At 71.5% G+C, this 114638-nt stretch carries 107 protein-coding genes and 2 pseudogenes (1 of these 109 running past the window's edge); 38 read left to right on the top strand and 71 right to left on the bottom strand.

The features are described from left to right. A pseudogene (locus M8542_RS07735) lies at positions 1 to 585 on the top strand (quinone oxidoreductase family protein) (its annotated part extends 333 nt beyond the left edge of the window); the annotation flags it as partial. A gap of 137 nt (positions 586 to 722) precedes the next feature. On the opposite strand, the gene M8542_RS07730 reads toward M8542_RS07735, so the two are convergent. From M8542_RS07730 to M8542_RS07710, 5 genes are all read right to left on the bottom strand, one after another. Next, positions 723 to 1289 (bottom strand): FKBP-type peptidyl-prolyl cis-trans isomerase, encoded by a 567-nt coding sequence (locus M8542_RS07730; RefSeq protein WP_257919333.1) that lies wholly within the window; start codon positions 1287 to 1289, stop codon positions 723 to 725. Between the two features lie 10 nt (positions 1290 to 1299). Next, positions 1300 to 3531 (bottom strand): HelD family protein, encoded by a 2232-nt coding sequence (locus tag M8542_RS07725; protein WP_257919332.1) that lies wholly within the window; start codon positions 3529 to 3531, stop codon positions 1300 to 1302. A 60-nt stretch (positions 3532 to 3591) separates the two neighbouring features. After that, the gene (locus M8542_RS07720; protein ID WP_257919331.1) at positions 3592 to 4194 is read right to left on the bottom strand and encodes a hypothetical protein; all 603 of its coding nucleotides are present in this window, start codon (positions 4192 to 4194) and stop codon (positions 3592 to 3594) included. 1 nt (position 4195) lies between these two features. Further along, a complete protein-coding gene (locus M8542_RS07715; RefSeq protein ID WP_257919330.1) occupies positions 4196 to 4597 on the bottom strand; it encodes a hypothetical protein in 402 nt (133 codons plus the stop codon). 86 nt (positions 4598 to 4683) lie between these two features. Further along, a complete protein-coding gene (locus M8542_RS07710) occupies positions 4684 to 5664 on the bottom strand; it encodes a heme o synthase (protein WP_257919329.1) in 981 nt (326 codons plus the stop codon). Between the two features lie 284 nt (positions 5665 to 5948). On the opposite strand from M8542_RS07710, the gene tkt reads away from it, so the two are divergent. The 6 genes from tkt to pgl are packed head-to-tail and all read left to right on the top strand — an operon-like array spanning position 5949 to position 14100. Further along, a complete protein-coding gene (gene tkt / locus M8542_RS07705; RefSeq protein WP_257919328.1) occupies positions 5949 to 8048 on the top strand; it encodes a transketolase in 2100 nt (699 codons plus the stop codon). Positions 8049 to 8062: 14 nt separating this feature from the next. Next, the gene (tal, locus tag M8542_RS07700) at positions 8063 to 9175 is read left to right on the top strand and encodes a transaldolase (protein WP_257919327.1); all 1113 of its coding nucleotides are present in this window, start codon (positions 8063 to 8065) and stop codon (positions 9173 to 9175) included. 8 nt (positions 9176 to 9183) lie between these two features. After that, positions 9184 to 10806 carry a phosphoglucose isomerase-related protein gene (locus tag M8542_RS07695; RefSeq protein ID WP_257919326.1) on the top strand — a complete coding sequence of 541 codons (1623 nt, stop codon included), beginning with the start codon at positions 9184 to 9186 and terminating at the stop codon, positions 10804 to 10806. Beyond that, positions 10803 to 12326, top strand: coding sequence for a glucose-6-phosphate dehydrogenase (gene zwf, locus M8542_RS07690; RefSeq protein ID WP_257919325.1), 1524 nt, complete (start codon positions 10803 to 10805; stop codon positions 12324 to 12326). Before M8542_RS07695 ends, zwf begins: the two co-directional genes overlap by 4 nt. Beyond that, positions 12323 to 13324 carry a glucose-6-phosphate dehydrogenase assembly protein OpcA gene (opcA, locus tag M8542_RS07685; RefSeq protein ID WP_257919324.1) on the top strand — a complete coding sequence of 334 codons (1002 nt, stop codon included), beginning with the start codon at positions 12323 to 12325 and terminating at the stop codon, positions 13322 to 13324. The genes zwf and opcA overlap by 4 nt, the downstream gene beginning before the upstream one ends. Then, a complete protein-coding gene (pgl, locus tag M8542_RS07680; RefSeq protein ID WP_257919323.1) occupies positions 13321 to 14100 on the top strand; it encodes a 6-phosphogluconolactonase in 780 nt (259 codons plus the stop codon). Before opcA ends, pgl begins: the two co-directional genes overlap by 4 nt. A 40-nt stretch (positions 14101 to 14140) precedes the next feature. On the opposite strand, the gene M8542_RS07675 is transcribed toward pgl, so the two are convergent. Together M8542_RS07675 and M8542_RS07670 are read right to left on the bottom strand one after the other, a co-directional pair. Beyond that, on the bottom strand, positions 14141 to 16339 hold the full coding sequence (locus tag M8542_RS07675; RefSeq protein WP_257919717.1) for a tetratricopeptide repeat protein: 2199 nt from the start codon (positions 16337 to 16339) through the stop codon (positions 14141 to 14143). 176 nt (positions 16340 to 16515) lie between these two features. Further along, positions 16516 to 17079: a TetR/AcrR family transcriptional regulator gene (locus M8542_RS07670; protein WP_257919322.1), complete on the bottom strand. Its 564-nt coding sequence runs from the start codon at positions 17077 to 17079 to the stop codon at positions 16516 to 16518. A gap of 125 nt (positions 17080 to 17204) precedes the next feature. On the opposite strand from M8542_RS07670, the gene M8542_RS07665 reads away from it, so the two are divergent. Both M8542_RS07665 and M8542_RS07660 read left to right on the top strand, forming a co-directional pair. Beyond that, positions 17205 to 18293: an FAD-dependent oxidoreductase gene (locus tag M8542_RS07665; RefSeq protein WP_257919321.1), complete on the top strand. Its 1089-nt coding sequence runs from the start codon at positions 17205 to 17207 to the stop codon at positions 18291 to 18293. A 291-nt stretch (positions 18294 to 18584) separates the two neighbouring features. Continuing rightward, positions 18585 to 19784: a sensor histidine kinase gene (locus tag M8542_RS07660; RefSeq protein ID WP_257919320.1), complete on the top strand. Its 1200-nt coding sequence runs from the start codon at positions 18585 to 18587 to the stop codon at positions 19782 to 19784. A 235-nt stretch (positions 19785 to 20019) separates the two neighbouring features. Here M8542_RS07660 and M8542_RS07655 read toward each other — a convergent pair whose 3' ends face one another. From M8542_RS07655 to M8542_RS07630, 6 genes are all read right to left on the bottom strand, one after another. Continuing rightward, positions 20020 to 20364 carry an RNA polymerase-binding protein RbpA gene (locus tag M8542_RS07655; RefSeq protein WP_086671261.1) on the bottom strand — a complete coding sequence of 115 codons (345 nt, stop codon included), beginning with the start codon at positions 20362 to 20364 and terminating at the stop codon, positions 20020 to 20022. 107 nt (positions 20365 to 20471) lie between these two features. After that, complete coding sequence (gene secG / locus M8542_RS07650) at positions 20472 to 20702, bottom strand: preprotein translocase subunit SecG (RefSeq protein WP_086671259.1); 231 nt, start codon at positions 20700 to 20702, stop codon at positions 20472 to 20474. Between the two features lie 127 nt (positions 20703 to 20829). After that, positions 20830 to 21615: a triose-phosphate isomerase gene (tpiA, locus tag M8542_RS07645; protein ID WP_257919319.1), complete on the bottom strand. Its 786-nt coding sequence runs from the start codon at positions 21613 to 21615 to the stop codon at positions 20830 to 20832. Beyond that, entirely contained in the window at positions 21615 to 22829 is a 1215-nt protein-coding gene (locus M8542_RS07640; protein ID WP_257919318.1) for a phosphoglycerate kinase, read from the bottom strand. The genes tpiA and M8542_RS07640 overlap by 1 nt, the downstream gene beginning before the upstream one ends. 5 nt (positions 22830 to 22834) lie before the next feature. Next, positions 22835 to 23836: a type I glyceraldehyde-3-phosphate dehydrogenase gene (gene gap, locus M8542_RS07635; RefSeq protein WP_257919317.1), complete on the bottom strand. Its 1002-nt coding sequence runs from the start codon at positions 23834 to 23836 to the stop codon at positions 22835 to 22837. Positions 23837 to 24251: 415 nt separating this feature from the next. After that, positions 24252 to 25430, bottom strand: a complete 1179-nt coding sequence (locus M8542_RS07630) for a winged helix DNA-binding domain-containing protein (RefSeq protein ID WP_257919316.1) — start codon at positions 25428 to 25430, stop codon at positions 24252 to 24254. Between the two features lie 70 nt (positions 25431 to 25500). Here M8542_RS07630 and M8542_RS07625 point away from each other — a divergent pair, with 70 nt between their 5' ends. Further along, positions 25501 to 26145, top strand: coding sequence for a LysE family translocator (locus M8542_RS07625; RefSeq protein ID WP_257919315.1), 645 nt, complete (start codon positions 25501 to 25503; stop codon positions 26143 to 26145). Here the strand turns inward: M8542_RS07625 and M8542_RS07620 are convergent. Further along, complete coding sequence (locus M8542_RS07620; protein ID WP_276586130.1) at positions 26126 to 26485, bottom strand: ArsR/SmtB family transcription factor; 360 nt, start codon at positions 26483 to 26485, stop codon at positions 26126 to 26128. The genes M8542_RS07625 and M8542_RS07620 overlap by 20 nt on opposite strands. 25 nt (positions 26486 to 26510) lie before the next feature. Here M8542_RS07620 and M8542_RS07615 point away from each other — a divergent pair, with 25 nt between their 5' ends. After that, entirely contained in the window at positions 26511 to 26993 is a 483-nt protein-coding gene (locus M8542_RS07615; protein WP_257919313.1) for a YybH family protein, read from the top strand. Here the strand turns inward: M8542_RS07615 and M8542_RS07610 are convergent. From M8542_RS07610 to M8542_RS07595, 4 genes are read right to left on the bottom strand one after another with little or no spacing between them, the layout of a single operon-like run. Beyond that, a complete protein-coding gene (locus M8542_RS07610; protein ID WP_257919312.1) occupies positions 26990 to 27778 on the bottom strand; it encodes a TIGR03620 family F420-dependent LLM class oxidoreductase in 789 nt (262 codons plus the stop codon). The genes M8542_RS07615 and M8542_RS07610 overlap by 4 nt on opposite strands. A gap of 38 nt (positions 27779 to 27816) precedes the next feature. Further along, a complete protein-coding gene (locus M8542_RS07605) occupies positions 27817 to 32271 on the bottom strand; it encodes a coiled-coil domain-containing protein (RefSeq protein ID WP_257919311.1) in 4455 nt (1484 codons plus the stop codon). Between the two features lie 11 nt (positions 32272 to 32282). After that, positions 32283 to 33083 carry a hypothetical protein gene (locus tag M8542_RS07600; protein ID WP_257919310.1) on the bottom strand — a complete coding sequence of 267 codons (801 nt, stop codon included), beginning with the start codon at positions 33081 to 33083 and terminating at the stop codon, positions 32283 to 32285. Beyond that, the gene (locus tag M8542_RS07595; protein ID WP_257919309.1) at positions 33083 to 34555 is read right to left on the bottom strand and encodes a hypothetical protein; all 1473 of its coding nucleotides are present in this window, start codon (positions 34553 to 34555) and stop codon (positions 33083 to 33085) included. Before M8542_RS07595 ends, M8542_RS07600 begins: the two co-directional genes overlap by 1 nt. 62 nt (positions 34556 to 34617) lie before the next feature. Here M8542_RS07595 and M8542_RS07590 point away from each other — a divergent pair, with 62 nt between their 5' ends. The 3 genes from M8542_RS07590 to M8542_RS07580 all read left to right on the top strand — a co-directional run bounded on the left by M8542_RS07590 (position 34618) and on the right by M8542_RS07580 (position 38896). Continuing rightward, complete coding sequence (locus M8542_RS07590; protein ID WP_257919308.1) at positions 34618 to 35055, top strand: PPOX class F420-dependent oxidoreductase; 438 nt, start codon at positions 34618 to 34620, stop codon at positions 35053 to 35055. Between the two features lie 40 nt (positions 35056 to 35095). Continuing rightward, positions 35096 to 35935, top strand: coding sequence for a coproporphyrinogen III oxidase (locus M8542_RS07585; protein ID WP_257919307.1), 840 nt, complete (start codon positions 35096 to 35098; stop codon positions 35933 to 35935). A 393-nt stretch (positions 35936 to 36328) separates the two neighbouring features. Beyond that, complete coding sequence (locus M8542_RS07580; RefSeq protein WP_257919306.1) at positions 36329 to 38896, top strand: PQQ-dependent sugar dehydrogenase; 2568 nt, start codon at positions 36329 to 36331, stop codon at positions 38894 to 38896. Between the two features lie 47 nt (positions 38897 to 38943). Here the strand turns inward: M8542_RS07580 and M8542_RS07575 are convergent, their stop codons facing one another. Together M8542_RS07575 and M8542_RS07570 are read right to left on the bottom strand one after the other, a co-directional pair. After that, positions 38944 to 39312 (bottom strand): hypothetical protein, encoded by a 369-nt coding sequence (locus tag M8542_RS07575; RefSeq protein WP_257919305.1) that lies wholly within the window; start codon positions 39310 to 39312, stop codon positions 38944 to 38946. 320 nt (positions 39313 to 39632) lie between these two features. Continuing rightward, positions 39633 to 40241: a TetR/AcrR family transcriptional regulator gene (locus M8542_RS07570; protein WP_257919304.1), complete on the bottom strand. Its 609-nt coding sequence runs from the start codon at positions 40239 to 40241 to the stop codon at positions 39633 to 39635. Between the two features lie 70 nt (positions 40242 to 40311). Here M8542_RS07570 and M8542_RS07565 point away from each other — a divergent pair, with 70 nt between their 5' ends. The 3 genes from M8542_RS07565 to M8542_RS07555 are packed head-to-tail and all read left to right on the top strand — an operon-like array spanning position 40312 to position 42469. Next, the gene (locus M8542_RS07565) at positions 40312 to 41196 is read left to right on the top strand and encodes a sterol desaturase family protein (protein ID WP_257919303.1); all 885 of its coding nucleotides are present in this window, start codon (positions 40312 to 40314) and stop codon (positions 41194 to 41196) included. Between the two features lie 11 nt (positions 41197 to 41207). Then, the gene (locus M8542_RS07560; protein WP_257919302.1) at positions 41208 to 41615 is read left to right on the top strand and encodes a DUF6086 family protein; all 408 of its coding nucleotides are present in this window, start codon (positions 41208 to 41210) and stop codon (positions 41613 to 41615) included. Further along, positions 41612 to 42469, top strand: a complete 858-nt coding sequence (locus tag M8542_RS07555; RefSeq protein ID WP_257919301.1) for a hypothetical protein — start codon at positions 41612 to 41614, stop codon at positions 42467 to 42469. Before M8542_RS07560 ends, M8542_RS07555 begins: the two co-directional genes overlap by 4 nt. On the opposite strand, the gene whiA is transcribed toward M8542_RS07555, so the two are convergent. Genes whiA through uvrC form a run of 4 tightly spaced genes read right to left on the bottom strand, consistent with a single transcriptional unit; the run spans position 42435 to position 47270 of the window. Then, positions 42435 to 43427: a DNA-binding protein WhiA gene (whiA, locus tag M8542_RS07550; protein ID WP_086671216.1), complete on the bottom strand. Its 993-nt coding sequence runs from the start codon at positions 43425 to 43427 to the stop codon at positions 42435 to 42437. The two genes, M8542_RS07555 and whiA, sit on opposite strands and share 35 nt — an antisense overlap. After that, a complete protein-coding gene (locus M8542_RS07545) occupies positions 43427 to 44413 on the bottom strand; it encodes a gluconeogenesis factor YvcK family protein (protein WP_257919300.1) in 987 nt (328 codons plus the stop codon). The genes whiA and M8542_RS07545 overlap by 1 nt, the downstream gene beginning before the upstream one ends. A gap of 1 nt (position 44414) precedes the next feature. Beyond that, positions 44415 to 45272, bottom strand: coding sequence for an RNase adapter RapZ (gene rapZ, locus M8542_RS07540; RefSeq protein WP_003101350.1), 858 nt, complete (start codon positions 45270 to 45272; stop codon positions 44415 to 44417). 42 nt (positions 45273 to 45314) lie between these two features. Further along, positions 45315 to 47270, bottom strand: coding sequence for an excinuclease ABC subunit UvrC (gene uvrC / locus M8542_RS07535; protein ID WP_257919299.1), 1956 nt, complete (start codon positions 47268 to 47270; stop codon positions 45315 to 45317). 228 nt (positions 47271 to 47498) lie between these two features. Here uvrC and M8542_RS07530 point away from each other — a divergent pair, with 228 nt between their 5' ends. Together M8542_RS07530 and M8542_RS07525 are read left to right on the top strand one after the other, a co-directional pair. Then, positions 47499 to 48221: a S1 family peptidase gene (locus M8542_RS07530; RefSeq protein WP_257919298.1), complete on the top strand. Its 723-nt coding sequence runs from the start codon at positions 47499 to 47501 to the stop codon at positions 48219 to 48221. A gap of 63 nt (positions 48222 to 48284) precedes the next feature. Then, positions 48285 to 49061: an exodeoxyribonuclease III gene (locus tag M8542_RS07525; RefSeq protein ID WP_257919297.1), complete on the top strand. Its 777-nt coding sequence runs from the start codon at positions 48285 to 48287 to the stop codon at positions 49059 to 49061. 96 nt (positions 49062 to 49157) lie between these two features. On the opposite strand, the pseudogene M8542_RS07520 reads toward M8542_RS07525, so the two are convergent. Continuing rightward, a pseudogene (locus tag M8542_RS07520) lies at positions 49158 to 49751 on the bottom strand (IS1634 family transposase); the annotation flags it as partial. A 229-nt stretch (positions 49752 to 49980) separates the two neighbouring features. Here M8542_RS07520 and M8542_RS07515 point away from each other — a divergent pair. Beyond that, the gene (locus M8542_RS07515) at positions 49981 to 50337 is read left to right on the top strand and encodes a DUF8817 family protein (RefSeq protein ID WP_257919296.1); all 357 of its coding nucleotides are present in this window, start codon (positions 49981 to 49983) and stop codon (positions 50335 to 50337) included. Between the two features lie 231 nt (positions 50338 to 50568). Here the strand turns inward: M8542_RS07515 and M8542_RS50755 are convergent, their stop codons facing one another. The 6 genes from M8542_RS50755 to rpe all read right to left on the bottom strand — a co-directional run bounded on the left by M8542_RS50755 (position 50569) and on the right by rpe (position 54639). After that, positions 50569 to 50766, bottom strand: coding sequence for an alpha/beta fold hydrolase family protein (locus M8542_RS50755; RefSeq protein ID WP_257919295.1), 198 nt, complete (start codon positions 50764 to 50766; stop codon positions 50569 to 50571). Positions 50767 to 50996: 230 nt separating this feature from the next. After that, positions 50997 to 51398: a PH domain-containing protein gene (locus M8542_RS07505; protein WP_257919716.1), complete on the bottom strand. Its 402-nt coding sequence runs from the start codon at positions 51396 to 51398 to the stop codon at positions 50997 to 50999. A gap of 38 nt (positions 51399 to 51436) precedes the next feature. After that, on the bottom strand, positions 51437 to 51943 hold the full coding sequence (gene ribH, locus M8542_RS07500; RefSeq protein WP_257919294.1) for a 6,7-dimethyl-8-ribityllumazine synthase: 507 nt from the start codon (positions 51941 to 51943) through the stop codon (positions 51437 to 51439). Then, positions 51940 to 53262 (bottom strand): bifunctional 3,4-dihydroxy-2-butanone-4-phosphate synthase/GTP cyclohydrolase II, encoded by a 1323-nt coding sequence (locus tag M8542_RS07495; protein WP_257919293.1) that lies wholly within the window; start codon positions 53260 to 53262, stop codon positions 51940 to 51942. The genes ribH and M8542_RS07495 overlap by 4 nt, the downstream gene beginning before the upstream one ends. Next, on the bottom strand, positions 53259 to 53888 hold the full coding sequence (locus M8542_RS07490) for a riboflavin synthase (RefSeq protein WP_257919292.1): 630 nt from the start codon (positions 53886 to 53888) through the stop codon (positions 53259 to 53261). Before M8542_RS07490 ends, M8542_RS07495 begins: the two co-directional genes overlap by 4 nt. A 79-nt stretch (positions 53889 to 53967) precedes the next feature. Beyond that, positions 53968 to 54639: a ribulose-phosphate 3-epimerase gene (gene rpe, locus M8542_RS07485; protein ID WP_257919715.1), complete on the bottom strand. Its 672-nt coding sequence runs from the start codon at positions 54637 to 54639 to the stop codon at positions 53968 to 53970. A 122-nt stretch (positions 54640 to 54761) separates the two neighbouring features. Here rpe and M8542_RS07480 point away from each other — a divergent pair, with 122 nt between their 5' ends. From M8542_RS07480 to M8542_RS07465, 4 genes are all read left to right on the top strand, one after another. Further along, the gene (locus tag M8542_RS07480) at positions 54762 to 55961 is read left to right on the top strand and encodes a sensor histidine kinase (protein WP_257919291.1); all 1200 of its coding nucleotides are present in this window, start codon (positions 54762 to 54764) and stop codon (positions 55959 to 55961) included. Next, positions 55958 to 56617, top strand: a complete 660-nt coding sequence (locus tag M8542_RS07475) for a response regulator transcription factor (RefSeq protein WP_257919290.1) — start codon at positions 55958 to 55960, stop codon at positions 56615 to 56617. Before M8542_RS07480 ends, M8542_RS07475 begins: the two co-directional genes overlap by 4 nt. Positions 56618 to 56773: 156 nt before the next feature. Then, positions 56774 to 58168, top strand: coding sequence for an alkaline phosphatase (gene phoA, locus M8542_RS07470; RefSeq protein WP_257919289.1), 1395 nt, complete (start codon positions 56774 to 56776; stop codon positions 58166 to 58168). A gap of 103 nt (positions 58169 to 58271) precedes the next feature. Continuing rightward, positions 58272 to 59360: a serine hydrolase domain-containing protein gene (locus M8542_RS07465; RefSeq protein WP_257919288.1), complete on the top strand. Its 1089-nt coding sequence runs from the start codon at positions 58272 to 58274 to the stop codon at positions 59358 to 59360. Positions 59361 to 59475: 115 nt separating this feature from the next. On the opposite strand, the gene M8542_RS07460 is transcribed toward M8542_RS07465, so the two are convergent. The 3 genes from M8542_RS07460 to fmt are packed head-to-tail and all read right to left on the bottom strand — an operon-like array spanning position 59476 to position 62320. Then, the gene (locus M8542_RS07460; protein ID WP_257919287.1) at positions 59476 to 59976 is read right to left on the bottom strand and encodes a flavoprotein; all 501 of its coding nucleotides are present in this window, start codon (positions 59974 to 59976) and stop codon (positions 59476 to 59478) included. Beyond that, on the bottom strand, positions 59973 to 61397 hold the full coding sequence (locus M8542_RS07455) for an RsmB/NOP family class I SAM-dependent RNA methyltransferase (RefSeq protein WP_257919286.1): 1425 nt from the start codon (positions 61395 to 61397) through the stop codon (positions 59973 to 59975). Before M8542_RS07455 ends, M8542_RS07460 begins: the two co-directional genes overlap by 4 nt. Beyond that, entirely contained in the window at positions 61394 to 62320 is a 927-nt protein-coding gene (gene fmt, locus M8542_RS07450) for a methionyl-tRNA formyltransferase (protein ID WP_257919285.1), read from the bottom strand. Before fmt ends, M8542_RS07455 begins: the two co-directional genes overlap by 4 nt. Before the next feature lie 419 nt (positions 62321 to 62739). Between fmt and M8542_RS50290 the strand changes: the two genes are divergently transcribed. Beyond that, positions 62740 to 63372: a GNAT family N-acetyltransferase gene (locus tag M8542_RS50290; protein ID WP_257919284.1), complete on the top strand. Its 633-nt coding sequence runs from the start codon at positions 62740 to 62742 to the stop codon at positions 63370 to 63372. A gap of 103 nt (positions 63373 to 63475) precedes the next feature. Here M8542_RS50290 and ggt read toward each other — a convergent pair whose 3' ends face one another. Next, a complete protein-coding gene (gene ggt / locus M8542_RS07440; protein ID WP_257919283.1) occupies positions 63476 to 65275 on the bottom strand; it encodes a gamma-glutamyltransferase in 1800 nt (599 codons plus the stop codon). 208 nt (positions 65276 to 65483) lie between these two features. On the opposite strand from ggt, the gene M8542_RS07435 reads away from it, so the two are divergent. Both M8542_RS07435 and M8542_RS07430 read left to right on the top strand, forming a co-directional pair. Continuing rightward, on the top strand, positions 65484 to 66299 hold the full coding sequence (locus M8542_RS07435) for a lysozyme (protein WP_257919282.1): 816 nt from the start codon (positions 65484 to 65486) through the stop codon (positions 66297 to 66299). Between the two features lie 80 nt (positions 66300 to 66379). Beyond that, on the top strand, positions 66380 to 67717 hold the full coding sequence (locus M8542_RS07430; protein WP_257919281.1) for a PA0049 family protein: 1338 nt from the start codon (positions 66380 to 66382) through the stop codon (positions 67715 to 67717). Between the two features lie 41 nt (positions 67718 to 67758). Here the strand turns inward: M8542_RS07430 and M8542_RS07425 are convergent, their stop codons facing one another. The 16 genes from M8542_RS07425 to pyrR form a co-directional block, all read right to left on the bottom strand. Then, positions 67759 to 69438 (bottom strand): DUF262 domain-containing protein, encoded by a 1680-nt coding sequence (locus M8542_RS07425; RefSeq protein ID WP_257919280.1) that lies wholly within the window; start codon positions 69436 to 69438, stop codon positions 67759 to 67761. Between the two features lie 88 nt (positions 69439 to 69526). Continuing rightward, entirely contained in the window at positions 69527 to 71632 is a 2106-nt protein-coding gene (locus M8542_RS07420) for a primosomal protein N' (protein ID WP_257919279.1), read from the bottom strand. A gap of 90 nt (positions 71633 to 71722) precedes the next feature. Next, positions 71723 to 72925, bottom strand: a complete 1203-nt coding sequence (gene metK, locus M8542_RS07415) for a methionine adenosyltransferase (protein ID WP_257919714.1) — start codon at positions 72923 to 72925, stop codon at positions 71723 to 71725. Positions 72926 to 73018: 93 nt separating this feature from the next. Beyond that, a complete protein-coding gene (gene coaBC / locus M8542_RS07410; protein ID WP_257919278.1) occupies positions 73019 to 74239 on the bottom strand; it encodes a bifunctional phosphopantothenoylcysteine decarboxylase/phosphopantothenate--cysteine ligase CoaBC in 1221 nt (406 codons plus the stop codon). After that, positions 74232 to 74504, bottom strand: coding sequence for a DNA-directed RNA polymerase subunit omega (gene rpoZ / locus M8542_RS07405; RefSeq protein WP_257919277.1), 273 nt, complete (start codon positions 74502 to 74504; stop codon positions 74232 to 74234). Before rpoZ ends, coaBC begins: the two co-directional genes overlap by 8 nt. A gap of 87 nt (positions 74505 to 74591) precedes the next feature. Beyond that, positions 74592 to 75221, bottom strand: a complete 630-nt coding sequence (gene gmk / locus M8542_RS07400; protein WP_257919276.1) for a guanylate kinase — start codon at positions 75219 to 75221, stop codon at positions 74592 to 74594. Next, positions 75218 to 75535, bottom strand: a complete 318-nt coding sequence (gene mihF / locus M8542_RS07395) for an integration host factor, actinobacterial type (protein ID WP_003096398.1) — start codon at positions 75533 to 75535, stop codon at positions 75218 to 75220. Before mihF ends, gmk begins: the two co-directional genes overlap by 4 nt. Before the next feature lie 107 nt (positions 75536 to 75642). Then, positions 75643 to 76491, bottom strand: a complete 849-nt coding sequence (pyrF, locus tag M8542_RS07390; RefSeq protein WP_257919275.1) for an orotidine-5'-phosphate decarboxylase — start codon at positions 76489 to 76491, stop codon at positions 75643 to 75645. Further along, positions 76488 to 79802 (bottom strand): carbamoyl-phosphate synthase large subunit, encoded by a 3315-nt coding sequence (carB, locus tag M8542_RS07385; RefSeq protein WP_257919274.1) that lies wholly within the window; start codon positions 79800 to 79802, stop codon positions 76488 to 76490. Before carB ends, pyrF begins: the two co-directional genes overlap by 4 nt. Continuing rightward, complete coding sequence (locus tag M8542_RS07380; RefSeq protein ID WP_257919273.1) at positions 79802 to 80398, bottom strand: DUF4276 family protein; 597 nt, start codon at positions 80396 to 80398, stop codon at positions 79802 to 79804. The genes carB and M8542_RS07380 overlap by 1 nt, the downstream gene beginning before the upstream one ends. After that, complete coding sequence (locus M8542_RS50285; RefSeq protein ID WP_257919272.1) at positions 80395 to 81567, bottom strand: AAA family ATPase; 1173 nt, start codon at positions 81565 to 81567, stop codon at positions 80395 to 80397. The genes M8542_RS07380 and M8542_RS50285 overlap by 4 nt, the downstream gene beginning before the upstream one ends. Beyond that, positions 81564 to 82685, bottom strand: a complete 1122-nt coding sequence (carA, locus tag M8542_RS07370; protein WP_257919271.1) for a glutamine-hydrolyzing carbamoyl-phosphate synthase small subunit — start codon at positions 82683 to 82685, stop codon at positions 81564 to 81566. The genes M8542_RS50285 and carA overlap by 4 nt, the downstream gene beginning before the upstream one ends. After that, positions 82682 to 83176: a PH-like domain-containing protein gene (locus M8542_RS07365; protein WP_257919270.1), complete on the bottom strand. Its 495-nt coding sequence runs from the start codon at positions 83174 to 83176 to the stop codon at positions 82682 to 82684. Before M8542_RS07365 ends, carA begins: the two co-directional genes overlap by 4 nt. Then, positions 83176 to 84462: a dihydroorotase gene (locus M8542_RS07360; protein WP_257919269.1), complete on the bottom strand. Its 1287-nt coding sequence runs from the start codon at positions 84460 to 84462 to the stop codon at positions 83176 to 83178. Before M8542_RS07360 ends, M8542_RS07365 begins: the two co-directional genes overlap by 1 nt. Beyond that, positions 84459 to 85391: an aspartate carbamoyltransferase catalytic subunit gene (locus tag M8542_RS07355; protein ID WP_257919268.1), complete on the bottom strand. Its 933-nt coding sequence runs from the start codon at positions 85389 to 85391 to the stop codon at positions 84459 to 84461. Before M8542_RS07355 ends, M8542_RS07360 begins: the two co-directional genes overlap by 4 nt. Beyond that, positions 85388 to 85987, bottom strand: a complete 600-nt coding sequence (pyrR, locus tag M8542_RS07350) for a bifunctional pyr operon transcriptional regulator/uracil phosphoribosyltransferase PyrR (protein ID WP_257919267.1) — start codon at positions 85985 to 85987, stop codon at positions 85388 to 85390. The genes M8542_RS07355 and pyrR overlap by 4 nt, the downstream gene beginning before the upstream one ends. 249 nt (positions 85988 to 86236) lie before the next feature. On the opposite strand from pyrR, the gene bldD reads away from it, so the two are divergent. Continuing rightward, complete coding sequence (gene bldD / locus M8542_RS07345; protein ID WP_020422358.1) at positions 86237 to 86725, top strand: transcriptional regulator BldD; 489 nt, start codon at positions 86237 to 86239, stop codon at positions 86723 to 86725. 105 nt (positions 86726 to 86830) lie between these two features. On the opposite strand, the gene nusB is transcribed toward bldD, so the two are convergent. The 3 genes from nusB to M8542_RS07330 are packed head-to-tail and all read right to left on the bottom strand — an operon-like array spanning position 86831 to position 88978. Then, positions 86831 to 87286 carry a transcription antitermination factor NusB gene (gene nusB / locus M8542_RS07340; protein WP_257919266.1) on the bottom strand — a complete coding sequence of 152 codons (456 nt, stop codon included), beginning with the start codon at positions 87284 to 87286 and terminating at the stop codon, positions 86831 to 86833. After that, positions 87286 to 87849, bottom strand: a complete 564-nt coding sequence (gene efp / locus M8542_RS07335; RefSeq protein ID WP_257919265.1) for an elongation factor P — start codon at positions 87847 to 87849, stop codon at positions 87286 to 87288. Before efp ends, nusB begins: the two co-directional genes overlap by 1 nt. A gap of 40 nt (positions 87850 to 87889) precedes the next feature. Further along, positions 87890 to 88978 (bottom strand): M24 family metallopeptidase, encoded by a 1089-nt coding sequence (locus M8542_RS07330; protein ID WP_257919264.1) that lies wholly within the window; start codon positions 88976 to 88978, stop codon positions 87890 to 87892. Between the two features lie 92 nt (positions 88979 to 89070). On the opposite strand from M8542_RS07330, the gene M8542_RS07325 reads away from it, so the two are divergent. Then, positions 89071 to 89568 (top strand): B-4DMT family transporter, encoded by a 498-nt coding sequence (locus tag M8542_RS07325; RefSeq protein ID WP_257919713.1) that lies wholly within the window; start codon positions 89071 to 89073, stop codon positions 89566 to 89568. Here M8542_RS07325 and M8542_RS07320 read toward each other — a convergent pair. The 10 genes from M8542_RS07320 to M8542_RS07275 all read right to left on the bottom strand — a co-directional run bounded on the left by M8542_RS07320 (position 89565) and on the right by M8542_RS07275 (position 97966). Beyond that, positions 89565 to 91046 carry a glycoside hydrolase family protein gene (locus tag M8542_RS07320; protein WP_257919263.1) on the bottom strand — a complete coding sequence of 494 codons (1482 nt, stop codon included), beginning with the start codon at positions 91044 to 91046 and terminating at the stop codon, positions 89565 to 89567. The two genes, M8542_RS07325 and M8542_RS07320, sit on opposite strands and share 4 nt — an antisense overlap. A gap of 212 nt (positions 91047 to 91258) precedes the next feature. After that, on the bottom strand, positions 91259 to 92164 hold the full coding sequence (locus M8542_RS07315; RefSeq protein WP_257919262.1) for a GNAT family N-acetyltransferase: 906 nt from the start codon (positions 92162 to 92164) through the stop codon (positions 91259 to 91261). Further along, on the bottom strand, positions 92161 to 92592 hold the full coding sequence (aroQ, locus tag M8542_RS07310; RefSeq protein ID WP_257919261.1) for a type II 3-dehydroquinate dehydratase: 432 nt from the start codon (positions 92590 to 92592) through the stop codon (positions 92161 to 92163). The genes M8542_RS07315 and aroQ overlap by 4 nt, the downstream gene beginning before the upstream one ends. Next, on the bottom strand, positions 92589 to 93698 hold the full coding sequence (gene aroB, locus M8542_RS07305) for a 3-dehydroquinate synthase (protein WP_257919260.1): 1110 nt from the start codon (positions 93696 to 93698) through the stop codon (positions 92589 to 92591). Before aroB ends, aroQ begins: the two co-directional genes overlap by 4 nt. 8 nt (positions 93699 to 93706) lie before the next feature. Then, the gene (locus tag M8542_RS07300; protein WP_257919259.1) at positions 93707 to 94228 is read right to left on the bottom strand and encodes a shikimate kinase; all 522 of its coding nucleotides are present in this window, start codon (positions 94226 to 94228) and stop codon (positions 93707 to 93709) included. Continuing rightward, the gene (gene aroC, locus M8542_RS07295) at positions 94225 to 95412 is read right to left on the bottom strand and encodes a chorismate synthase (protein WP_257919258.1); all 1188 of its coding nucleotides are present in this window, start codon (positions 95410 to 95412) and stop codon (positions 94225 to 94227) included. The genes M8542_RS07300 and aroC overlap by 4 nt, the downstream gene beginning before the upstream one ends. A 48-nt stretch (positions 95413 to 95460) precedes the next feature. Continuing rightward, positions 95461 to 96105: a prepilin peptidase gene (locus tag M8542_RS07290; RefSeq protein ID WP_257919257.1), complete on the bottom strand. Its 645-nt coding sequence runs from the start codon at positions 96103 to 96105 to the stop codon at positions 95461 to 95463. Positions 96106 to 96432: 327 nt separating this feature from the next. Then, positions 96433 to 97083, bottom strand: a complete 651-nt coding sequence (locus M8542_RS07285) for an anti-sigma factor family protein (protein ID WP_257919256.1) — start codon at positions 97081 to 97083, stop codon at positions 96433 to 96435. Beyond that, the gene (locus tag M8542_RS07280; protein ID WP_257919255.1) at positions 97080 to 97592 is read right to left on the bottom strand and encodes a sigma-70 family RNA polymerase sigma factor; all 513 of its coding nucleotides are present in this window, start codon (positions 97590 to 97592) and stop codon (positions 97080 to 97082) included. Before M8542_RS07280 ends, M8542_RS07285 begins: the two co-directional genes overlap by 4 nt. A gap of 5 nt (positions 97593 to 97597) precedes the next feature. Next, positions 97598 to 97966 (bottom strand): hypothetical protein, encoded by a 369-nt coding sequence (locus M8542_RS07275; RefSeq protein ID WP_257919254.1) that lies wholly within the window; start codon positions 97964 to 97966, stop codon positions 97598 to 97600. Between the two features lie 105 nt (positions 97967 to 98071). Here M8542_RS07275 and M8542_RS07270 point away from each other — a divergent pair, with 105 nt between their 5' ends. After that, on the top strand, positions 98072 to 98509 hold the full coding sequence (locus M8542_RS07270; protein WP_257919253.1) for a QcrA and Rieske domain-containing protein: 438 nt from the start codon (positions 98072 to 98074) through the stop codon (positions 98507 to 98509). A gap of 69 nt (positions 98510 to 98578) precedes the next feature. Here M8542_RS07270 and M8542_RS07265 read toward each other — a convergent pair whose 3' ends face one another. Next, positions 98579 to 99034 (bottom strand): PTS sugar transporter subunit IIA, encoded by a 456-nt coding sequence (locus tag M8542_RS07265; RefSeq protein WP_257919252.1) that lies wholly within the window; start codon positions 99032 to 99034, stop codon positions 98579 to 98581. Continuing rightward, a complete protein-coding gene (locus M8542_RS07260) occupies positions 99031 to 99270 on the bottom strand; it encodes a PTS sugar transporter subunit IIB (RefSeq protein WP_257919251.1) in 240 nt (79 codons plus the stop codon). Before M8542_RS07260 ends, M8542_RS07265 begins: the two co-directional genes overlap by 4 nt. 243 nt (positions 99271 to 99513) lie before the next feature. Here M8542_RS07260 and M8542_RS07255 point away from each other — a divergent pair, with 243 nt between their 5' ends. The 5 genes from M8542_RS07255 to M8542_RS07235 all read left to right on the top strand — a co-directional run bounded on the left by M8542_RS07255 (position 99514) and on the right by M8542_RS07235 (position 104214). Next, a complete protein-coding gene (locus M8542_RS07255; protein WP_086678278.1) occupies positions 99514 to 100302 on the top strand; it encodes a GntR family transcriptional regulator in 789 nt (262 codons plus the stop codon). Further along, entirely contained in the window at positions 100299 to 101531 is a 1233-nt protein-coding gene (locus M8542_RS07250; protein ID WP_257919250.1) for a PTS transporter subunit EIIC, read from the top strand. Before M8542_RS07255 ends, M8542_RS07250 begins: the two co-directional genes overlap by 4 nt. Positions 101532 to 101572: 41 nt before the next feature. Next, the gene (locus M8542_RS07245; protein ID WP_257919249.1) at positions 101573 to 101839 is read left to right on the top strand and encodes an HPr family phosphocarrier protein; all 267 of its coding nucleotides are present in this window, start codon (positions 101573 to 101575) and stop codon (positions 101837 to 101839) included. Positions 101840 to 101920: 81 nt separating this feature from the next. Then, positions 101921 to 102736, top strand: coding sequence for a serine hydrolase domain-containing protein (locus tag M8542_RS07240; protein WP_257919248.1), 816 nt, complete (start codon positions 101921 to 101923; stop codon positions 102734 to 102736). Beyond that, positions 102733 to 104214, top strand: coding sequence for an alpha/beta hydrolase (locus M8542_RS07235; RefSeq protein WP_257919247.1), 1482 nt, complete (start codon positions 102733 to 102735; stop codon positions 104212 to 104214). Before M8542_RS07240 ends, M8542_RS07235 begins: the two co-directional genes overlap by 4 nt. Before the next feature lie 190 nt (positions 104215 to 104404). Here M8542_RS07235 and M8542_RS07230 read toward each other — a convergent pair whose 3' ends face one another. Together M8542_RS07230 and M8542_RS07225 are read right to left on the bottom strand one after the other, a co-directional pair. Next, complete coding sequence (locus M8542_RS07230) at positions 104405 to 105337, bottom strand: D-2-hydroxyacid dehydrogenase family protein (protein ID WP_257919246.1); 933 nt, start codon at positions 105335 to 105337, stop codon at positions 104405 to 104407. A gap of 4 nt (positions 105338 to 105341) precedes the next feature. After that, the gene (locus M8542_RS07225; RefSeq protein WP_257919245.1) at positions 105342 to 106535 is read right to left on the bottom strand and encodes an endonuclease/exonuclease/phosphatase family protein; all 1194 of its coding nucleotides are present in this window, start codon (positions 106533 to 106535) and stop codon (positions 105342 to 105344) included. 107 nt (positions 106536 to 106642) lie between these two features. On the opposite strand from M8542_RS07225, the gene M8542_RS07220 reads away from it, so the two are divergent. From M8542_RS07220 to M8542_RS07210, 3 genes are all read left to right on the top strand, one after another. Further along, positions 106643 to 107080 carry a hypothetical protein gene (locus M8542_RS07220; RefSeq protein WP_257919244.1) on the top strand — a complete coding sequence of 146 codons (438 nt, stop codon included), beginning with the start codon at positions 106643 to 106645 and terminating at the stop codon, positions 107078 to 107080. Positions 107081 to 107105: 25 nt separating this feature from the next. Then, positions 107106 to 107765 (top strand): TetR/AcrR family transcriptional regulator, encoded by a 660-nt coding sequence (locus M8542_RS07215; RefSeq protein WP_257919243.1) that lies wholly within the window; start codon positions 107106 to 107108, stop codon positions 107763 to 107765. 63 nt (positions 107766 to 107828) lie between these two features. Beyond that, positions 107829 to 110543, top strand: a complete 2715-nt coding sequence (locus M8542_RS07210) for an NACHT domain-containing protein (RefSeq protein ID WP_257919242.1) — start codon at positions 107829 to 107831, stop codon at positions 110541 to 110543. Here M8542_RS07210 and M8542_RS07205 read toward each other — a convergent pair. The 3 genes from M8542_RS07205 to mltG all read right to left on the bottom strand — a co-directional run. Next, on the bottom strand, positions 110527 to 111750 hold the full coding sequence (locus M8542_RS07205; protein WP_257919241.1) for a GrpB family protein: 1224 nt from the start codon (positions 111748 to 111750) through the stop codon (positions 110527 to 110529). The genes M8542_RS07210 and M8542_RS07205 overlap by 17 nt on opposite strands. Before the next feature lie 58 nt (positions 111751 to 111808). After that, positions 111809 to 112666, bottom strand: coding sequence for a shikimate dehydrogenase (locus M8542_RS07200; RefSeq protein WP_257919240.1), 858 nt, complete (start codon positions 112664 to 112666; stop codon positions 111809 to 111811). After that, on the bottom strand, positions 112653 to 114638 hold a 1986-nt coding region (gene mltG, locus M8542_RS07195), incomplete at its 5' end, for an endolytic transglycosylase MltG (protein WP_308210244.1). The genes M8542_RS07200 and mltG, both read right to left, overlap by 14 nt.

Genomic DNA, 114638 nt, shown 5'->3' with positions numbered 1-114638 from the left:
ACCGCCGCCGCCACGATGCTGCAGGGCATGACGGCGCACTACCTGGTCGCCTCGACGTTCGAGGTCAAGCCGGGCCACGACGTGCTCGTGCACGCGGCCGCGGGCGGGGTCGGGCTGCTGCTGATCCAGCTGGCGAAGGCACGCGGCGCCCGCGTGATCGGCACGGTGTCGACCGAAGAGAAGGCGAAGCTCGCCCGCGAAGCCGGCGCCGACGAGGTCATCCGCTACGACCGCGACGACTTCGCGAAGATCACCCGCGAGCTGACCGGCGGCGAGGGCGTCGACGTCGTGTACGACGGCGTCGGCAAGGACACCGTCGACGGCAGTCTTGCCAGCCTCAAGGTGCGCGGCCTGCTGGCGCTGTTCGGTGCCTCGAGCGGCCCGGTGCCCCCGCTGGACCCGCAGCGCCTCAACTCCGGCGGCTCGCTCTACCTGACCCGCCCGACGTCGGCGCACTACACGCGCAGCCGCGAGGAGATCGACTGGCGCTCGAAGGAGCTGTTCGACGCCATCCTCGCGGGCGAACTGAACGTCCGGATCGGCGGCAAGTACCCCCTCGCCGACGCCCGCAAGGCCCACGAGGACCCCCGGGCCCCCCCCCCCCCCCCCACCCCCCCCCACCCCCCCCCCCCCCCCCCCCCCCCGGGGGGGGGGGGCCCCCCCCCCCCCCCCCCCGCCACATTGGGTGCGTTCAACGCGCCCAACGCCACATTGGGGCGCTGTCAGCCCTTGTCGGTGGGGACCGAGACCGCGTCGGTCACGAAGACCAGGGTCTCGTTCGGCTTGATGCCGCGGCCGCCCTCGCCGTAGGCCAGGTCCGGGGGGATGATCAGCAGGCGGCGGCCGCCCTGCTTGATGCCCTCCAGGCCCTTGTCCCAGCCCGGGATGACCTCGCCCGCGCCCAGGTTCAGGTCGAACGTCTCGCCGCGGTCGTACGAGTTGTCCAGGACCTTCCGGTCCGACCAGGTCACCAGCAGGTAGTTCATCTTCAGCTGCTGCCCGGCCTTAGCGCCGCTCCCGGTGCCGTCGGACAGGTCCTTGGTGATCAGCTTCTTCGGCGGGTCGCAGCTGTCGGGAATGGTGATTTCGGGCTTTTCGCCGAACTTCCCCGTGGTCTTGATGTCGTCCGCGGTGCATTCGCGGCCCTTGCTCTGGGTCGCCTGCGCGGCGTCCGACGACGGCACCGACGGCCCCGCCGGCGCGGCCGTCTGGGTCTTGGTGTCCTGACCGCACGCGGCCAGCGACAGCGCCGCCGCGGCGACGACCACGATCTTCCCGATCTTCTGCATGCCGGGCACCCTAGCCAAGCACGGAGAGTGCCGGCACGTCGTCACCCGTCGTGAGCACGCCGAGCCGGCGCGTAGCCCGCGTCAGGGCGACGTACAGGTCGTTGAGCCCGCGCGGCGAGCCCGCCACGACCTCGTCCGGCGCGACCAGCACCACCGAGTCGAACTCCAGGCCCTTCGCGCGTTCGACGGTCAGCACGCTCAGCCGCTCGTCGAACGACCCGAGCAGCCCGGACACCTCCTCGAACCGCCCGGCGGGCACCAGCACCGCGACCGTCCCACCGTCCACAGCGGACAGTTCGGCGGTCACCAGTCCCGGCAGCTCGGCCACTTCGCCGCGCACCGACCACGGCGGGACCCCGGTCTCCCGCACCGAAGAGGGCGCCACCAGCTCCGGCGAAACCTCGGCGAGGACGCGCGCGGCGACGGCCATGATCTCCGCGGGCGTCCGGTAGTTCACGGTCAGCTCCTCGAGCCGCCACCGGTCGGCGACGTACGGCGAAAGCGCCTCGCCCCACGACCGCGCGCCGCCCGCCGCGCCGGTCTGCGCGACGTCGCCGACCAGCGTCATCGACCGGTTCGGCGAACGCCGCATCAGCAGCCGCCAGTCCATCGCCGAAAGCTCCTGCGCCTCGTCGACGATCACGTGCCCGAACGTCCAGGTCCGGTCCTGCGCCGCGCGCTGGGCGGCGGTCAGCTCGCTGCGCGCCACCTGGCGCTCGGCGAACAGCTCGGCGTCGAGGACGTCCGAGACGCGCAGCAGCTCCTCGTCGATGATCTCTTCGTCCTGCTCGAGGATGTCGAGCACGCCCTCGGCGTACGCGCGGTCCTCGCGCTCACGGCGTTTGCGCTCGACGCGGGCCTCGGTGTCGTCGACGCCGATCAGCTCGGCCAGCTCGTCGAGCAGCGGCACGTCGGCGGGGGTCCAGTGCGCGTCCCGGCCGCTCTCCAGCAGAGCCTGGTCCGCGGCGGGCAGCAGCTTCCGCGCGGCGGTGGCCAGCCGTTCGCGGTCGGCGAACAGATCGTCGAGCACGCCCTCCGGGGTCAGCACCGGCCACAACGAGTTCAGCGCCGCGGCCACGTGGTCGTCCGCGGCCAGCTCGGCGCGGATGTCGGTCAGGTCCTGCCCGTCGAGGAGGTCCTCCCCCAGCTTCCGCGCGGCCTGGCGGGTCAGCGCGTCGAGGACGTCGGAGACGAACAGGCGCCGCGCCGGGTTGTGCGGGCGCCGCGAGCGGCGGGCGCGCGTGCGGGCGTCGGCGCAGGTCTTGCGGTCCAGTTTCAGGACGTCGTGCTCGTACTCGATCTCCAGGACCGGTTCGGGCACGCGCTGGCGGTCCCGGACGGCGTTCGCGAGCACCTCGGCCAGCACGAGCCGGCCCTTGACCTCGGCCGCCTCGCGGGATTCGACGCCGTCGGCGTCCAGACCCGGGTAGAGCTGCCCGATGGTGGCCAGCAGCACGCCGGTCTCGCCCAGCGACGGCAGGACCTGGCCGATGTAGCGCAGGAACGTGCTGTTCGGCCCGACGACGAGCACGCCGCGGGTCGTGAGCTGCTGGCGGTGCGTGTAGAGCAGGTAGGCCGCGCGGTGCAGCGCGACGGCGGTCTTGCCGGTGCCGGGTCCGCCCTGCACGACCATGACGCCGCCGAGCGGGGCGCGGATGATGCGGTCCTGCTCGGCCTGGATGGTCGCGACGATGTCGCTCATCTCGCCGGTGCGCCGCTGCTCCAGCGCGGCGAGCAGCGCGGCCTCGCCGGCCAGGCCGAGGTCCTGGCCCTGGTCGGCGGCGGTGAGGTCGAGGATCTCGTCGTCGAAGCCGGTGACCTTGCGGGTCAGCGACCGCAGGTGCCGCCGCCGGCGCACCCCTTCGGGCGACGCCGCGGTGGCGAGGTAGAACGGCCGCGCGACCGGCGCGCGCCAGTCGACCAGCAGCGGCCGGTAGTCGTCGTCCTCGTCGAACAGCCCGAGCCGGCCGATGTAGGTGGTCTCCTCGGCGCTCTCGGGGACGAAGTCGAGCCGCCCGAAAGCCAGCCCCTGCTCGACCGAGCCCAGCTGGGCGAGCCGGTCGGTGTAGCGGGTGGTGGCGACGTCGCGCTCGGTGCGGGCCTGCGGGGTGCCGCCGGTCTGCAGCAAGGTCTCGTCGAGGCGGCGCTGGGCGTCGGCGCGCTCGGCGTCGAGCTTCGTGTAGAGGGTGGTCACGTACGCCTGCTCGCGGGCGAGCTCGGCGGAGAAGCCGTCCGAAGACAAAGATCCTGCTTTCGCCTCAAGGAAAAGAGCCAACGAAGTCTAACGGCGGCCGCCGCGCGATCATTCCGCCCCGAGGGCGCAGTACGGGTGGACCTCGCTGTGGGGCGGGAGGGCGACCGGCAGCACCTTCTCCCCCGGCGCGCACGACACGCTCGCCGCGGGCAGCTGCTCGCCGCCGATGAGCCGCCCGGCGCCGTCGCGCAGGAGCACCGCGCCGCCCCGGCTGGTGAGCGCCCGGCAGTTGGCCGACCGGTAGCGCACGCCGCCGCCCACCGGCGTGGCGGTCACCGGCGTGAAGCCGCCGAGTGCCTCCGGCGCGAGCCAGGTCACCGCGCCGACCACGGGCTGGTCGAGCACGACGCCGGCGCGCTGCCCCGGCAGGAGCACCGGCACCTCGGCGGTCCGGGCACCGGAGGTCAGCTGGATCCGATAGGCGGCCAGGGTGCCGGTGTTCTCCAGCACAGCGGCGCCCGGTCCCGGTTCGGCCACCCGGATCGAGCCGCCGTCCGGGGCCGGTCCCGGGACCGCGGTGATCCGGGCCGGGATGGCACAGCCGGTGCCGAGCAGGCGGTTCTGGTCCAGGTCGACCCGGCCGCGGCCGAGGAACACCAGCAGCCCGAGCACGACGACCACGACCGCGCCGAGGCCGATCTTCCGGATCATGTCAGGGGATTCCGGTGCTCGAGCTCGCGACGCGGTAGAGGTCGCCGGCTCGTCCGTAGTACGACCCCTCGACGACGGAGACGACGATCTGCGCGTCCGGCTGCCAGTACGCCCGCAGCTCGCCCGCTTCGGCCCGGTACGGCACCTCCCGCAGCGGGACGCCCCGGTCGGCGAGCAGCGCGCCGACCTCCTCGAACGTCACCAGACCGGGGAAGTCGCCGTAGCGATCGCGGATCACCCGGTTGACCAGCCCCGGCCCGGGATACCGGAGCCGGTGGGCCTGGACCGAGAAGTGGGTCCCCACCCAGTGTCGCTCGACCCGCTCCCAGAAGAACTCGACCAAGCCGTGGTCGCGGAACAGGGAGCGCTTCGAGGGGTTGTCGCCGAATTCGTCGCCGAGCAACGCCACCACCCGCTCGGGTGACCACGTGTGATCGGCGCCCAGGACGGTGCCGGACTCGATGACGTCGGCGAAGAACTCCGCCGGGCTCAGAACGGGAGGCCGAGGGTCGGCAGCCCGATCGCGGAGTCGACCGCCAGGGCCACGAACACGATCATCAGGTACGTGTTGGACCGGTGGAACAACGCCATCGGTTTGGTTTCTTCACCACGCCGGACCGCCGCCTGGAGGCTGTGCGCGTAGAAGAGGAACCAGCCGCCCGCCAGGATGGCGAACGTGCCGTACAGCCACGACGTCACCGGGAGCAGCAGCAGCGTCCACGCGACCATCACCCACGAGTAGATGACGATCTGGCGGGCGACGTGCTGGGCGGTGGCGACCACCGGCAGCATCGGGACACCCGCGCGCTCGTAGTCGTCGCGGTACTTCATGCCGAGCGCCCAGGTGTGCGGCGGCGTCCAGAAGAAGATGACGCCGAACATCACGAACGCCGGCCACTGCACGGTGCCGGTGACCGCGGCCCAGCCGATGACGACCGGCATGCAGCCCGCCGCGCCACCCCAGACCACGTTCTGTGACGTGCGCCGCTTGAGGCCGAGCGTGTAGACGAAGATGTAGAAGAGGATCGTCGCGACCGCGAGGATCGCCGAGAGCAGGTTCACCGTGAAATAGAGCACGGCGGCCGAGGCGACCCCCATGACCAAGCCGAAGATCAGCGCGCCGCGCCGCGGCACCGAGTCCTTCACCAGCGGACGGCGCTTGGTGCGGTTCATCACCTTGTCGATGTCCGCGTCGATCACGCAGTTGAGCGCGTTCGCGCTGCCCGCGGCCATCGTCCCGCCGACCAGCGTGGCCAGGACCAGCCACGGCGAGGGGATCTGACGGCCGGCGAGGAACATCGCCGGGATGGTGGTCACGAGGAGGAGCTCGATCACCCGAGGCTTCGCGAGGGCGGCGTAGGCACCTACGACCCGGCGGATGCTTCGCCGGTCACCGTGCGGTCGTTCACCGGTCGGGTGCACGGCGCTGGTGTCCTCACTGCGTCCGTGCGCAGCGTTCACCAACGACATTTCACTCCCTGCGTCAGGTTCGGGCGGGTCCGTGCCGGAAGGCCGTGGTGGAACGCCGGTCTGAACCCTCGAACGATGTTAGACGTGGTGAATCCCGTGGGTGATCGCGGGTCCTCGACCGGCTCAAGCACTAGGCTGACCGCGACGGGCCGCGATTGCCCCTGCGCATGGCCGCGAGCAGGAATATCGTCCCTTCGGGATCGATTGAGATAAGTAGCCGCGCGCACGGGTAACCGGAACGAGGAAGACCAGCCGCAACCATCATGACCGGGAGTTGGAGTTCAGTGTCCCAAACCGCCACTACCAGCGAGAACAACCCACTCCTCCGGCGCAACGTGCCCGCCGACTGGACCGACACCGACACCCGCGCCGTGGACACCGTCCGGGTGCTCGCCGCGGACGCGGTCGAGAACTGTGGCAGTGGCCACCCCGGCACGGCGATGAGCCTGGCCCCGCTGGCCTACACGCTCTTCCAGCGCACGCTGCGTCACGACCCGAACGACCAGAACTGGCCGGGCCGCGACCGGTTCGTGCTGTCGGCCGGCCACTCCAGCCTGACCCTCTACATCCAGCTGTTCCTCGCCGGCTACGGCCTCGAGCTCGAGGACCTCAAGCAGCTGCGCAAGTGGGGCTCCAAGACCCCGGGTCACCCCGAGTACCGCCACACCGACGGCGTCGAGACCACCACCGGCCCGCTGGGCCAGGGCCTGGCGAACGCCGTGGGCATGGCGATGGCCGCCCGCCGCGAGCGCGGCCTGCTGGACCCGGACGCGGCGCCCGGCGAGAGCATCTTCGACCACCACATCTACGTGATCGCCTCCGACGGCGACATCGAAGAGGGTGTCACCTCCGAGGCCTCGTCCATCGCGGGCCGCCAGGAGCTGGGGAACCTGATCGTCTTCTACGACGACAACAAGATCTCCATCGAGGACGACACGAACATCGCGCTGTCCGAGGACACGGTCAAGCGCTACGAGGCCTACGGCTGGCACACGCAGGTCGTCGAGGGCGGCGAAGACGTCGTCGCGATCGAGGAGGCCATCAAGGCCGCCAAGGCCGAGACGCAGCGGCCGTCGTTCATCGCCCTGCGGACCGTCATCGGCTACCCGGCCCCGAAGAAGATGGGCACCGGCAAGGCGCACGGCGCCGCGCTGGGCGGCGAAGAGGTCGCGGCGGTCAAGGAGATCCTCGGCTTCGACCCGAACCAGTCGTTCCAGGTCGACGACGAGGTGCTCAAGCACACCCGCCAGGCGCTCGACCGCGGCAAGGCCGCCCACGCCGAGTGGACCGGGAAGTACGACGCCTGGGGCAAGGCCAACCCGGAGCGCAAGAAGATCGGCGACCGGATGGCCACCCGCACACTGCCCGAGGGCTTCGCGGACAACCTGCCGAAGTGGGAGCCGGACGCCAAGGGCATCGCCACCCGCAAGGCCTCCGGCGAGGTGCTCAACGCCCTCGCCGAGCCGCTGCCGGAGCTGTGGGGCGGCTCGGCCGACCTGGCCGAGAGCAACAACACCACGATGAAGGGCGCCGACTCGTTCGGTCCCGAGAAGGCCGCCACCGACATGTGGCAGGCCAACCCGTACGGCCGGACGCTGCACTTCGGCGTCCGCGAGCACGCCATGGGCTCGATCCTCAACGGGATCGCGCTGCACGGCGGCACCCGCCCGTACGGCGCGACGTTCCTCATCTTCTCCGACTACATGCGCCCGCCGGTCCGGCTGGCCGCGCTGATGAAGGCGCCGGTCACCTACGTGTGGACGCACGACTCGATCGGCCTCGGCGAAGACGGGCCGACGCACCAGCCGATCGAGCAGCTCTCCGCGCTGCGCGCGATCCCGGGCCTCAACGTCGTCCGCCCGGCGGACGCCAACGAGACCGCGTACGCGTGGAAGGCCGTGCTGGAGGACATCCACCACCCGTCCGGCCTGGCGCTCACCCGCCAGAACGTGCCGGTGCTCGAGGGCACCAGCGCCGAAGGCGTCGCCAAGGGCGGGTACGTCCTGGCCGACAGCGAAGGCACCCCGGACGTGGTCCTGATGGCCACCGGCTCCGAGGTCCAGCTCGCCGTCGAGGCGAAGAAGGTCCTCGAGGCCGACGGCGTCAAGGCGCGCGTCGTGTCCATGCCGTGCGTCGAGTGGTTCGACGCGCAGGACGCGGCCTACCGCGAGTCCGTCATCCCGGCCGGTGTGAAGGCGCGCGTGTCCGTCGAGGCGGGCATCGCCCAGTCGTGGCACCGCTTCACCGGTGACGCCGGGGTGAACGTTTCGATCGAGCACTTCGGCGCCTCCGCCGATGCCGCCACACTGTTCCGTGAGTTCGGTTTCACCGCGGAAGCAGTCGTCGAGGCCGCGCGCCGCTCGATCGCCAACACCAAGAACTGAAGGGGATGACAGTAATGAGCACAGACAAGCTCGCCGCGCTGTCCGAGGCCGGCGTATCGATCTGGCTGGACGACCTTTCGCGTGAACGCCTGAACACCGGCAACCTCGCGGACCTGATCCGCGACAAGCACGTCGTCGGCGTCACGACCAACCCGACGATCTTCGCCAACGCGATGTCCAAGGGCAACGCCTACGACGAGCGCACCCGTGAGCTCGCCGCCCAGGGCGCCGACGTCGAGGCGACGATCCGCGACCTGACCACGACCGACGTGCGCAACGCCGCGGACCTGTTCCGCGACGTCTACACCGCCACCAACGGCGTCGACGGCCGCGTCTCCATCGAGGTCGACCCGCGCCTGGCCAAGGACACCGGCAAGACGGTGGCCGAGGCCAAGGACCTGTGGAAGACCGTCGACCGGCCGAACGTGCTGATCAAGATCCCGGCCACCGAAGAGGGCCTGCCGGCCATCACCCAGACCCTGGCCGAGGGCATCAGCGTCAACGTCACGCTGATCTTCTCCGTCGAGCGCTACAAGGCGGTCATCGAGGCCTTCTTCGCCGGTCTCGAGCAGGCGAAGGCCAACGGCCACGACCTGCGCGGCATCCACTCGGTGGCGTCGTTCTTCGTCTCCCGCGTGGACACCGAGATCGACAAGCGCCTGGACGCGATCGGCACCGACGAGGCCAAGGCCCTGCGCGGCAAGGCCGCCGTCGCCAACGCGCGCCTCGCGTACGCGGCCTTCGAGGAGCTCTTCGCGACCGACCGCTGGAAGGCCCTCGCGGCCGACGGCGCCAACGCGCAGCGCCCGCTGTGGGCCTCGACCGGCGTGAAGAACCCGGACTACTCCCCCACGCTCTACGTCGACGACCTGGTGGTGAAGGACACCGTCAACACCATGCCGGAGAAGACGATGGACGCCGTCGCGGAGCACGCCGACCTCAAGGGCGACCAGGTCACCGGGCACGGCAAGGACGCGCAGCAGGTCTTCGACCAGCTCGAAGCCGTGGGCATCGACATCACCGACGTGTTCCTCGTCCTGGAGAACGAGGGCGTCGAGAAGTTCGAGAAGTCCTGGACGGAGCTGCTGGAGACCGTCAACGGCCAGCTCGAGCAGGCGAAGGGCTGAAGCACGACATGACGACAGGGGAAAAGACCGGCGTCGAGATCGTGGACGCCGAACTGGCGGAGCGCGCTGCGTCCCTCGTCGAGCGGCTGGTCGCCGACCAGGCCGCGTCGAAGCTGGCGGCGCAGGACGCGACGCTCTGGGGGCCGGACGCCGAATCCGAGGCGTCGATCCGGCTGTCGTGGACGACGTTGCACAAGTCGTCGCGGCCGCTGATCGGGGAGATCGAGGCGCTGCGGACCGAGCTGCGGTCCGAGGGCGTCGACCGGGTCGTGCTGGCCGGCATGGGCGGCTCGTCGCTCGCGCCGGAGGTCATCACCGGCACCGACGAGGTCGCGCTGACCGTGCTCGACACGACCGACCCGGGCCAGGTCGCCGACGCTTTGGCGGGCGACCTCGAGCGCACGGTGATCGTGGTGTCGTCGAAGTCGGGCGGCACCGTCGAGACCGACAGCCACCGGCGGATCTTCGCGAAGGCCTTCACCGACGCGGGGATCGACGCGGCGCGGCGGATCGTGGTCGTCACCGACCCGGGCTCGCCGTTCCAGGAACTGTCCGAAAAGGAGGGTTACCGCAAGACCTTCCTCGCCGACCCGCACGTCGGCGGCCGCTACTCGGCGCTGACCGCGTTCGGGCTCGTCCCGGCCGGTCTCGCCGGCGCGGACGTCGCCCGCCTGCTCGACCAGGCCGCTTCGGTGGCCGAAGAGCTGGCCGCGGACTCGGCCGGCAACCCGGCGGTCAAGCTGGCCGCCGCCTGGGCCGCCGCGCACGAAGCGGGCGCCGAGAAGGTCGTCCTCGCGGACACCGGCTCCGGCATCAAGGGCTTCCCGGACTGGGCGGAGCAGCTGATCGCCGAGTCCACCGGCAAGCAGGGCACCGGGCTCCTGCCGGTCGCGGTCGAAAGTTCGGCGGCGCCGGGCTTCGACGACGCGAAGTCCGACGCGACCCCGGTCGCGGTCGGCGGCCCGCAGGGCGCGGCGAAGATCGCCGTCACCGGCTCGCTCGGCGCGCAGTTCCTGCTCTGGGAGTTCGCGACGGCGCTGGCCGGCCGGCTGCTCGGGATCAACCCGTTCGACCAGCCCGACGTCGAAGCGGCCAAGAAGGCGGCCCGCGCGCTGCTGGACGACCCGGAGAAGCTGAAGGGCGGCGAAACGGCGTCCAATGTGGACGGACCGGTCGAGATCTTCGGCAGCGACGGGGTTTCCACGGACGGCAGCCTGACCGACGTGCTCCGCGCGTTCTTCGCTTCGGCGCCGGACGCGGGCTACGTCGCGGTGCAGGCCTACCTCGACCGCCTCGACGACGCGTCGACCGAGCTGCTGCGCGGCGAGATCGCCAAGCGCACCGGGAAGCAGACGACGTTCGGCTGGGGCCCGCGGTTCCTGCACTCCACCGGCCAGTACCACAAGGGCGGCCACCAGAACGGCGTGTTCCTGCAGCTCACCGGCGCCGTCGAGGCCGACCTCGACGTGCCGGAGCGGCCCTACACCCTCGGTCAGCTGCAGCACGCGCAGGCCCTGGGTGACGGGCAGGTGCTCGCCGAGCACGGCCGTCCGGTGCTGCGCCTGCACCTGACCGACCGGGCCGCCGGGCTCGCGGCGGTCGTCCGCGCCGTACAGGAGGTCGACGGATGAGCTGGAAGAACCCGCTGCGCGACCCGCGGGACAAGCGGCTCCCCCGCATCGCCGGGCCATCGAGCCTGGTGATCTTCGGGGTCACCGGCGACCTGGCGCGCAAGAAGCTGATGCCCGCCATCTACGACCTGGCCAACCGCGGGCTGCTGCCCGCCGGCTTCTCGCTCGTCGGGTTCGCCCGCCGCGACTGGGAGCACCAGGACTTCGGCGAGCTCGTGCACGATTCGGTCAAGGAGCACGCGCGGACGCCGTTCAAGGAGTCGGTGTGGAACCGGCTCGCCGAAGGCATCCGGTTCGTGCAGGGCACCTTCGACGACGACGACGCGTTCGACCGGCTCGCGCAGACGGTCAAGGACCTCGACCACGAACGCGGCACCGGCGGCAACACCGCGTTCTACCTGTCGATCCCGCCCGGCGCGTTCCCGGTGGTGACCAAGCAGCTGGCCCGCTCCGGGCTGGCGAACGCCGACGAGAAGACCTGGCGGCGCGTGGTCATCGAGAAGCCCTTCGGCCACGACCTCAAGAGTGCCGAAGAGCTGAACGCGATCGTCAACGACGTCTTCCCCGAGGAGTCGGTGTTCCGCATCGACCACTACCTCGGCAAGGAGACGGTGCAGAACATCCTGGCGCTGCGCTTCGCGAACCAGCTGTTCGAGCCGATCTGGAACGCCAACTACGTCGACCACGTGCAGATCACCATGGCCGAGGACATCGGCCTCGGCGGCCGCGCGGGGTACTACGACGGCATCGGCGCGGCCCGCGACGTCATCCAGAACCACCTGCTGCAGCTGCTGGCCTTCACCGCGATGGAGGAACCCGTCTCGTTCGAGCCGCGGGCCCTGCGCGCGGAGAAGATCAAGGTGCTCTCGGCGACCGGACCGGTCGGGCCACTGAACAACACGACCGCCCGCGGCCAGTACGCGGGCGGCTGGCAGGGCGGCACGAAGGTGCCCGGCCTGCTGCAGGAAGAGGGCTTCGCGAAGGACTCGAAGACCGAAACCTACGCCGCGGTGACACTGGAAGTGCAGAGCCGCCGCTGGGCCGGGGTGCCGTTCTACCTGCGCACCGGCAAGCGGCTCGGCCGCCGCGTCACCGAGATCGCCGTCGTGTTCAAGCGGGCGCCGCACCTGCCGTTCGACTCGACGTCGACCGAGGAGCTGGGGCAGAACGCCCTGGTCATCCGGGTCCAGCCGGACGAGGGCATCACGCTGCGGTTCGGTTCGAAGGTGCCGGGGACCACGATGGAGGTCCGCGACGTCACGATGGACTTCGGCTACGGGCACGCGTTCACCGAGTCCTCCCCCGAGGCCTACGAGCGCCTGATCCTCGACGTCCTGCTCGGCGAGCCGTCGCTGTTCCCGGTCAACGAAGAGGTCGAGCTCTCCTGGAAGATCCTCGACCCGATCCTGGCGCACTGGGCCAAGGAAGGGTCGCCGGAGCAGTACCCGCCGGGCACATGGGGCCCGCCGTCCGCCGACGAAATGCTGGAGCGCACCGGCCGGAAATGGAGGCGCCCGTGATCATCGACCTGCCGTCCACCACGACTTCGGCACTCAACAAGAAGCTGGTGGAAATCCGCGAACAGGGCGGGCAAGTCGCGCTCGGGCGGGTGCTGACCCTGGTCATCGTGGCCGACGACGACGCCAAGCTCGAAGACGCGATAGAAGCCGCCAACGGCGCGAGCCGCGAGCACCCGTCGCGGGTGATCGTGGTGGCCAAGGGCGCCCGCACGGCGGCGCCGCGCATCGACGGCCAGATCCGGGTCGGCGGCGACGCCGGCGCGAGCGAGGTCATCGTGCTGCGCCTGTACGGCCCGCTGGCCGCGCAGGGCCAGAGCGCGGTGGTGCCGCTGCTGCTGCCGGACGCGCCGATCGTCTGCTGGTGGCCCGGCGCCGGTCCGAAGGACCCGGCGAAGGACCCGCTGGGTGAGCTGGCCCAGCGCCGGATCACCGACTCGGCCGCGGAGAAGAACCCGGTCAAGGCGCTGAGCACGCGCGCGAAGGCGTACACGGCCGGCGACACCGACCTCGCGTGGACCCGGCTGACCCGCTGGCGGGCGCAGCTGGTGTCGGCGCTGGACCTGCCGCCGTTCGAGAAGGTCACGGGCGCGACGGTGACCGGCGAGGCCGACTCGCCGTCGACGGAGCTGCTGGCCGGCTGGCTGGCCGAGTACCTGAAGGTGCCGGTGAAGCGGGTCAAGAGCAGTGGCGCGGCCGGGATCATCTCGGTGACCCTGAACCGCCGGTCGGGTGCGGTGGAGCTGCACCGCCCGGACGGGCGCGTCGGCACGCTGACCCAGCCGGGCCAGCCGACCCGGCGGATCGCGTTGCAGCGCCGGGACAACCAGGACTGCCTGATCGAAGAGCTGCGGCGCCTCGACCCGGACGAGGTGTACGAGACGTCGCTGCACGGGCTTTCGAAGATCACGTCCGGGACCAACGGCAAGACGGGCGCGCCGGCAAAGGCCGACGTCACGTCGCCGGCGGCCGCGGCTGCTGCGTCTGGCTCGAAGAAATGAGCAAGACGGAAGTAGTCGTCTACGCGAACCAGGACCTCCTGGCGGCCGCTGCGGCCGCACGTCTGGTGACGCGCTTGGTGGACGTCCAGGCGGCCAAGGGATCGGCATCGCTGGTGCTGACGGGCGGAGGCACGGGCATCGCGGTGCTGTCGGAGCTGCGGGCATCGTCGGCCCGCGACGCGATCGACTGGTCCCGCCTGGACATCTACTGGGGCGACGAGCGGTTCGTCCCGGCGGATTCGGACGAGCGGAACGAGAAGCAGGCCCGCGAGGCACTGCTCGACCACGTGCCGCTGGACCCTGCCCGGATCCACGCGATGGCGCCTTCGGACGGCAAGTTCGGTTCCGACGTGGACGCCGCGGCGGCGGATTACGCGTCGGTGCTGGCTTCGCAGGCCGGGCCGGAGGACCACGGCGATGTGCCGTCGTTCGACATCATGCTGCTCGGTCTGGGTGGTGAGGGGCACACGGCGTCGGTGTTCCCGGAGTCGCCTGCGGTTTACGAGAACGAGCGGTCGGTTGTGGCGGTGCGGAACTGTCCGAAGCCGCCGCCGACGCGGATTTCGTTGACGCTGCCGGCTATTCGGCGGGCTCGGGATGTCTGGCTGATGACTGCTGGTGAGGCGAAGGCTGATGCGGTGGCGTTGGCTTTGTCCGGGGCTGGGGAAGTCCAGTTGCCGGTAGCCGGGGCTCGCGGGCATCGGCGGACGTTGTGGCTGTTGGATCGGACTGCTGCCGGGAAGCTGACGAAGGTTTATCAGCCGCCTACGGCTTGAGTTTGTCGGGATGGAGGCCTCCTGCTGCGGCAGGGGGCCTTCATTCGTTGGCGCGGGTTCGCCAGTACTCGAGGTTGGCTTCGGTGATCGCGATATTCGGATGATCGAGGCCAAGAACCCGCCGTCGGTCGGCTAGAAGGTCTTGAAGTGCGGCGGCCGCCCCCGCTGGGTCTCCTGCTCGCCCTCGCCAGCTTGCGAGGTTGGCACGGGCCATCAGAGTTTCCGGATTGTCGGGGCCCAGCAACCGGATTCGGTCGGCGACGATCTTCTCGTGGGCGGCAACAGCTCCAGCAGAATCACCAGCATGCCCGCGGTAGCGGGCGAGGTTGGCCCGAGCTGTCAAAGTGTGACGGTCGTCGGGGCCGAGGACCCGGAGCAAGTCAGCCAAAAGTTGTTCAAGATCAGCCACCGCGCCCGCATGATCGCCCGCTCGTCCGCGCCAGTAAGCGATGCCGTGACGACAAGTCAGAGTATTGATGTGGTCCGGTCCCAGGAGCCGAACCGAGTCCAAGGTGACTTCTTCGTAGGCCGCGACAGCTCCAGCCGGATCGCCGGCATGTCCGTGGTACCTGGCCAGGCTGGTCCGAGTCGCGAGAACGTGTGGGTGATCGGCACCGAGCACCCTGATGCGATTGGCGAGAAGGTGCTCCAAGGCAGCGATGGCTCCCGCCACATCGCCGGCTTCCCCCCGCCAATTGGCGAACAGCTGCTGGCAGGTCATGGTGTCAGCGTGGTCTGGCCCCAAAGTCTCTTCGGCGGCTTCATGCAGCCCACGGAAGTAGGTGGCAGCTCGACTGACCAGGCCACTACGAGCAAGGCTGATACCGGCGTGAAAGAGCGCCGGATGGACTTCGAACGACAGCAGGTGCTTTCGGGCGAGCGAGGCCAGGGTATCGACGTTCGTCCGCAGCACCTGGCCGACCGTGACGTCCCGTTCGATCTCGGGCCACGCTTCCAGCAACGCATCCGCGGCCCCTCTCGCGAGGGCGGGCATCGCCGCGTCCAGGATCTGGTCCTGCACCGCGCGTTGTACCAACGCGTGCACCCGGACCGAGCGCACATTCGAAGCCGGGTCGAAGGTGATCAAGCTCAGCCGGTGCAGGCACGACAATCCATCACGGGCCTGCTCTGGTGTCGCGTCCAGCATCTCCGCGACCGTGTCCGTCGTGAACACCGACAGCGGAATCCCGTTCGGATCGAGCAGAGCCGCGATCTCCAACAAAGGCCGAGCCAGCCCGACCGGATCCAAGCTGTCGGCCAGCTCGATCGAGATGGACCACGTCGTAGCGACCGTCTCCTGGTGACTCCCCAGAGACCGCTGCCGGTCGGTAAACCTCGCCAAGTACTCCCGGCACGACAGCACCCGATCCAGCGCATAGGCCGACGCTTGGGCAAGGGCCAGCGGCAGGAACCCCAACTCGGCAGCGAGTTCATCGGCACCATCGAGCAGGTGCCCGGCGAACGTCGCGGCCAGGTACGCGTGAGCCTCCTCCGGCGTGAACACGTCCACGTCGATGATCCGCCGGTGCCGCCCCCTCAACGCGGCGTCGCGCCGACGGGTCGTGACCAGCACCTGCCCATTCCGCGGCGGCCAGAGGTCGTCGAGATGCCGGGGGTCCTGGAGGTCGTCGAGGACCACCAGCCAAGAGGCCGACGTCGCGCGTAGCCACTCAAGCAGCCTGCGGGCACCTTCTTCCGGGTCGTCGACCGCTCGGCCAGTCACCGCTTCGGCGACCTTCGCGTACGTCGAGACGATCGCTTCGCGCGAGCCCGCCGTCACCCACACCAGGAGGTCGACCCGGCGCTCCGCCCACAGCGTCTCGGCGTAGTTGACCGCCAGCTGCGTCTTGCCGACGCCGCCCAGCCCGGACAGGACCTTCGTCGTCAGCACCACCGCGTCACCGGCCGCTACCGCCGCCACCACCAGCTTCGTCGCCGCGCGGGTTTGGAACGCCGGGGCCGCCGGGGGCATCAGCCCCGCCTGGTACGGCAGCTCGACCGGCTGGCGCGACGGCAGGACGTACGTGTTGTTCAGGTCCCGCCCGGCCTGCTGGACGACCCCGCTCTCGGACGCCGTCGCGTCCTGCGTCAGCCGGGTGGGGTGATGTCCCGGCCCGCCTGCTGGATCGTCGCGTTGCCCGACGCCGTCGCCCGCTGGGTGATCGGAGGTGCGCCGGAAGGCTGCAGCCAGACGCTCACCCCAGCGCTGATCACCGTCAGAACCGCGACCGCCGCCCATGCCCACCAAGCGTCCTTCACGTCGGTGGCGATGTTGATCACCACGCCCAAGCCCGACGTGACGACCGCCGTGCCCAGCGCGCCCACGCCCACGCTTTCCCGCTCACAGTGACTGGGTACGCCCGGCACGCCCCCGGCGTTGCACACCTCAGGCCGTCTTCACCCGGACAGACCAGTTCACCTCGTCCGCCAGCCGCGCTCCAGGTTCCCGAAGATCTCCTCCGCCGCCTTGCGCGGGTTCTCGTGCGTCACGATCAGATCCCGCGACGCCAGCGCGAACCGCGCCAACGACGCGCACGAGACGTCGTCCTCGGGAACACGCAGCTCCACCGCGATCGCCCGGGCGAGCGCGGTCTCGTGGCGCATCCACATGCGGCGGCCGTAGTCGCGCAGCACCGGGGTGCTCTCGATCAGCCGGAGGAACTGGTCGTCCGGGCCGCCGTCGGCGATGTCCTTGAGCACGTACTTGCGCAGCGCGTCCACGACCGTGTGCCCCGGCGGCCGGCCGTGGACCGCCTCCACCAGCGCCGCCTCGATGTCGTCGTCCTGGTCGAACAGCAGCGCTTCCTTGCTCGGGAAGTACTTGAACAACGTCGTCACCGAGACGTCGGCGGCGTCCGCGATCTCCTTCACGCCGACCTCGTCGTACCCGCGCGCCAGGAACAGCTCCAGTGCCGCGTCGGCCAGCGCCTGCCGGGTCTGCGCCTTCTTGCGCTCGCGGCGCCCGATCACTTCGGTCATACCTGGAGTCTATGTGATAGTTGACTCGATTCAAAAGTGTAGTCGTTGCACTTTCTGAGTCACTGTGCTTTTCTGGTGTCAGGCCGCCGGACCCGCCGGCGGCACCGAACTTCCAGGGGGAAGCCATGAACTCCATCGCGATCGTCGGCGCCGGCCTCGGCGGCCTGGCCTGTGCCCGCGTCCTGCAGCTGCACGGCGTCGACGTCACCGTCTTCGAGCAGGAAGCCTCGGCCGCAGCGCGGCCCCAGGGCGGCACGCTCGACATGCACGCCGACACCGGCCAGGTGGCCCTGCGCACCGCCCGCCTCCACGACGAGTTCCGCGCACTGTCCAGGCCGGAGGGCCAGCAGATGCGCGCGCTCGACCCACGCACCGCGGACGTCGTCATGGACGAACTCCCCGCCGAGGGCGACGAGTTCCGCCCCGAGATCGACCGCGGCCAGCTCCGCGGCCTCCTCCTCGACGCCCTCTCCCCCGGCACCGTCCGGTGGGGCCGGCCGATCACCGCGGCCGCCCCCGGCAGCCTGACCTTCGGCGACGGCAGCACGGCGGACTTCGAACTGGTCGTCGGCGCGGACGGCGCGTGGTCCCGCGTCCGCCGCACGCTGACCGGCGTCCGGCCCGAGTACAGCGGCGTCACGTTCGTCGAGTTCGGCCTCGACGACGCCGACCGCCGGCATCCGGAACTGGCCGCGCTCGCCGGCCAGGGCACGATGGTGACCAAGGTCGACGGCCGGGCGCTCTTCGCGCAGCGGACCAGCAGCGGCCACATCCGCTGCTACGCCGTCTTCTACGCGCCCGAGGACTGGGCCACCGGACTCGACTTCGCCGACACCGAAGCGGTGCGGGCGAACCTGCTGACGCGGTTCGCCGGGTGGCACCCGGACGTGCTGCGGCTCCTGCGGGACCAGGACGGCGCCTTCACGCACCGGCCACTGCACGTCCTGCCGGTCCCCCACGCCTGGACGCACACCCCGGGCGTCACGCTGCTCGGCGACGCGGCGCACCTGATGCCGCCGCTCGGGGTCGGCGCGAACCTCGCCCTGCTCGACGGCACCGAGCTCGCCACCGCGCTGGCGACGGCGTCTTCGGTCGATGAGGCCGTGCGCGCCTACGAGACCGGCATGCTGCCACGCTCGATCGAGACCGCGAAGGCGTGCGCGACGGGCCTCGACGACCTGCTGAGCGACGACTTCCGCTCCGCGGCGGCCTGATGACCTAGTGCCGGACGACCACACGTGGGTAACATGATTCCCACGATGTGGTCGGATCAGTGCACGATGGGAAGTACCCCTCTCACGGTGAGTAGCACTCCTCCGTGGCTTTCGCCCGGACGGCCCAGCCGACTACGGAATTCGGACGCCGGAACTCCGACAACGGGTGAAACTTACCGTCTTCGTACGCGACCTCGTTAGCATCCGCACATTTGTCCGTTGCTGCGCGTCCCGATCGGGCCCTGAGCACCTCTCACCAACAAGTCCACAAGACGAATGGGGTCGCCAGCGATGAGTACAGAGGGACTCTCGATTCCAGGCATCTCGATCGCCGGCTCGGGGCCATCGGCCGCCGAGCGGGTGCGCAAGCGCGGACTGAGCCTGTTCGGCTCGGTGCCCCGCCCCGCTGTGGTCACGTTCGCCATCGAGGCGGCCGCGGTCATTCTGGCCGTGCTCGACGTCTGGCTGGTGATCCCCGAGAAGGCCCAGCCCTATTCGATCTGGCTCTCCGGCGCCGCCTGTCTCGCGGTGGTGTTCCGGCGGAAGTTCCCGTTCCTCGCCGTGCTCGTCGCGGTCCCCGGCTTCCTGGCCGGCTGGGCGCAGCTCGCGTCGATGATCACGCTGGGCATGCTCGCCACCCGGCGTCAGCTGCACTGGCAGGTCTGGGTCGGCGCGGCGCTGGTGTGGTGCTGCCGGTTCGTGCAGTGGCCGCTGGAGGACTTCGCCGAGCTCAGCTGGCGGGAGCACATCCTCGACGGCATCTACGGCGTGCTCGTCGCGGGCATGCCCATCGCGATCGGCCTGCTCATCGGGGCGCGGGCCGAGGTTTCGAACAAGCTCGCCGAGCTGGCCACGAGCCGCGACCGCGAGCGCCGCTTCCACGCCGACGCCGTCCGCGCCGAGGAGCGCGCCCGGCTGGCGCGCGAGATGCACGACGTCGTCTCGCACCAGATCACGCTGATCGCGATGCAGGCCGGCGCGCTGCAGGCCCAGACCGCCGACGACCGGGCGCAGGAGACCGCGCAGGTCATCCGGACGCTGTCGAAGCGGACGCTGGAGGAGCTGCGGTCACTGCTGAGCGTGCTGCGCGCGGGCGCCGAGGACGACGGCCCCCGGCCCGGGATCAACGACCTCGACCGGCTGATCCGGACGTCGGAGGTCCCGGTGCACCTGTCGGTGGAGCACCTGCCGGAGGCCCTGCCGAACCAGGTGTCGGCGGCGGCGTACCGGACGGTGCAGGAGTGCCTGACGAACGTCCACAAGCACGCCCCGGGCGCGACGGCGACGATCCGCATCCAGGGTGAGCACGGGGCGCTCAAGATCGAGGTCCGCAACGAGCGCGCCCGCCGGACCGGCGAGGCGCTGCCTTCGGGCGGGCACGGGCTGACCGGGCTCGCCGAGCGGGCGCGCCTGCTGGGTGGAAGCTTCGAGACGTCCGGCATGGCGGACGGCGGGTTCCGCGTCCGGGCCCGCTACCCGCTGGACCGCTGAGGGCGGCCACCGGCCCCCGGTCACCATTTTACCGGCGGGCACCGACGATTTCGGAAGTGCAGGAGCCGCGAGCGGCGGATTCCGGCCCGTGACGGGCCGGAATCCGCTGCTCGCGGCTTTCCCGGCCCGAAACTGTCGGTGGCCGCCGGTAGCGTGGAAAACGGGGGCTGCTCAGGCGCCGAACGCGCGAAAAGCCACCCCGAGGTGTCCCGGGGTGGCTTTTGGCCGGCAACGCTTAGATGATCTCCCGGCGCTGGCGCAGCCGCTCGAGCGCTTCGGCGAGGATGGCCTCGCCGTCGGCGTCGCTGCGGCGCTCCTTCACGTAGGCCAGGTGCGTCTTGTACGGCTCCGTGCGCGGGGCGGCCGGCGGGTTCTTCTCGTCCTGCCCGCCCGGCAGTCCGCAGCGAGGGCAGTCCCACTCGTCCGGGATCTCCGCGTCGAGCGCGAAGGACGGGCGGGCTTCGTGCCCGTTGGCGCACCAGTAGCCGACCCGGCGCCGCGGCGCCGATTCACCTCGTTCCGATTCGCCCGTAGGACCGGCACCCACCCGGGTGCCTCGAATCGCGTTACCGCCAACCATGAATCCTCACACCTAGGAATCGGCGGCGCGCCCCCCAATAGGCACGCCGAATCGCTGCGCCCTGCCGTCTCGACCCGGTCGCGATCGACGACGGGACGCCGGACGCCTCACACCTTGAGCAGCAGACCCAGGCCCACGATGCTGATCAGCCACACCGCGCCCAGCAGCAGGGTGATCCGGTCGAGGTTCTTCTCGGCCACGCTCGACCCGGCCAGGCTGGACTGCATCCCACCGCCGAACAGCGACGACAGGCCACCGCCACGCCCGCGGTGCAGCAGAACCGCCACCACGAGGAAGACGCTGGAGACGATCAACAGGATTTGCAGGAACAGCTTCATGTCATCCTCTGGGCTCTAGGAGAATGCAGGGGCACGGCATGGTCGTTTCCGACCACCACCGTACCCCTGGACTCGTCCACTGCTGTGTGACGGACCGGATACACAGGTTACCCGGTCGTGGCCTCGATCAGGGCAGCGGCCCGCCCGCGGCGAGTGCGCAGAGTTTCGTGAACTCCTCGCCGTCGAGGCTGGCTCCGCCGACCAGGGCACCGTCGATGTTCTCGCAGGCCACCAGCTCGCTGATGTTGCCCGACTTCACCGACCCCCCGTAGAGCACCCGGACGGACGAAGCGACCTCGTCGCCGTACTTCTCCTGGAGGGTGGCCCGGATGGCCTTGCAGACCTCTTCGGCGTCGGCCGACGACGCGACCTTGCCCGTGCCGATCGCCCAGACCGGCTCGTACGCGACGACCACGCCCGAGAGCTGCTCGGCCTTGAGGCCCTTCAGGCCCTCGATCAGCTGCGTCGTGGTGTGGTGGATGTGCTCGCCGGCCTCACGGACCTCGAGCTTCTCCCCGATGCAGAGGATCGGCGTGATGCCGTGCTTGAGCGCGGCCTTGACCTTCTTGTTGACCAGCTCGTCGGACTCGGCGTGGTACTCACGCCGCTCCGAGTGGCCGACGGTGACGAACTTGCAGCCCAGCTTGGCCAGCATCACGCCCGACACGTCGCCGGTGTAGGCGCCGGAGTCCTGCGGCGCGATGTCCTGCGCACCGTAGGTGAGCGAGAGCTTGTCGCCGTCGACCAGGGTCTGCACGCTGCGGATGTCGGTGAACGGCGGCAGCACCGCCACGTCGACCTTCGCGTAGTACTTCTCCGGCAGCGCGAACGCGATCTTCTGGACGAGCGCGATCGCCTCGAGGTGGTTCTGGTTCATCTTCCAGTTGCCGGCGATGAACGGCTTGCGTGCCACTAGTTCTTCCCCTCCAGAGCGGTCACGCCCGGCAGTTCCTTGCCCTCGAGGTACTCCAGCGAGGCGCCGCCGCCGGTGGAGATGTGCGAGAAGCCGTCCTCGGGCAGGCCCAGCTGCCGCACCGCGGCGGCCGAGTCGCCGCCGCCGACCACGGTGAACGCCTCGCTCTTGACGAGCGCCTCGGCCACCGCGCGGGTGCCGCCGGAGAACGCCTCGAACTCGAACACGCCCATCGGGCCGTTCCAGAACACGGTCTGCGCGTCGGCCAGCTTGCTCGCGAACAGCTCACGGCTGCGCGGGCCGATGTCGAGACCCTGGCGGTCGGCCGGGATCGCGGTGGCGTCGACGACCTCGTTCGCCGCGTCGGCGGCGAACTCGGTCGCGGCCAGCACGTCGACCGGCAGGACCAGCTCGACGCCGCGCTTCTCCGCCTCGGCGAGGAAGCCCGACACCTGGTCCAGCTGGTCGGCCTGCAGCAGCGACTGACCGACCTCGTAGCCCTGGGCCTTGAGGAACGTGTACGCCATGCCGCCGCCGATGAGCAGCCGGTCGACCTTGGTCAGCAGGTTCGCGATGACGCCGAGCTTGTCGGACACCTTCGCGCCGCCGAGCACGACCACGTACGGCCGCTTGACGTCGTCGGTCAGCTTCTTCAGCACGTCCAGCTCGGCCAGCACCAGGCCGCCCGCGTACGCCGGGAGCACCGACGCGACCTCGTAGACCGAGGCCTGCTTGCGGTGCACGACGCCGAAGCCGTCGGAGACGAACGCGCCACCCGGGACCAGCGCGCCCAGCTCGGCGGCCAGCTCGGAGCGGTCCACGGCGTCCTTGCTGGTCTCGCGCGCGTCGAAGCGCACGTTCTCCAGCAGGACGACACCGCCGTCGGCCAGGCCGCCGGTCAGCGCCTTCGCGGACTCGCCGACCAGGTCACCGGCCAGCGCGACCTCGGCGCCGAGCAGCTCGGAGAGCCGCTTCGCGACGGGCGCGAGGGTGTACTTCGGGTCCGGCTCGCCCTTCGGGCGGCCGAGGTGCGCGGTGACGACGACCTTGGCGCCCGCGTCGGCGAGCTTCTTGATCGTCGGCAGCGCCGCGCGGACCCGGCCGTCGTCGGTGATGCGGTCCCCGTCGAGCGGGACGTTCAGGTCGCTACGAACGAGCACGTACCGGCCCTGGACGCCCTCGCCCAGCAGGTCGTCGAGGTTCTTGACGGTCATCCGGCTCAGAGCTTCGAACCGACGAGCTTGATCAGGTCCGCGAGGCGGTTGGAGTAGCCCCACTCGTTGTCGTACCAGCCGACGACCTTGACCTGGTTGCCGATGACCTTGGTCAGCGGCGAGTCGTAGATGCAGGACGCCGGGTCGGTGACGATGTCCGAGGACACGATCGGGTCGACCGAGTAGCGCAGGATGCCGGCCAGCGGACCCTCGGCGGCGGCCTTGTACGCGGCGTTGATCTCGTCGACCGTGGCGGCCTTCTTCAGGGTGACCGTGAGGTCGGTGGCCGAGCCGGTCGGCACCGGGACGCGCAGGGCGTAGCCGTCCAGCTTGCCCAGCAGCTCCGGCAGCACCAGGCCGATCGCCTTGGCGGCACCGGTCGAGGCCGGGACGACGTTCAGGGCGGCGGCGCGGGCGCGGCGCAGGTCCTTGTGCGGGCCGTCCTGCAGGTTCTGGTCCTGCGTGTACGCGTGGATCGTGGTCATCAGGCCCTGCTCGATGCCGAAGGCGTCGTTGAGGACCTTGGCCAGCGGGCCGAGGCAGTTGGTGGTGCAGGAGGCGTTGGAGATGATCACCTGCGAGCCGTCGTACTTCTCGTCGTTGACGCCGAGGACGACGGTCAGGTCCTCGCCCTTGGCGGGCGCGGAGATGATGACCTTCTTGGCGCCACCGGCGATGTGCGCCTTGGCGGCGTCGGCGTTGGTGAAGAAGCCGGTGGACTCGACGACCACGTCCACACCCAGGTCGCCCCAGGGCAGGTTGGCCGGGTCGCGCTCGGCGAGGGCCTTGATGGTCTTGCCGTCCACGACGATGCCCTCGTCGCTGACGCTGACCTCACCCGGGAACCGGCCCAGGATGGAGTCGTACTTCAGCAGGTGGGCCATGGTGGCGACGTCGCCGAGGTCGTTGAACGCGACGACCTCGATGTCGTGGCCGCTCGCCTTGACGGCGCGGAAGAAGTTGCGGCCGATCCGGCCGAAGCCGTTGACACCTACGCGAACGGTCACTGCTGCCACTCCTCTGAGGATCGGCCGGGGCGTCCGGCCGTGACTTGCGGGCTCGCGGGCAACCCTAGCGTGCGGGCATGCGCGTCCCTGACTGCCCTGACGAGACTTCCACCACTTGGCGAACGGGTCAAGAATCGATTAAGTAGCCGAGTGGTTCCAGGGTGCCTCGGCCGGGCGGACCACGGCGGACCAGTCGGCCGGCTGGTTTGCCTGTTCCAGCAGGCCGCAGCGGGTTTACAGACGCTCGGCAGGAGTTCGATTTTGGCGACTGGAACGATTCAGCCAATATCGATTTTCGGAGGCCTCCGACAGGGTGGCCGGACCGCGCCGGAAGGGCGCCGGCGCGAGCGTGAGGTCGATGACTCGACCGATCCAGCGGACCGGCATCAGCCGGACGAGCGGTCGTCATTTCGCCCTACCCCGCCAGCTCGCGCTCGAGCGGCGTCCGGAACCGCGGTGTCACACGCGCCTCGCCGAACCAGCCCTCGCTCTTCGCCGCCTCGGCCGACACCATCGCCGACGCCTCCGCGCCGACGTCCTCCAGCAAGCGGAACGCGACCTCCCCCGAGGCACGCTGGGCCCAGCCGCCGACGACGCGGCCGCTCAGCCAGATCGTCGGGCCGATGTTGCCGCTGCGGTCGAACAGGGCCGGGCGGTGCCGGCCGAGGAACCAGTCACGCTCCTGCCAGCCCATCGGCGTCGGGTCCAGGGCCGGCAGGAACGCCACCCACGGCGGCGGCTCGGGCACCGGCTCGAGGTCGTCGGCCAACACGACGCCGGGCACGCCCTCGATGTCGACTTCGGCCGGGGACAGCGCGGCCAGCGCCTTCTTCGCCTGGCCCGCCGTCCAGCCCGTCCACCAGCGCAGGTCCGACACCGGCGCCGGGCCGTACGCGCGCAGCCAGCGCCGCGCCAGCTCGACCCGCGCCTCCTCCGCGGTCCAGGCGGCGAGCCCGGGTGCCCACGAGTCCAGCGGGTGCCACACGTACTGGGTGCTCAGCCAGCTCCCCCGCGGCCGGCCGCGGACGATCCGGCCGTTCGCGGCCAGCAGGAACAGCACCCGGCTCGTGACGTTCCCGATCGCCTCGTACGGCTTGCCCGCGGCCATCCGCAGCTGCTGGCGCAACCGCGGCTCGTCCTCGCTCAGCTGCTGCGCCGTCGCCGAGCCGCGGGCCCGCAGCGCCGCTTCGACCGACGCTTCGACGTCGGCCAGCCACTTCCCGGGCTCGGCGACGTTCTCCGGGTGGCCTTGCCGCCCGAGGTGCTGCTCCAGCAGTTTCCGTTGCTTGACGGCGATGTCGGCGGAACACCCCGCCTGCACGAGCGCGGCCGTCTCCAGGCTCGTGACGAAAACCGTGCGCCGCATGCCGAGCAGCCGCAGCACCGTCCGGTCTTCATACAGCGCGCGCTCGACGAGCGGAACCGCCGGTGACGCGAGCCGCGCGCACGCCGAGAGGTGGACGGTCGCCGGGTCGGTGGCGTGCAGCGCGACGACCCCGGCCACCGCGTCGGCCACCGAAGCCGCGGGCGCGGCGAGGTGGTGACGGGCGGCGAGGCGGGCCCGGCGCTGGTCGAGGGTGATCTTCGGGAGCACGCCACTGTGATACCACCCGGCACCGACAAAAACGCTGGTCGTCCGGTCGCGGCGGCCTTACGCTCGCGCCATGGTCTCCGGCGCGCACTTCGCGGCCTTCGCCGCGCTCACGTTCCTCATGGTCGTCGTCCCCGGGCCGAGCGTGCTGTTCACGATCAGCCGCGCGCTCACGGTCGGCCGGCGCGACGCGCTGCTCACCGTCTTGGGCAACTCGGCCGGGGTGTACACGCAGGTGGTCGCGGTCGCGTTCGGTCTCGGCGCGCTCGTGACGACGTCGGCCACGGTGTTCACCGCGATCAAGATCGCCGGCGCGATCTACCTGGTGTACCTGGGCATTCAGGCCGTCCGGCACCGCCGCCGGCTCACCGACGCGATGGCCGCGACGGTGCGCACCACCCCGCGCCGGGTCGTGACCGTGCTGCGCGACGGCTTCGTCGTCGGCTTCGCCAACCCGAAGTCGATCGTCTTCCTCGCCGCGCTGCTGCCCCAGTTCGTCGACCCGGCTGCCGGCTCGGTGCCGGTCCAGATGCTGCTGCTCGGCCTGTGCCTGCCAGCGATCGCGCTGGCCACCGACAGCGCGTGGGCGCTGGTGGCCGGCACGGCCCGCACGTGGTTCGCCCGGTCGCCGAAGCGGCTCGAGCTGGTGGGCGGCACCGGCGGCCTGGTGATGATCGGCCTCGGCACCACCCTGGCCTTCACCGGCCGGGGTGACTGAGCACCAGGTCCAGCAGTCCCGGGAACGCCGCGTCGAATTCGGGGCGGCGCAAGCGGTTGAGCCGTCGCGGGCCTTCGTCGCGCTGCTCGATCAGCCCGGCGGCGCGCAGCACCGAGAAGTGGTGACTGCGGGTCGCCTTCGTCACGGGCAGGTCGAAGGTGCCGCACGCCTTGGTCCACTCCGGCACGGCGGCCAGCTCACGCAGGATGCTGCGGCGCACCGGATCGGCGACCGCGGCGAGGGCGTCCTGCAGGGAAACCTCCGCCGGGAGCACGTGCGTGAGGCCACGGGCCCGCGCAGTGTTCGATGTTTGTCGTACACTCACCTGGTCGACCTCCATCGAACACCTTACGCCAGGAGCAGCCGTGCCCCGACACCTCGACACGACCTTCGGCCCCGACGCGCGCAACCGGCTCGACGAGGCCACCCGACCTGGCCGGGACGGCGCCCTGGCCGCTCTCGAATCGTTCTACTACGCCTTCAACCAGCGTGATCTCGCCGTGTTCCGCCAGGTCTGGACGAGCGACCCGCTCGCCCAGCTCAACAACCCGCTGGGCGGGATCCTCCGCGGCGGCGACGCGATCACCGCGCTGTACGAGCGCGTCTTCCACGGCCCGGCCCGTGTCACGGTGACCCTCGGCGACATCGTCGAGTACTCCGGCGACGGGCACGCGGTGTTCGCCGGCCGCGAGACCGGCGAGTACCGCGTCACCGAAACCGTGCCCCTGAGCATCCGCACCACGCGGTTCTTCGCCTACGAAGCCGGCCGGTGGGTGCAGGTCCACCACCACGGCAGCATCGACGACGCCGAGGCGCTCGCCGCCTACCAGGCCGCCCTTCGCGGCTAGGCCAGTGCTTCCACCAGCCGGGGCCACCACTCGCGGGGCAGGTCGGCGACCGGGACGACCACCTGGTCCGCGCCCGCCTCGACGTACTCCCGCAGCCGGGCCACGACCGTGTCGAAGCCGCCCCACACCGTCACGCCGTCGACCAGGCGGTCGGACAGGCCGGTGATGTCCGCGTCCGTGAACCCCATGCGGCGGAGGTTGTTCGCGTACCCGGGCACGCCGGAGAGGAACCGCAGCGAACCGGCCCGGATCGCCTCACGCGCCGTCGCCGGGTCGGTCTCCGCGACGACGTTGAACAACACCGCCAGCTGCCGGTCCGGGCCCAGGATCTCGCGTGCGGACGCGACGTAGTCCGTCGTGACCAGGTACGGGTACGCGCCCGCCGCGCGGTCGCGGGCCAGCTCCAGCATCTTCGGGCCCAGCGCGGACAGGATCCGCGCCGACGCGGGCACGGTGTCGTCGAGCTCGTCGAGGTAGCTGTTCAGGGTCGCCAGCGGGCGCGGGCCGTGTGCCCCGCCCAGGCCGGCCACGAACCGCCCGGCCGGCAGGTCCGCGTACGCCCGCGCCACGTCGGCGGCCGGCACCCGCACGACCGGCAGGATCCCGCTGGCCACCGGGATCTTCGTGGTCCCGCGCACCACTTCGGTGATCAGCGGCAGGTTGCTCCCCTGGCCGCCCGGCAGCCACAGCGTGCCGTAGCCCAGCTCCTCCAGCTCGACGGCGGTCTCGACGACCCCCGTCTCGGTCCTGCCCAGCGTCGCGCCCAGCTTCCCCAGTGTCGTCATGCGCCGGGCAACTCCGGACGACGCCGGGTTGTTCCGCCTCACGCCGTCTGTTCGTCCTCAGCGGAATCCGCTTCGGCGGGCCGGCTGAACATCCGGGTCGCCGAGAGCCGGGCGACGCCGTCCGGATCGCCCAGATCCGCCAAGGAGTTGCGGATCGTCGAGTCCACCGACAGGTACTTGCGGCCCGCCCGCAGGTCGGCGTCGTTGCGCAGCCGCACGATCAGCGGGAACTCCGACAACGCACCCGCGTCGAACAGGCCCGTCGTGTAGATCAGCTGCACGCCGAGCGCTTCGGCGACGGCCCGCTGCAGCTCCAGCAGATAGCCCGCCGACGCGCGGCCGATCGGGTTGTCCAGGAACAGCACGCCGGAGTGGCGGTTGCGGACCTTGCCGCGGTTGTTGGCCCGCAGCGCGGCCAGCGTGCAGTAGAGGATGATCGCCGCGGTCAGCTGCTGGCCGCCGGAGAACACGTCGCGGATCTCCGAGACGCGCTGGCGTTCGGTCCGCAGCACCGAGTCCGGCTTGAGCATGTCGACGCGGAAACCCTTGGGCGCCGCGGCCCGGACTCCGCGCAGCACCAGGGAAAGCCCGTCGCGCTTGACGTCGCGGCCGTCCGCGGTCTTGCCGACGGCGGCCTCGTCGACGACCTCGCCGAGCTTCTCGGTGAGCGCGTTGTCCTCCAGCTCGGTGAAGCGGATGCGGAGGAACTCCTGCCCGGACCAGTCGCCGAGGCCGTCGGGCAGCCGGGACACGCGCTGGGCCGAGCGCAACGTCCGCAGCGCGCCGTCGACCATGCCCTGCAGGCGCGTGATGATGCCGCCGCGGTGCCGGTCGATCTGCGCGAGGTCGTCGGTGAGCGACCGCAACCGCGGCCGCAGCGCTTCGGCCCACTCGGCAGCGTGCGACGGGAGCTGGTCGCGCTTCACCGAGATGACCTGCTGGCGCACCGGCGTGCTCAGCTTCTCGAACCGCTTCTCCGTCGCGTACTGCGCGAGCTGGTCGGCGGCCGCGCGCACCCGCCGGTCACCGGCGTCGGCGGCTTCCTGGGCCTGGCCGTGCGTCGCGTTGAGACGGCTGTGCTGGGCGCGGGCGGTCTCGACGTCGCCGTCGTAGGCAGCCGCGTCCGTGTCGGTGACCAGGTGGGCCATCGATTCGGCGAGCAGCGCGAACCCCGAGGCGGAACTGCGAGCCGACTCCAGCGTCGCCTCGGCCGCGGCCCGGCGTTCCTGCAGCTCTTCCCACTTCCGCGCGGCCACCGACACCTCCAGCCCGGCGGCGTCGATCAGCTCCAGGCCGTGCTCGATGTCCCGCGGCTTCTCCCCCGTGACGCCGTTCTGCAGCGGCAGCGCGTCCAGCTCGGCGCGCCGGGTCGAGACGAGCCCGATGGCTTCGGTGCGCTCGTCCTCCAGGCCGTCGACGACCCGCCGAGCGCGGGCCAGGGCGGCCGCGCGAGCCGAGGCGTCGGAGCCGTCGGGCGTTTCCAGGAGTTCGGCGGCCGCCACGCGGACGGCTTCGTCGAGGGATTCGACGGCGGACCCCGCGGCCGCCTCGGCTGACTCGGCCTGCTCCAGCTCGGCCCGCAGGTCGCTGCCGACCTCGACCTTCGCGTACGACTCCGACGCCGACAGGTACGTCCGGCGCAGCGCGTCGACCGGCTCGGCCGGCACCTCGCCCTCGGCCGCGTCGGCCGCGCCGGGCACCTCGGCCAGCTCGGCCCGTGCGGTCGTCGCAGTCCGGCGATGGCCGTCGGCGGTGCGCTGCTCCTCCCCCGCCTGCTCCCGCAGCCGCGCGGCCTTGCCCGCCGCGTCGGCGGCCTGCAGGTCGGCGCGCTCGGCGACTTCCGTGGCGCGCTCGACGTCCTCGGTCCACTCGGCGATCCGGGCGCCCCGCACGGCGAGCTCCCCGAGCTTTCGCGCCTTCTCTTCGGCCTCGGCCGCGGCGGCCCGCAGTTCCGGGACGCGCTCGCGCAGCGACGCCGTCTTTTCGCTCAACCGCGCGAACTCCGCCTCGGCCTGCGTCAGCGCGATGCGCGCGGTCTCCCGCGCGGTGCGGGCCGCGTGGGCCTGCTCGGCCAGCGTCGCGATCGCGCCCGGCGGGTAGTCCTCGCGCCAGGTGGTGAGCTTCCACGTCAACGCGCCGTCCGCGGACAGCTTGGCGGACAACGCTTCGAGGCGCCGCTGCCGTTCGGTGTGCCGCCGGGCCACGGCTTCCCGCTCGGCGTCGGCGGCTTCCTCGTCGTACATCGCGGGGTTCGGCGGCACCAGGAACTCGACGCCGGGCGCGGCACTTTCACGTGAAAGTGCCGCCTCGGTGGTGCCGACGGCGATGATGGAGCTGGGGAGGAGCCGTCGCTTGGTGAGCACCTCGCGGGCGCGGTCGGCGTGCGAGGCGTCGTTCAGAAGTACCCCGGAAACCAGCTGCGGCAGGCTTTCCAGCACTTCGGCACGTCGTGCAGTGTCCAGTTTGGACAGGTAACGCCAGCCGGACCACGCCGTGATCCCGGCTTCTTCCAGCGCGTCCAGCGCGGCCTGGACGTCCTCCGGCGGCGGCAGCAACCCACCCGAGCCCAGCGCGGCCAGCGCGCGTTCGTCGGCGGACTCCTCCATCCGCAGCGCCGTCTGCTCCTTCTCGACCGACGCGCTCGCCTCGCGCAGCCGTTCCAGCAGCACCGGAAGGTCGCTTTCGAGGGCGACGTCGTCCGCGCCGAGCAGCTCGACCAGGCGGCTTTCGGCGGCGAGCGCGTCGGTGCGGCGGTGGGCGCGGTCGAGGTCCTCGGTGGCGCGCTCGAAGCGGTCCTGGGTGGTGCCCGCGAGCTGGTGGGCTTCGTTCACGGCTCGTTGCGCCGCTTGGAGGTCCGTGCCGACGCGGTCCAGCTCCTGCTCGCGCCGGGTCAGCTCGGCGGTCGCGGACTCGGCCGCCGTGCGCGCGGTCCGCGAAGCTTCGGCGACGTCGGCACCCGAGGACAGCAGCCCGCCGCGCACGGCGTTCTGGACCTCCTCGCGCAGCTCGGTGATCCGCGTGGTCAGCCCGCGGGCCTCGGCGCGCCGCCCGGCCGCGAGGTTGGCGGCCTCGTCGCGTTCGGTCTGCGCCTTCTCGGCTTCGGCACGCAACGCGCCCGCGTGCGCCTCGGCCTTGTCGGCCTGACGCTGGGCGTCCTGCGCGAGCGAGTGCAACCCGCGCGCGAGTGCCGAAGCGGCGTCGTTGCGCGCCTGCAGTGCCGGCCGCGCCTTCTCTTCCCGGCTGCCGACCAGCTCGCGCAGGTCCTTTGCCTTGCGGGCCGCGTTCAGGGAGTTCAGCACGGTCGCGGTCTCGCGCCAGGCTTCCGCTGCGGTCTTCGCTTCGGCCAGCTCGCCGTCGACGCGCTTGCGGGCCTCCTGCGCCTCGTCCAGGCGCAGCACGGCGACGAGACGCCGCAGCTCGGTGACGCCCGCGGCGAGCCGCCGGTGGTCCCCTTCGGCGAGCTTCTCCGCCGACTTGACCTCGGTGACGTGGTCCTCGAGCCCGGACAGCCGCGCGTTCTCCAGCTCGTTGCGCGCGACCACGCGCCCGGCCAGCTCGGCCATGTCGGCTTTCGCCGATTCGGCGATCTTCCGCGACTCCGCGGCAACACCTTCTTCGGCGGCCAGCGGCCCCAGCAGGTCCAGCGCGCCCGCGACGAAATCGCGTTCCGACAACAGATCCCCGCGCTGGGCGAGGTTGTGCGCATAGGTGGAGACGACCTCCGCGAGGTCCTTCGGCTCGTCCTCGGCGATCACCGCGCGCAGCAGGAACTCGACGAACGCGTCGTCGGTGCCGAAGGCGAACGCGTCGGCCGCTTCCCCTTCACCCGCGTTCATCGCGCGCTGGTAGCGGAACAGCTCGGTGTCGAGGCCGAGCGTGTCGAGCCGCCCGGTCCACTCGTGGTGGCGCCGCGTCCAGGACAGCTCCAGCTCCGGCTCGGCCAGCTGCGCGGCGGCGAGCTTGTCGTGGAAGCCGGACATGGTGAGCAGCCGGCCGTCCTGGGTCATCGGCAGGGAGTCGAGCCCCAGCGCGGCGGTCGGGCGGAAGCAGTACCAGGAGTCGACCAGGTTCTCCGAGTCGGCGGAAACCACGTGGCCGCGCCATTCCGACGCCTTGCCGGTGATGATCCGGTGCCCGCTCTCGACGTGCAGCCACTCCAGCACGACATGCGAGACGTCCTTGGCCGCGACGAACTTCTCGAGCACCTTCGTGCTGGTGGTGCCGACGACCTGGCGGCGGCCGGGCAGCATCACCGAGAAGATCAGCTTGATGAGCACGGACTTGCCGCCGCCGTTCTCCAGGAACAGCACGCTGGCCGGCGACGGGCGGCGCAGCTCGGCCGGGCCGGTGGCGTGGATGCCGGCGCTGAACAGCGCGTCCTGCTTCGGCGCGGTGATCTTGGCGCCGACCCCGCTGAAGTCGAGCACGACGTCCTGGTAGCGGGCACCCGCCGGGCCCACCGAATGCAGGCGGACCCGCGAAAGCTCGTACATCTACTCCCCTTTTACAGCGTGTCCGACGACGTCGCGCGCAGCGTGCCCCCGGCGTTCGCGACGGCCACGACGTCGAGCGCGAGCAGGTCGTCGAAGGCGGCGTCGGCCGCGAGCTCGCGGACCTGGATCTGGTAGCGCGGCGTGGTCCGGTAGGTGCCGCCCTGCTCGTCGCTCACCGGGACCAGGAAGCCCTGGTCGGCGAGGAAGCGCAGGGCGCGGCTGACCATGCCGCGGGTGGTGTCGGCGGCCAGGCGGCCGTCCTTGGTGGCGGCCGCCGCGGGTCGGCGCGTGTAGGCGCGCCAGGCCTGTTCGAGCTCGGGCGCGTCGGCCAGGGGGTCGTTGTTGGCTTCGGCCGCCGCGGCGCGTTCGTCGAGCATGCGGGCGGCTTCGCGGACCATCGCGTCGACCTGCTCGACGCTGACGCGGCCGATGTAGGTGTCGTTGGCGAGGTCGTCCGGGCGCGGGTAGCCGAGCGCGGCGGTGGCGAGGTGGATGAGGCCGTGCAGGACCTTCTCCGTCTCGCGGCGCTCGCGGATCTTGGCCTGGCGGGCGTAGGAGTCCATCTTGATCTCGAAGACGGACTCGTCGGTGGCCGCCAGCACCGCGCCGGCCTGCTGGTTGACCTCCAGCACCATGAGCCCGAGCCCGGCCGCGACGGCGTGGGTGAGCGCCTTGAACGCGTTGTCCTCGCCGTAGCGGCGCACGAGGTCGCCGTAGACGACGTCACGCGCGGGCAGCTGCTTCGGCCGCATGCCGAACGCGACCAGCCGGGCCGCGGCTTCGGCGTCCACGCTGCTGTGGGACAACGCCATTACGCGACTTCCTCTTCTTCTTCGTCGGCCCGCTCGACGGCGGCGGTGGACAGGAGGAGGTCGGCGCCGCCGAACTCCGGGTCGTCGAGCAGGGTGCCGTCGTCGACGGCGAGCAGCACCTGCCGGTCGCCTTGACGCCGCGCCGCGCCGACCCCGGGACTGTAGGCGTGCACCGCGCGCAGCGCGACCAGAGCGGCGAGGCCCGGCTGGCGGCTGCGGCGGGCCTCTTCGAGCAGGCCGGACAGCCGGCGCGGCACCTCGGGCAGGTCGAGCAGCTCGTCGGCGCGCCGCCAGACGTCGTCGCCGAACTTGTCGGTGACCTCGGCGGGCATCAGCTCGGGCTCGGGGATCTCGCCGACGAGCTGGTCGCGCTCGGGCGCGGGTCGCAGGAGCAGCGAGACCAGGCTCGACAGCGACGGGACGACCGGCGCGGTGATGCCCGCGGCGGCGTGGAAGAAGTGCTCGACGGGCGCGACGGCGTCCGCCAGCGGCAGCCCGAGCGTCGGTACGAGGAGCTGCCCGAACAAATCCAGGGTCGCGCGCTGGGGCGGGCCGGAGAACTGCTGGCGGTCCTGCTCGGCGCGGAACACCGCGCCCGCGTCGGCCAGCCGGGACTGCAGGCGCGTGTGCCGGCGGATGCAGTCGCCGACGATGTCGACCAGCTCGGCGGCGCGGCGCTTGCGGTCGAGGTCCTCGGTCTCGTCGCGGGCGGTGGTGATGTTCTTGAGGATCGCGTTCTCGGCGCGGAAGCGGGCTTCGATGTGGCTCAACGCGCTGTCGAGCAGCTCCGGGACTTCGCGTTCCCAGTCGACCGAGCGGACGTCGCGGCGGGTGGCGTCGAGCTTCGCGCGCAGCGTCTCGCCGTACTGGACGGTCCGGTAGCGGGCCTGCTCGGCGGCCAGCTTCGCGTCGGCCAAACGACCCCGCGCGATGAGGTTCTCGAGCTTGACTTCGGCGGCGATCTGGGCCGACTCGACGTCGGTGTCCAGCGCCCCGACGAGGACGTTGATGGCCTCGTCGGTGGCGCGCAGGTAGACCTCGCCGTCCGGGGCGGCCAGCTCGACGAGCAGCTTGAAGTCGAACTGGCGGCGCTGGTAGCCGCCGGGCCCGATCGAGCCGTAGACGCGCCGGAAGCCGCGGTCGGTCGTGCCGACGTTGATCAGGTTGTCCAGGACCCACTTGGCCACCCGGACGTGTTCTTCGGGCATCCGCGACGGCGCCTGCTGCGCGATGAACGGCAGCAGCCGATCGATGACCTCGTCGTGGCCGGCGCCGGTGTCGAAGTCCATCGCGATGGTGACCTGGTCGATCGTGTGCAGCGCGACCTCGGCCATCTGGTAGATCGTCGCGTCGGCCCAGTCGAGCTTCGCCTTGCGCGCGTCGAGGTCGTGCAGCGGCGCGGTGCAGGCCAGCGCCTTGAGGCGGCGTGTCAGCCCCTCGTCGGCCAGGCCCCCGGTCTCGTCGTCTCGCACAGCAGGCCAGGCTAGTCGGCCACCCTCTGCGCACGCGCGGGTGACGGGCTAACGTCGCTCACATGCGTGAGATGAGCCGTTCAGAGTGGTGGCAGTTCGCGTCCGAAGGCACCCGGACGGGCAAGCTCGCCGTGGTCCGCGCCAACGGCGCCCCGATCGTCGCCCCGATCTGGTTCCTGCTGAACGAGGGACCGGACGGCGACGAGCTGATCTTCAACACCGGCACCGAGACCCTCAAGGGCAAGGCGATCACCCGCGACCCGCGGATCTCCCTGGTGGTCGACGACCAGGCGCCGCCGTACACCTACGTCCAGTTCACCGCCGAGGCGCGGCTGACCCACGACCACGCGGAGACGCTCGACTGGGCGACCCGGATCGGCGGCCGGTACATGGGCGCCGAGCGCGCCGAGGAGTTCGGCAAGCGCAACGCCGTCCCCGAGGAAGCGCTCGTCCGGGCGAAGATCACCAAGGTCATCGCGCGGGCCGAAATCGCCGGTTGACCTGGTTTCGCTGGTACTCTCACGCGCGGGGGTGGGGGACATGCTTCCGGGTGAGGACGACAGACGTGACGCCGTCAAGGCGATCCTGAGCTCCGGCCAGCGCGAGCTGGTCGCCGAGCTGGAACGGCTCGACGGCGGAGCCCGCTTCGGCCGCGGCCGCGCTCGGGTGCTGGAGAACGGCGAGGTGTTCGAACGCGCCGCGGTCTGCGTCACGACGGTGACCGACGGCGGGTTCTCCACCAGCGGGCTGTCGGTCGTGATCCACCCGCGCAACCCCCGCGTGCCGGCGTTCCAGGCGCAGTTCCGCTACTGCGAAGCCGGGGACACGTGGTGGTTCGGCGGCACCGCGGAGCTCATCCCGTGCTACGGCTTCGCCGAGGACGCGGCGCACTTCCACCGAGTGCTCCGGAACCACTGCGACACGCTCGACCCGGCGTTCCACGCGCAGGCGAAGCGCACGGCGGACGACCGCTTCCGCCTGCCGCACCGCGACGAGCCACTCGGGATCGGCGGCATCGCGTTCGACCACCTGCACCCGGCGGGCCCGCACGGCTGGCGCCGCGGCGCGGCCTTCACGGCGGCGGGCATCGCGACGATCGCCCCCGCGTACCTGCCGATCGTGCGCCGGCGCCGGGACCTGCCCCACGGCGAACGCGAGCGGCAGTGGCAGCTGCACCGGCGGGGCCGGTTCGTCGAGTCCGCCCTCTTCCAGGCCGCGTCGGCCGCCCGCGCCGACGCGGAGGCGATCCTGCTGGCGCTGCCGCCGATGGCGCGGTGGGAAGCCGGGTTCACGCCGGAGCCGGGAAGCCCGGAAGCGGAGCTGGCGGCGTTCCTGGTCCCGCGGGACTGGGCGGCGGAACCGGCGGCCGTGGTCGGCTGAGCTTCGAGCGCCCCAATGCCACATTGGGTGCGTTGAGCGCACCCAATGTGGCGTTCGGTGCGTCCAACGCACCCAATGTGGCGTTCGGTGCGCCCAACGCACCCAATGTGGCGTTCGGTGCGCCCAACGCACCCAATGTGGCGTTCGGTGCGTTGAGCGCACCCAACGCCACATTGGGGCGCTTGTGCCGCCGTCCGGGTGTGCGCCCCGCTCAGCGGGAAACCCTTGTTCACCAAGGGTGAGCGCCCGTGTCGAGTATTGACACGGCCCACTCGAAGGGTGTGAGATCTGTCCCTATAGATAGGAAACTTTCCTAACTATTAGGTCCGATTCCGGTGGTCCGCCGACCAGTTCCGCCCCGGTCACCCCCTCGACCCACGCAGGAGGCTCCCAGTGGCACCCCGTCCACCGTGGCGCGTGGTATTGGCCGGTACCGCCGTCGCGGCGCTCGGCTTCACCGCGCTCAGTCCGGTAAGCGCTTTCGCGGCCGCGGCAACGGATTACGAGTCCGAGAACGCCGTCGTCTCGCAGGGCGCCGTCGAGTCGAACCACGCCGGCTACTCCGGCACCGGGTTCGTCAACTTCGACAACGTCGCCGGCAGCTACGTCGAATACTCCGTGAACGCCGCGCAGGCGGGCAGCCACACGCTGACCTTCCGCTACGCCAACGGAACCGCCGACAACCGGCCCGTCAAGCTGATCGTCGACGGCGGCGACAAGGGCACCGTCGACTTCCCCGGCACCGGCGCGTGGACGACGTGGAAGACCGTCACCGCCACCGTGCAGCTGACCGCCGGGGTCAACAAGATCCGCACCACCGCGACCACCGCGAACGGCGGCCCGAACGCCGACAAGCTCACCGACACCTTCACCGCGCCGAGCGACAGCGAACCGCCGACGCCGCCGTCGAACCTCAAGGCGAGCAACATCCTCCCCACCGCGGCCACGTTCTCGTGGACCGCCGCGACCGACAACGTCGGCGTCGTGCGCTACGAGATCAACCGCGGCGGCAACATCCTCAAGACCGTCGACGGCACCACCACCAGCGCGACCGTCGACAACCTGACGCCCAACACCGCCTACGACATCTCGATCGGCGCGTTCGACGCCGCGGGCAACCCGTCGCAGCAGAGCAACGTGGTCACCTTCACCACGCCGCCGAGCGACGACACCACCCCGCCCACCGTGCCGGGCAACCTGCGCTCCACCGGCGTCACCGCGAACAGCGTTTCCCTGGCGTGGAACGCTTCCACCGACAACGGCGGCAGCGTCGCCGGCTACGACGTCTACCAGGGCGCCACCAAGGTCGCGACCACGACGTCACTGAGCACGACGGTCACCGACCTCAACCCGAACACCTCGTACACGTTCACGGTCAAGGCACGCGACCCCGACGGCAACAGCTCCGCGGCGAGCAACGCGGTCACCGCCAAGACCAGCGCTCCGGGCGGCGCAGGGGGCATCCCGGAGTACGACAAGGACATCGCGAAGGTCGACCTCGGCTGGTCGGTGGACTTCCTGCCGAACGGCAACGCGCTGGTGACCGAACGGGACCGCTTCGAGATCCTGCTCGTGACGCCGTCGGGCCAGAAGACCACGCTGGGCAAGGTGCCGGGCGCGGTCGGCACCAACGGCGAAGGCGGCCTGCTCGGCCTGGCGATCTCGCCGAACTGGGCGAGCGACCACGCGATCTACCTGTACCACACGGCTTCCGGGGACAACCGGATCGTGAAGATGACCTACGACGGCACCACGCTCTCCTCGACGTCGACGCCGGTGCTCACCGGGATCGCGAAGAACCGCTACCACAACGGCGGGCGGATCAAGTTCGGCCCGGACGGCAAGCTGTACGCCACCGTCGGCGACGCGAAGAACAGCGACAACGCGCAGAACAAGAGCTCGCTCAACGGGAAGATCCTGCGGCTCAACCCCGACGGCTCGGCGCCGAGCGACAACCCGTTCTACGCCACCGGCGGCAACGCCCGGTACGTCTGGAGCTACGGCCACCGCAACCCGCAGGGCCTGGCCTGGGACTCGCGCGGCCAGCTGTGGGCGGCGGAGTTCGGCGAGAGCAGCCAGGACGAGCTCAACCTGATCCAGAAGGGCGGCAACTTCGGCTGGCCGAGCTGCGAAGGCACCCAGGGCAGCTGCAGTGGCTTCATCGCCCCGAAGAAGACCTGGCCGACGTCGCAGGCCGGGCCGTCCGGGCTGGAGATCGTCAACGACTGGATCTACATCGCCGGCGTGACCGGCGAGCAGATGTTCGCCACGCAGATCAACTCGGCGGGCACCGGCATCGGCACCGTGTCGACGCTGTTCTCCGGCCGCTGGGGCCGCCTGCGCTCGGTCACCAAGTCCCCGGACGGCGGACTGTGGCTGACCTCGACGAACAACGACAAGAACGGCGGCACGCCGTCGGTGCTGGACAACGTGATCGTGCGGCTGAAGTTCCCCGGCGGCTCGACGCCGGGTGACTTCAAGCTGACCAGCTCGGCCTTCGCCGACAACGCGACGATCCCGGACAAGTACACCTGCGCCGGCGACGGCACGGCGGGCCAGGACCCGTCGCCGCCGCTCGCGTGGGGCGCGTCGGCCGGGGCGAAGGGCTACGCGGTCGTGTTCGCCGACGTCGCGAACAGCGGGAACAAGCTGCACTGGGCGATCTGGGACGTCCCGGCGTCGGCCCGCTCGCTGCCCGAAGCGCTCGGCGCGGGCTACACCGTGCCGAACCAGGGTGGCGCGAAGCAGAAGGCCATGGGCAGCGGCGCGAACGCGCAGAAGTTCTTCGGCCCCTGCCCGGGCGGGTCCAGCCACCCGTACACGTTCACGCTCTACGCCCTGAACACCGCGACGGTCCCCGGCCTGAGCTCGTCCTCGACGATGGCCCAGATCGAAACCGCGATCAAGGGCGCCTCGACGGCCACGGTGAAGCTGCGCGGGAAGTCCAGCGCGGCGGCCTAGAAGCCGCGGCAGGGGTGACCGGAGCGGCGCCGGTCACCCCTGCCGCCCTAGCTCGGCTCCTTGATGCGGCGCAGGTGCGCGTCGACGTCGAAGCCGTGCTCTTCCAGCCGCCGCCGGGCGAGCAGGAGCTCGTCGGGGGTGAAGAGCTCGGCGTACTCGTCCCGCAGCATCGTCGCCTCGGAGCTGCGGCCGAGCTGGTTCTTCTCCCAGAGGACGGTGAACCCGCCCGCGGTGCCGGCCCCGCGCAGGAGCAGGCGGGCCGCCTCGACACCGCCGTGCTCGCGGACCATGCGCTCGAACTGGGCCGGCCGGTAGCCGTAGTCCTTGGCCAGCACCCGGCAGCCGTCGAGCAGGTCCTCGGTGAACCGCGCGGCGAGGCGGGGATCGGCCGGGACGGGGGCGGCTGGCTCGGGCATCGGACACCTCTCGACGGAAGGGCTTCCCTGATTAATCGCGAACCGCACCGGTTTCGCTACGCCATTCGGGAAGAGATTCCGCGGGGAGCACTCTCCGTGGTCTTGAACGCCGGACAACGCCCGCTGCGCGAGGCCGGATGTCCGACATGCGAACGGTGCCGGCCTGGTCCACTGTGGACAGATCCACGCCCACGGCGACCTCGCGGAAGCTGCCGCCGAGGATCCCCCTGACGAACGAGTGGATTGCGGTTCCGCCGCCGGGGATCCTCCGGGATTCGCCGAGCAGGACCGCGATCCGGCCGGTGCCGCGACGGCGTCCGTCACCAGCCGAACAGACCCGCCATGATGCGTGCGCAGCGGGCCGTCATCGCGGCCGCGTCCTCGTCCGGGCGGTCGATCCACCAGCTGATCAGCGAGTCGACCACGCCCGTCCACACCTGGGCGATCGCCTCGATGTCGACCGGGTCCGCCAGCCCGCGCGACGTCATCAGCTGCGTCGCGCCGAGCAGGGCGAACGCGTCCAGGCGCCGCCGATAGTCCGCCGCCGCGGCCGCGATGTCGCCGGTCGCCGGGACCGTCTCGTCGCGCAGCAGGCGCCACGCGTACCGGTCGTGGTCGAACGTCGTGAAGATCGCCGAGAGCACCTTCAGCGGCATCTGGTCCGGCGCGCCGCCGGCGGCCATCGTCGTCGCGACGCCCTCCGTCAGCCGGTCGCCCGCCCGGTGCAGGCACGCCTGGTACAGCCCGTCCTTCGAGCCGAAGTACTGGTACAGCAACGGCTTCGTGACCCCGACCCGGCGCGCGATCTCGACCATCGAGGCACCCGCGTACCCCACCCGGCCGAACTCCTCGGTGCCGGCCACGACGAGCTGGGCCTCGCGTTCTTCGCGGGGCATCCCCTTGGTCCCGACCGCCCTTGACTCCGTCACGTCCGAGAGCCTACCGTGCGTAAAGTGACCCCAGGGTAAGTTACCGCAAGGTCAGATCAACGGAGGCGACGTGAGTGAGTTCTTGGCGCACCTGCGCGACCCGGTGTTGTTCGCGACCCCGGTGTTCCTGCTGTTCGTGACCATCGAGATCGTCGCGGTGCACGTGCTGGGCCACGACGACAACGTCATCGGCTACAGCCCCGCCGACACCCGCACGAGCATGCTGATGGGCACCGTCGCGGTCGGCGTCAACGCGCTGTTCCGGCTGGTGATGCTGGTCGTCTTCGCGGCGCTGTTCGAGCTCGCGCCGGTCAAGTTCGACCCGCGCGACTGGTGGACGTGGGTGCTCATGCTGCTCGGCCAGGAGCTGGTGTTCTACGCCTACCACCGGGCGAGCCACCGCGTCCGGCTGCTGTGGGCCGGGCACCAGGTGCACCATTCCAGCGAGCACTACAACTTCTCGACGGCGCTGCGCCAGAAGTGGACGCCGTACTTCCAGCTGCCGTTCTGGTCGGTGCTGGCGCTGTGCGGCATCCCGCCGTGGCTGATCCTGACCGGGCTGTCGATCGACCTGGTCTACCAGTTCTTCGTGCACACGGAGAAGGTCGGGAAGCTGCCGCGCTGGTTCGAGTACGTCTTCAACACCCCGTCGCACCACCGCGTCCACCATGGCAGCGACGCCGAGTATCTCGACGCGAACTACGGCGGCATCCTGATCATCTGGGACCGGCTGTTCCGCAGTTTCGTGCCGGAGGACAAGCGGCCGACGTACGGGCTGACGAAGAACATCGACACGTACAACCTGTTGAAGGTCGGCTTCCACGAGTACGGCTCGATCCTGCGCGACCTGCGGACGGCGCGGACGTGGCGCGAGCGCGCGGGTTACGTGTTCGGGCCGCCGGGCTGGCAGCCGGCGGACGTAAATCGGCTGACCACCACGGGTGCCGCGCTCTAGGCTCGCCGCCGATGAGCCACTACTTCAGCATCGACGGCACGTACGTGTGGAACCCGTCCATCGGCCCCGGCGACCTGTTCACCCACCTCGCTGAGGCCCTCACACCCCTGGCCGGGCCGTCCGGGATCGGTGTGACACCGGGCGATCCCCACGACCACCCGATCGACGGCGCGGTCTTCGCGAAGTTCGCCGACACGTTGGTAGCCGAGTACCGCGCGACTTCGCACCCGATCAAGCGGGCGCTCCTCGAAGGGTTCGTGGCGACCGCGGCCGTCCTGGCCCGCCGCGGCGGGCTCCCGCTGCCCGCCCTCGACGGACCGGCCGGGACCTCGACGCGGGACATCCCGGGTGGCGGCGCCGCCGGGCCCGACCGGCTCGCCGAGCTGATGGCCGAGCACGAGCGCGCGATGCCGGCGTGATCGAACCGAACCGGCCCTTCCGCTGGGACCTCGTGCGCCCGGACCACCTCGGCTCGCTGCTCGAGGCGATCCCCGAACCGGACCTGTGGTTCCTCGACGAGCTGACCGACTGCGCCGCGAAGGTGCTCGCCCGCTCCGAAGACGGCGAGCTGCACTTCCTCGGCCGGTCGGTCGACTCCGTGTTCGACCTGCTCGGCGGCGCACTACCGGACCCGGGCCGACTGCACCTGCTGCCGCTGTCCACCGCGTCGATCGACGGCTGGCTGCGGGGCCGGCTCCACCCGGCGGAAGTCGCGCAGCTGCGTGCCAACCTCGCCGCGCACGGACTCGAACCCGGCTCGCTCGCCCGCGGGTCCCGGCCGGTCGTCTTCGTCGACGTCGTCTCGACCGGGCGGACGTTGCGGCAGCTGGTCGACATCCTGCGCGACTGGGCCGCCGACGAACGCGCGGACTGGCCCGCGATCCGCCGCCGGGTCCGGATCGTCGGCCTGACCCGGCGCACGCACACCAGCCCGAACACCCACCGGTGGCAGCAGCACGCGGACTGGGCGCGGGACCTGACGATCCGGAACGTCTCCGTCGAGTCGAGCGTGTTCAGCTACCTCGCCGACCACCAGCAGAAGCTGACCCGCTCGTTCGGCCGGGAGCTCTGGGCCGCCGAAGACGTCCGGGAGCCGGCCCGCGACCACCGGACCCGCCGGGCGCTGGCCGAAGCGGTCGCGATCGTCGAGGCCGGGCGGACACCGGGGGTCCGGGACCGGCTCGCCCGGACCATGGGCCGGGAGCCCGCGATCGCCGACGCGTGGCTGCGGGACCTCGTCAGGCGTCTTCTTCCTCGAGCATCTCGGGCGTGACCGCGGACTCGGTGTCCGGGATGTTCAGGTCCTTCGCCCGCTTGTCCGCCATCGCCAGGAGCCGGCGGATGCGGCCGGCCACCGCGTCCTTCGTCATCTGCGGGTCCGAGAGCTGACCCAGCTCCTCCAGCGACGCCTGCCGGTTCGACAGCCGGAGCTTGCCCGCCGCCAGCAGGTGGTCGGGCGCCGTGTCGCCCAGGATCTCCAGCGCGCGCTCCACCCGGGCCGCCGCCGCGACCGCCGCGCGGGCCGAACGGCGCAGGTTCGCGTCGTCGAAGTTCGCCAGGCGGTTCGCCGTCGCGCGGACCTCGCGGCGCATCCGGCGCTCTTCCCACTGCAGGACGCTCGTGTGCGCGCCCAGGCGGGTCAGCAGCGCACCGATCGCGTCGCCGTCGCGGACCACCACCCGGTCGGCCCCGCGGACCTCGCGCGACTTCGCCTGGATGCCCATCCGGCGCGCCGCGCCCACCAGCGCCAGCGCCGCCTCCGGCCCGGGGCACGTCACTTCGAGCGACGACGACCGGCCCGGTTCCGTCAGCGAACCGTGGGCGAGGAACGCGCCCCGCCACGCCGCTTCCGCGTCGGCCACTCCCCCGGACACCACGGCCGCGGGCAGCCCGCGCACCGGGCGGCCTCGCTGGTCGATCAGCCCGGTCTGCCGGGCGAGGCCTTCACCGTCCTTGACCACGCGCACGACGTACCGGGTGCCCTTGCGCAGCCCGCCGCTGGCGGTGATGACGTGGACGTCGGAATGGTGGCCGTACAGCTCGTGGATCTCCTTGCGCAGCCGTCGCGCGACCGAGCCCGTGTCGAGCTCCGCCTCCACGACCACCCGGCCGGCCACGATGTGCAGCCCGCCGGCGAAGCGAAGCAGCGACGCGACCTCCGCCCGGCGCGGCCCGATCTTCGTGATCTCCAGCCGGCTAAGCTCGTCCTTCACCGCGGCGGTCATCGCCATTACTGCCCCTCCCTGCCTTTCGCTCCTCCCCCGTGCTCCCCGCCGAGACCGAGAGCCTCCCGCATGCACAACGCGAGCGCATCAGGATCATGCCGTCCCGCCACTTCCGGGTCGCCCACCGCCCCCAGGTGGGCGCGCCCGCCGAGCCGTTCGGCCGCGCGCCGGAGATTCGCCGGGTCGGGCACGGAATCGCGGTCCGCGATCACGGCGTCGACCCGCAGATCCGGCGCGTGCTCGAAGAGTACGTCCAGGTGCCGCTCCGGCGAGAATCCCCCGGTTTCCCCCGGCTGGGGGACAAGGTTGAGGACGAGCACCTTGGTCGCGGACGTGTGCACGAGCGCATCGTGCAACCCCGGCACCAGCAGGTGGGGTAAAACGCTCGTGAACCAGGAGCCCGGTCCGAGGAAGACGACGTCGGCGTTCAGCACCGCTTCGACCGCTTCCTCGCACGCCAGCGGCGGCCGCCCGGACCGGCCCGGCGAGTGCAGGCTGACGCGCTGCACCTGCCCCGGCGTCGACGCCACCGCGACCTGCCCGCGGATCGTGCGCAGCGCGGCCGGGTCCTCGCTGTCGAGGCCGCTGACCTGGCCTTCGATTTCCAGCGGCTCCGGCGACATCGGCAGCACGCGGCCCGAGACGCCCATCAGGCGGCAGGCCTCGTCGAGCGCCGCGACCGGGTCGCCGAGCACCTCGAACAGCCCGGCCAGCAGCAGGTTTCCCACCGCGTGCCCGGCCAGCGCGCCGTCACCGCCGAAGCGGTGCTGGAAGACCTCCGCCCACAACGTGCCGCCGTCCTCCGCCGCGAACGCGGCGAAGGCCTGCCGGAGGTCACCCGGCGGCAGCAGCCCGAGCTCGCGCCGCAGCCGGCCGGACGATCCGCCGTCGTCGGCCACGGTCACGATCGCGGTGACGTCGGGGGTCACCCGCCGCACCGCGGACAACGTGGCGTGCAGCCCGTGGCCGCCCCCGAGGGCGACCGCGCGCACGTTATTCACGACCAAGGTCGCGGTGCACCACCTTCACGGCCATTCCGTCCTCTTTGGACAGACGCTGGGCGAGCTCCACGGACAGCGCCACGCTGCGGTGCTTGCCGCCGGTGCAGCCGACGGCCAGCGTCAGGTACCGCTTGCCCTCGCGCTTGTAGCCGGCGCCGATCAGCCGCAGCAGCTGGTGGTAGCGGTCGAGGAACTCTTCCGCGCCCTCCTGCGAGAGGACGTAGTTGCGGACCTCGCCGTCGAGGCCCGTGTGTTCGCGCAGCTCCGGGATCCAGAACGGGTTCGGCAGGAACCGGACGTCCATCACCAGGTCGGCGTCCATCGGCAGGCCGTACTTGTAGCCGAAGGACAGCACGGTGACCCGGGTCTGGGTGCTCGCCTCGGAGCCGAACGCGTCCTCGATCTTGGCGCGCAGGTCGTGCACCGACAGCGACGACGTGTCGAGCACCAGATCGGCCTCTTCGCGCAGCGGCTCCAGCAGCGTCCGCTCCGCCGTGATGCCGTCGGCCAGCCGGCCGTCGCCCTGCATCGGGTGGCCGCGCCGGACGGCCTCGAAGCGGCGCACCAGCACCGCGTCGGTCGCCTCCAGGAACAGCACGCGCGGCTTGTAGCCCCGCGCGTCGAGGTCCTTGATCACCGAGGCGAGGTCGTCGGTGAACGCGCGCGAGCGCACGTCCATGACGACGGCCACCTTCGTGATCGCGCCGCGCGCCTGCGCGCCCAGCTCGACCATGGTGGCGATCAGCTCCGGCGGCAGGTTGTCGACGACGAACCAGCCCAGGTCCTCCAGGCACTTGGCCGCCGTGCTGCGGCCCGCCCCGGACAACCCGGACACGACCGCGACCTCCATGCCGGACCCGCGGATTTCCTCTTGCGCACTCACTGTCGTTCCCTACTCCCCTGCTTGCGTGCCGTTGCTCGCGCCGGACTCCCCGGCCAGCGCGGCGACCACGGCCTCCGCGGTGCGCCTGCCGAAGCCGGGCACCGCCTCGATCTCTTCGATCCTGGCCTGCTTGAGCTTCTTCACCGAGCCGAAGTGCTTGATCAGCGCGGTGCGGCGAGCCTGCCCCAGCCCGGGCACACTGTCCAATTCGGACGTCTGCAGCCGCTTGGAGCGCTTCTCGCGGTGGTAGGTGATGGCGAACCGGTGGGCCTCGTCGCGCAGCCGCTGGAGCAGGTAGAGCCCCTCCGACGTCCGCGGCAGGATCACCGGGTCGGGGTCGGCGGGCAGCCAGACCTCTTCGAGCCGCTTCGCCAGCCCCACGACGGCGATGTCGGTGATGCCCAGTTCCGCGAGGACGTCCGCCGCGGCCGTGGCCTGCGGGCCCGCGCCGTCGACGACCAGCAGGTTCGGCGGGTAGGCGAACTTCTTCGGGCGGCCGGTCTCCGGGTCGAGCCCCGGCTTGCTCGACTCCTCCGAGGTTTCCTTGAGGTAGCGGTTGAACCGCCGCCGGACGACCTCGGCGATCGAAGCGACATCGCCCTCTTCGGCTGCCTCGCGCAGCGCGAAGCGGCGGTACTCCGACTTGCGCGCCAGCCCGTCCTCGAACACCACGAGCGACGCCACGACGTCGCTGCCCTGGATGTGGCTGATGTCGATGCACTCGATGCGCAGCGGCGCGGTGTCGAGCGCCAGGAACTCCTGCAGCTCGGTCAGGGCCGCCGAGCGGGCCGTGAGGTCACCGGCGCGGCGCAGCTTGTGCTGCGTGAACGCCTCGCCGGCGTTGCGCTGGACGGTCTCGGCGAGCGCCTTCTTGTCGCCGCGCTGCGGCACCCGCAGCTGCACCCGCGAGCCGCGCAGCCCGCTCAGCCACTCCGCGACCGCCTCGGCGTCCGCGGGCAGCTCCGGGACCAGCACCTCGCGCGGGACGACCGGGCCGGCGTCGACGTCGTCGCGGGCGTCCAGGGCGGCCTCGTCGCCGTAGAACTGGGTGAGGAAGTGGTCGACCAGGGCCGGGACGTCCATCTCCTCGGCCTTGTCGATGACCCAGCCGCGCTGGCCGCGGACCCGGCCGCCGCGCACGTGGAAGACCTGGACGGCCGCTTCGAGCTCGTCGTGGGCGAACGCCACGACGTCGGCGTCGGTGCCGTCGCCGAGCACCACGGCCTGCTTCTCCATGGCCCGCCGCAGCGCGCCGAGGTCGTCGCGCAGCCGGGCGGCGCGCTCGAACTCGAGGTCTTCGGACGCCGCCGCCATCTCGTTTTCGAGCCGCTTGATCATGACGTCGGTCTTGCCAGCGAGGAAGTCGCAGAAGTCCTCGACGATGTCGCGGTGCTCCCCGGCCGAGACGCGGCCGACGCACGGCGCCGAGCACTTGTCGATGTAGCCGAGCAGGCAGGGCCGCCCGATCTGGCCGTGGCGCCGGAACACCCCGGCCGAGCAGGTGCGGGCCGGGAACACGCGCAGCAGCAGGTCGAGCGTCTCGCGGATGGCCCACGCGTGCGCGTACGGCCCGAAGTACCGGACGCCCTTCTTGCGGGCGCCGCGGTAGACGTGCAGGCGGGGGAACTCCTCGGTCAGCGTCACCGCGAGCATCGGGTAGCTCTTGTCGTCGCGGTAGCGGACGTTGAACCGCGGGTCGAACTCCTTGATCCAGTTGTACTCGAGCTGGAGCGCCTCGACCTCGGTGGTGACGACGGTCCACTCGACGCTCGCCGCCGTGGTCACCATCTGGCGCGTGCGCGGGTGCAGGCCGGAGAGGTCGGCGAAGTAGGAGTTCAGCCTGCTGCGCAGGCTTTTCGCCTTGCCGACGTAGATGACCCGCTTGGTCGCGTCGCGGAACTTGTACACGCCGGGGAGCTCCGGGATGCTTCCCGGAGCGGGTCGGTAGGTGGTCGGGTCAGCCACCTCCCAAGACTATGGGGCGGCACCGACAGTTCTCGCACGCCCCCAGCTCTGCCGCGGCTTGTCGTGAGTGGTTAGGGCGGTTCTAACCGCCCTGACCACTCACGAGCCGGTGCCCCGCCGGAAGTAGGGTGGTTGGTCCGGTTCCGACTTCGGTAGGTGTCGCCCGGGGTGAGGCGGTGGTTACTTTCCGACCGGCCCGATCGGGCCCCGTCCGAAAGGATCCTCTCCGTGAGCTCTCTTCGTACCCTCGGCGCCGCGTGTACGGCCGCCGTCGCGCTGACCCTCGCGGGTGGCGCCGTCGCTTCCGCCGGCGTCCAGCCGAACATCGTCGGCGGCACCACCGCCCCGACCGTCTCCTGGGGCGCCCAGGTGTACGTGAACACGCCCGGGCGTGACTTCCAGGGCTTCAACTGCTCGGGCACGGTGATCGCCGCGCGCTGGGTCATGACGGCGGTGCACTGCCTCGACTCCGACGGCTCGGGCATGCACGTCAAGGTCGGCAGCAACACGCTGTTCTCCGGCACCCAGATCGCGGTCGACGGCAAGTACGAGTCCCCGAACGGCGACATCGCGCTGCTGCACCTGGCGTCGGCGACCAGCGCGGCGCCGATCAAGCTGGGCAGCGCGGACCCGTCGACCGGCAGCACCAACCAGCTCTACGGCTGGGGCCGCACCACCCCGACCGGCCCGCCGGCGTCGGCGCTGAAGACGGCGAACGTCCAGGTGACCGGCCGCTCGACGGACGCCTACGGCGGCCGCGCGATCCAGAGCGTCGGCATCAACGGCTCGGCGTGGAAGGGCGACTCGGGCGGGCCGCAGGTGTCAGGCGGCCTGCAGGTCGGCGTCGCCTCGACGGTCCAGAACCAGAGCGGCACGAACACGCGCGGGACGAACAACTACGCGAGCGTGGCGTCGAGCCGGTCCTGGATCCGGACGACCGCGGGCGTGTGAGCCCCCGGGGCGGCGCTTCGGCGCCGCCCCGGTTTTGTCGGTGGTGTGTGGGATGCTCGCGGCATGCGGATCGCCACGTGGAACGTGAACTCCATCGTCCCCCGCCTGCCCCGGGTGCTGGAGTTCCTGGAGGAGACGGCGCCGGACGTGCTGTGCCTGCAGGAGCTGAAGACCACCACGGAGAAGTTCCCGCTGGCCGAGGTCGAGGCGCTGGGCTACGAGGTGGCGGCGTACGGGCTGGGGCGCTGGAACGGCGTCGCGGTCGTGTCGCGCGTGGGGCTGTCCGACGTCGTGCGCGGGCTGCCGGGCGAGCCTGCCTTCGAAGGGGCCGCGGAGGCCCGGGCCGTCGGGGCCACGTGCGGTGGCGTGCGGGTGTGGTCGGTGTACGTGCCCAATGGGCGCGAGCCGGACAACCCGCACTACGCGTACAAGCTCGAGTGGCTGGAGTCCTTGCGGTCGCTGGTTTCCGCGGAGCTTTCGGCCGCGCCGTTCGCGGTGCTGGGCGACTTCAACGTGGCGCCGGCGGACGAGGACGTCTGGGACATCGCGGTGTTCGCGGAGTCCACGCACGTGACCAAGCCGGAGCGGGAGGCGTTGGCGCGGTTGCGGGACCTCGGGCTGTCGGACGTGTTCCCGCGGCCGTTGAAGTACGACCACCCGTTCACCTATTGGGACTACCGGGCGGGCAACTTCCCGAACAACAAGGGGATGCGGATCGACCTGGTGTACGGGAACGAGACGTTCACGGCCGCGGTGACGGATTCCTATGTGGACCGGAACATGCGCAAGGGCAAGGGGCCGTCGGACCACGCGCCGATCGTGGTGGACCTGGACCTCTGACGCTTCGCCGGGGTCAGGCGCCCCGGCTCGCAGGCAGTCCTCCTGACTTGGCTCAAATTGGTGCGCACCGCGGTCGTGGATGCGGGTGAGGGCATCGCGGAGGTCGTCGGGTAGCGGGTCGACGGCGATGGGGGTGTGCTCGCCGGCCTGGATGTTGATGGTGCGGTAGCGGCGGGTGGCGCACGAACTTCTTGATCGTCGGTGGTAGGCGTCGATCCCGAACTCGGCGGTGACGTCCGGGAGGTTGGTGACGTAGCCTTTGCGGCCGGCAAGGGCGCGTGCCTTGGACCGCGGTCTTGCCGGCGACGGCCTGCTCGGCCTTGGCGACCGGTTCGTCGATGCCGTGCAGGGTGCGCCGAGCCCGGTCCGCCCGGTAGATGATCTGGTCGCGGCGCTGGTCCTTGGGGCCGGCAGGCCAGGGCTGGGTGAAGATGTGCCCGTCGGGGATCTGCTCGTCCGGGTGCTCGCGGCGCCACGCCTGGACCACGTACGGCACGTCGGTATCCGCGGTGAGGATGAACGACAACCCCGCGGCCTGGTGGGCATCCATGAACGCACGGATGGTCGGCAGCATCGTAGTGGTCTCGCCCCGGTTGCCCTCGAACGCGTTGACCATCAACGGAAACCGCTTGCGTCGGTGAGCAGCCCGATCGTGATCTGCGGCTCCGGGCGGCGTTCTTTGGAGAACCCGCTCGGGCTGCCCCACAGCCAGACGCTGCCTCGCCACCGCCTTGAGCGCCTCCGACACCGCATCGTCATGCGCCGAGCCGATGTCCCGCGACCCGCGACCCGCGACCCGCGACGCGAGGAGTGCACGATCTGCACCGCCCTGGCCCCCGACGCCGCCTTCACCGTGCGCACATACGCCACGAGAGACAGCCTGGAACCGTCTTGAGCCAAAGTCGGGTAAGGTGACGGAATGGTCATGCGGGTGGCGATTCCCGTGCTGCCGTGCCGAGATGTGCAGGCAGCGCGGTCGTACTTCACGGACACGCTCGGATTCGACACCATATTCACCTGGGAGACCCCGCCTAGCTACGCGGCCGTGATCCGCGAAACCGCCGAGTTCCACCTGTACGCCGAAAGCAGCGTCGGCCCGGCCAGGGTGACGGTTGTCGTCGACGACGTCGATTCCTGCCACGACGAGCTGCGCGCCCGCGGCGCCGACATCGTCGAGCCACTGGCTGACCGGCCCTACGGGATGCGCGACTTCAACGTACGGACACCCGATGGGCACTTGTTGATCTTCAGCCAGCCGCTTACCGAGCACGGGTGACCATCAGCGGACCAGCCGGAAGAATGACCGGACCTCGTCGACGAACAACGCCGGCTGCACGAACGCCGCGAAGTGGCCGCCCTTGCCGGGCTCGTTCCAGTACCGGATGTTCGGGAACCGGCGCTCCGCCCACCGCCTGACCGTATCCGGAGATCCATTCGTTGACCTGCCGGAGGCTTTCCCAGTACAGCCGGGCGGATGAGGCACCGGTGCCAGGCAGCCAGTAGAGCATCAGGTTGTCGAGCAGGTGATAACCCGATGCAGGTCGCCACCGGAGTCGGTCCACGACCAGAACTTCTCGACGATCCAGGCGCAGAGGGCGGCCGGCGAGTCGACCCGATCGGGTTGCCGTTGACCGATGCTCGTGGCGATGCTGGTGCCCCAGTCGCTGCCCTGGGCGCCGAACCGCCGGTAGCCGAGCCGGGCCATCAGCTCGCACCACGCGTCGGATATCCGCTCGATCCCCCACCCCGGCGCGGCCTTCGCCGTTCACACGACGAAACCGCAGCTCAAAAGCCAGCACCCTACCCAAGATCAGCGATCTTGAGCCAAGTCAGGTCACTCGCTTGCGGAATACCCCGGCTCGCAGGCCGTCCTCGCAGCCGGGCGTCGAAGCTCGGCACCCCTGGGCCGGCCCGCACCCGGCAGGGAGGGGAAGCTCAGCCGCCGATGGCCGCGCGGTGCAGCTTTCGCAGGGCCCGCACCGCTTCCACCGCCCGGTCCCGGTCCACCGCCTGGACCGCCATCACCGAGTGGTACTCGTCGTCCGGCAGCTCCAGCCGGGCCCACGACGCGCCGTCCGGGAAGCTCACCGACAACACGTCCGTCCACGCGAACCGGCGCGTGAGCAGGATGTTCCGGACCTCGATGCCCTCTTCGTCGGCCCGCACGCGGGCGAACGCGAACAGCAGCACGCCGAAGGCCAGCAGGATGCCGATGCCGATCATCGCCGCCTGGTCGGAGCGCTGGAAGCGGACGCCCGTGTCGCCGTTGCGCAGCAGCACCGCCACCACCACGAACACCGCCAGCAACGCCACCGCCAGCACGCCGCACATGATCATCGTCCGGCGTGGCCGTACCACCAGAAGAGTCTTCACGGTCACACGAATCCCCGCTCGGTCCACGGCTGGCGCAGGCTCCGCAGCACGTGCGCGGAGTCCAGCGCCGCCACGGTCGCCTCGTAGCCCTTGTCCTCCTTGGCGCCCGGCCGGCCCGACCGGTCCACCGCCTGCTCGTGCGTGTCGCACGTCAGGACGCCGTTGCCGACCGGGGTGCTCTCGTCGAGCGCCACCCGGGTCAGGCCCGCCGTCACCGCGTCGCACACGTACTCGAAGTGCGGGGTGCCGCCGCGGATGACCACGCCCAGCGCCACCACCGCGTCGTGGTTGCGGGCCAGCGCCTGCGCCACCACCGGGAGCTCGACCGCGCCCGCGACGTGGACGACCGTCGGCTCGTCCTCCAGCTCGGCCTCGCGGGCCGCAGCGAGGGCGCGCTCCAGCAGGACGTCGGTGATGTCCGCGTTCCACCGGGTCGCCACGATGCCGAGCTTCAGCGCCTTGCAGTCGGAGAGGTCCAGCGAAACTTCCGGCCGGCCTTCGCCGCTCACAGTGCTCCTCCGTCGGGGTGCTCGGGGCCCGCGCCGACCTGGTCGTAGTGCTCCAGCTGGGCCAGGTCGTGGCCCATCCGGTCGCGCTTGGTCCGCAGGTAGCGCAGGTTCTCGGGGTTCGGCGAGATCGGCAGCGGCACCCGCCCGGTGACGCGCAGGCCGTAGCCCTCCAGGCCGATCCGCTTGGCCGGGTTGTTCGACAGCAGCCGCATGGTGCGGACACCGAGGTCGCACAGGATCTGCGCGCCGGTGCCGTAGTCCCGCGCGTCGGCCGGGACGCCCAGGGCCAGATTCGCGTCGACGGTGTCCGCGCCGTCGTCCTGCAGCTGGTAGGCCTGCAGCTTGTGCAGCAGGCCGATGCCGCGGCCTTCGTGGCCGCGGATGTAGAGCACGACGCCGCGGCCTTCGGCGGCCACCGCCTCCAGCGCCGCCTCGAGCTGGGGGCCGCAGTCGCAGCGCAGCGAGCCGAAGACGTCGCCGGTCAGGCACTCGGAGTGGACGCGCACCAGGATGTCCTGGCCGTCGCCGATCTCGCCGTAGACGAACGCGACGTGCTCGATGCCGTCGAGCAGGCTGTCGTAACCCACCGCGCGGAACGTGCCCGCGGCCAGCGGGATCCGGGCCTCGGCGACCCGCTCGACCTGCTTCTCGGTGCGACGGCGGTAGGCGATCAGGTCGGCGATGGTGATGATCGCCAGGTCGTGGTCGGCCGCGAAGACCTCGAGCTCGTCGCGGCGCGCCATGTCGCCTTCGTCCTTCTGCGACACGATCTCGCAGAGCACGCCGGCGGGCGCGAGCCCGGCCATCCGGGCCAGGTCGACCGACGCCTCGGTGTGCCCGGGGCGGCGCAGCACGCCGCCGCCCTTCGCGCGCAGCGGCACGACGTGGCCGGGCCGCCGGAAGTCCTTCGCGGTGGACGCCGGGTCGGCCAGCAGCCGGATCGTGTGCGCGCGGTCGGCGGCCGAGATGCCGGTGCTGATGCCCTCCGCGGCGTCGACCGTGACGCTGTAGGCGGTGCCGCGCGCGTCCTGGTTCGTGTGGTACATCGGCGGCAGGTCGAGCCGGTCGGCCTCGGCCTCGGTCAGCGCCACGCAGACGTAGCCCGAGGTGTAGCGGACCATGAACGCCAGCAGCTCCGGCGTCGCCTTCTCCGCGGCGAAGATGAGGTCACCCTCGTTCTCGCGGTCTTCGTCGTCGACCACGACGACCGGGCGGCCGGCCGCGACGTCCGCGATCGCCCGCTCGATGGCGTCGGCGTCGAACACCGCCCCGGCGCCGCAGGGCGTCCAGCCCGCTTCGGGCTCTGCCGTCTCGCTCATGACCGCTCCTCCGTGCCGCCGTCCCGATTCTGCACCTGGTCGCGGATATGCGCTTCGGCCAGTTTCTCCACGTACTTCGCGACCACGTCGACCTCGAGGTTCACCAGGTCGCCGGCCTCCCGGCCGCCGAGGGTGGTCACCTCGAGCGTGGTCGGGATCAAGGCCACCTTGAACTGCTCGTCGGTCACCGCGGCGACCGTCAGCGAGATCCCGTCGACCGCGATCGAGCCCTTCTCGACCACGTACCGGGCCAGGTGCCCCGGCAGCGCGAACGTCGTGACGCCGGTTTCGTCGCGGGAGAGGAACACGCCGGTCCCGTCGACGTGACCCTGCATGATGTGGCCGCCGAGGCGGCCGCCCGCGGGCGTGGCCCGCTCCAGGTTGACCCGGTCGCCGACCGCGACCTTCGCCAGGCTCGACCGCTGCAGCGTCTCGTGCACGACGTCGACGGTGAACTCGCCGCCGCGCACCTCGACGACCGTGAGGCACACCCCGCTGACCGCGATCGAGTCGCCGTGCCCGGCGTCACTGGTGACCAGCGGGCCGCGCACGCGCAGCCGCGCCGCGTTGGTCAGCTGCTCCACCGCGGTGACTTCGCCGATCTCCTCGACTATGCCGGTGAACACGTCCGCTGCCTCCTTGTGAGCCGGTCCCTTCCATCCAACACCCGCGGCGCTCCGGTGGCTTCTCCGGTGCCGCTGCGGATCAGCCGGCCCGGCCGCGTGCCGCCTGTTCGCGCAGCGCGGCGACCGCTTTGCCCGGATCGGCGGCGCCGTAGACGGCGGACCCGGCCACGAAGCAGTCGACGCCCGCCTCGGCGGCCTGCTCGATGGTGTCGGTGTTGATCCCGCCGTCGATCTCGACGACCAGCTTGAGGTGCCCGGTGTCGACCAGCCGGCGTGCGGCGCGCACCTTCGCCAGGACGTCGGCGATGAACGACTGCCCGCCGAAGCCCGGCTCGACCGACATGACCAGCAGCGTGTCGTAGTGCTTGAGCGCGTCGAGCCACGGCTCGAGCGCGGTGCCCGGCTTGATCGACAGCCCGGCCTTCGCCCCGGCGGCGCGCAGGTTCTTCGCCAGCGCGACCGGGTCCTTGGCGGCCTCGGCGTGCACCGTGACGTTGTAGGCGCCGGCCTCGGCGTAGCCGATCGCCCAGCGGTCCGGGTCCTCGATCATCAGGTGGCAGTCGATCGGCACGTCGGTGCTCTTGAGCAACGCCTTGACGACGGGCAGGCCGAGGGTCAGGTTGGGCACGAAGTGCGCGTCCATGACGTCGACGTGCACCCAGTCGGCGCGGTTTTCCCCCTCACCGGCGACGGCCGCGATCTCTTCGCCGAGCCGGGCGAAGTCCGCGGACAGGATGCTGGGGGCGATCAGGGGTCGGTCTGCCACCACCTGAGTGTAGGAGGACCGTGCTAACGCTCACTAACCGGTTGTGACCAGGATCTGGCTCCGCAGAGGGAGGCGATGGCCACACCGGCCGCCCTACGCTCGCCGCCATGCCCGGTTTCCTCCTGTCCCTGGCGCGGATCGGCAGCTACCGCAGCCTGCCCTTCGCCGTCGCGAGCGCCGTTCTCACGGTGCCGGTGTCCCCCTTCGCACTCGCCGCGGCGGTCTCCGTCGAGGCCGAATCCCGTGTGCGGGCGCTGCTCGCCCTGCTCGCGCTGGCGGTGTTGATGGGGCTGCTGGGCCTGCTGGGACCGGTCCGGCGAGTCGGCATCGGCCTGGCGAACACCCTGCTCGGCGCCGGGATCCCGGCGCCGTCCGGCCGCCCGGACGGCGCCTCGCGGCTGCGGTCGGGCCTGTGGCTGGCCCTGCACACCGCGGCCAGCGGCGTCCTGCTCATCGTGCTCGCGTTCCTCGGGCTCGGCCTGCTGGTGCCCGCGGTGTGGCTGACCGGCGGCCAGGACCAGATCAGCCTCTTCTGGGACCACGTCCCGCTCGGGGCGTGGACGCTCCCGTTCGCGCTCGTGCTGCTCGCCGCGGCACTCGTGCTGACCGCGGCCGCCACCCGCGGCTTCCGGGCCGGCGCGGTGACGCTGCTCGGCCCGTCCGACGCCGAACGCGCGGCGCTGGCCGAACGCCGGGCGGCGCTGCTCGCCCAGCGCAACCGGCTGGCCCGCGAGCTGCACGACTCGATCGGGCACACGCTGACGACGTCGACCATCCAGGCGGCCGCCGCGGCGGAGCTGGTCGAGGCCGACCCGGCCCAGGCCCGGCGCGCGCTCGGCACGATCGAAGAAGCCTCGCGCAGCGCCCTCGAAGACCTCGACCACGTGCTCGGCCTGCTGCGTGAGGAGCCGGCCGCGAAGGAGCCGACGCGGACGCTGACCGAGGTGGACGTCCTGGCCGTCCGCGCCCGCGAAGCCGGGCTGGACGTCCGGCTCAGCGTCACCGGGCCGGTCGCCACGCTGCCCGCGGCGGTGTCGCGCGAGGGTTACCGGATCGTCCAGGAGGGCCTCACCAACGCGTTGCGCCACGCCGGGCCGGGCGCGGTGGACATCCGGGTCACCGCCGGGCCCGACCACCTCGCGATCGCCGTCGAGAACGCGCTGGCCACCGAGGATCCGCGACCCGGGCGGCGGGGGCTGACCGGGCTCGCCGAACGCGTCGAAGCGTTGCGCGGCGAGCTGGCCGCGGGCCCGGACGACGGGCGGTGGCGGCTGCGCGCGACCATCCCGCTGCGGGCCGGCGCATGACCCCGACCGTGCTGCTCGCCGACGACGAGCCGCTGGTCCGCACCGGGCTGCGGGCGCTGCTGGAGGCCCAGGGCCTGACCGTGGTCGGCGAGGCGGCCGACGGCGCCGAGGTGCTGCCCGAGGTGCGGCGAAGCCGGCCGGACGTCGTGCTGATGGACGTCCGGATGCCCGGCACGGACGGCATCGAGGCCACCCGGCGCCTGCTGGCGGAGCTCGCCGAGCCGCCGAAGGTCCTGGTCGTCACGACGTTCGACAACGACGACTACGTGCACGAGGCGCTGCTGGCCGGGGCCAGCGGGTTCCTGCTGAAGCGGGCGCGCAAGGAGGAGTTCGCGCACGCCGTGCGGACCGTCGCCGCGGGCGAGTCGCTGCTGTTCCCCGAGGCGATCCGGCGCCTGGTGACCACCCGGCCGCCGGGCGGGCGGTTCGCACGGGCCGCGAAAACGCTCACCCGGCGCGAAGCCGAGGTGCTCCGGCTGGTCGCGCGCGGACTGTCCAACCAGGACATCGCGGCCGAGCTGGTGATCAGCCTGGAGACCGTGAAGACCCACGTGGGCAACATCTTCGGCAAGCTCGGCGCCGCCAACCGCAGCCAGGCAGTGGTCATAGCGTACGAATCGGGCGTCGTCGCACCCGGGCACCTCGCCGGTCAATAACCGACGTGCTCCCGGTCACCCGCGGGAAGTCATGAGTTCGGTCAGCGGACACCCGGGCGTCACCTTCAGTCCCTCCGTGGCACACATGCAAGAGGACTAATGGCCCGTGTCCGAAATCCGGGCTGAATACCCCGAAGTCCCCCACTGAGGAGAAACATGGCTTCGCTGTTCGCCGGCCGGCGCCGGTGGCTGGTCGCGGGCGCGCTGGGCGCCGCCCTGGTCGCCGCCGCCCCGGTCGCCCTGGCCACCAACGGCTCCGAGAACGCCGACGCTCGTTCGTCGGCGGGCACCGGTGACCGCACCAACGACGTCCGCTCGGCGATCCAGGGTGGTCACGCCCGCAACGTGATCCTCTTCATCGGCGACGGCATGGGCCAGTCGGAGATCACTTCCGCCCGCAACTACGAGCGCGGCGCGGCCGGCCGGCTCGCGATGGACGAGCTGCCGCTGACCGGCGACTACACCACCTACGCCGTCGAGCAGAACAACCCGGGCAAGCCGAACTACGTGACCGACTCGGCCGCGTCCGGCACCGGCTGGGCCACCGGCACCAAGACCTACAACGGCGCCATCTCCGTCGACGCCTACGGCAACGACGTCCCGACGATCCTCGAGCTGGCCAAGCGGAGCGGCCTGCGCACCGGGGACGTCACCACCGCCGAGGTCCAGGACGCGACCCCGGCCGTGCTCGGCTCGCACGTCGTCAGCCGCGACTGCAAGGGCCCGGTCGAGACGACCGCCAAGTGCGCGAAGAACGCCAAGGAGAACGGCGGCCTCGGCTCGATCTCCGAACAGCTGGTGCAGACCCGCCCCGACGTCCTGCTGGGCGGCGGCGCGGCGTACTTCGACCAGAAGGTGACCGCGGGCAAGTTCAAGGGCAAGACCGTCCTGGACCAGGCCAAGGCGGCCGGCTACACAGTCGTCAACACCGCGGCGGACCTCGCGGCGGCGAAGAAGGGCAAGCCGGTCCTCGGCCTGTTCGCCAAGAACAACATGCCGGTGAACTGGACCGGCCCGGCCGCGGTCCACGGCGGCACCGCGCCGACCCGCTGCGCCACGAACGCGAACCTGCCGAAGACCCAGCCGAAGCTCGCCGACCAGACCCGCAAGGCGCTGGAGCTGCTCGACGACCGTCGCGCGGACAAGGGCTTCTTCCTCCAGGTCGAGGGCGCCAGCATCGACAAGCAGGACCACGCGGCCGACCCGTGCGGCCAGATCGGCGAGACGATCGACTTCGACAGTGCGATCGCGGCGGGCACGGCGTTCGCCCGCAGCCACCCCGACACCCTGGTGCTGGTGACCGCCGACCACGGCCACAGCAGCCAGATCGTCGAGCCGACGGCGACCCCGGGCCTGACCGCCACCCTGGTCACCAACGAGGGCGCGAACATGACGATCGCCTACGGCACCGCGGAGACCGGCGGCTCCCAGTCGCACACCGGCACCCAGGTGCGCATCGCGGCCATGGGCCCGCAGGCGGCGAACATCGTCGGCCTGACCAACCAGACCGACCTGTTCGGCACCCTGAAGCGAGCGCTCAAGCTCCGCTGACGTGGTGGGGCAGGCCCCCGGAGGGATCCGGCGGCCTGCCCCATGCCCCCTGGCGTCCCGGCTCCCTAGCGTGGGGAACACCGAGACACCAGGGGGTTTCTTCATGCGGAAGTCATCGCGGATCGTCGCCGCCGGCACACTCGTGGCGCTGATGGCGGCCACCACGGCGGCCCCGGCGCTCGCCGCCGTGGACCCGGTGCAGCACGATCTCGACGTGCTGACCACGCAGGACGGCGTCCCGGCCGCCGAAGCGGTCATCCAAGACCACGGCCGCACCCGGGTGGTGCGCAGCAACGGCACCACCGGGCAGCAGTTCCCACGCAACGGTTCCTTCCGGGCGGGCAGCGTCACCAAGACGTTCGTCGCGACGGTCGTGCTGCAGCTGGTCGGCGAGGGCCGGGTGAAGCTGGACGCGCCGGTCGAGCGGTACTTGCCAGGGCTGCTGCCTGATCGCCGAATCACGGTGCGGCAGCTGCTGCAGCACACGAGCGGTCTGTACGACTACCTGCGCGATCTCGCCCTGGACGACCCGGAATCGTTGCGGCACCGGGGCGCTTCGCCGGAGGAGCTGGTGGCGCTGGCGCTGCGGCACCCGGCGCTGTTCGAGCCGGGCACGGGCTGGTCGTACTCGAACACGAACTACATCGTGGCCGGGATGATCGTCTCTCAGGTGACCGGACATCCCCTGTCCGCCGAGATCGCCCGCCGGATCACCGGGCCGTTGGGCCTGCGGGACACGTACCTTCCCCGTCGCGGTGACGAAAAGCTGCCGTCCCCGCACGCGGTCGGGTATACGGCGATCGGCGGGAAGCTGGTCGACTTCAGCGACTTCGACGCCACGATCGCCGGGGCGTCGGGCGGGCTCGTGTCGACTCCGGTCGACCTCGACCGGTTTTACGGCGCCCTGCTCGGCGGCCGGCTGCTGCGGCCGGCTCAGCTGGCGGAGATGCAGCGGACGGCGCCGGCGGACGAGCTGGGTATCCCGGGGGCGCGGTACGGCCTGGGGCTGGGGAGCATTCCGATGTCGTGCGGGCTGTTCTGGGGGCACGAAGGCGGGATCATCGGGTTCACGAACCTGGCCGGGGTGGGTCCGGACGGGCGGCGGGTGACGGTGGTGTTCAACCAGGATCCGGCGCCCGGGGAGGCGAACCGGCACCTGCTGGCCGCTACGGACACGGCGGTGTGTTCGTAGCGCCGTTCGCGGCACGGCTCCGGCCGAGGCCGAGGCGGCTTCGGCCGGAATTGTCGGTGCCCCACGGTAAAGTGGAAAACGGGGGGCGCCCCCGCGCCGGGGTTCACCGAAGCGCTCACTCCGGCAGCAGGTCGAGCACCTCGGTCCACGACCGCCGGAAATCCAGCCGGTGCAGCGTCACCCCGGCGCCCGCGAGCGTGTCGAGGTGGCGCTGCCACGCCGGGTGGTGCACCCGCGTGTCCTGGATCTGGTACGCCACCACGATCGTGATCCCCGGCGCGCCGAGCACGTCGCCGAGCACCGTCAGTGCCTGGTTGTCCGCGATGCCCAGCGCCAGCTTCGCCACCGAGTTCGCCGACGCCGGTGCGAAGAGGAACACCGCCGGGTCCGGGTGCGGCCGGGGCTCGCCCGGCAGCCGGGACACGCTGCGGACCGGCAGGTCCGTGCACGCCGCCACTTCGGCGAGACCGCCCGTCGACTCCAGCCACCGGCGCGCCGTCGGCGTCAGCGTGATCGCCGGGCGCCAGCCGCGCTCGGCGGCGGGGTGCGCCAGCTCGGCGGCGAACCGGACGTCCAGTCCGCCGCACGAGCTGGCGATCAGCCCGAGGTCCGTCACGGTTTGCGCAGCACGGCGCAGAACATCGCGTCCGTGCCGTGGCGGTGCGGCCACAGCTGCACGTACGGCCCGTCGCCGAGCTCCGGCACGCCCGGGAACAGCTCGCGCGCGTCCAGCACCTCCGCCTTCAGCCGCCGCGCCGTCTCGCCGAAGACGCCCTCGGTCTCGGCCAGGTGCGGCGAGCAGACGACGTAGGTGAGCGCGCCGCCCGGCCGCAGCAGCGCGTAAGCCGCGGTGAGCAGCTCGCCCTGCAGCTTCGTCAGGTCCGCGACGTCGGACGGCTGACGGCGCCAGCGCGCCTCCGGCCGTCGCCGCAGTGCGCCGAGCCCGCTGCACGGCGCGTCGACGAGGATCCGGTCGTAGCCCGGCTCCAGGCCGCTTTCCCGGCCGTCGGCCACGTGCACCTTCACGGGCAGGCCGCCGGTGGCCTTCTCGACGAGGTTCGCGCGGTGCGGCGCCTTCTCGACGGCGTCCACGGTCGCCCCGCTGAGCGCGGCCAGCGCGCCGAGCAGCGCGGCCTTGCCGCCGGGTCCGGCGCAGAGGTCGAGCCAGCGCTCGTCCGTGCCCTCGACGGGCACCTTCGTCGCGGCGATCGCGCAGAGCTGGCTGCCCTCGTCCTGCACCGCGGCCAGCCGCTCGCGGACCGGCTCGACGTCGGCCGGGTCGCCGGCGCCCGCGGGCAGCCGGACGCCGTAGGGCGAGTACGGCGCCGGGTCGCCGCCGGTGATCGCGGCCAGCTCGTCGGCGCTGATCTCGCCCGGGCGGGCGACCAGGTGCACCTCGGGCCGCGCGTCGTCGGCCTCCAGGGCCGCCTTGAGCCCGGCGCCCTTGTCCCCCAGCGCTTCGGCGAACGAACGGGCGATCCAGCGCGGGTGCGCGGTGCGCAGCGCGTACGCGCCGATCGGGTCGGCGGCGTCGTCCGGGGCCAGCTCGTCGAGCCAGGCCGCTTCGTCCTTTTCGGACACCTTGCGCATGATCGCGTTCGCGAAACCCGTGGCCCACGAGCCGGCTTCGGCCCGCACGAGGTCCACAGTGGACGTCACGGCGGCATGCTCCGGGATGCGCGTGCGCAGCAGCTGGTAGACGCCGACGCGCAGCGCGTCGAGCACCGCGGGGTCCGTCTTGGACAGTGGCCGCTCGGCGCACGACTCGATGATCGCGTCGAGCAGGCCCTGCGCGCGTGACGTGCCGTACGTGAGCTCGGTGGCCAGCGCCGCGTCGCGGCCGGTGATCCGGCGCTCGCGCAGCAGGTCCGGCAGGACGAGGTTCGCGTAGGCGTCCTTCGTGCGCACGGCCGCCAGGACGTCGAACGCGGCCTGCCGGGCCGGGTCCACCTCCGGCGGGCGGCGCGGGCCCTCCTTGCGCGGGGCCGGGCGGCCGCGCTGCGGCCGGGACGGGCGTCGTTCCCTGTGGTCGTTCACCGGAGGCGTTCTCCCTGCTCGATCCGTGATCCGCGAGCCCAGTCGGTGGCCGCCATCCGTTTCTTGCCGGGTGCCTGGACCTCGCCGAGCCGCAACGGCTTCGTCGCCGTCCCGACCAGCACCCGCTTGCGTTCGACCACGATCTCGCCCGGCGGCGGGCCGGGTTCGTCGAGCACCGTGACCGGGCCGAGCTTCAGCCGTTCCCCGCGGAACTCCGCCCACGCGCCCGGGTCGGGGCTGACCGACCGGATCTGCCGGTCGACCGCCGCCGCCGGGTCGGCGAAGGACACGCGCGCGTCCTCGACCGTCACCTTCGGCGCGTAGCTCAGCCCCTCGGCGGGCTGTTCGCGCGCGACGAGGCTGCCGTCGGCCAGACCGTCCATGGTGGACAGCAGCAGCTTGGCCCCGGACTCGGCGAGCCGCCCGAGCAGGCCGCCGGCGGTGTCGGTGGCCCCGATCGTCTCGGTGACGACGCCGAACACCGGGCCCGCGTCGAGCTCCTTGACGATCCGGAACGTCGACGCGCCGGTGATCTCGTCGCCGGCGCGGATCGCGGCCTGCACCGGCGCCGCGCCGCGCCACGCGGGCAGCAGCGAGAAGTGCAGGTTCACCCAGCCGAGGCGCGGGATGTCGAGGGCGGCCTGCGGCAGCAGCGCGCCGTAGGCGACGACGGGGCAGGCGTCCGGCGCGAGCTCGGTGAGGCGCGCGAGGAAGGCCGGGTCACCGGCACGCGCCGGTGTCAGGACCTCGATGCCGTGGGAGTCGGCGAGCGCGCCGACCGGCGAGCGGACGACGCGGCGGCCGCGGCCGGCCTGGGCGTCGGGCCGGGTGACGACGGCGACGACCTCGTGGCGGCCGGAGTCGAGCAGGGCGCGCAGCGCGGGAACGGCCGGCTCGGGGGTGCCGGCGAAGACGAGCTTCATCGGACTGCCCCCGGCGGGAGCGGGGTTTCAGGTGGCTGGAACATCGGGCCCGAGTCTAGAAGGCCCCGTTGGCCGGGGCGCGCCCAGCTCAGGCATGGTTGTCCACAGCCTCACCGTGATGTGGAAACCACGCCCTGACCGGGCTGATTCCCGGCTTTTCGTCAGCCACCCCCGATACGCTGGACTGGGGACGCCCCCCAGAGAGGGTGGGGGCCGCGTTGGGGCGAGGCCGGCCGCAGGGTTGCGAGGCGTGGATCTGCCCCACCTCGGCTTTGCCCGCGCCGAACGCGGCCCGATGATCGGCTATCTCGAGCCGATCCGGGTCGTTCGCCAACGAGCTGAACCGCGTCTTCCTCGACGGCGGGGTCCACCCGGCCCACCGCCGCCGCGGGCTCGGCACCCGGCTCGTCGACGCTGGGGTGGCCGCGGCGAAGGTGCTGCACGCCCACCACCACCCGAGCGCGAAGCTCGTGGTCGACGTCCACCGGCCCGGGCACATCGCCGGCCTGGCCGAGCTGATGGCGTCCCGGGGCTTCGCGCCCGTCCGGTACTTCCACCGCATGGAGCACCCGCTCGGGAACGTTCCGTTCGTGGCCGCGCGGATCGAGCCATGGTCGGAGCGGACCGACGAAGACTTCCGGCGCGTCCGCAACGCGGCGTTCGAGGACTGCTGGGGCGCGGCGCCGATGCCCGCGGACCAGTGGCGGAACAAGATCGTCAACCAGACGTTCCGGCCGGAGGTCAGCTTCCTGTCCCGCGACGCGGACGGGGCGCCGGCGGGCCTGCTGGTGACGATGTCCTGGGACGCCGACACCGAGGCCACCGGAGTTCGCGACGCGCACTTCATGATCGTCGGGACGCTGCCCGGGCACCGGCGGCGCGGGGTGGCCGGGGCGCTGCTGGCGCACGCGCTGCGGGCCGCGGCGGAGCAGGGGTACGACCGGGCGAGCCTGGTCGTGGACTCGGCGAGCCCGTCCGGGGCTCCCGGGGTGTTCGAGAAGGCCGGGTTCGCGCCCAAGACGCGTTACATCCGCTGGGCACTGGAGGCCTGACCCAAGCGCCCCAATGTGGCCTTGGTTGCGTCTGACGCACCCAATGTGGCCTTCGGTGCGTCAGACGCACCGAAGGCCACATTGGGGCGCTTGAAGCCCGTGCCTACCAGTGGACCGGCCACACCACCTGCGCCGCGCCCTGACCACGCCGGACCGGTTCGGCCGCCGCCAGCCAGCGGCCGTCGCGCAGGCGCTCCACTCCCGTCGCCGCGCCGATCTCCGCCGGCGCGGTCGAGAAGCCCTGGCCGCGGGCCTTCAGCGTCGCCGTCTCCGGCTGGTCCAGGAACTCCTGCTCCACCTGCGCCGCCGCCGAGTTCCGCTGGGACGCCCGCGGCGCCGCGATCGCGTTCTCCAGCGACAGCCCGCGGTCGATCCGGCCCAGCAGGACCTGCAGCACCGTCGTGATGATCGACGCGCCGCCCGGGGAGCCCGTCGCGAAGAACGGGCGGCCGTGGTCCAGCACGATCGTCGGCGCCATCGACGAGCGCGGGCGCTTGCCGGGGCCCGGCAGGTTCGGGTCGGGCACGCCCGGCGTCACCGGCGTGAACGAGAAGTCGGTCAGCTCGTTGTTGAGCAGGAACCCGCGGCCCGGCACGACGATGCCGCTGCCGCCTTCCTGCTCGATCGTCAGCGTGTAGGCGACGACGTTGCCCCACTTGTCGGCCACCGTCAGGTGCGTGGTGTTCTCGCCCTCGTACGGCGTCGGAGCGGCCGTCGTGCCCGCCGCGCACGGCGCCGGGTGGCGCGGGTCAGCCGGGGCGACCGGGCTGGTCGCGGCCTTGTCCTTCGAGATCAGGCACGCCCGCGAGTCGGCGAAGCGCTGGCTCAGCAGCTCGCGAGCTGGCACGTCGATCACCGTCGGGTCGCCGATCCAGCGGTTGCGGTCGGCGAAGGCGAACCGCGTCGACTCCAGGAAGTACTGCAGGTAGTCGGCCTGGCTCGCGTGCTTCAGGTCGAAGTTCTCGAGGATGTTGAGCGCCTCACCGACCGTCAGCCCGCCCGACGACGGCGCCGGCATGCCGTAGACGTCGAGGCCCTCGTACCGCGCGTGGGTCGGGTCGCGCTCGATCGCGCGGTAGGCGGCCAGGTCCGAGGTGCCGAGCTTGCCGGGCCGCACGTTGAGCGTCGAAGCCGGGTCCTTCGGCGGCTGCTGGACCGTCTTCGCGATGTCGGCGCCGATCGGGCCCCGGTACAGCGCGTCGACGCCGTGGCGTTCGAGCTGCGCGTACGTCGCGGCGAGGTCGGGGTTGCGGAAGACCGTCCCGGGCGACGGCGGCGCGCCGTTCGGCAGGTACAGCGACCGCGTCGACGGGAACGCGGCGAAGCGCGCGGCGTTGTTCGCGATCTGCGTCTGGAACGTCGAGTCGACGACGAACCCCTTGCGCGCCAGGTCTTCCGCGGGCTTGAGGGACTTCGCCAGCGAGCGCGTCCCCCACTTGCGCAGGGCCTCGGACCACGTCGCGGGCGTGCCCGGGACGCCGACGCTGAGCCCGCTCGTGACGGCGTCGTTGAACGCCAGCGGCTTGCCGTTTTCGACGAAGAGGTTCGCGTCGGCGGCCTTCGGCGCCGTCTCGCGGCCGTCGAGGGTGTGCACGCGGTGGGTCCTCGCGTCGTAGTAGACGAAGAACCCGCCGCCGCCGACGCCGGCGGAGAACGGGTCGGTGACGCCGAGCGCCGCGGCGACCGCCACGGCCGCGTCGACGGCGTTGCCGCCGTCGCGCAGGACCTTGGTGCCGATCGCGGTGGCGTCGGCGTCGATGCTGGCCACGGCGCCCCCGAACCCGACGGCGACCGGCGACTTGGGCGTGGGTGTGGCGGCGGTGGCGGGTCCGGCCGCGACGGTGGTGACGAGCGCGGCGGTGGCGGCGATGGCGAGGGTGCGGCGGCATCTGTGCGACGGCATGCGGGCGAGTCTGCCCCTCCGACCAGGCCGCTTCAAGACGCCAATGGGTTCCGGTTCGCCCGCTTTGTCAATGATTAACCAGGTTCAGGGGTAGCTGAAATTAAATCACATGGAGCAGTGACGTTGCCGTACTCGACGTAACAGAATCATGCGGCGCGGCCTGCACACCGCGCACATCGCGAGGGCAACCGGAAGGAAACAACCGAAGATGACTGCACCACGACAGTGGCGCCGCCTGCTCGGCGCCGCACTCGCGGTCTCGACCGCCCTGCTGGTCGTGACCGCCACCGGCGCCGAGGCGTCGCCACCGCTCCCCCAGCAGGACGCCTCGAACAACCACGAGATGGGGGCGTCCATCCGCGCCCACGACGGGGTCGCGCCGGCCGGGCTCGCGCCGGCGTCGGTGGACGCGAGCGTCCCCGGCATCGACGTCAGCTCCTACCAGGGCAACGTCAACTGGGCGTCGTACTGGAGCGCGGGCAAGAAGTTCGCCTACGTCAAGGCGACCGAGGGCACCGGCTACCAGAACGCCTATTTCAGCCAGCAGTACACGGGTTCGTACAACGTCGGCATGATCCGCGGCGCGTACCACTACGGCCGCCCGGACACCTCGGGCGGCGCGGCCCAGGCGGACTACTTCGTCGCCCACGGCGGCGGCTGGTCGAAGGACGGCAAGACGCTGCCGGGCACGCTGGACATCGAGTGGGGCCCGAACAACGCCTGCTACGGCAAGACGCCGGCGCAGATGGTGGCGTGGATCAAGGCGTTCAGCGACGAGTACCACGCGAAGACGACCCGCTGGCCGGTGATCTACACGGCGACGAGCTGGTGGAGCCAGTGCACGGGCAACACGGGTGACTTCAGCTCGACGAACCCGCTGTGGGTGGCGCGCTACGCGTCGTCGGCCGGCACGCTGCCGTACCACTGGGGCTTCTACACGTTCTGGCAGTACAGCTCCTCGCCGATCGACCAGGACCAGTTCAGCGCGGACATCTCGCGCCTGAAGGTCCTCGCGACCGGCTGATCCCCGACTTACGCGGGTTACGCGGGTGGCGCGGTCGGCGGAAGACTCGGCCGCGTCACCCACGCCGTGGAGGGAAACCCGTGCGCCTGACCGCCCTGCTCCCCCTGCTCGCCGTCGTCCCGCTCGTCGCCCTTCCCGGCACGGCCACCGCCGCGTCCGGCTGCTTCGGCACGACCGCGCCGCTGACCGTCGAAGAACAGCGGCTGACCGCGACCCTGCCCGCCGGCGGGCCCGCCGTCGGACCGGAGCTGGTGCGGCTGGCCGGGCTCGACCCGCTCGTCGCCGAGGTGAAGCACGACCTCTGCGCGGCACGCACCCCGCGCCGGGCCGAGCGCGTCGTCACGCGGGCCGGTGACCGGCTGTGGCGCACGGCGGTCGACCGCGCGCAGGGCCGCCGTCCGGATCTCGGGACGCTCGACCGCTTCGACGACCGGCCGCTGTACTGGGCGCGGCTGCAGCTCAGCAGCGCGATCCGGCAGTGGACGCCGTCGTTCTCACCGGACCGGGCCGCGCTGCTGAAGGCGTTCGACCGCGGCTCGCGCGGCCTCGACGACGCCGGGTTCCCGCTCGGCAAGACGCGTCGGCTGATGGTGAGCGGGTTCGATCCGTTCCAGCTGGACGGCCCGGGGATCACCATCTCGAACCCGGCCGGGGCGTCGGCGCTGCAGCTGGACGGGCGCGTCCTCGACACGCCGTCCGGGCCGGCGGTGGTGCAGGCGGTGAGCTTCCCGGTGGTGTGGGGCTACTTCGACGAGGGCATCGTGGAATCGGCGTACGGCACGGCGTTGCGCGACCGCGCGCGCCGGCCGGACGTGCTGATGACGATCAGCCAGGGCCGCCCGGGCCGCTTCGACGTCGAACGCTGGGCGGGCGCCTGGCGAGGCGGCTTCCCGGACAACAACAACGTGTCCGTCACCGGCGGTGTCCCGCCCGCGGCGGGCTGGCCGCAGCCGGACGTCCAGTTCATCGAGACGACGCTGCCGTACGCGCGGATGCTCGGGGTGACCGGCGCCTACCCGGTGAACTTCAACCAGGCTTTCTGCGTCTGGCCGGATCCGGCGCACCCGGGCACGGGGACGCCGGTGTGCCGTTCGGACGCCCCGGCGCCCGGCGAGATCGCGGCGTCCGGCGGGGGCGGGAACTACCTGTCCAACGAGTCGATGTTCCGGAGCAACCGGGTCCGGGTCGGGCTGGGCCTGACGTCGGTGGCGGGCGGGCACCTGCACACGCCGGTGCTGGGCCAGCCGACCGGCCTGACGGACCCGGCGTTCGAAGCGCGTCGGCAGGCGATCGTGACGCAGGTGCTCGGTTTGACATCGGCGGCGGCGAGCGTTTCCAGCCCGGCTGCGGCGCCGCGTTCGACGGAATCGCCGCGCGCGGCAGTGGAATCGGTGCCCGGTACGGTGTTCACCCGTTGATTCCGGGTCATCTCGTCCCGAGGTAGCCGCGCGAGAGCACGTCAGGCCTCGTACGACAGCGACCAAGCCTGGGCCAGGAGGCCGACGAGTGCGTGCTGGCGCTGCTCCAGCACCTCGGGCGTCCACCCGGCCGTGGCCAAGACCTGCGTCGTGAGCGCGAAGTTCGACACGCCTGATCTGGAGGTGAAGTACCGGGATTTCTTGATGACGAAGTCGTAGTTCTGCGCCTCGGAGTTCTTGGTGCGGCTGAGCAGGACAAGGTTCGCCAGCCGGTGTATCCAGTGAGTCCGTTCCTCCGGGGTGAACAGCCGCCGCCACTCACTGTCGAGTTTCGGGTTCTGGGGCAGCACGTGCTCGACGGTGATGATCTTCGGCGGGTGCTCGAAGACAGGCGGGTCGGAGAGGAGCTCGTTGAGCCTGATCAAGACGTACTTCCGGACCGTGGTTTGGGCGTAGATCTCGCCGCTGAGCCGGTCGATCATCTCCACCTGTTCATCCGCCGTCAGTTCGAGGGCGGGCGAGTCGAGTCCTTGGCCAGAGTCGAGCTCGCGGAGGAGCTGCCCGATCCGCTGCCCACGACCATGCGTGTTGTACCGGCGTACCAGCATCCAGGCGCCCAGCCGATCGAGCTTGCCCAGGAACGCGATCAGCCAGTCCCGGTCGAACGCGTGATGGGTGAGAGCCCAGAGCGCCGGGGCCTGCCAATCGAAATTGTCGAGGCGGTGCAGGCGGCGCAACCACTGATTGATTTCCGTCGCGTCCGTGACCGGCTGGTAGTCGCAAGTGACGATGTCACGGTACGCCCGTCCGTACGGCTCCAGCACCTCGTCCACGAAGTCGGCCGCGTGGGCGGGCAGGAAGCTGCTGAGGACGTGACTCTCGAACTCCAGCAACAACTGTTCGCGAGCCCGGACCTTCATGTAGACCATCCGGATGTGCGAGAAGAGATCGGAGAACCCTTCTCTCCCGAGGTCGGCCTCCAGGTCTTCCCACTTGCCAGCGTACTTCTCCTTCAGGTCATCCGGCAGCGCACCGATGACCTTCGACTTGAAGATGTCCGCGGGCGACAACTCCACACCACGGGAATTCATGACCGAGAAGATCCGGTAGGCGCTGGTGAGGTCCAAGGTGCTCACGACGACGAGGAACGTCCGCTGCACGATGGTCTTGGCCAGTGCCAGCCGCTCGGCCGCCGACCGTTCGGCGAGCTTCTTGCGCAACACGGTCACGTTGGCGGCGATGCGCTCTTGCGCGTCGTTCTCCGGGGCGGCGCCGGCCTCGAGCACCTCGAGCCCGCCCCGGTCCTGAACGTACTTGCGGAAGAAGTCCTCGTCTCGCGGGCGAAGCCGCACCCGTGGCCGGGACGCGAGCTCTTGGATCGTGTCGCCTGGTTCCCAGATCAGCTTGTCGAGGTTGGCGGCATCTTCCGGGCGTGTGGAAAGCTCTCTGAGCACCGACAACAAGATCGTCAGCGTCGTCAACCGTTGCTGCCCGTCGATCACCTGCGAAAGCGGGCTGTCAGTTTCCTTGACCAACACGACGGAACCCAGGAAATACGGGTCGCCTGGATCTCGGGCCATCGCCTCGTAGAGGTCTTCGAGCAACTGGGTGGCCTGCTCGGGTCCCCAGGTGTAAGGGCGCTGGTAATCCGGTATCACGAACTCGTAGTCGCTTGAAAACACCTTGGACAGGGGCACCTCATGTGCTTCAAGCTTCTTCATTCACCAATCCGCTCAGCTCTTCCACCACGGCTACAGCCCAGTCGTAGCGGACTGTTCGCGTGTTACACCAGAACCGGGTCGCACTCGGTCAGATGAGGTCCAGCGGGTCCACCTGGATGCGGATCGGTTCCGTGGCCTTTCGCGCGTCTCGGCGGGCTGCTGCCGCGTGGATCGTCGAGGCCAGGGCCTTGCCCTCGGAACGGGACACGCGGACCAAAGCCCGCTCGCGCGCCGCGTTGCCGTCTTCGTCGATTTCGCCCAGTGGGACCGGGCCCAGCACCTCGCCCGACTCCGGCAGCGGGAGGTCGTCGAGGAAGGCGGCCACCGCGTCCGGGGTGCCCTCCACGCTCGCCATGCGCATCGCCGGGGGGAAGCCCAGCTCCTGGCGCTCCCCCAGCTCCTGCGCCGCGTGCCAGGCCGGGTCCCAGCGGACCAGGGCCTGGACCACCGGGAGGCCCGCCTCGGCGCCCACGATCACCCGGCCGCCGGACGAGCCGGGGCGGACCAGCGCCGCCGCCGCCATCCAGCGACGCAACGTCTCCTCCGCCGCCCGCAGGTCCTGGCGGCCCAGCAGCGCCCAGCCGTCCAGCAGCAGCGCCGCGCCGTAACCGCCCTCGGCCACCGGCTCGGCCCCCGGTGTGCAGACGACCAGCGCCGGGGTGCCCGGGACCGACGACAGCACCTCCGCCGCCCCGGACGTGCGGACCGGGATGCCCGGGAACGCGCGGCCCAGCTCCTCCGCCGTCCGCTTCGCGCCCACGATCACCGCGCGCAGCCGCACCGAGCCGCACGCCGTGCAGCGGAACGCCGTTTCCGGGACGCCGCACCAGCGGCACGCCGGGGGTTTCGGCTGCCCGTCGATCGAGCCGCCCGGCAGCGCCAGCGGGCCCGCGCAGCGCCGGCAGTGCGCCGGCGTGCGGCAGTTGCCGCAGGCCAGGCCCGGCACGTAGCCGCGCCGGGGCACCTGGACCAGCGCCGGGTGGCCCGCCGCGAACGCCTGCCGCGCGGCTTCGAACGCCACCGCCGGCAGCCGGGCGACGCGGGCCGCCTCATCGCGGGCGACGTCGAAGTCCTCGCCCACCGGCGTGACGCGCGGGGCCGAAGACCGCAGCACCGTGCGGTCGGCCAGGACCGGCGCCGCCCAGCCGGACTCGACCAGCAGCTGGGCCTCGGCCGTCCGGGCGAAGCCGCCGACCAGCAGCGACGCCTTCGCGGCGTGCGCGCGGTCCATCAGCACGTCCCGGACGTGCGGGTACGGCGCGTGCTGGTCGAGGTGCAGGTCGTCGCCGTCGTCCCAGACCACGAACAGGCCCGGGTCGTGGACCGGCGCGAACATCGCCGCGCGCGTGCCGACCACCACCCGCACCGCCCCGCGCAGCACCGCCAGCCAGCGCCGGTACCGCTCGGCCGGACCGAGGCCGGCGATCAGCGCCACCACGGCCTCCTCGCCGACGACCGCCGCGCACGCCTCGTGCACCCGGGTCAGGTCGCGGTGGTCCGGCACCACCAGCACCGCGCCCCGCCCCGCGGCCGCCACCGAGCCGGCCGCCTCGGCCAGCCGGCGCGGCCAGTCCTCGCCCGGCAGGGCCTGCCAGACGGCGTTCGCGGGCTTCCCCTCCCCCAGCGCCTCCAGGAACGCCGGGCCACGCTGGTAGCGCGCCCAGGCCGTGGTGTCCGGCGCGGCGGGAGCGGCCGCCGGCGCCGAAGGCGGCTCGCCCTCGGCCTTCGCGTGGCGGGGTGGGAGCGCGAGCCGCAGGACGTCGGACAACGTGCCGCCGTAGCGGTCCGCGACCGCCCGGCAGACCGCGTGCAACGACGGCGGCAGCACCGGCTCCGGCGAGGTGACGCGGTCGAGGAACGCCAGCTTGCTGCCGTAGTCGCTGGTCTCGCCGCGCTCGATCAGGTAGCCGTCGACGAGCTGCCCGGCGAACCGGACGCGCACCCGGCAGCCCGGCACGGCGGTCTCGTGCAGCTTCTCCGGCACGAGGTAGTCGAACGTGCGGTCCAGGTGCGCCAGGGGGATGTCGACGACGATCCGCGCGACCGGCCGCTCGGCCGCCGGCGACTGCGTGCCCTTGGCCTTCGCGCCCGGCTTCGCCGGTTTCGCCGGTTTCCGGGCGCGCGAGGGCGCCGCCTTCGGCGAAGGCGGCTCCTCCGGGAGGTCCCAGAGGGCGGCGGGCTCGGAGCTACTCACGCCGTGATCTCTACCAGACCCCACCGACACCCCGGACACGAGGAAGGCCACCCCGCGACGTCCGCGGGGTGGCCTTCACCGGATCGTGCGTCAGGCGCCCGCAGCGGCCTTCAGGGCCGCCGCGCGGGCCGTGCTCTCCCACGGGAGGTCGAGCTCGGGCCGGCCGAAGTGGCCGTACGCCGCCGTCGGGGCGTAGATCGGGCGCAGCAGGTCGAGGTCGCGGATGATCGCCGCCGGCCGGAGGTCGAAGACCTCGGTGATGGCCTGCTGGATCTTCGACGGGTCGACCGTCTCGGTGCCGAACGTCTCGACGAACAGGCCGACCGGGGCCGCCTTGCCGATCGCGTACGCGACCTGGACCTCGGTCCGCTGGGCCAGGCCCGCGGCGACGACGTTCTTGGCCACCCAGCGCATCGCGTACGCCGCGGAACGGTCGACCTTGGACGGGTCCTTGCCGGAGAACGCGCCGCCGCCGTGGCGGGCCATGCCGCCGTAGGTGTCGACGATGATCTTGCGGCCGGTCAGGCCGGCGTCGCCCATCGGCCCGCCGATGACGAACCGGCCGGTCGGGTTGACCAGCAGCCGCGCGCCGGAGGTGTCGATGCCGAGGTCCGCGAGCTCCGGGGCCACGACGTGTTCCTTGACGTCGACGCCGAGCATGCGGTCGAGGTCGATGCCGTCGGCGTGCTGGGTCGAGACGACCACGGTGTCGAGGCGCACCGGCTGGTCACCGGCGTACTCGATGGTCACCTGGGTCTTGCCGTCCGGGCGCAGGTACGGCAGCACGCCGTCCTTGCGGACCGCGGTCAGCCGCTTGGACAGGCGGTGGGCCAGCGCGATCGGCAGCGGCATCAGCTCGGGGGTGTCCGAGCAGGCGTAGCCGAACATCAGGCCCTGGTCGCCGGCGCCCTGGCGGTTGATCTCGTCTTCGTCCGACTCGACGCGCGACTCGTACGCGGTGTCGACGCCCTGGGCGATGTCCGGCGACTGGGAGCCGATCGCGACGTTGACGCCGCACGAGTTCCCGTCGAAGCCCTTGGCGGAGGAGTCGTAACCGATCCTGAGGATGACGTCGCGGACGATGGTGGGGATGTCCGCGTAGGCCTCCGTGGTCACCTCGCCGGCCACGTGCACCTGGCCGGTGGTGATCAGGGTCTCGACGGCGACGCGGCTGCGCGGGTCCTTCGACAGCAGGCCGTCGAGGATCGAGTCGCTGATGGCGTCGCAAATCTTGTCGGGGTGTCCTTCGGTCACCGACTCCGAGGTGAACAATCTGCTGCTAGACGCGGTCACAGTGGCCGTCACTTCCTCACCTTGACGTCGGATGCCCCGAAAGTTAGGCACCCCTTATTAGTGCAAGCGTACTGACTATCGCTCTACGGGCGGTCAACGCTTCATGAAGCTCACAACAGCGTCCCACAACGTGGACGCCAGTTCAGCCTTCGCACTCAAGGGGATGGGGATTTCCGTGCCGTCGGAACCGAGCAGCCAGCCCGAATTGTCCTCGGTGCCGAATGCCTTGCCGTCGCCGACCGCGTTGACCATCAGCAGGTCCGCGCCCTTGCGCTTGAGCTTCACGCGGGCGTGGTCGAGGACGCTCCCGTGCTCGTCACCGGTCTCCGCGGCGAACCCGACGACGACCTGCCCGGCCCGCCGGTTGCGCACCAGCTCGGCCAGGATGTCGGCGTTGCGGTCGAGGGTGATCACCGGGTCCGGCTGGTCGTCGGACTTCTTGATCTTGTGGTCGGCGCGGTTGGCCGGCCGGAAATCGGCGACGGCGGCGGCCATCACGACGACGTCCGCGCTCTGGGACGCCGCGTGCACGGCCTGCCGCAGCTCTTCGGCCGTCGACACGTGGTGCACGGTGGCGCCTGCCGGGTCGGGCAGGGCGACCGTGTGCGCGGTGACCAGGGTGACCTCGGCGCCGCGCTGGGCGGCGACGCGGGCCAGCGCGTAGCCCTGCTTGCCGGACGAGCGGTTGCCGAGGTAGCGGACGGGGTCGAGCGGCTCGCGCGTGCCCCCGGCCGAGACGACCACGTGGACGCCTTCGAGGTCGCGCGGGAGGGCGTCGGGGCGGGCCAGCAGCAGCCGCGCCAGGTCGACGATCTCGGCCGGGTTCGCGAGGCGGCCCTTGCCGGTGTCGACGCCGGTGAGGCGGCCCGCGTCGGGCTCGGTGACGACCGCGCCACGGGAGCGCAGCAGGGCCACGTTGGCGCGGGTCGCGGGGTGCTCCCACATCTCGGTGTGCATCGCCGGGAAGAAGGCGACCGGGCACCGGGCGGTGAGCAGGGTGTTCGTGAGCAGGTCGTCGGCCAGGCCGTGGGCGGCCTTGGCGAGCAGGTTCGCCGTGGCCGGGACGACCAGGACCAGGTCGGCTTCCTTGCCGACGCGGACGTGCTGCACCTCGGGCACCTCGGTGAACACGCCGGTGTGCACCGGGTGCCCCGAGAGCGCCTCGAAGGTCGCCGCGCCGACGAAGTTCAGCGCGGCTTCGGTGGGCACCACGCGGACGTCGTGACCGGACTCGGTCAGGCCGCGCAGCACCTCACAGGCCTTGTAGGCGGCGATGCCGCCGCCCACGCCCAGGACTACCTTGGGCTTACTCACCCTCGGTGTGCTCGAGCAGGCCGCCGTGGATCTCGCGCAGCGCGATCGAGAGCGGCTTCTCGCGCGGGCCCGGCTCGACGAGCGGGCCGACGTACTCGAGCAGGCCCTCGCCCAGCTGGGCGTAGTAGTCGTTGATCTGGCGGGCACGCTTGGCCGAGTAGATCACCAGCGCGTACTTCGAGCTGACCTTTTCGAGCAGGTCGTCGATCGGCGGGTTGGTGATGCCCTCGAGCTCTTCGTGCAGGGACGAAACCTGGGTGGTCACGCGTGCGGCTCCGAATCATTGACGGCTGTGGGGGGTCCGTGGGGGCGGAGCCCCTCGGGCGGGGTGCGGGGGTTGCACCCCCGCATGTCACTGCTGATCAGTTAACAAGTTTAGCAAGTGCTCCGCGGCCTCCCGCACGTCGGCGTTCACGAGGCGGTGGTCGAACTCGCCCGCGGCCGCCAGCTCGCGCTCCGCCTCGGCCAGCCGGGCCTGCACCGCGGCCTCGCTCTCGGTGCCGCGGCCGGTGAGCCGGCCGACCAGCTCCTCCCACGACGGCGGCATCAGCATCACCAGCCGGGCCTCCGGCATGGCCGCGCGGACCTGGCGCGCGCCCTGGAGCTCGATCTCCAGGACCGCCGGGCGTCCGTCGGCGAGAGCCTTCTCGACCGGCTCGCGGGGGGTGCCGTAGCGGTTGCCGGCGAACTCGGCCCACTCCAGCAGCCGGCCCTCGGCGACCATCGCGTCGAACTCGGCGCGATCGACGAAGTGGTAGTGCGCGCCGTCGACCTCACCGGGCCGCGGGGCGCGGGTGGTCACCGAGACGCTGAACCAGACATCGGGCTCGAGCTTGCGCAGCTCGCCCACCACGCTCGACTTCCCGACCCCCGAAGGCCCCGATACGACCGTGAGCCGGTGCCGGGGGATGTCCCCCGCCACCGGCTCACTGCCGCGGTCGGCGCCCCGGCGCACCGGGTTGTCCGGACCGACGCCGCTCACTCGCCGCTGAACTCGGCCAGCAGCGCCTTGCGCTGCCGGTCGCCGAGGCCGCGGAGACGACGGCTGGGGGCGATCTCCAGTCGTTCCATGGTCTGCTGCGCGCGGACCTTGCCGACGCCCGGGAGGGCCTCGAGCAGAGCCGAAACCTTCATCTTGCCGAGGACTTCGTTCTCCTCGGCCTGCTTCAGCACGTCGACCAGAGTGGTACCGCCCCGCTTCAGCCGCTCCTTCAGCTCAGCACGGATGCGGCGGGCGGCGGCGGCCTTCTCCAGCGCCGCAGCACGCTGTTCCTCTGTCAGCTGGGGAAGTGCCACGTTTTCCTCCGGTAGTTCTCAAATCTGGGTGGGTGACGCGACGGTACCCACCCGTGAGCACCGGCCACAATGCGGGGGTGGCTGGTGGGACCCGGTTCCGGGTCCTGCTATTGGCCGTTTTCCTGCGGGTCGGCCAGCACTTCGGCGACGCGTTCGACCGCTTGGCGCAAAGCCGGTTGCTCCGGACCGTGTTTCAGGATGTCGCGAGACGACGCGGGCAGCACGCCGGGCAGCGAAGCCCCGAACAGGGCCCGCAAATCGGCCGCAGTGGCTCCCTGCGCCCCGAAACCGGGCGCCAGCACCGGACCGTTCAGCCGCGCGAGATCGAGCTCTCCCGGCGCGATGGTGGCTCCGACGACGACACCCACATCGCCGAGCGGCCCGGCTCCGTCGTTGAATGCCGCCGCGGAGTCGACGATCGCCTGCGCCACCGTGCGCCCGTCGGGCAGCCGCGCGTTCTGGACGGCGGCCGCTTCCGGGTTCGAAGTCCGCGCGAGCACGAAGATGCCGCGCCCCGCCGCGACCGCCGTCGCGGCGCACTGCTCCAGTGAGCCGAACCCGAGGTACGGCGAGACGGTGATCGCGTCGGCGGCGATCGCCGCGCCGTCGGCCACGTACGCGGCCGTGTACGCCGCCATCGTGGAGCCGATGTCGCCGCGCTTGACGTCCAAAAGCACCAACGCGCCCGCTTCGCGCGCGGTTTCGACGACCCGCTCGAGCACCCGGACGCCGGCCGCTCCGAAACTTTCGAAGAACGCCGACTGCGGCTTCACGATCGCCGTGCGCGCCGCCAGGACCTCCGTGGCCGACAGCGCGAAGCGTTCCAGGCCCGAAGCGTCCACCGGGAGCCCCCAGGCCTCGATCAGGCCCGGGTGGGGGTCGATCCCGGCGCACAGGGGGCCGCGGGACGCGACGGCCTTGGCCAGCCGCGCCCCGAACCGCTCCCCCGTGCTCACGACTTCGCCTTGAGCGCCGCCTGCAGCTCCTGCAGGGACTTGACTCCGATGTCGCCCCGGATGAGCGCCTCGATGCCGTGCACGGCCGCCGCGGCGCCCTGCACGGTCGTCACGCACGGGATGTCGCGCGACACCGCGGCGGTGCGGATTTCGTAGCCGTCGACGCGCGGACCGCTGTTGCCGTACGGGGTGTTGATCACCATGTCGACGTCGCCGTTGAGGATGACGTCCACGATGTTCGGCTCGGCTTCGGTCGAGCCCTCGTAGTGCTTGCGCACCACGGTGCACGCGACTCCGTTGCGCCGCAGCACTTCCGCGGTGCCGGAGGTGGCGAGGATCTCGAACCCGAGGTCCGCCAGCCGCTTCACCGGGAAGACCAGCGAGCGCTTGTCGCGGTTGGCGACCGAGACGAACACGCGCCCGGACGTCGGCAGCGAGCCGTACGCGCCGCTCTGGGACTTCGCGAACGCCTTGCCGAAGGAGACGTCGACGCCCATCACCTCGCCGGTGGACTTCATCTCCGGGCCGAGCAGCGAGTCGACGCCGTGGCCTTCCGGGGTCCGGAAGCGGTGGAAGGGCAGCACGGCCTCCTTGACGGCGACCGGGGAGTCGGCCGGCATCTGCCCGCCGTCGCCTTCGGCGGGGAGCACACCGGAGGTGCGCAGGTCCTTGATCGTCGAGCCGGTCATGATCAGCGCGGCGGCCTTGGCCAGCGGCACGGCCGTCGCCTTGGACACGAACGGCACCGTGCGCGACGCGCGCGGGTTGGCCTCCAGGACGTACAGGACGTCGTCCTTGAGCGCGTACTGGACGTTCAGGAGCCCGCGGACGCCCACCCCGCGCGCGATCGCCTCGGTCGAGCGCCGGACGGTCTGCAGGTCGGTGTGGCCGAGCGTGATCGGCGGCAGCGCGCACGAGGAGTCACCGGAGTGGATCCCGGCTTCCTCGATGTGCTCCATGACGCCGCCGAGGTAGAGCTCCTCGCCGTCGAACAGCGCGTCGACGTCGATCTCGATGGCGTCGTCGAGGAAGCGGTCGACGAGCACCGGGTGCTCGGGGGTGACCTCCGTGGCGCGGCGGATGTAGCCGGCCAGGGTCTCCTCGTCGTAGACGATCTCCATGCCGCGCCCGCCGAGCACGTAGGACGGCCGGACGAGCACCGGGTAGCCGATCTCGTCGGCGATCCGCTTGGCGCCTTCGAAGGACGTCGCCGTGCCGTAGCGTGGCGCGGGCAGCCCGGCGTCGGTGAGCACCTCGCCGAACGCGCCGCGGTCCTCGGCCAGGTTGATCGCCTCCGGCGGCGTCCCGACCACCGGGACACCGGCGTCGGCGAGCTTCTTCGCCAGGCCCAGCGGGGTCTGGCCGCCGAGCTGGACGATCACGCCGGCGACCGTGCCGGACACCTGCTCGGCGTGCACGACCTCGAGGACGTCCTCGAAGGACAGCGGCTCGAAGTACAGCCGGTCGGAGGTGTCGTAGTCGGTGGACACGGTTTCCGGGTTGCAGTTGACCATGACGGCCTCGAACCCGGCCTCCCGCAACGCGATCGCCGCGTGCACGCAGGAGTAGTCGAACTCGATGCCCTGGCCGATCCGGTTCGGGCCGGAGCCGAGGATGAGCACCTTCGGCTTGTCCGACTGCGTGGCCACTTCGGACTGCGCGTCGGGGTCGGACTCGTAAGCCGAGTAGTGGTACGGCGTCTTGGCGGCGAACTCGGCCGCGCAGGTGTCGACGGTCTTGAACACCGGCCGCACGCCGAGGCGGTGGCGCAGCGCGCGGACGCCGTCCTCGCCCGCCAGCTCCGGCCGCAGCGCGGCGATCTGGCGGTCGGCCAGGCCGGTGCGCTTGGCGCGGCGCAGCAGGTCCTCGTTCAGCACCGGCGCGTCGCGGACCTCGGCGCCCACTTCGCCGATGAGGGCGATCTGGTCGATGAACCACGGGTCGATGCCCGAGGCTTCGTGCACCTGCTCGACGGTGCCACCGAGCCGCAGCGCGCGTTCCACTTCGTAGAGCCGGCCTTCGTGCGGCGTGCGCAGGTCGTCCAAAGTGGACTCCAGCGTGACGCCCTCGGGGTCGGGAAGCGTCCAGAACCCGGTCGCCTTGGTCTCGATGGACCGCATCACCTTGCCGAGCGCCTCGGGGAAGCTGCGGCCGAACGACATGGCCTCGCCGACGCTCTTCATCGTCGTGGTCAGCGTCGGGTCCGCGCCCGGGAACTTCTCGAAGGCGAACCTGGGCATCTTCACGACGACGTAGTCCAGCGTGGGCTCGAACGCCGCGGGCGTCTCGCCGGTGATGTCGTTCTGGATCTCGTCGAGGGTGTAGCCGATGGCGAGCTTCGCGGCGATCTTGGCGATCGGGAAGCCGGTGGCCTTCGACGCCAGCGCACTCGACCTCGACACCCGCGGGTTCATCTCGATGACGACCATCCGGCCGTCGGCCGGGTTGATCGCGAACTGGATGTTGCAGCCACCGGTGTCGACGCCGACCTCGCGCAGCACGGCGATGCCGACGTCGCGCATGACCTGGTACTCGCGGTCGGTGAGCGTCATGGTCGGCGCCACGGTGACCGAGTCGCCGGTGTGCACGCCCATCGCGTCGACGTTTTCGATCGAGCAGACGACCACGACGTTGTCGTGCTTGTCGCGCATCAGCTCGAGCTCGTACTCCTTCCAGCCGAGCACGCTCTCCTCGATGAGCACCTCGGTGACCGGGGACTCGGTGAGCCCGGTGGAGGCGAGCCGCTCGAGGTCCTCGGGCGTGTGCGCCATGCCCGAGCCGAGCCCGCCCATGGTGAACGACGGCCGGATGACGACCGGCAGCCCGAGGTCCTTGACCGTGTCGCGGACCTCGTCCATGTCGTGGCAGACGCGGGAGCGCGGGACCTCGGCGCCGATGGTGCGCACGATGTCCTTGAACTTCTGCCGGTCCTCACCGCGCTGGATGGCGTCGATGTCGGCGCCGATCAGCTCGACGCCGTACTTGTCGAGCACGCCGCGCTCGTGCAGGGCGACCGCGCAGTTGAGCGCGGTCTGCCCGCCGAGGGTCGCGAGGATGGCGTCGGGGCGTTCCGCCGCGATGACCTTCTCGACGAAGTCCGGCGTCACCGGCTCGATGTAGGTGGCGTCGGCGAACTCGGGGTCGGTCATGATGGTGGCCGGGTTCGAGTTCACCAGGGACACGCGCAGGCCTTCGCTGCGCAGCACCCGGCAGGCCTGGGTCCCGGAGTAGTCGAACTCCGCGGCCTGCCCGATCACGATCGGCCCGGAGCCGATCACCAGCACGTGCTGGATGTCCGTCCTCTTCGGCATCAGTTTCCTTCTTTCACCAGGCGCCGCAAGCCGTCGCGGAAGACCTGAAAGCTCTTGGATCGGTTGTTCTCGATGTCCATGTGGGGCGTGATGGCCTCCGCCGTTGCGACCTTCGGCAAGCGGTCTCGGAGGTATCCCTTGGACCGCAGGAGGTCCTCCAGCGCACGCGACGCTTTGCCGGTGCCGTCAGGATCGCGGTAGCGCGCCTGTTTGCCCAGGTCCTCCGGCACCCTGCTGTATGCCGCGCACAGGGCTGGGACGTCGCCGAGAAACCAGGACTCCAGCTCGTCGATCACCACGCGGTGCAGGACGGTCTCGGACGGAAGTCCTGCTTCCTCGCTCACACCGACCAGGTGGCGCTTGAGTTCCCGGCAGTCTTCGGCGTCCCGGTCGACGAGCACGACGACCCGGAGTGCCTCCCACGCGATCCGAGCCGCGAACCCACGCAGGATTCCGGGCAACCTCTTGAGCAGATCCTGCTTGCCTTGAAAGCGCCGGACGGCGAAGGACACGTCCTCACCGACGATCTTCGGAACCAGGGTTTTCAACGCTGCTTCCGCCGACGGCTCCTCGACCAGGATCTCGACGTGGATCACCGGGGCTGCCCCGGCCGGTCGAGGGGATCGCCGAGGCCGAAGAACCCCTCGGTCCAGAGGTTCCCCAGCAGGCCCCCGCTGTCGACCATGGCCATCAGCTGGGGGATGTCCGCCGCCCGCCGAGCCTGGGCGAAGCCGGATTCGTCACGGAACAGCATCCAGACCTCGTCGGGCCGCAGTGCGTCGACGAACTCGGGCGCGTGGGTGGCAACCATGACCTGACCAGCCGCTTCTGCCCCCCGCGCATCCTCGGCGAGGCGGTAGTGGAGCCTCGGGTGAACCTGCTTCTCCGGCTCCTCGACCAGCAGCACCGAGGTATCGGCCTGAAGAGCGACCAGGTAGCCGAGCAGTTGCAGCGTTCCGTCGGAGATGTTCTCCGGGGCAACGAGATCTTCCGCGCCTTGCTCGCGCAGGTAGACGATCCAGGCTCCGTCGCCCTGCCGCACGGGCTCGATGTCATCGAATCCCGGCACATACGTCCGCAAAGAATCCCGGATGCCTTCCCAGTAGCGAGGGAGCCCGTTACGGAGGCGTTGGACGATGGCCCCGACGTTTTGCCCGTCCGGCTTGAGCCGAGTCGTCTTGTCGTCCTTGGCGCCTCTCCGCATTGCGTCGAGATTCAGATCCGAGAGATGAATCTCAGCGATAAACCGGTGAAACTTACCGACTTTGGCTGTGGCGGCGAGTTGGCTGACCACACCTACGCCAAGTAAGTCCGGGCTGCTCAGCACGACCTGCTCTCCGACAGCGCCCAGACCAACGACCGTGCCGATCCCACCCCGAAACTCGAGAACTTCAGAGGGCTCGTCAGCACCCTCTGGCTGCCAAGTCAGCTTCTCTTCGGCTACCGCCGGCTCGTCATCGTCGTGCTCGATGACGAGCCGGTACTCGGCCACCGCACCTTCGATGCGGCAGGTCAGCTCAATCTTGACAGCATCGGTCGCACCGTGGGTGACGATGTCGGCAGCACCCCCGCGCTGGTCCCAAGCCGAGCGCAGTCCAACCCGGAACGAATCGGAGAGGAAGTCCAACGCGTCGAACACCGTGGACTTGCCACTCCCGTTCGGCCCCAGCAACGCCGTCACCGGCGTCAGACCGTCCAGCTCGATGTCCCGGAGCACCCGGAAGTTCCGGATCCGGAGCCGCTCGATGCCGGTCGTGAGAGTCACGACCGCTTCTCCATGAGCGAAACGAAATCGTCGAACAGGGGGGCGGCGTCGTGCGGGCCGGCGGCGGCTTCGGGGTGGTACTGCACCGAGAACGCCGGCACGTCGAAGGCCCGCAGGCCCTCGACCGCGCCGTCGTTGGCGCAGTAGTGGCTGACCTGAGCCGCGCCGAAGGGCGACTCGAAGCGCTGGCCGGGCTCGCCTTCGAGGGCGAAGCCGTGGTTCTGCGCGGTGATCGCCACCGACTTCGTGGCGACGTCGATCACCGGGATGTTGATGCCGCGGTGTCCGTAGCGCATCTTGTACGTCCCCAGGCCGAGCGCGCGGCCCAGGACCTGGTTGCCGAAGCAGATGCCGAACAGCGGGATCTCGCGGCCGAGGACCTGCTTGGTCAGCTCGGTGGCGTGCGTCGTCGTGGCCGGGTCGCCCGGGCCGTTCGACAGGAACACGCCGTCCGGCTCGATCGCCAGCACCTCTTCCAGGGAAGCGGAAGAGGGCAGGACATGCACCTCGATGCCGCGCTTGACCATCTGGCGCGGGGTGTTGGACTTGATGCCCAGGTCCAGCGCGACCACCCGGAACCGCGTCTCCCCTTCCGCAGGGACGACGTACGGCTTCGGCGTGGTGACCTGGCCGGCCAGGTCGGCGCCCTCCATCTTCGGGCTGGCCAGGACCTCGGCGACCATCTCGTCGACGGTGCCCAGCGCGTCGCCGGAGAACACCCCGGCGCGCATCGCGCCGAGCTCGCGCAGGTGCCGGGTCAGCGAGCGGGTGTCGACCTCGGCGATCCCGACGACGCCCTGGCGAACCAGCTCCTCGTCGAGGGTCCGGCGAGAGCGCCAGTTGGACGGCGTGCGCGCGGGGTCGCGCACGACGTAACCGTTGACCCAGATCTTCGACGACTCGTCGTCCTCGTCGTTCCAGCCGGTGTTGCCGATCTGCGGTGCGGTCTGCACCACGATCTGCCCGTGGTAGGACGGGTCGGTCAGCGTCTCCTGGTAGCCGGTCATGCCGGTGCAGAACACCGCCTCGCCGAGGCTCCGCCCCTGCGCGCCGTAGGCAGCGCCGCGGAACACCCGGCCGTCTTCGAGCACCAGTGCGGCCTGAGCGCGCGCGTTCACTGGGCACCTCCCTTGATCTTGAGCTGTTCGATCCACTGTGGATAGTCGTCGAGCTCGTCACCGCGGAAGCCGGTGTCGAGCTCGGTTTCGCCGGCTCGCCAGGTGAGGACGAGCAACGCGTCGGTGCCCATCACCTTCCCGGCGATCTTGCTGTCGCGCCGGACGCCGGTGACGGCCTCGCGCGGAATCCAGAAGTCGGGCGCGCCGCCGCGTTCGACCGCGACGCCGCCCTCGTGCAGCCGCAGGACCGCGCCGGTGCGCAGCCCCGCGCCGCGGGTGACGACCCGGTTCTGCCACTCCCCCGCGAACGTCGTGGCGACGTAGACGCCGGTGGACTCCAGCAGCGTCTCGCCCGGTTCGGCCGGGATCTCCGGGAAGGGCGGCACCTGCACGCTCTGCGAGCGCGCCTTGCGCCGCCAGCCGACGTACATGCCCCAGAGGCAGAGCAGGAAGAAGGCGACGATCGCCAGCACGAGCCAGAAGCGCTCCATCAGCAGACCTTCCCGTCCCGCGCGGTGAGCCGCCCGCGCAGCAGCGTCGCGGTCACCACACCGGGGAGCCGCATTCCCTCGTACGGGGTGTTGGCGGCGATGCTGGCCAGCTCCGCGCCCCGGACGGTCCACTCGGCATCCGGGTCGACGAGGGTCAGGTTCGCCGGCTCGCCGACCGCGATCGGACGGCCATGGTCGGCGAGGTTGCCGATCTCGGCGGGCCGCTCGCTCATGACGTGGGCGACGCCGCGCCAGTCGAGCAGGCCGGTGCGGACCATCGTTTCGGCCACGATCGAAAGCGCCGTCTGCAGCCCGAGCATCCCGGGCCGGGCCGCGGTCCACTCGGTGTCCTTGTCCTGCACGGCGTGCGGCGCGTGGTCGGTGGCGACGCAGTCGATGACACCCTCGGCGAGCGCGGTCCGCAGCTTCTCCGCGTCGGACTCGGTGCGCAGCGGCGGGTTCACCTTGTTGACCGGGTCGTAGGTGGCCAGGCGCTCGTCGGTGAGCAGCAGGTGGTGCGGCGTGACCTCGGCCGAGACCTTGGTGCCGCGCTCCTTCGCCCAGGCCAGCACGTCGGCGGTGCCCGAGGTGGAGACGTGGCAGACGTGCAGCCGGGCGTTCGCGTGCAGGGCCAGGAGGCAGTCGCGGGCCACGATCGACTCCTCCGCGGCGGCCGGCCAGCCGGTGTAGCCGAGCCGGGCCGCACGCTCACCCTCGTGGGCCTGGGCACCGACGGTCAGCCGCGGCTCCTCGGCGTGCTGCGCGATGACGACGTCGAGCGCGGTCGAGTACTCCAGCGCGCGGCGCATGAGCAGCGGGTCGGCGACGCAGAGGCCGTCGTCGGAGAAGACCTTCACCCGGGCCTGCGAGTTCGCCATCGTGCCGAGCTCGGCGAGCTTCTCGCCCTTGAGCCCGACGGTGACCGCGCCGACCGGGTGGACGTCGACCAGGCCGACCTCCTGCCCGCGCCGCCACACGTGCTCGACGATCACGGCGTTGTCGGCGACCGGGTCGGTGTTGGCCATGGCGAACACCGCGGTGTAGCCGCCGAGTGCCGCCGCGGCCGAGCCGGAGTCGATCGTCTCGGTGTCCTCGCGGCCGGGTTCACGCAGGTGGGTGTGCAGGTCGACGAATCCCGGGAGCAGCACCTGCCCGCCGGCTTCGACGACTTCGGCGTCTTCGGGCGCCTCGACGACGCCGAGCGCGGTGATCACGCCGTCCTCGATCAGGACGTCGACGGGATCGCCTTCGCCGTAGGGGCGGGCGCCCTTGATCAGGGTGCTCACGCGGCGGCTCCTTCGCTGGCCAGGAGGTGGTAGAGGACCGCCATGCGCACGTGGACGCCGTTGCGGACCTGTTCGGTGATGGCCGAGGCCGGGGAGTCGGCGACCGCGCTCGCGATCTCCATCCCGCGCAGCATCGGGCCGGGGTGCAGCACGACCGCGTGCTCGGGCAGCAGCTTCTGCCGCTTCTCCGAGAGGCCGTAAGCGATCGAGTACTCGCGCGCACTGGGGAAGAACCCGCCGTGCATCCGCTCGGCCTGGACCCGCAGCATCATCACCGCGTCCACCGCGGGCAGCTCGGCGTCGAGGTCGTGCGAGACGGTCACCGGCAGGCTCTCGACGCCGTAGGGCAGCAGCGTCGGTGGCGCGACCAGGACCACTTCGGCGCCGAGGGCGGCGAGCAGGTGGATGTTCGAGCGCGCGACGCGGCTGTGCAGGACGTCGCCGACGATCGCGATCCGGCGGTCCTTCAGCGAGCCGAGGCGCTCGCGCAGCGTGGCCGCGTCGAGCAGCGCCTGCGTCGGGTGCTCGTGGGTGCCGTCGCCGGCGTTGACCACCGAGGTGCCCGGCTCGGCGAGCCACTCCGAGAGCCGCTGGGCGGCGCCGCTGGCCGGGTGCCGGACGATCACGCAGTCGGCGCCCGCGGCGGCCAGCGTCAGGGCGGTGTCGCGCAGGGATTCGCCCTTGTTGACCGAGGAGCTGGACGCCGAGACGTTGATCACGTCGGCGCTCATCCACTTCCCGGCGATCTCGAACGAGACCCGGGTGCGCGTCGAGTTCTCGTAGAACAGGGTGATCACCGTGCGGCCGCGCAGCGTCGGCAGCTTCTTGACCTCGCGGCCGAGCAGCGTGTGCTTCAGCTCGTCGGCGGTGTCGAGCACGGCGGTGGCCAGCGCCGGGTCCAGCCCGTCGGTGGCGAGCAGGTGCTTCACGAGTCCTCTCCAGCAACTTCCGATGGGCGCAGCAGGACGGCGTCGCGGCCGTCGATCTCGGCCAGCAGGACGGACACGCCCTCGGTGCGCGCGGTCGGCACGTTCTTGCCCACGTAGTCGGCGCGGATCGGCAGCTCACGGTGACCCCGGTCGACCAGCACGGCCAGCTGCACCGCGCGGGGGCGGCCATGATCACGGAGGGCATCGAGCGCGGCCCGGACCGTGCGGCCGGAGAAGAGCACGTCGTCGACCAGGATCACCACCCGGTCGTCGATGCCGTCCGGCGGCAGTTGCGTCTGCTCGAGCGCGCGGGGCGGGCGGCGGCGCAGGTCGTCCCGGTACAGGGTGATGTCGAGGGCGCCGGCCGGCGGGCGGACGCCGGAGAACTCGCCGATCTTGTCGGCCAGGCGGACCGCGAGCGGCGTGCCGCGGCTGGGAATGCCGAGCAACACGGGCGGGGTAGTGCTCTCCGCACCGTTCGCGGTCTTTTCGATGACCTGATGGGCCATTCGGGCGATCGTGCGCGCGACATCGCCGGCCGTCAGGAGCTCGCGCTCCCCGGCCGAACCAGCCGCGCCACGCGGACGTGACGACACTTCGGACTCCTTCCCCGCCTCACCGGACGGGTCCTTAAAGGACGTCTGTTCCCCTGCTGGTCGGGGCTTTCGCACCGACAGTAGCAGGGACTTTGCTCAGTCTTACGGGTGGTGTGGCGTGATTCGCGGCAAGCTCCTGCTTGACCTGGTGACAACAATGCGTAACCATTACTCTGAGTATTCGACTCGAAGAGTCCCCTGGACCGGTCATCCCCGACCGGGAGGGGGTGGAGAACGGAGAACGACCAGATGGGCGATTACGCCAAGGCGCTCGGGGCCAAGCTCCGCGGGATCCGCCAGCAGCAGGGCCTGTCCCTGCACGGGGTCGAGCAGAAGTCCGGTGGGCGCTGGAAGGCCGTCGTCGTCGGCTCGTACGAGCGTGGCGACCGTGCCGTCACCGTGCAGAAGCTCGCCGAGCTGGCCGACTTCTACGGTGTGCCCGTGGTCGAGCTGCTGCCCGAGGGCCGAGTCCCCTCCGGCGCCGAGCCCGCCACCAAGATCGTGATCAACCTCGAGCGCCTGCAGCAGCTGCCGGCCGAAAAGGTGGGCCCGCTGGCCCGCTACGCGGCGACGATCCAGAGCCAGCGCGGCGACTACAACGGCAAGGTGCTCTCGATCCGCACCGAGGACCTGCGGTCCCTGGCGATCATCTACGACATGACCCCGGGCGAGCTGACCGAGCAGCTCATCGACTGGGGCGTCCTGCCGCCGGAGGCGCGTCCCGCCAAGGAAGACTGAGTTGTCGGGGGCGCAGCCCCCACGCCCCGCCCGGGGCCACGCCCCCGGACCCCCGGTCGTGGTCACCGTGACCGGAAACCGCCTGACCGGGGGGCCAGGCGGGCTCTAGAGCACGGCGCGCAGGCGGTCGGCGATGGTGCCGATCCGGCCCAGCACGCCGTTGACGAACCGCGGCGAGTCGTCCGTGGAAAGTTCCTTCGCCAGGCCCACGGCCTCGTCGATCGCGACCGGGTCCGGCACGTCCTCGGCCCAGAGCAGCTCGTAGACACCGACCCGCAGCACCGCGAGGTCGACCTTCGGCATCCGCTCCAGGGTCCAGCCCTGCGCGTGCTCGGCCAGCAGCTCGTCGATCTGGGTCTTCCGGGCGGTCACGCCCTCGACCAGGCTGATCGTGTAGTCCGCGATCGGGTCGACCTCGGTCGCGCCGACGCGGTCGGCCAGCAGCGTCACCGCGTCGGTGTCGCGCTGCGCGGCCTCGTACAGCATTTCCACCGCCCGGCGGCGCGCCTGCCTGCGGCTGATCGCGCCGCCGCGGTTCGGGTGGGGTTTCGAAGTCGGCATCAGCTGGAGACGCGGCCCAGGTAACGGCCGTCGCGGGTGTCGACCTTGATCTTCTCGCCGGTGGACAGGAACAGCGGGACCTGGATCTCCGCACCGGTCTCCAGCGTCGCCGGCTTGGTGCCGCCGGTGGAGCGGTCGCCCTGCAGGCCCGGGTCGGTGTGCTGGATGATGATCTCGACCGAGGTCGGGAGCTCGACGTAGAGCGCCTCGTTCTCGTGCACCGCGACCTGGACCTCGGTGTTCTCGAGCATGTAGTTGGCGTTGTCGCCGACGACCGCGGCCAGCACGGTGATCTGGTCGTAGGTGTCGCCGTCCATGAACACGAAGTCCTGGCCGTCCTTGTACAGGTAGGTCATGTTCCGGCGGTCCACCGTGGCCGTGTCGACCTTCGTGCCCGCGTTGAACGTCTTGTCGACCACCTTGCCGGTGAGCACGTGCTTGAGCGTCGTGCGCACGAAGGCGCCGCCCTTGCCCGGCTTGACGTGCTGGAACGCGGTGACGGTCCACAGCTGGCCCTCGAGGTTGAGGACGAGCCCGTTCTTCAGGTCGTTGGTCGTGGCCACGAGCTTGCAGTCTCCTGTGTGTTCGGGTTCGGGGCCGCTGTCAGACGACCACGAGGTTCTTGGTGCTCAGGGTGAGGAGTTCGGGCTCCCCCGCCCGCACGACGAGCGTGTCCTCGATGCGCACGCCACCGCGCCCCGCGAGGTAGACGCCGGGCTCGACGGTGACCGCCATACCGGCGGACAGTGTACCGACGCCCGTCGCGGCGAAGCTCGGTGCCTCGTGGATCTGCAGGCCGACGCCGTGCCCGAGGCCGTGCGCGAAGTGCTCGCCGTGCCCCGCGTCCGCGATCACCGTGCGCGCCGCGGCGTCCACTTCGGACACTTCGGCGCCCGGCACGACCGCGTCGACCCCCGCCGCCTGGGCGCTGTGCACGAGGTCGTAGATCTCCCGCTGCCAGCCCGCGGGCTCGCCGAGGACGAACGTGCGGGTCATGTCCGAGTGGTAGCCGTCGACGGTCGCGCCGAAGTCCAGCTTGACGAAGTCGCCGCGCTTCAGCTCGGCGTGCGTGGGCCGGTGATGCGGGATGGCGGAGTGCGCGCCGGCGGCGATGATGGAGGCGAAGCTGAGCGCCTCCGAGCCGTGCTCCAGCATCCGGTTCTCCAGGTCACGAGCGATTTCCAGCTCGGTCCGCCCGGCCCGCAGCCCGCCGGCGGCGACGAGGTCGTCGAGCGCCCGGTCGGCGGCGGCGCAGGCCTGGCGCAGCGCCTCGACCTCGGCCTCGTCCTTCACCACGCGCAGCCGCTCGACCAGCCCCGGCGTCCGCTCGAGGGCGGTGTGCTGCCGGAACGCTTCGTAGTCCTCGACGCTGACGTGCTGGCTCTCGAAGCCGACCCGCCCGTAGGTCTTGGCGTCCTTCGCGACCCGCTGCACCAGCGCGGCGGCGCTGGCCCGGTCGACGACCGTGTCGAGGTCGGGCACCTCGGTGGCCGACTGGGTCGTGTAGCGGCCGTCGGTGCAGAAGAGCGTCTTCGCGTCGCCCTCGGCGTGCAGCAGCACGGCGGCGTTCGAGCCGGTGAAGCCGGTGAGGTAGCGGATGTTGAGCAGATCGGTGACCAGCAGCGTGTCGACACCGGCTTCGGTCAGAAGCCCGCGCAGCGCCGCCCGGCGTCGTCCATGGGTTTCAGGCACCGGCCCAGCCTAGTGGGCGCGTGCTGGGCAACTCGCCGGTAACCTGGCCTACACTCCGCAGGATGAGCGCTTGGGTGATCCGCGGACTCGGGATGGCGGTGCTCCACGGCGTCGCGCTGACGCTGCTGGCGAAGTACGCCGTGTACCACCCGACGGACCAGACCCTGGTGGTCTCGCTGGCGCTCGCGGTCCTGGTCGGCGCGGCGGCGCTGTGGAGCGCGCTGGACGCCTGGCGCGGGGTGCCCGAGCGTGGCCGCGCGTGGTTCATCGCGGCGCTCGTGACCGGCGTCGTCTCGGGAATCCTGTACGTCATCGGGCGTGCGGTGTTCGTCGACCAGACCGGCGTGTCGGACCTGGGCGGCGCGCTGACCGGCGGCGCGGCGTTCTCGGCGTTGCTGGTGCTGGTCCCGGCCGGGCTGGGGTTGTTCGTGGGCGCGCGGATCGGGCGGTCGAAGCCGGCCGAAGACTCCGGCGACTCCGATGACTTCGCCGAGACGCCCGAGGAGCAGACCGCGGTGATCGAGCCGGTCCGCGTCCGCCCCCGGCCCCGTCCCCGGCCGACGCCGAAGCCGCGGCGCACCCAGTCCTAGCCGACCAGCGACGACGCTCGCGGGTAGGCGTCCCACTGAGCTGTCGTCAGCGGGTGCGGCGAAGAGCCGTTGCCCAGCACCAGGGCGGGGTCCGGGACGCGCCAGAGGCGGTGGTCGTCGAGGATGAAGGCGAGGCCCCGGTCCGGCGCCTGGACCGCCTCGGCCCCCGAACGCAGCCGCACCGCCACCGGCAGGCCGGCCACCGCGGGCGGCGCCTTGTCGAGCAGCTCGCCGGCCAGCTCAGCGGCGACCGCGCGCCGGTCGACCCGCACCCGCTTGCCCGCGCGGACCAGGTCCATCGTCCGCTCCGGCGAGGGCATCGTGACGCCGTCGAACGTCGCGGCCACCCGGGCGGGGCTCGCGCAGGCCTGGCTGCCGACCAGGTCCAGCCCGAAGTGCCGGAGGCCGGTCGGCGCGCCGGCGCTGCCGATCGCGGTGGCGCGCACGACGTCGAACGGCACCCGGTCGCACGGGTCGGCCGAGGCCAGCGGCGCGTGCCCGTCCGCGCGGCGGACCAGGCCGGGGCCTTCCTGCCACGGCCCGGCGAGCACGACCGGCTGGTACGGGTTCTCGGTGAAGTCCGCGGTCCAGAAGGTGAGCGTGGTGCCGGCGTCGGTCTCGTGCGCGACGACGAACGCGTCGAGCGCGCCGACCCACATCAGGTCGGCGCTGAACCCGTCGACGATCGAGCGGCTGCGCGGCGCCGACGTCGAGGACACCGGCACGAACCCGCCGACGTCGAGGGCCTGCACCCCGGCGGAGAACGCGGGGTCCGGCGACCGCAGCACGAACTGCCCCGCGCCGTTCGTCCCCGCCGCGCGGCCGGTGGTGTCGGTGAACATGAGGTAGAACCAGCCGCCGAGGTAGACGACGGAGGGCTGGCCGGCGCCGTAGACGTTGGCGCGGTGCACGTCGTGCGACGGCCCGAGGATGGGCCGCCCGTTCGCCGCGCGGACCCAGTGGACGCCGTCGGTGCTGGTCGCGAGGCCGACGGCGTTGCCGAGCGCGTGGTCGCCGGCCGCGCCGGTGTAGTAGAGGTAGTAGGTCGAGCCGACGCGCAGCACCGACGGGTCGCAGGTGTGCATCCCGTCGAACTGCCCGGGCGCGCCGGAGAAGACGGCCGCGGGCATGCCGCCGCCGGGGGCGCTGAAGGGCCCGTCGAGGGACTGGGCCTGGGCGTAGAGGATGTCGTCGCCGGCGGGCGCGGCGCTGCCGTACTGGCTGCACCACCACATCCGGGTCTGCCCGCGGTCGAGCATCACCGACGGCCCGTAGTTGTAGACGGCGTCCGCGCCACCGGCGGCGATCACACCACCACTCTGCCGGGGGTCATCCGAAGCGAGTTTGACGTCGACCGGCCGTGGTGCGGCACTGGCCTTGCCCCCGGCGATGGCGGGCTTCTCCCCGGCGGCCTGCGGCTGGGCGTAACCCTCGGTGCACCCGGCGACGAGCAGCCCGGCCAGCACACTGGCGAGCAAGGCACGAGCGGGTCGCCGACCCCCACGACGAAACGGGCGCACGGCACCGGAGTGTAGCGAGAGCAACCACGTCCGGGTGACGCCGCACCGTTCGGCGGTCCCCCGCCCGCGCAACGTGGCGGCGGGACCTCGGCGGTCGAGGGCGGGGGCGCGGCGTCCGGCGGCGGGCCATCACGCCCCGACCTGGCCCACACGTAGTGAATGACTACGTTTCAGGCCGGGCCCTCCAGCGCCACCAGCTCCACTTCGAACCCCGCCTCGTTCTCGAGGTAGCCCGCGTAGTGCGCGTCACCGCCCGCGTGCGGGTACTTCTCCGCGAACATCGGCCGCCAGCCGTGCTCGGGGGCGCGGGCCACCAGGTCGTCGACCTGGGCCCGGGTCGCCACGTGCAGCGCCAGGTGGTTGAGCCCCGGCCGGGTGCGTTCGTGCTCCTCCGCGCTCAGCGCCGGGGACCGCTCGACCACCACGTACGTCCCGCCGAGGCGCCAGCTCACCCCCGCCGGCCAGCGCTGGAACTCGCGCCAGCCGAGCTCGCCGAGCAGCCAGCCCCAGCTCCGCTCGGCCGCCGCCAGGTCCGGCACCCACAGCTCGACGTGGTGCGGCCGCCCGTGCACCGGCGCCAGCGCGACCAGCACCCGGTGCAGGTCGCCGTAGTGGATTCCGCTGCCCACGTCGAGGAAACCCAGGCGGCCGGCCACCTTGCGGCTCGCCGCGTTGTGCTCGTGCACCAGCGCCCAGACCGCCGGCAGGCCCAGCGCGCCGAGCCCGTGGGCCAGCACCGCCTGGGCCGCCTCCGTGGCGAGGCCTTGGCCCGCGTGCGCGCCCGCGACGTAGTAGCCCAGCTCGGCCACCCCGCCCGGCAGCTCCGACGACGGGCGCAGGTGCGCGACGCCGATCACCTCGCCGTCGCGCTCGATCGCCCAGTGGCCCTGGCCGGCCGGGCCGCGGTAGGCGAGCCGGCGGTCGACCATCGCGCTCGCCGCCGCCGGGTCCGAGAAGTCCGCCGCGAAGTACCGGCTCATCGCCGGGTCGGCGAACACCTTCACCACGGCTTCGCGGTCGGCCTCGACCAGCTGCCGCAGCCGCAGCCTCGCGGTGGTCAGCGTCGGCGGCGTCATCCCGGGTGCGCGGCGAGCCAGCGCAGCGCCAGCGGGTAGCCGTCGACACCCAGGCCGGCGATCACCGCCGTCGCGATGTCCGACAGCACGCTGTGGTGCCGGAACGCTTCCCGCTTGTGCACGTTCGAGATGTGCAGCTCGATCAGCGGCGCGGACAGCTGCGCCGCGGCGTCGCGCACCGCGATCGAGTAGTGCGTCCACGCGCCGGCGTTGAGGACCACCGGGTGCCCGCCGTCGGCGGCCTCGTGCAGCCAGCCGACCAGTTCGCCTTCGTGGTCGGTCTGCCGGACCTCGACCTCGATGCCCAGCTCCTCGCCGGCCTCGACGCACAGCGCCGCGAGGTCGTCGTGGGTCGTCGAGCCGTAGACCGACGGCTCCCGCTTGCCGAGCCGCCCGAGGTTGGGGCCGTTGAACACGAACGCCTTCACAGCAGGACGCTCCCGCCACTGGCCGGGACGTCGGCCGCGATCGCCGAGTACGCGGCCGCGAGCAGCGCCGGGTCCGGGCCTTCGAGCCGGCCGGGCTTGGCCAGCGCGTCGAGGACGACGAACCGCAGCACCCCCGAGCGGGTCTTCTTGTCGCCCCTCATGGTTTCCACCAGCTGGGGCAGCGCGTCGGCGTCGTAGGTCGTCGGCAGGCCGAGCAGCTTCAGCACGGACGCGTGCCGCGCGGCGGTCGCGTCGTCGAGCCGGCCGGCCAGGCGCGCCAGCTCCGCGGCGAACACCAGCCCGACGCTCACCGCGGCGCCGTGCCGCCACCGGTAGCGCTCGCGGCGCTCGATGGCGTGCCCGAGGGTGTGGCCGTAGTTGAGGATCTCGCGCAGGTCGGACTCGCGCAGGTCGGCCGTCACGACGGCGGCCTTGACCCGGATCGCCCGCTGGACCAGCTCGGCCAGCACGTCACCGGTCGTGTCGAGCGCCGCGGCCGGGTCGGCCTCGATCAGTTCGAGGATCCGCGGGTCGGCGATGAAGCCGGTCTTGACGACCTCGGCCATCCCGGCGACGAGCTCGTTCGGCGGCAGCGTCTCCAGCGTCGCGAGGTCGGCGAACACCGCGCTCGGCTCGTGGAACACCCCGACGAGGTTCTTGCCCGCCTCGGTGTTGATGCCGGTCTTGCCGCCGACCGCGGCGTCGACCATGCCCAGCAGCGTGGTCGGGACGTTGACCAGCTTGACCCCGCGCATCCAGGTGCCCGCGACGAACCCGGCGAGGTCGGTGACGGCGCCGCCGCCGAGGCCGACCACGGCGCCCTGGCGGTCGAGCCCGATCCGGCCGAGCACCTCCCAGCAGAAGCTCGCGACGGTGAGGGCCTTGCCGTCCTCGGCGTCGGGGATTTCGACGCGGTGCGCGTCGAGCCCCGCCGCGATCAGCTCGTCGCGGATGGCCTCGGCCGTGGTGGTCAGCGTCGGCGGGTGGATCAGCGCGATCTTCGAGGCGTCGGCCAGCTGCGCGGTGAGGTCGCCGAGCAGGCCGCGGCCGACCACGACGTCGTAGGGCTGGGTGGTGGCGACCGGGATGCGCACCGGGTCGGACATGAGTGGGATCACTCCTTGGCTTCGGCGGGGGCGAGCCGCGCGGCGAGGTCCGCGACGATCTCGGCCGGGGTCCGCTCGTCGGTGACGACCTCGACGGTGGCGACCTCGCGGTAGACGGGCACCCGCTCGTCGAGCAGTTTCTTGAAGGTGGCGCGGGGGTTCACCCCGGCCAGCAGCGGCCGCGCACCGGAAAGGCCGGTGCGCTGGACGCCGGCGGCGAGGCCGACGTTGAGGAACACGACGGTGTGCTCGGCCAGCCGGGCACGGGTGCCCGGCGTGAGCGGCGCGCCGCCGCCGAGGGACAGCACGCCCTCGTGCTCGGCGAGCGCGGTGGCGACCGCTTCTTCTTCCAGCGCGCGGAAAGCGGGTTCGCCGTCTTCCGCGAAGATGTCGGAGATGCTGCGCCCGGCACGCGCGACGATGTCGTCGTCACTGTCGCGGAACTCGACGCCGAGCGCCGCGGCCAGCAGCGGGCCGACCGTGCTCTTGCCCGAGCCGGGCGGGCCGACGACCACCGCGCGAGGGCTCACCAGCGCTCCTCGAGGGCCTTGAGGTACGCCTCGGCGTTGCGCTTGCTCTCGGCGAGGGAGTCGCCGCCGAACTTCTCGAGCGCGGCGTCGGCGAGGATCAGCGCCACGACGGACTCGAGCACGACGCCGGCCCGCGGCACGGCGCAGACGTCGGAGCGCTGGTGGATGGCGACGGCGGGCTCCCCGGTCTTGACGTCCACTGTGGACAGTGCTTTGGGGACGGTCGAGATCGGCTTCATGGCCACGCGGACACGCAGCGGCTCGCCGTTGGTGATGCCGCCTTCGAGGCCGCCGGCGCGGTTGGACCGGCGGGTGACGCCGACCGGGCCGGTGCCGCGGTCGATCTCGTCGTGCGCCTGGCTGCCCCAGCGGCGGGCGGTGGTGAAGCCGTCGCCGACCTCGACGCCCTTCATGGCCTGGACGCCCATCAGCGCGCCGGCGAGGCGCGCGTCGAGCCGGCGGTCCCAGTGGACGTGGGAGCCGAGGCCCGGCGGCAGGCCGTAGGCGAGGACCTCGATGACGCCGCCGACGGTGTCACCCGCCTTCCGGACGGCGTCGACCTCGGCGACCATCGCGTCGGTGCCCGCCTGGCTGAAGGCACGCACGGGGCTCTCGTCGATGGCCGCGAGGTCGCCGGGCCGGGGCAGGTCGCCCTCGGGTGCGTCGGCGCCGCCGATGGAGACGACGTGGCTGAGGATCTCGACGTCGAGCAGCTGCTTCAGGAAGTTGCGGGCGACGGTGCCGAGCGCGGTCCGCGACGCCGTCTCGCGGGCGCTGGCGCGCTCGAGGACGGGGCGGGCCTCGTCGAAGCCGTACTTCTGCATGCCGGGCAGGTCGGCGTGGCCGGGGCGGGGGCGGGTGAGCGGTTCGTTGCGCGCGAGGCCTTCGAGGACCTGCGGGTCGACCGGGTCGGCCGCCATGACCTGTTCCCACTTGGGCCACTCGGCGTTCTCGATCTGGATCGCGACCGGGCCGCCCTGGGTGAGGCCGTGGCGGACGCCGCCGAGGAAGTCGATGTGGTCGGTCTCGAAGCCCATCCGCGGGCTGCGCCCGAAGCCGAGCCGGCGCCGGGCGAGCTGCTCGGTGACGTCGGCGGTGGTGACGCCGACACCGGCGGGCATCCCTTCGAGCACGGCGGCCAGCGCGGGTCCGTGCGATTCACCTGCGGTGATCCAGCGCAACATGCCCTCAATCCTGTCACGGCGGCCGGGCGGGCCCGAAAGGTGTGCCGCTCACGGCGCACCGGGCAAGACGGCGCAGAGCCAGGTGGCCAGCAGGAGAGCCGGACCGTGCGGGACGCGGTGGGCGGGAGCGGGGTGTGGGGCAGGCGGGGCCCGGCCGCAGATCTTCCGCACCGCCGCGAAAACCAGGCTGAACAAGGCCGCCAAGACCGCCGCGAGCGCGAGCGCGAACCAGCCGACCGCGCCCAGGACCGCGCCGAGACTGCCCGCGAGCTTCACGTCACCCGCGCCGAGGCTGTGTGGCGCGAGTCTCCGGACCACCGCATGGGCGCCGCCGAACACCAGGGCGCCGGCGACCGCTCGGACCGCCAGCGCCGGACCGCCGCCACCCAGGGCGGCCACACCGATCGCCGCGCCGAAGAGGGGGTAGGCGGACAGCGTGAGCACGTCCGGCAGGCGGAAGTGGCGCACGTCGGCGAGGGCGAGCGGAACCCCGACCGCCGTGAGCGCCACCGGCACCGGCAACCACCAGGCAGGCCAGCGTGCGGTCACCGCCGTGACGCCCACCGCGGCCAGGACGCCCGCGACCGGCATCGAGATCGGGGCACCGGCGCGCGCGAGAAGCCACGCGGCGGGCGGTGCCGTGCCGGCTCCCGCGGCCGCTGCGACGGCGAGGACGAAGATCGTCGGGGACATGGATCCAGGGTGCTGCGGCCGGTTCGAGCCGGGCAACTGCCGAGCGTCACGAACGGACCGTTCGCGACGTTCCCGCCCCGGTTTCACTCCTGTGGGCGACAGCCGGCCACCCCAAACTCGCGGCTCCGACGGGTCGGCTCGCGTACCGAAACGGTCGGCTCGCGTGCCCGGAGGGTCGGCTCGGGGCATCACCCGTGATCCAGCGGGCATCACGCGTGATTGGGGAGGCATCACCTGTGATTGGAGAGGCATCACGTGTGATTGGGGCGCCGACACGATGGGTGTGGCCGGCCGGGACCCCCTGCGTCCCGGCCGGGCCACTCCCCCTCACAACGTCAACCGCAGCAACGGTCTTCCGCTGGTCCCGCCGCGTACCTCCAGCGCCGCCAGGTCCGTCCGCTTCAACGCCGTGCCGATCACGATGCGGGCCGTGTTGTCCGGGACCGCCTTCCACGTCGCGAGCTGGGTCTCCACCCCGGCCCGGGAGATCGCCACCAGGACGTACTCGCCGCTGCTGCGCTCGCCCGTGTAGCTGCAGGACATGTCCACCTGCGTGCCCCAGTCGAAGGCCGCCAGGCTGGCGTCCGCGCGGAGCGGGAACTCCCCCAGCGCCGTCATCGCCAGGCCGGGAGGCACGGCAGGGGACGGCGGAGGCGTCGAAGCCACCACCGCCAGTGCCACGCAGGCCGACACCGCCAGCGCGGCCGAAGCCGACGTCACCGCGCCCCGGATCCGGCGGCCGCGGCGGACCCGCCGCAGCATGCCCGGCAGCAGGTCGGGCGGTGGCGGGCCGGTCTCGAGCGCCACCGGCGCCGGGTCGACCCGGGCCAGCAGCCCCGGCAGGCCCGCCAGCTCCCGCACCGACGCCGCGCAGTGGTCGCACGTCCTCAGGTGCGTCTCGAACCGCTGGCGGTCCTCGGGGGAGAGCGCCCCGAGCACGTACGCGGCGTCGAACGTCGCGAACGGGTCTTCGCTCATTGGGTCACTCCCCTCTCCTCCAGCACCAGCCGCAGCGCGCGCAACGCGTAGTGCGTGCGCGACTTCACCGTTCCCTCGGCGACGCCCAGCCGCAGCGCCGCGTCCGCTACGGAATAGCCCTGGAAGTAACACAGGACCAGCACCTCGCGGTGCCGTTCCGACAGCTCGGCCAGAGCCTCGGCGACCAGCCAGCCCTGCACCGCGCGGTCGGTGCCGTCGGCGACCGCGCGCTCCGGCGGCCGGTCGGTCACCACCTCCGACCGCGCCGACGCCGAGCGCCAGCCGTCGATCGCGATCCGGCGCGCCACCGTGAACAGCCACGCGCGCGCCGAGCCCGTCGACTGGTCCAGCACCGTCGTCGACCGCCAGGCCCGCAGCAGCGTCTCCTGGACGACGTCCTCGGCCCGGATCCGGTCACCGGAGGTCAGGTGGAGCGCGTACGACCACAGCGCGCCCGCGTGCTCCTCGTGCAGCGCGCGCATCAACTCGTCTTCGGCGACTTCCCCCACGGGGCTCAGGCCGCGACCCGGCGCCGGTCCTTCACGAACATCAGGGCCAGGCCGCCGACGATGCAGACCGCCTCGGTGATGACGCCCCAGTACTCGGGCTGGCTGTTGAACTGGTCGTGGTTGCCGGCGAACCCGACGGTCGCGGCGAGCACGTACGCGCCGAGCGTCAGCACGCCGAACCCGACCGCGCCCAGCGCCGGCAGCCAGTGCCGCCAGGCGAGCACCGCGATGGCGAGCACCAGCCCGCCGATCGCGTCGAGCAGGAACAACGGGCCGACGATGCCCGGGTAGTCCTCAGTCCACAGGAAGTAGTGCACGCCCGCCGAGCCGAGCAGCGCGGCCGCCACGACGATGCGTAGAACCCAACTCACCATGATCGATCCTCCACTCCACACCCACTCGGCTATAGACACGGAACAGGGACCGATCCGGTTCACCGCGGATTGAACCGAAGCGGTGTCGATCTCGTTTAGAGGGGCATGACTGCCGAAACCCACTCCCGCCGCACCGTCCTGACCACGGGAGCCGCCGTCGCGGGCGCCGCCGTCGGCGCCGTCGCGCTCTCCGCGTGCGGTTCCTCGGACGACTCGAAGTCGGGCACCGCGCAGGCCCCGATCGCCGCCGGGACGCCGCTGGTCGCGCTCTCCGAGGTCCCGGTCGGGCAGGCGAAGGCCGCCAAGGCCCCGGACGGCACCGACGTGATCGTGGCCCGGACGTCCGAGTCGGCCTGCGCCGCGTTCAGCGCGATCTGCACGCACCAGGGCTGCACGGTCGCCCCGCAGGGCGCCGACCTGGTCTGCCCGTGCCACGGCTCGGTCTTCAACGCACTCACCGGGGAGGTCAAGCAGGGCCCGGCGAACAAGCCGCTGCCGAGCGTGCCGGTCAAGGTCGAGAACGGGAAGGTCGTCACCGGCTGACGAGCCGGGCGGCGCGAAGGGCCCTTGTGGACGGTCGTCCCCAAGGGCCCTTCGTGTGACAGAACGAACTCAAGCGTCCCAGCTGAACAGCTTCGCCCCGGCCGCGATGTCGCGTTCGGCGTCCAACCCGGACAGCACGTCGGCCGACGCGTCCAGCGCGACGACCGGCACGATCGCCGAGTAACCGGCCGCGGTGACCGCTTCCGGGTCCCAGCTGACGATCGGCTGGCCGGCCCGCACCTGCTCGCCCTTGACGACGTGCAGCGTGAAGCCCTCGCCCTTCTCCTTGACCGTGTCGATGCCCAGGTGCACCAGCACGGCCTTGCCGTCCTCGGTCGCGACGACGTAGGCGTGCGGGTGCAGCGTGGCGACCGTGCCGTCGACCGGCGCGACCGCGTCCGACCGCCCGCCCGTGGGCTGCACCGCGACGCCCGGACCCACCATGGCCTCCGCGAACACCGGGTCGGGGACCTCGGTGATCGGCACCACGCGCCCGGCGACCGGGCTGAGGATCTCCAGGCTCACAGGAGGTCCTCGATGTCGCTGGCGATCGTGTCCGCCTCCGGCCCGACGATCACCTGCAGGGCGCTCGCCCCCATCTTCACGACGCCCATCGCGCCGGCCTTCTTCAGCGCCGCTTCGTCGACGAGACCCATGTCGTCGACCTCGCACCGCAGCCGCGTGATGCAGCCCTCGATCTCGGTGAGGTTGCCCGCGCCGCCGAGTGCCGCGAGGATCTTTTCCGGCCTGTCATCCGCCATCGCGGTCTCCTTGATCACTGTTTGTTCCCAACCTGACGCGAACCGCGTGTCCACCTGTACTACGCCGTTCGTCGGCATGCACCCCGCCGCGGGCCACGAACGGATAACGGTGGTTGACACCCGTCCGCGCGGCGGAGCATCCTGCCCCATCAGATCATTGGTCTAGACCGGAACGTACCAATGTTCCGGGCCGGACGCGAGCACCGGTCCCCCGGTGCGACAGAAACGAGGAGGGTGACGCCGATGAGCGCGGCCGCGCACGTCCCGCCACCCGACCGGGTCGTCAACGGGCCCACGCCCAAGCACGCCCAGCTGCGCGAGATCCTCCGCCGGACGGTGGAACGGGAGCTCCCGCCTGGTGCGCCGATCCCGTCGGAACGCGAGCTGGCACAACGCTACGGCGTGTCGCGGCTCACGGTCAGATCGGCGATCGGCAAGCTGGTCGAAGAGGGCCTGCTCGCCCGGGTGCGCGGCAAGGGCACCTTCACCGCCGCCCGGCGGATGGAGCTGCAGCTGTACCTGATGTCGTTCACCGACGACATGCGGCGGCGGGGGCTGACCCCGACGACCGAGGTGGTCTCCGCGGCCACCGAGGTCCCGCCCACCGCCTCGGCGCACGCCCTCGGCCTCACCGAGGGCGCCCCCGCACACCACCTCGTGCGGTTGCGCCACGCCGACGGCGTGCCCCTGGCCGTCGAACGCGGCTGGTACCACGCGGGCCGGGCTCCCGGCCTGCTCGAGCTCGACCTGACCCAGTCCATCTACGCGCAGCTGGCCGAGACGTACGACGTGCGTCCCGACCAGGCGTGGCAGACGGTCTGGGCCGAAGGAGCGGATCGCGAGACGGCCCGGCTGCTCGGCATGCGTGCCGGCAGCCCGCTGCTCGTGTTCCGGCGGGTCTCCAGCGCGGGCGGCGACCCGATCGAAGACATCACGTCCTGGTACCGGGGAGATCACTACCAGGTGACCATGCAGTTGGACCGGAACACCCCGGAGCCCGGTCAACCACCCCACTATGGAGGATCCAGATGAGCTCCACCACCGCGGAGGGGGCGAAGAAGAGCGGCGGCGGCCTCGCCGGTCTTCAGCGCTTCGGCCGTAGCCTCATGCTTCCCATCGCCACGCTCCCGGCGGCCGGCCTGCTGAACCGCTTCGGTCAGGACGACATTCTCGGCAAGACCGGCCTGGGCTGGGACAAGGTCGCCGCCGTCGTCGGCGGGGCGGGCAACGCGCTCTTCGACTTCCTGCCCCTGCTCTTCGCGATCGGCATCGCAGTCGGCTTCGCCCGCAAGGGTGACGGTTCGACCGCCGTCGCCGCGGCGGTCGGCTGGGTCGTGCTCAACCGCGTGATCCAGGCGATCGCGCCGATCAGCAGCCAGACCGGGTACAAGCCGAGCTGGGACGGCTCGCCGCTGCACTGGCCCTACAGCGTGCTGACCGGCATCATCGCCGGTCTCGTCGCCGCGGTGCTGTGGCAGCGCTACTACCGGATCAAGCTGCCCGCGTGGCTGGCGTTCTTCGGCGGCCGCCGGTTCGTCCCGATCGTCACCGCCTTCGCCATGATCATCCTGGGCGTCCTGCTCGGCCTGGTCTTCAAGTACGTCGACCAGGGCATCCAGAACCTGGGCTCGGCGATCGTCGGCCAGCCGGTCATCGGTGGCGGCATCTACGGCTTCTTCAACCGCCTGCTCATCCCGGTCGGTCTGCACCAGCTGCTGAACGTCCCGGTGTGGTTCATCTTCAACGGCGGCGACCTGACCAACTTCTTCAACCACGTGCAGGGCTCCGGCACGTTCATGACCGGGTTCTTCCCGGTGTTCATGTTCGCGCTGCCCGCGGCCGCGCTGGCCATCTGGCAGACCGCTCGCCCGGCGCAGAAGAAGGTCGTCGGCGGTGTGATGATCGCGGCCGCGCTGACCTCGTTCATCACCGGTGTCACCGAGCCGATCGAGTTCTCGTTCATGTTCGTCGCGTGGCCGCTGTACATCTTCCACGCGATCATGACCGGCATCACGCTCGCCGTGGTCAACGCCCTGGGCATCAAGCTCGGGTTCTCGTTCTCCGGCGGCGCGATCGACTTCCTGCTGAACTCGAGCCTCGACACCGCGCACAAGGCGTGGCTGCTCATCCCGATCGGCCTGGTCCTCGCGGTGATCTACTACTTCGTGTTCCGGATCGTCATCACGAAGTGGAACCTGCGGACCCCCGGCCGCGAGGACGACTCGATCGAGGCGGACCTCGAGCGGACGTCCGCGAAGTAGCATCAGCACCGACGTAACCCCTGCTTGACGAGAGGACGAACATGCCGGAGAAACGCGTCGCCGTGGCGAGCAAGGTGGGCCTGCACGCCAGGCCGGCCGCGCTGGTGGCGAAGGCGGCCGCGGCGCAACCCGTCGCGGTGCAGATCGCCATGGCCGGCGGGAGCCCGGTGGCCGCCGGCAGCGTGCTCAACCTGATGACCCTCGCCGCCGGCTACGGCGACGAGGTCGTCATCAGCGCCGAGGGCGAGGGCGCCGAGGAGGCCGTGGAAGCGGTCGCCCAGCTGGTCGCCACCGACCTCGACGCCTGAGGTAGCACCACCCGCGAAGGCCTTCGCACCGGTCCCCGACACCGGTGCGGGGGCCTTCGCGGCGTTTCGTAGGGTGAACGCATGGAGAGCGTGCGCCTGATCGACGAATGGCCGGTGGACAACGCCGCGACGGCCGTGGTGGCCGCGGACGGGAGCGTCCTGGGCAGCCACGGCGACACCACGCGGAAGTTCCGGCTGGCCTCGGTCACCAAGCCGCTCACCGCCTACGCCGCGCTCGTGGCGATCGAAGAGGGCGTCGTCGAGCTGGACACCCCGGCCGGGCCCGAGGGCTCGACCGTGCGGCACCTGCTCGCGCACACCTCCGGGCTCGCCTTCGACGCGCACAAGGCCATGGCCGCGCCGGGCACCCGCCGGCTCTACTCCAACGCCGGGTTCGAGCAGCTGGCCGACGCGCTGGCCGAGCACTCGGGCATCCCGTTCGCGCAGTACCAGGCCGAAGCCCTGTTCGCCCCGCTGGGCATGACGGGCACGACCCTCGAGGGCTCGCCCGCGTCCGGCGCGGTGTCCACTGTGGACGACCTGGTCGCCTTCGCCGCCGAGCTGCAGGCGCCGAAGCTGCTGGCCGCGGCCACCGTCGCCGAGGCGACGAACGTCGTGTTCCCCGACCTGTCCGGGGTGCTGCCCGGGTTCGGCCACCAGAAGCCCAACGACTGGGGCCTCGGCTTCGAGATCCGCGACCACAAGAGCCCGCACTGGACCGGCGCGAACAGCTCGCCGCGGACCTTCGGGCACTTCGGCCAGTCGGGCACGTTCCTCTGGGTCGACCCGGACGCGGGCGCGGCCTGCGTCGCGCTGGCCGACCGCGCGTTCGGTCCGTGGGCGGCCGAGGTCTGGCCCGGCTACACCGACGCCGTCCTGGCGGAATTGAGCGCGTGAAGACCCTTCTCGCCGCGCTGCTGCTCCTGCTCGCGGCCTGCAGCGCGCCCGCGGCGGCGCCCGCTCCCCCGCCGGCGTCCCCGGCCGCCGCGGAGGCCCCGCCCGCGCTTGGCACGAACGGCGCCGCCGTGCCGGCGCTGCGCTGGGCGCCGTGTCACGGGAAGTACCAGTGCGCGGCCGCGGCCGTGCCGCTGAGCTACCGCGCCCCCAAGGGCGCCACGATCACCCTCTCGGTGATCCGGCTGCCCGCGAGCGACCCCGGCCGGCGGCTGGGTTCGCTGTTCTTCAACTTCGGCGGCCCTGGCACCGACGGCGTCGGCGAGCTGACCCGCTTCGCCGATCGCTACCCGCCCGAGCTGCGCGCCCGCTTCGACCTGGTGAGCTTCGACCCGCGCGGGATCGGCGGCTCCGCGCCGGTCAGCTGCCCCGGCGCGGACCATGCGCCGGCGCCCGGTTCGCCGCTGCGTCAGCCCGACGCGTTCTTCGCGGCGAGCGCGGCGGCGGGGAAAGCGTGCACGGCCTCCGGCGAACTGCTGAACCACCTGTCGACGGCGAACGTCGCCCGGGACCTGGAGCTGCTGCGCCAGGCCGTCGGCGACACCACGCTGAACTTCTACGGCTACTCCTACGGCACCTACCTGGGCGGCACGTACGCGAACCTGTTCCCGGACAAGGTCCGCGCGATGACCCTCGACGGCACGCTCGACCTCGTCGCCAACGCCACCGGGAAGCCGGGCCAGGAGAAGCAGCCGGTCGACGTCCGGGCCGACGTCGCCGGGGCGCAGCAGCAGGAGCTGGACCAGTTCTTCGCCGTCTGCGCGGCGGCCGGGCCGAAGTGCGCGTTCTCCGGCGGTGACCCGAAGGCGAAGTTCGCCGGGGTGTTCGCGCGGGCGTCGCGCACCACGGGCGTCGGCTCGCTGATGAAGACCGTCGACAGCGCGCTGTACCAGTCCGGGCGGTGGAAGCGGCTCGCCCAGACCCTTTCCGCGATGCCGTCGGATCCCGGGCCCGCCGCGCCGGTGCTCGACCCGTACGTGCCGACGCACCCCCCCGGCTTCCTGGCCGTCCAGTGCGTCGACAGCGACAACCCGTCTTCGCCGGCGGACTACGCCGCGCTCGCGGCCCGGGAAAGCACGCGCCAGCCGTACTTCGGGCTGGGCGCGGTGTTCTCGATGGCGCAGTGCGTCGGCTGGCCGGGACACGACCCCGAGCGCTACACCGGGCCGTGGAACCGGGCGCGGAAGAACCCGATCCTGGTGCTGAACAACCGGTTCGACCCCGCGACACCACTGCACAACGCGCAGGCGACGGCGGCGGAGCTGGGCGACGGGCGGGTGCTCGTCGTCGACGGGTACGGGCACACGTCGCTGGACGCCCCGAGCGCGTGCGCGTCGGCGGCCGTAGTGACGTACCTGACGGAGCTGAGCGCGCCGGCCGAGGGCACGACCTGCCGGCCGGACGCGGTCCCGTTCCCGTGATCGAGAAACCGTTCCCCGGCGCTGTTTCTCACTCACGACCCGCACGGGCCGGTCGTTCAGCCGAACGGCCGACGGCGGCAGGGTCTTTGGACCCTGCCCGGCCGCGCGGTGCGGTGGTGTCATGGTTCTCGTGCGGGCCCGCCGCCGGGCCGGTGCGGGGACCTCGGGCCCCGGCGGGCCGCACGCCAAGCTAGTCCATCAGCCGGATCGGGCTCCCGGCCTGGAAGGCCGCGATGTCCTCGACGGCGTCACCGTAGAAGATCTCGTAGGTCTCGCGGGCGACGAACCCGAGGTGCGGGGTGAGGACCGCGTTGTCGAGTGTCCTCAGTGGATGGTCGGCCGGGAACGGCTCGACGTCGTAGACGTCCAGCGCCGCCGTCCGGATCTCGTTGCGCCGCAACGCGTCCACCAGCGCGTCCTCGTCGACGATCGGGCCGCGCGAGGTGTTCACCAACATCGCACTCGGCTTCATCGCCGCGAGCTCGGCCGCGCCGACGAGGCCGCGCGTGCGCCCGCTGAGCACCAGGTGGATCGACAGGACGTCCGAGCGGGCGAAGAGGTCCTCTTTGGACACCGCGGTGACGCCGTGCGGGTCCGCCTTCTCCTGCGTCAGGTTCTGACTCCAGGCAATGGTCTCCATACCGAAGGCCTGCCCGATCTTCGCCGCACCGGCGCCGAGCCGGCCGAGGCCGAGCAGGCCGAGCGTCTTGCCGTGCAGCATGGTGCCGACGGTCGTCTGCCAGCCACCTTCACGCATGGACCGGAACTCCCGCGGCAGGTTCCGCGCCGCGGCGAGGATGAGCGCCCAGGTGTGCTCGGCGGTCGGCTCGCCGAGGTACCCGGTCTTCGACACGACGACGCCGTTGCGCTTCGCGGCGGGCACGTCGATGGCCGCGTTGCGCGGGCCGGTGCTGACCAGCAGCTTCAGGTCCGGCAGCTGGTCGAGCACCTCGGCGGGGAAGCGGGTGCGCTCACGCATCGCGACGATGACGTCGAAGCCTTGGAGCTGCCCGACGACGTCGGTGAGGGGCTCGGTGAAGACCGTTATGTCGGCCTTCAGGGAGTCCCAGTCACCGAAGGTCAGGGCGACGTCCTGGTAGTCGTCGAGGATCGCGATGCGCATGGCCTCACCGTAGTGGCACGAAGACATCCACGCGGACCAAGTGGTGGTCGGAGGCGTCGTTCAGCCGTGCCAGCGGATCCGACGGCACCGGCCAGAACACCTCCGCGTGCCACGGCAGCAAGCCCTGGGACGGCAGCACGTAGTCCGTCCGCAGGTTGCCCGGCGCGACGTCGTTGAAGTCGCCGGTGTCGAAGTACGGATTGCTCTTCTGCCCGACGTTCGCCCCGCCCTGGGCCTGCGACGCCAGCACCGCGCCCCGGCTGCCTGGGTGCGTCTCGAGCACGCGGCGCGCATCCAGCAGCTGGTCGATGGCGCCCGGGACGCTGTCGCCGTCCAGCGGGTCCGAGTTGTTGTCGCCCGCCACCACGAACCGCTCCGACGCGCCCAGGCCGCCGCGGTGGCCGCGGTCGTCGTGGATGTAGCCGCCCTTGCCCGGCGTCACGTAGTCCGCCCAGAAGCGGATCTCGTCGTTGTTGCGGGTGCCGTTGCGGTCCTCCGGGCCGTCGAAGCTCGGCGGCGTCGGGTGCGAGACCAGGAAGTGCACCGTCGAGCGGCCGATCTTCAGCGGCAGGTCCCAGTGCGACTTCGACGACAGCCGCAGGACGTTCAGCTCGGCCGGGCTGTACCAGTCGTGCGGGGCCGGCGTGGCCGGGTCGTCCGGCAGCAGCGCGCCCGGCATGTCCTTCCAGAGGAACTTCTGGAACGTCCGGACGTGCGCGAGGTCGATCGGGTACTTCGACAGCACCAGCAGGCCGTACTGGCCCTCGAAGGTGCCGAAGCCCTGGGCGTCGTTGCCGAGGCCGACCGTGCCGTCGCGGTCGAGGTCGAAGCCGGTCGGGACGCCCGTGTTCACCGGCGCGGTGTAGGCGTACGGGTAGTCGATCGGCTTCGCGCCGTGCTGCCCCACCGCCAGGTAGTTCTTCCGGAACAGGTCGGCGGCCCGGTTGCCCGGCACGTAGTCGAACTCGTTGATCAGCTGAACGTCGGCGCGGTTGCGCTGGACGACCTCGGCGACCTTCTGCGCCTGGACGTTGCCCGGCGTCGAGAGGTCGGTGACCAGCTGCCCGGCGGCCGCGCGGTTCAGCGAGGCGTTGAAGGTGGCGAAGCGGACGTTCTGCCCGAAGTTCGCGTCGGCGGTAGCGGGCACGAAGAGCGCGGCGAGCACGGCGAGCGACAGCCCGGCGGCAATGCGTTTCACGGTGATACCTCCCAGTCGGGCGACACCTTACGTGACCCAGCTCTCTTGAACACGTTCAAAAGTGGCGCTACGGTGCTTCTTGAACACGTTCAAAACGAGGAGGAACCATGGACCGCATAGTCATCGCCTACGCCCTCTACCTGCTGATCAGCATCCCGCTGACCGTGCTCGTGGCCCGTACGCTGAGCAAGCACGGCCGCACCTTCCTGGCCGAGGTGTTCGCCGACAGCCCCGGCCTGGCCACCGCCGTCAACCAGCTCCTGGTGGTCGGCTTCTACCTGATCAGCCTCGGCTTCGTGACGTTGTTCCTGACCAGCCGGTCGCGGGTGGACACCGCGCGGGACGTGTTCGAGCTGCTGTCGGTGAAGGTCGGCACGGTCGCCCTCGTGCTCGGCGTGATGCACCTGTTCAACGTGCTGGTGTTCAACGGCATCCGGCGCCGCCACCTGGCCCCGAAGCCCGCGCCCGCCCCGCAGCCGGTGCTCGCCGGACAGCCGGTGCCCTACCCCGGCACCCCGCAGGTCCCGCCCTTCCCCGCGCCCTGACCCGAGCGGCGCTAACGTGCAGAGCGTGCCGAAGAGCGAGGAAACGCGGTCCCTGATCGTCACCACCGCCATGCGGCTGTTCACCGAGAACGGCTACGACCGCACGACGATGCGCGCGATCGCCACCGAGGCGGGCGTCTCGGTGGGGAACGCGTACTACTACTTCTCTTCGAAGGAACAACTGATCCAGGGGTTCTACGACGAGATCGCGCGGCTCCACCTCGACGCCGCCCGCGCACTGCTGGCCGAGGAGCCCCGCTTCGCCGAGCGGCTGAAGGCGGTCCTGCTGTGCTGGCTGGAGCTGGCGGAGCCCTACCACCGCTTCGGCACGCAGTTCTTCGTCAACGCGGCCGACCCGGAGTCCCCGCTGAGCCCGTTCAGCGAGGAGTCCTCGGCCGCGCGGGACGCGTCGATCGAGCTGATGCGCGAGGTCGTCGAGGGCTCCGACGTCAAGCTCGACCCGGAACTGCGGGCGCAGCTGCCGGAGCTGCTGTGGTTGTTCCAGATGGGCGTGGTGCTGTTCTGGGTGCACGACCGCTCGGCCGGGGAGAAGCGCAGCCGGATGCTGGTGGAACGCAGCGTGCCGTTGCTCGCCCGGCTGGCGGCGCTGTCCCGGCTGCGGGTGTTCCGGCCCGTCAGCCGGGAGATCGTGGACCTGATCCAAGACCTGGCGCGGCGGGAGTAACAGGCGGCTGCCCGGGCGCGACCCTTTTCACGGCCTTGTACGCCCGTGGAGAGGTGGCTCGGGGTGCCGCTGAGTCTCACCCAGATCGTCAGCATCGTCGCCGGTCTGGCCGTCGCGGTGACCGGGTATGTGTACCAGCGGCGCAAGTACCTCAAGTCGCTGACTCGGGATCTCGGCTTGGAGACGTTCCCGCAGTACATCGTCCGCGGGATCGGGTCGCGACTGGTCCGGCGGCTTCGACCGCGGGTGGCGGCCCGGCTGAGCTTGCGTGACTTCGCGTTGAACCGGCTCGAGGCGAGTTCCAACCGGCTCCTGGTGCCGGCGGCGGTGCCGGTCGAGCTGGTGCTGGACGACATGTTCGTCCCGCTGACCGCGATCGCCGCCGACCGGAGCCGGCTTTCGGCCACCGCGATCCGGGACAGCGGTCACCGCCGGATCCTGCTCGTCGGTGACCCGGGGTCGGGCAAGTCGACCGTGGTGAAGCGGATCTACCGCGACATCTGCCGGACGTCGATCGCCATCGACGCCTCCTTCGCCCGCATTCCCGTGTTCATGGAGCTCAGGAAACTCACCTCGGCGAAGTTCGACGGCGCCGGGTTGGTCGAATCGGTCGAGAAGGAAGTCACGTCGATCAACACCTACGCCAGCAAGGACCTCTACGACTCGTTCGCCGACACCGGCCGGGTCACCGTCCTGCTGGACGGCCTGGACGAGGTGAACACCAGCGAGTTCGACGCGGTCTCCGCGCAGATCTCCGAACTCTGTGACCATCTGGCGAAGCGCCATGCGCACAACCAGGTCATCGTGACGACCCGGCGCCAGCTCTACGTGAACCTCGCTCCCGAGTTCACCGAGACCTTCGACGCGCACCTGACGCTGGAACCCTTCACGGCCGACGACATGTACGAGTTCCTGCGCAAGTGGCCCTTCCAGACCACGCCGGAACGGCACCGGTCACGCATCTTCGGCAACCTCGCCGCGCAACCGAACATCCGGAGCATGTGCGAGACGCCTTTGATCCTCGCGATGTACGTGGCGACCGACCAGATCACCGGCGGCGAAGGCCTGCCGGAAACCCGCCCCGACTTCTACCGGGCCGTGGTCGACGAGCTGCTCGTGCGGCGCTGGGGCCGCCAGCTCGGCCTGACCACCGGGCTCAACGTCCTGCGCCGGACCCGGCGGCAGGTGCTGGGCCGGATCGCCCTCGAGCACCTCCTCGACGGCAGCCAGTCCCGCAACGCGCTCGACTGGAGCAAGGCGGTGGCCATCGTCCAAGACGAGGAAGGACTTTCGGAGGCCGCGGCGGGTCAGCGCCTCCGCGAGCTGTCCCGGGACACGGGCCTGTTCACCGAGGAGCGCAAGGAGGAGACCCTCCGGTTCGTGCACCTGACGTTCTGCGAGTTCCTGGCCGCGGACGCGGTCGACCGTGGTGACGAGGAAACCTGGCACCGGATCACCCGGAAAGTCGAGGAAGGCAGCTCACACCGGTTCGGCGAGCGGCTGGCCGAAGTGATCGTCTTCTCGGTGGCCCTGCAGAAGAACGATCGGATCCGCCGGGAAAGCCTGTTGTGGACGCTCCGCACCGGGGTCGAGCTGGGACTGCGCGCCATCGCGGACAGCCAGCCCTACGACGACGAAGTCGTGATGGCGGAGCTGGCCCGGATCACCGATGCCCTTGCCGATGTGACCGATCGGGACGAGACCTGGTTCCATCTGTTCCGCTTGGCCGCCATCGCCCTGCGCGACCGGGAGCTGGCCGAAAGCTCGATCACCGGCAGCAAACCCAGCTACCTCAAACCGTTCTTCGTCAGCGTGACGGCAGGCGTCGAGGACGGGTTCGATCCGCTCTTCGTCTCCTACCTGCGGCTCGACCCCGGAGCTGCCCTCGAGCTGGCCAGGTCGCTCGGGCTCGAGATCGCCCGGGAGCGCCCGAAGCTGCTGATCAAGGTGCTCGACGAACCGGCGGTGCTGGCTCGAGCACTCGCCGAATTTCAAGCGAGCAAAGAAGGTATGCGGGATTGGGCCCGGATTCTGGCCATCGGGATCTTTTACCACGGCAGCGTGAGCCGTCGGCTCGCGTCGACCACCGCGGTTTTCCCGGTCTCCGAATGGCTACCCCCGCGGGAAGGGAAAAAGCGGTGCTGGCACAACAGCCGCATCGACCCGGGCGCCATCACCGGCGCTGTGTTCGAAGCCGGCTGTCGGTGGCCGGCGTCTTCGCCCTGCCTCAAGTTCCTCGCCACCATGCCGATCTACGGCTCGATCCGCAGCCAGCGGATCCGCAACGCGATTTCCGCGCTCACGTCGCTGAAGCTGGTCTTCATCGTGCTCGCCTGTCACCTTCCGACGTGGTTCGACCTCATCCACCCGGTGCATGCGGCGATCCTCTCCGCCCTGGCTTCGATCACCTACCTGCTCTCGTTCCTGCCCCTACGCTTCAACCACCTGGATCCGCAGTTGCGTGCGGCGTTCAGATTCATCGGAAGGGACATGTGGGAGCCTGGCAACCGGCAGTTGATCGAGACGGTGATCTCGAACCCCGGTTCGAGCACGCACGAGCTCGCGGTGATCGTGCGCGCGGTCGGCCGCAGATTCTCGACGAAGTTCGGCATTCCGTTTCCGGCGATCATGACCTTGACCCCGGTCACGCGACTCGACCTCTTCGACCTCGCGCAGCCCGCCTTGGTTTCGCTGGAGGTGGACGGCGATGAACCGGAAACCACGGAAGGGGACCTCAGACGAAGTCCCCTTCCGCGACCGGTCACACCGACGGACTGACCACCCGGAAGTACAGGAACCGCGGCTTGGTCCGCAGGTTCTCCGTCCACTTCGGATCAACGTCGGCCGTCTCGGGCAGCGGCATCGGCTCCACCAGCCGGTCCACCTCGAACCCCGCCTCGCGGACCGCGGTGAACGTCCAGCTCAACGGGCGCCGGTAGAACCGGACCTGGTTGCCCGGTGGGAACTCGTCCTCCAGCAGCTCCAGCTCGAAGTAGTTCTCCCGCGAGAACCACCGCCAGTCCTCGCCCGGGTGGTGCACCGAGAACGCCAGCACCCCGCCCGGAACGAGGACCCGGCGGAACTCGGCCAGCGTCGGGCCCCAGTCCTTCAGGTAGTGCAGCACCAGCGACGCCGTGATGACGTCGACCGACGCGTCCGGCAGCTCCAGTGGCCGGGACACGTCCGCGACCTCGAAGCGCGCCACCTCGCCGAACCTCCGCCGGGCGACCGACACCATGCCCTCGCTCGCGTCGACGCCGAGGACGTCCGCGCCCCGCTCGGCCAGTAGCGCGCTCAGGTGCCCGGCCGCGCACCCGACGTCCAGCACCCGCTTCCCCGAAACATCGCCCGCCAGGTCGAGGATCGCGGGGCGGTCGTACAGCGCGTTCGTCACGCTCTTCTCCGCGTGCGACGCGTATTCCTCGCTGAACGCGTCGTACTGCGCCGCCCGCGCCCTGGTGAGGATCTCCTCGACCACCTCGGTCTTGGCGTCGGCGTACCCCTGGATGTACTCCCACGTCTTCGCGGCCAGCTCACGCTTCTTCGCCGCGTACAACGCCAGTTCGGCGGGGTGCGACCGCAAGCGGTCGCGGAAGAGCCGGTAGCGCGGCGTCTGGCCGTTGCCCGGTGAGTACACGTGCAGGTTGATGTTCGTGTCCGGACCCTTGAAACAGCGGTGCTTCTCCCAGTCCCGCTCGCGGATCACGAGCCGGTAGCCCGCCGCCTCCAGCGGCGGGACATAGGCGTCCTCGTCGTCGGAGTCCGGCACTTCGAGGAGGATGTCGACGATCGGCTTGGCGCACAGCCCGGGCACCGACGTCGAGCCGACGTGCTCCAGCACGAGCACGCGCTCCCCCAGCACGTCGCGGATCCGGCCGGCCTCGCGCTCGAAGAGCTTCGGCCACTCCGGGTCGTAGTCGGCGAGTGTGACGGTCGAGTTGAGCTTCGGGCGTTCGCCGACCCACGGCGATTCTTGGCTGCTCATTCCGGCAGACCCCCTTGGTTTGGGCAGTCCGCCAGAATATCAACTTCGCGCAAGCGCTTTAGCCGATCGGCAGCGGCAGCATGTTCCCGGTGGCGGCGCGCAGGGCGTCCCGCATCGCCGCTCGCGGCGCGGGCCGGCCGGTGAAGTGCTCGGCCTGGCCGAACGCCTGGTGCAGCAGCATGTCCAGCCCGGTCGCGAGCCGGCCGCCGCGCTCGGCGACCGCCTCGGCCAGCGGCGTCGGCCACGGATGGTAGATGACGTCGAGGACGTGCTCGATCGCCGCGAGGTCGGCCACGTGCGGCACCACCGCCGCCGGCGGCACCGTGTTCACCAGCACGGCCGCGGACCCCAGCGCCGCGAAGTCCGTCTCGGCCCAGCGAAGCACGTCGACGTCGAGCGAAGCCCGCTTCGCCGCGTCGAGCGTTTCCCCGGCCCGCGCCGGATCCCGGACGACCAAGCGCACCTGCCGGACGCCGAGGGCCGCCAGCCCGACGACCGCCGCGGCCGCCGTGCCGCCCGCGCCGAGCACCACCGCGGTGTCCGCCGGCGAAGGCTCGTACCCGCCCGCCGCACGCAGGGCCCCGGTGACGCCCTCGACGTCGGTGCAGTCCGCGAGCCAGCCCTTCACCGAGCGGACCAGCGTGTTGGCCGCGCCGACGGCGGCCGCGCGCGCGGTCACCTCGTCCGCGTGGTCCAGCGCCGCGCGCTTGCCCGGCATGGTGACCGAGAACCCGGCCCACTCCGGGCCGAGGCCGTCGACGAACCCCGGCAGCTCCTCGGCACCCGTTTCGATCCGCTCGTACGTCCAGCCGGTCAGGCCGAGCGCGGCGAACGCGGCGCCGTGCAGCACCGGGGACAGCGAATGCGCCACCGGTTTGCCGAGGACAGCGGCGCGCCGGGGCTCAGAAAACGCCACGTTGCTGGGCCAGCTTCACGTTGGCCTTGTGGTCGTCGAAGGAGACCCCGAAGCAGGACAGGCCGTTCTTCTCGCACTTGACGAAGTACACCCAGTCCCCGGCCGTCGGGTGCACCGCCGCCTGGATGGCGTCGGCGCTCGGCACCGAGATCGGGGTCAAGGGCAGCCCGGTGTTCTTGTACGTGTTGTACGGCCCCGGCCGGTTCCGGTCCTCGTCGCTGGTCGCCAGCGTCGGGCGGTCCAGGGGGTAGTTGACCGTCGAGTCCATCTGCAGCCGCATGTTGATCGCCAGCCGGTTGTAGATCACCCGCGAGAGCTTGCCGAAGTCCGCCTTCACCGCTTCGCGCTCGATGATCGACGCGATGATCAGCGTCTGGTACGGCGTCGCCTCCGGGCCGGTCGACTGGGCGCTCAGCCCGGCGTTCTGGATCGCCTCGGTCGAGCTCTTCACGAGCTGGCCGAGGATCTCCTGGGCGTTCGCCCCGGGCCGGATGTCGTAGAGGCCCGGCGCGATCAGGCCTTCGAGCCGCCGGTCCTTGCGGTCGGCCTTGTTCGCGGGCTCGATCGCCCAGTCCGGCACGCCCAGCGTCTTCAGGTCCGCCGCGTCGACCGCCTTGCGCAGGTCGTCGGCCGTGATGCAGGTGCTCTTGCCGTTGATCTGCGCGCAGGACGCCTTGGCCATCAGGGTGAAGACGCCCGGCGTGACCTTGCCGTCGGGCTGGGTGATGTCGTCGAACTGCGTGTACGGCCGGATCTCCAGCTGCCCGACCCTCGAGGCCGGGGTGGTGATGCGGTCGACCGCGCTGCTGCCGGACATGTGCGACTTCATCACGTAGAAGCCGTGCTGGATGCGGGCCAGCTTCGGGTTGTCCTCGCCGGCCTTCACGAAGGCCTTGCCGCTGGCGACGACACCCGCCGTGGCGAGCTTCGCGCCGATCGCCGACGTCGAGTCGCCGTCGTCGACCTGGAACAGCACGTCGCCGTCGCCGGCGCCTTCGAAGTCCTCGTAGCCGAAGATCTTGTTGAAGCCGTAGTAGGCGCCGCCCGCGAGCAGCACGATCACGACGAGCGCGGCCACCCAGCCGATGGCGCGCTTGCCGCGCTTCTTCTTGCGCGGCGGCTCCGGCTCGTCGTCGTAGGCGTCCTCGTCGTAGTCCTCGTACTCGTCGTCGGCGTACTCGTCGTAGTCGTCGTACTCCGCGTACTGGTCGTCCTCGGCGAAGAAGCCGTCGGCCTCCGGCTCCTCGGGCGAGGGCTCGGCCGGGGGCGGCGCGGTCTGCGCGGGGATGATGTCGGTGACCGGCTCGTCGCGCACCGGCGGAGGCGGCGGACGGCGGCGGCGCGGGGGCTCCAGCCCGGGTTCGGGCACGCCGGCAGAGCGGTCACCCGGCTGGACGGGCCGCCGCGGCGGTTCGGCCGCGGCGCGGCGGCGCGAAGGCTCGTCGGGCTCGAGGGCGGCCCGGCGGCGGCGCGAGGCCGCCGGCTCGACCGGCTCGTCGGACACCGGCGCACCACGACGGCGAGCGGGCGGCTCGGCGGCCTCATCGGACACCGGCGCACCACGACGACGGGCCGGCGGCTCGGCAAGCTCGTCGGGAACCGGCGCGCCACGACGGCGCGAGACCGGCGGCTCGGCAAGCTCATCGGACACCGGCGCGCCACGACGACGGGCAGGCGGCTCGGCGGGCTCGTCGGGGACCGCCCGGAGGCGGGCCGGCTCTTCCGGGGCACCGCGCAGGCGGGCCGCCTGGGCTTCGGCGGCCTCTTCCAGGTCGAGCATCGCCTGGTGCCGGCGGGCCGCGTCGGCCTCGGCCAGCTCCTCGGGGCTCGGACGGCGACGGCGGGGCTCCGCCGGCTCCTCCGGGATCGGCGCCGGACGACGGCGGCGCGGGGCCTCCTCGGCCGGCTCCGGGGCACGGCGGCCGCGCCGCGGCGGGGCCGCGGCCTCGCCGGTCTCCGGGGCCGCGCGACG

The organism is Amycolatopsis iheyensis (genome assembly GCF_024703995.1).
GTDB classification, from domain to species: domain Bacteria; phylum Actinomycetota; class Actinomycetes; order Mycobacteriales; family Pseudonocardiaceae; genus Amycolatopsis; species Amycolatopsis iheyensis.
The sequence above is the reverse complement of the archived record's forward strand: the minus strand, read 5'-3'. Positions and strand labels throughout refer to the sequence as shown.

Coding starts and splice junctions, on each gene's coding strand:
- M8542_RS07425 (WP_257919280.1), bottom strand. CDS start 69,438: ATGAAGAAGCTTGAAGCACATGAGGTGCCCCTGTCCAAGGTGTTTTCA.
- aroC (WP_257919258.1), bottom strand. CDS start 95,412: ATGTTGCGCTGGATCACCGCAGGTGAATCGCACGGACCCGCGCTGGCC.
- phoA (WP_257919289.1), top strand. CDS start 56,774: ATGGCTTCGCTGTTCGCCGGCCGGCGCCGGTGGCTGGTCGCGGGCGCG.
- bldD (WP_020422358.1), top strand. CDS start 86,237: ATGGGCGATTACGCCAAGGCGCTCGGGGCCAAGCTCCGCGGGATCCGC.
- M8542_RS07575 (WP_257919305.1), bottom strand. CDS start 39,312: ATGCCCGAGCCAGCCGCCCCCGTCCCGGCCGATCCCCGCCTCGCCGCG.
- M8542_RS07325 (WP_257919713.1), top strand. CDS start 89,071: ATGGCGGTGCTCCACGGCGTCGCGCTGACGCTGCTGGCGAAGTACGCC.
- M8542_RS07655 (WP_086671261.1), bottom strand. CDS start 20,364: ATGGTTGGCGGTAACGCGATTCGAGGCACCCGGGTGGGTGCCGGTCCT.
- M8542_RS07525 (WP_257919297.1), top strand. CDS start 48,285: ATGCGGATCGCCACGTGGAACGTGAACTCCATCGTCCCCCGCCTGCCC.
- M8542_RS07515 (WP_257919296.1), top strand. CDS start 49,981: ATGGTCATGCGGGTGGCGATTCCCGTGCTGCCGTGCCGAGATGTGCAG.
- M8542_RS07710 (WP_257919329.1), bottom strand. CDS start 5,664: ATGTCGTTGGTGAACGCTGCGCACGGACGCAGTGAGGACACCAGCGCC.
- M8542_RS07665 (WP_257919321.1), top strand. CDS start 17,205: ATGAACTCCATCGCGATCGTCGGCGCCGGCCTCGGCGGCCTGGCCTGT.
- M8542_RS07605 (WP_257919311.1), bottom strand. CDS start 32,271: ATGTACGAGCTTTCGCGGGTCCGCCTGCATTCGGTGGGCCCGGCGGGT.
- carB (WP_257919274.1), bottom strand. CDS start 79,802: ATGCCGAAGAGGACGGACATCCAGCACGTGCTGGTGATCGGCTCCGGG.
- M8542_RS07620 (WP_276586130.1), bottom strand. CDS start 26,485: ATGGAGGTCGACCAGGTGAGTGTACGACAAACATCGAACACTGCGCGG.
- M8542_RS07315 (WP_257919262.1), bottom strand. CDS start 92,164: ATGACGCCGCCGACGCTGACCACCGCGAGGCTGCGGCTGCGGCAGCTG.
- M8542_RS07240 (WP_257919248.1), top strand. CDS start 101,921: ATGGAGAGCGTGCGCCTGATCGACGAATGGCCGGTGGACAACGCCGCG.
- M8542_RS07720 (WP_257919331.1), bottom strand. CDS start 4,194: ATGATCCGGAAGATCGGCCTCGGCGCGGTCGTGGTCGTCGTGCTCGGG.
- whiA (WP_086671216.1), bottom strand. CDS start 43,427: ATGGCGATGACCGCCGCGGTGAAGGACGAGCTTAGCCGGCTGGAGATC.
- M8542_RS07285 (WP_257919256.1), bottom strand. CDS start 97,083: ATGAGCGAAGACCCGTTCGCGACGTTCGACGCCGCGTACGTGCTCGGG.
- M8542_RS07270 (WP_257919253.1), top strand. CDS start 98,072: ATGACTGCCGAAACCCACTCCCGCCGCACCGTCCTGACCACGGGAGCC.
- M8542_RS07465 (WP_257919288.1), top strand. CDS start 58,272: ATGCGGAAGTCATCGCGGATCGTCGCCGCCGGCACACTCGTGGCGCTG.
- M8542_RS07560 (WP_257919302.1), top strand. CDS start 41,208: ATGAGCCACTACTTCAGCATCGACGGCACGTACGTGTGGAACCCGTCC.
- M8542_RS07245 (WP_257919249.1), top strand. CDS start 101,573: ATGCCGGAGAAACGCGTCGCCGTGGCGAGCAAGGTGGGCCTGCACGCC.
- M8542_RS07625 (WP_257919315.1), top strand. CDS start 25,501: ATGGTCTCCGGCGCGCACTTCGCGGCCTTCGCCGCGCTCACGTTCCTC.
- M8542_RS07660 (WP_257919320.1), top strand. CDS start 18,585: ATGAGTACAGAGGGACTCTCGATTCCAGGCATCTCGATCGCCGGCTCG.
- nusB (WP_257919266.1), bottom strand. CDS start 87,286: ATGCCGACTTCGAAACCCCACCCGAACCGCGGCGGCGCGATCAGCCGC.
- pgl (WP_257919323.1), top strand. CDS start 13,321: ATGAGCAAGACGGAAGTAGTCGTCTACGCGAACCAGGACCTCCTGGCG.
- M8542_RS07730 (WP_257919333.1), bottom strand. CDS start 1,289: ATGCAGAAGATCGGGAAGATCGTGGTCGTCGCCGCGGCGGCGCTGTCG.
- rapZ (WP_003101350.1), bottom strand. CDS start 45,272: ATGGAGGTCGCGGTCGTGTCCGGGTTGTCCGGGGCGGGCCGCAGCACG.
- M8542_RS07365 (WP_257919270.1), bottom strand. CDS start 83,176: ATGGAGCGCTTCTGGCTCGTGCTGGCGATCGTCGCCTTCTTCCTGCTC.
- ggt (WP_257919283.1), bottom strand. CDS start 65,275: ATGCCGTCGCACAGATGCCGCCGCACCCTCGCCATCGCCGCCACCGCC.
- M8542_RS07255 (WP_086678278.1), top strand. CDS start 99,514: ATGAGCGCGGCCGCGCACGTCCCGCCACCCGACCGGGTCGTCAACGGG.
- M8542_RS07435 (WP_257919282.1), top strand. CDS start 65,484: ATGACTGCACCACGACAGTGGCGCCGCCTGCTCGGCGCCGCACTCGCG.
- aroB (WP_257919260.1), bottom strand. CDS start 93,698: ATGTCCGACCCGGTGCGCATCCCGGTCGCCACCACCCAGCCCTACGAC.
- M8542_RS07260 (WP_257919251.1), bottom strand. CDS start 99,270: ATGGCGGATGACAGGCCGGAAAAGATCCTCGCGGCACTCGGCGGCGCG.
- M8542_RS07505 (WP_257919716.1), bottom strand. CDS start 51,398: ATGATCATGTGCGGCGTGCTGGCGGTGGCGTTGCTGGCGGTGTTCGTG.
- M8542_RS07610 (WP_257919312.1), bottom strand. CDS start 27,778: ATGACGACACTGGGGAAGCTGGGCGCGACGCTGGGCAGGACCGAGACG.
- M8542_RS07480 (WP_257919291.1), top strand. CDS start 54,762: ATGCCCGGTTTCCTCCTGTCCCTGGCGCGGATCGGCAGCTACCGCAGC.
- secG (WP_086671259.1), bottom strand. CDS start 20,702: ATGAAGCTGTTCCTGCAAATCCTGTTGATCGTCTCCAGCGTCTTCCTC.
- M8542_RS50755 (WP_257919295.1), bottom strand. CDS start 50,766: ATGGCCCGGCTCGGCTACCGGCGGTTCGGCGCCCAGGGCAGCGACTGG.
- M8542_RS07670 (WP_257919322.1), bottom strand. CDS start 17,079: ATGACCGAAGTGATCGGGCGCCGCGAGCGCAAGAAGGCGCAGACCCGG.
- M8542_RS07585 (WP_257919307.1), top strand. CDS start 35,096: ATGCTTCCGGGTGAGGACGACAGACGTGACGCCGTCAAGGCGATCCTG.
- M8542_RS07205 (WP_257919241.1), bottom strand. CDS start 111,750: ATGAGCAGCCAAGAATCGCCGTGGGTCGGCGAACGCCCGAAGCTCAAC.
- M8542_RS07290 (WP_257919257.1), bottom strand. CDS start 96,105: ATGTCCCCGACGATCTTCGTCCTCGCCGTCGCAGCGGCCGCGGGAGCC.
- M8542_RS07695 (WP_257919326.1), top strand. CDS start 9,184: ATGACGACAGGGGAAAAGACCGGCGTCGAGATCGTGGACGCCGAACTG.
- M8542_RS07675 (WP_257919717.1), bottom strand. CDS start 16,339: ATGGGCGGCGGTCGCGGTTCTGACGGTGATCAGCGCTGGGGTGAGCGT.
- M8542_RS07600 (WP_257919310.1), bottom strand. CDS start 33,083: ATGGCGTTGTCCCACAGCAGCGTGGACGCCGAAGCCGCGGCCCGGCTG.
- M8542_RS07590 (WP_257919308.1), top strand. CDS start 34,618: ATGCGTGAGATGAGCCGTTCAGAGTGGTGGCAGTTCGCGTCCGAAGGC.
- M8542_RS07475 (WP_257919290.1), top strand. CDS start 55,958: ATGACCCCGACCGTGCTGCTCGCCGACGACGAGCCGCTGGTCCGCACC.
- M8542_RS07275 (WP_257919254.1), bottom strand. CDS start 97,966: ATGGTGAGTTGGGTTCTACGCATCGTCGTGGCGGCCGCGCTGCTCGGC.
- zwf (WP_257919325.1), top strand. CDS start 10,803: ATGAGCTGGAAGAACCCGCTGCGCGACCCGCGGGACAAGCGGCTCCCC.
- M8542_RS07220 (WP_257919244.1), top strand. CDS start 106,643: ATGGACCGCATAGTCATCGCCTACGCCCTCTACCTGCTGATCAGCATC.
- tal (WP_257919327.1), top strand. CDS start 8,063: ATGAGCACAGACAAGCTCGCCGCGCTGTCCGAGGCCGGCGTATCGATC.
- fmt (WP_257919285.1), bottom strand. CDS start 62,320: ATGAAGCTCGTCTTCGCCGGCACCCCCGAGCCGGCCGTTCCCGCGCTG.
- M8542_RS07250 (WP_257919250.1), top strand. CDS start 100,299: ATGAGCTCCACCACCGCGGAGGGGGCGAAGAAGAGCGGCGGCGGCCTC.
- M8542_RS07640 (WP_257919318.1), bottom strand. CDS start 22,829: ATGACCGTCAAGAACCTCGACGACCTGCTGGGCGAGGGCGTCCAGGGC.
- M8542_RS07495 (WP_257919293.1), bottom strand. CDS start 53,262: ATGAGCGAGACGGCAGAGCCCGAAGCGGGCTGGACGCCCTGCGGCGCC.
- M8542_RS07230 (WP_257919246.1), bottom strand. CDS start 105,337: ATGCGCATCGCGATCCTCGACGACTACCAGGACGTCGCCCTGACCTTC.